The organism is Mariniradius saccharolyticus AK6 (genome assembly GCF_000330725.2).
Lineage (GTDB): Bacteria > Bacteroidota > Bacteroidia > Cytophagales > Cyclobacteriaceae > Mariniradius > Mariniradius saccharolyticus.
On record NZ_AMZY02000010.1, the window covers coordinates 403,701 to 490,051 of the forward strand.

The following is an 86,351-nucleotide window of genomic DNA, read 5'->3' on the forward strand; positions in this document are numbered from 1 at the left end:
AGGATTCCCTGGAGCTTCCACTTGTCCAAAAACTCTTCCGAATCCGCATTAAGGTACAGAATCACGTCCGTGCCGCGGTCTTTTCTCGAACCCTTGGCAATCTCGAATTCGGTGCTGCCGTCGCATGTCCATTGCACAGCTTCGGCTCCATTTTGGTACGAAAGCGTCTGGATTTCGACCTTGTCCGCTACCATAAAGGCAGAATAGAAACCAAGACCAAACTTGCCGATGATCTCATTGGCGTCCTTGGAGTCCTTGAATTTCTCCATGAACTCGGTGGCGCCTGAGAAGGCGATCTGGTTGATGTACTTCTTGACCTCGTCGGCAGTCATACCCAAACCTCGGTCGGAGATCGTGATGGTTTTTTTGTCTTTGTCAAAAGCCACCTCGACCTTGATATCGCCCAATTCGCCGCCATATTGACCGAGTTGGGCGAGGCGTTTGATTTTTTGGGTGGCGTCTACCGCGTTGGAGACCAGTTCCCGGAGGAAGATTTCATGGTCTGAGTACAAAAATTTCTTGATGATCGGGAAGATATTCTCGGTATGGATCGAGATGGTACCTTTTTCCTGCATGGCTATAAATAGTTTGAGTTTTGGATCTTTTTGACGATACGTACTTAACAAGTGTTGTTCCAAAGGTTTTTGAATGTCAATTTGGCAGAATCTTCACCCAGTTTTGCCGAAAAAATGACCTGAACTCCCTACAAAAAATTTGTCTGGGCAGGTTAACAAAGTCCCTGTAAGTTTGTTGGTACCTAGCATAAAATGAACATCGTAATGATCAGCGCCTGCACGCCGAGGGAAAAATTGGTAGTTCACCAGGTAATCAAGAATTTCCCCAATGTGACGGTCATACACCCTGACAGCAAAACCACCACGTCTGCGGGTCGAAAAGCCAAGCAACGAAATTGGGATTTTTGGGGAAGGAAAATCATCAATTTTCTGCGAAAAAAGACAATCGAAAAATCACCCAAAATGTCTCGCTTGCATCAATGTGAATTTTGGGATACCGCCAAATCATCGAGGCAACAACACGCTCCTTTGGCCTTGGTAATTAAGGAATTTTGACAATATCGGAGGGAGCATCCACTACATCAATGGAGGCGTAGACACCGGCAGGGTCTTGGCCGAAGTATACCCTGCCTTGGAAAAGAAGGAAAGAGAAACCGAATTGGACCTCAAAACCTCATAATCGCTTGAAGTCGCATAGATCAAGGTGTTGCGTTTTATTGTCGAAGACGGGAAACTGTCCCAGACGGAAAAAGGTAGAAATTTCAAATTGTACGAAAGGCCCCTCGGGATTAGCCTCAAGGCAATCCTCCTTCATAAAGTGGGCAGATTGAAACCCGAACCAAGAAACGAGTGGATGGAATTTTTCTTTACCGAATTCTCCAAAATTGTCTCGCTCCAAACCAAAGATAGCGCGGAATCCATGTAAAAGTTGTTAATTTATAGCTATGAATATTGTAATCATAAGTAATTGCTCTCCCAGAGATATCCTTGTGCTGCAGCACTTAAGGACGGGATTTGACAACGTGATTATAATTAGACACAAGCGATCTAATAGTTTTTTAAAAAGACGCCCAAAAAACCAAGGATACGTCGAATTTATTGGAAAAAAAGTTCTTAGCCGTCTTCGAAATAACTCCCTTAGAAAAAAATCCCCAGTCATTTCGCTTGACGATAGTAATTTCAAAATCATTGATTTTGACCATGGACGTATCAATTCCCAAGATGGATTAGAAATGCTGCGCTCATTGGACACGGACTTATTGGTAACCTGCCATGCTCCGCTTCTTAGTGGCAGTGTCCTTAAAGTCGCCAAGGTGGCGGCTATAAATGTGCACTATGGAATTCCCCCGCAGTATCGCGGCTTTGACACCTTGTTTTGGCCTTGGTTTAAGAAAGACAGCGATCATATTGGAGGTTCTATACATTACATCAATGCTGGGGTAGATACCGGAGATGTTTTAGCAAAGGTTTACCCTGCCCTTGAAAAAAGCGACTCAGAAACCGATTTTGATATCAAAACCGCAGACCTGCTCGGAATCGCCCTAACCAAAGTATTGGCATTCATTATCAATGAGGGACACATACCCATTGGGGAAAGGCAGGTAGGAAAGGGTAGAAATTACAAAAGGGTTGATAGGACACTTTGGATTAGCATCAAGGCGATACTTTTTCATAATTTAGGAATGATCAATCCAAAACCTAGAAAGGCAAAAATCGATTTTTTTCTTACCAAAAGCTAGAAACTCTCTCGGCTGTAGAAAATGGATAGCGGGCGATACATAGTTTAGGTTATTTTTGCGCCATGTTCCAGCAACTCAAGACCCTCATCAAGAAGGAAATTACGCTCGAATGGCGGCAGAAGTATGCGCTCAATGGCATCTTGCTGTATGTCATATCGGCTGTGTTTTTGACTTATTTGAGTTTTGGGGCGAGGGACGGCAATATCAGCCCACCTACTTGGAATTCACTGTATTGGATCATTATCCTTTTTTCGGCAGTAAATGCAGTGGCCAAAAGTTTTGTCCAGGAGCATCAGGGGCGGCAACTCTACTACTACATGGTGGCTTCGCCAGAGTCCATCATCCTATCCAAAATGATCTACAATGCGCTCCTGACCTTGCTCCTGGCCTTGCTCGGTTACTTGGTATTCAGCGTCATTTTGGGCAATCCGATTGCCAATCAAGGGCTTTTCCTCGTCAACCTGGTTTTGGGTGCCTTGGGATTCTCGGCCTGCCTGACGATGGTTTCGGGTATCGCCTCCAAGGCTAGTAATAATGCGACGCTGATGGCGATATTGAGTTTTCCAGTCGTCATCCCGATCCTGTTGATGGCTATTCGCGTGTCCAAAAATGCCATGGACGGATTGGATTGGTCCACGAGTTCGGACAAGGTCTTGACCTTAGTTGCCATCAATGCCATTGTGACCGCGACAGCCTACCTGCTTTTCCCCTACGTTTGGAGGAGTTAGGAAGTAAATGGATTTAACTTTTTGGGAAGTGGATTTTCACATGAATCCGACGCTTTTCATCGCATTCCTGCCGTTCCCAACATAAAATGACAAAAAGCACCGTAATGAGGAACTTATGCCCTATTTTTGCGCTTGAAAATTGCAAAAGTAACCCATGAAGGCAAAGTGGTGGAAAGTCCTGGCCATAATCCTGCTGGCCTATACCCTTACGGCCGGACTTCTGTTGGATGTACCCAGGCTACCTATTCTGAACGAGACCATTCGCGCATTGTATTTTCACGTGGCCATGTGGTTTACGATGATCCTTTTGCTATTGGTGGCAGTGGTGTACAGCATCCGATACCTCCGCAGCAACGACTTGAAAGATGACGATGTCGCCATCGAATTTACCAATGCAGCAATACTTTTTGGCTCCATAGGCATATTGACAGGGATGCTTTGGGCGCGCTTCACTTGGGGCGCCTTTTGGGTCAATGACCCCAAACTCAATGCGGCGGCCATCGGCATGTTGATGTATTTCGCCTATTTGGTGCTGAGAAATTCCCTTGTCGATGTCAGCCAAAGGGCCCGCATCGGCGCTGTATACAATATTTTCGCTTTTTCTGCCTTTCTTCCCTTGATATTCGTGCTTCCAAGGCTGACCGACAGCCTCCACCCCGGAAACGGGGGTAATCCCGGCTTCAATGCCTACGACCTGGATTCCCAGCTTCGGATGGTGTTTTATCCCGCGATCATTGGTTGGACGCTCTTGGGCGCTTGGATCGGAACACTGCGCGTAAGGCTACGCCGGGCAGAGCGAAAAATCGAAGAAAAATTGATCAATCAGGTATCATGAAGAAATGGATTATTCTTTTGCTGATGGCTTGGAGCCTTCAGGCAAGCGCACAAGATAAAATCGAAATCACCTCTGAGGATTACCAAAACTCTGGTGTAGAGATGGCGGATGCGATGCGTGCTGATGGAAAAATCTATGTTTTGGTGGGCATTATCTGTATCGTATTTGCCGGAATCACCGTATACGTCATCCAAACAAATAGAAGAGTCAGCAAGTTGGAGAAGCTGTTGGAATCACAGGAATAATGGAATCCCAAGCGTTGGCTTGAAAATAATCAACTAATTATTATGAAAAAAGGACATATCATCGGACTTGTGATTATAGGCATAGCAATCCTGATTATCGTCTCGATGCTGGGCGATGCCAGTACCTATGAGTCGTTTGCTACTGCCAAAGAAATGAAATCAAACGGAAACGACAAAGCCATCCACGTGGTGGGCCAGTTGAAAAAAAGTGCAGATGGGAATGTGGAGGGAATCCAAGTCAATGAAGACAAAACATCCTTCTACTTCATGATGGTGGACAACGAAGGCACCGTACAGCAGGTCTATTACAATGAACCCGTGCCTACGGACTTCTCTCGGGCAGAACAAGTCGTCGTAATCGGATCTTACAAAAACGAAGACCTTTTTGTAGCTGATAAGATCCTGATGAAATGCCCCTCCAAATACCAGGAAACGGAAGTTTCAACAGCTGGTATGTAACCCAACAGTAGCTTCCCCCTTTTATGATCAATACCTTCGTCGGTAATCTCGGCCATTTTGCAGTCATCGTTTCCTTTGTGAGTTCCTTGGTGACTGCTTTTGCTTACTACCAGTACATCAAAGCCACTGAGTTGGAAAAAGCCAACTGGCGGAGATTCAGCCGTTCTTTCTTCTACATCCATGCCGTGGCCAGCGTCACGGTTGCGTTTGCACTTTTCGAAATCATCTACAACCATCGTTTCGAATATTTCTACGCCTATTCCCACTCTTCCAAAGCACTTCCTGTTCATTACATGATTTCGAGTTTTTGGGAAGGCCAAGAGGGTGCGTTTATCCTATGGATATTTTGGAATGTGATGCTGGGACTCGTCTTGATCCATACCAATAAGTTTTGGGAAGGACCTGTGATGATCGTGTTTTCATTGGTTCAGGCCTTTTTGGTCTCGATGATTTTGGGGGTCGTGATCGGTGATTTGAAGATCGGATCATCTCCATTTATCCTATTGCGGGACATGATGGATGCGCCGATTTTTGAGATGAACCCGGATTTCGTACCCGAAGACGGTACTGGCTTGAATCCCTTGCTTCAGAATATCTGGATGGTCATTCACCCGCCGACGCTTTTCCTGGGATACGCGTCCACCTTGGTGCCTTTTGCCTTTCTGATGGGCGGGTTGGCGACCAAAAAATACACTGAATGGGTGCGGCCTGCTTTGCCGTGGGCACAGTTCTCGGCCATGATTTTGGGCATGGGCATCATCATGGGTGCTTATTGGGCTTATGTGACGCTGAACTTTGGCGGGTATTGGAATTGGGACCCGGTCGAAAACGCCGTGTACGTGCCTTGGCTTATCATGGTGGCAGCGATCCATACCATGATTACCTTCAAGAAAAGCAGCACCGCCTTGAAGTCCTCGATTGTTTTGGTCATTGCGTCCTTTGTACTGGTACTCTATGCTACATTCCTCGTGCGCAGCGGCGTGTTGGGTGACTCCTCGGTACACTCATTTACTGACTTGGGACTTTCAGGTCAGTTATTGATTTACATGTTGTTCTTCCTGTTTGTGGCCATATTTTTGGCGGCAAAAAACTGGAAACATATCCCGACTTCCGAAAAAGAGGCCTCTGTCTATTCCAGGGAATTCTGGATCTTCATCGGTGCCACGACTTTGGCCTTGATGGCTTTCCAAGTGATTTTGCCCACGTCCATTCCCGTTTGGAATGCCTTGGTCGAAAGCTTCGGCGGCATTTCCAACCTTGCCCCTCCTGCGGATCAGATCGGCTTTTACACCAAGTTCCAATTGTGGTTTGCTGTGGCGGTTGCTTTATTGACAGCTGTTGGGCAGTTTTTTTGGTGGAACAAGATGGACTCTAAGGCGCTCCGTGAAGCTTTAGTGACTCCATATGTCATTTCCGTTGTACTGTCAGCGATTATCATTATTACCGGAAAAGTATTCGACATCACCTACATCATTGTCGTTTTGGCAGGAACTTTCACAATTGTGGCCAATGCAACGATTTTGATTCGCTTATTGAAAAAATCCAACTTCAAATTGGCGGGAGGGTCTTTGGCGCATATTGGCTTGGGGATGGTTTTGATCGGGGTCATGTTTTCCTCTGGTTATTCCGAGGTGATTTCCTACAACATGTCCGGATTGACCTACAGCAATTCCTGGGAGGATGAAATGAACAAAGAGCACGTGCTGCTTTGGATAAACAAACCGACCCAAATCAAGGATTACACGGCCATTTACAGAGGCCGTCAGAAGAAGGTGGTCGGCGTTCCTGGTTACGTCAACGTCAATCTCATAGAATCCACGGGCAATGTCAACGAGGCGATTGCGCTGGAAGACATTGTCAAAAACGGCAAAACCTATTTCAAAAAAGGGGACACGCTTAAAATCGTATTGGAGGAAAATGATTATTTCCAGATCGACTATTACCAAAACGACGAGCTGAAATTCACGCTGAATCCCATGTCCCAGTTCAACAGCAGCATGGGTCTGATTTCGTCACCCGACTCCAAACGCTATTTGACCAAAGACCTCTACACATTCGTATCAGCCATCAATGATTTTGAGGATCCGGAGTGGAAGGAAGACGAAACCTTTGAAGTATCGCCGGGTGAACAGTTTTTTATTGCTGATTTCGTGACGCAATTTGAAGGAGCAGAGGTGCTCAAAGAGATCGATGGCATGCAGCTAAATGATGGGGATATCGCCGTCAGGGCCAACTTGAGTGTGATGGACTATGATGTCGAGAAAAAATTGCAGCCGGTTTTCATCATCCGTGGTAACCAAGTCGGCAAAATCCCCGCGATCGACAATGAACTGGGCGTAAAGGTGGAATTGGAAAATATCTTGCCAGAGCAAAACAAGTTTTCCTTTAAGGTCAATCGCTACCAAAAGGACTATGTGGTACTGAAAGCTATCCTCAAACCTCAAATCAATATCCTATGGATTGGCACCATTATCATGCTGATCGGATTTACGGTCGCAATCTACCGCAGGTACGACGAATTCAGCAAAATGCGTGACAAGGGATTGGAGGGTTCTTAATTCCTATGTCGCACCCCATTTTCAACACCTCGATCGACCGATATTCCTTTTTGACTGCGGCAAACCCGGGAATTTTGTACTTTAAAGTTTGGAACCATTGAACATGCAGTACAACTTGAAAGAATTGCCCAACGGCATCAGAATCGTACATCAGGAAATTCCGCATACTAGGCTGGTGCACTGTGGGTTTGTGCTTAACATCGGCAGCCGTGACGAGTCCAAAGAACAGGAAGGGTTGGCCCATTTTTGGGAACACATGGCCTTCAAGGGTACCAAAAAACGGAAAGCCTTTCACATCATCAATCGCCTCGAATCCCTCGGCGGCGAGCTCAATGCTTATACAACCAAGGAAAAAGTCTGTTTCTATGCCAGCCTCCTGAAGGACCATTTTGGAAAAGCAGCTGAACTGCTTTATGATATTACCTTTCATTCGACTTTTCCCAAAAAACAGATTGAGAAAGAACGCCAAGTGATTCTGGAGGAAATGTCCATGTATAGGGATTCTCCCGAAGACTCCATCCAAGACGACTTTGACGAATTGGTTTTTGAGGGGCATGCCTTGGGAAGGAATATTTTGGGAAATGAGGAAACTGTCAAAAGCTTTGGGCAAGAAGATTTCTTTGATTTTATCTCGACGAGGTTTGACACTACCCAGATCGTTTTTTCGGTTGTGGGCAACGTCTCATTCAAAAAGGTGCTGCAACAGGTGGAAGGTGTTTTGGCGGAGATTCCTGCGAAGAGAAGCCTTTACGTCCGAAGCAAATTTGCAAGCTACCAGCCCAAGACCAAAACGCTCGAAAAAGATATCACGCAGGCCCATTGTGCGATAGGTAAGCCAGCCTACTCCATGTATGACCCGCGTCGCTTCCAACTCTACCTGCTCAATAACATCCTCGGCGGACCGAGTATGAATTCCCGTCTGAACCTTGCACTCCGCGAAAAGCACGGCTATGTGTACAGCGTCGAATCCAACTATCAAGCCTACTCTGATACCGGGTTTATTGGTGTTTTTTTTGGCACAGAACCGGGCACGGCAGGCAAAGCCAAAAAGCTTGTCCTCCATGAAATGGAGAAACTGCGTACGCGCAAAATGGGAAGCCTCCAACTTCACATGGCCAAAGAACAGGCCATTGGCCAAATGGCCATGGCTGAAGAAAACTACGCGGCGCTGATGTTGGTCTTTGGGAAAAACCTGCTTGACAAAGGCCGGATAGACTCATTGGATACCATTTTTGGAATTATCCGTGAAACCACCGCGGAAGATATCCTGACGATCGCGAATGAGGCCCTGGACCCAAATCAACTCAGCTACCTCAACTATATTCCCGCATAAGATGGAATTCATCGACCCAGCTTTATTGGCATATTGTGAAGCGCACAGCAGCGAGGAAGATCCGGTTTTGAAGCATATCTACCGTGAAACCCACGCAAAAGTGCTGATGCCCAGAATGCTCAGCGGGCACCTCCAAGGGAAGTTCCTGGAATTCATCTCGAAATCCATCCAACCCAAAGTAATCCTAGAAATCGGCACCTATACCGGATATTCGGGCATTTGCTTGGCGCGTGGCCTGGCAGCAGGAGGCAAACTCATTACCCTCGACATCAACGATGAACTTGAGACGATGGTCAGGGGATTTTTTGAAATGGCAGGTCTCTCCGACCGCATCGACTACCGCTTGGGCAATGCCCTAGAGATCATTCCGAGCCTCCATGAGCAGTTTGATATGGTCTTTATCGACGCCGATAAGGCCAACTACATGCGTTATTATGAACTAGTAATAGACCAAGTAAGGCCAGGAGGCGTTATTTTGGCGGATAACGTTCTGTGGTCAGGAAAGGTAATCCCCGAGGCTGGAAAAAAAATCGACAAAGACACACAGGTGATCCTAGATTTCAATAAAATGGTTCAACAAGACCCAAGGGTGGAAAATATCCTCCTTCCTATCCGGGACGGACTGATGATGGCGAGAAAAAAATGAAAAAGAACAATACAATTCGCTTGACTTTATTGGCTTTTGCCTTTCTGATATTCGGAGAGGTATTTGGACAAGTGCCGCAGGTGCCGTCGGAAATGCGCTTTGCGGACCTAACAATCAAGATCAATGAGCAAGCAAGGAGGGAAATCCAAGCCGATGTGGACGCACTCTACCGCAACGCCTCCTATTTTCAAGTGAAAGCAGAGCGGGTAAACCTTTACCTGCCGATTGTGGAGAGGGAATTGCGTGCGGCGGGCGTACCGACCGACTTCAAATACTTGGCAATCCAGGAAAGCAGCCTGATCGCCGACGCTGTTTCCACATCCAATGCGGTAGGATTTTGGCAATTCAAACAGGGCACTGCAGAGGAGGTATCCCTGCGTGTGGACAGCCAAGTGGACGAGCGCAAAAACATCGTTGCTTCCAGCCAGGGTGCTGCCCGTTACCTTAAAAAACACAATGCGCAATTCAACAATTGGATGTGCGCATTGGTCTCCTATCAAATGGGCCTAGGTGGTGCAAAAGCCTATTTTGGCACACAGTACAATGGGAAAAAGGTGGTGGAAGTGGATCGGAATTTCCATTGGTATTTCAAGAAGTTCCTAGCGCACATGGTGGCATTTGAAGCCCCAACGGTGATGCTGGCATCCAATTCAGGCTTCTTGGAGGAAGTCCAAGTGCAAGGGCCTACTACTTTGAAGGCCTTGGCCCCAAGGCTTGGCGTCACGGAAGCACATTTGAAAGAATACAACAAATGGAGTCTGAGGGGAAATGTACCGGATGATAGGCCGTATTCAATCCTATACATCAGGCAAGGTGCACAAAAATCAGTTCCTGCCATTGCCTCGTCAACGCAGACCCAAGCTTCCGAAACCACTTATTCGCCTCCGGCCAGGTACATTTCAAGCCCTCCAGCCAATCCTTACCCAAAAATCACCGGGAATACCCAAAATTCCACCCAGCCAAACCAAATCAAGGCCAACGACTTGAATGCAATCAAGGCCGCCCAAAATACCCGTCAGGAAAATCTAGCACAAGAGGTAGGTCTCAAAGAAGGTAAATTCAGGAGAATCAATGACCTCGGCAAAAATGAGAAAATCCTAGCTGGGGAGTATTATTACACCGAACCCAAAAGATCAAAAGCAGAAGCCGAAACCCACGTGGTAAAACCCGGAGAGACACTTTGGTCGATTTCCCAAATGTACGGCATTAAGCTTTCCGCGCTGAAGGCAAAAAACCGAATCCGCGAGGACCGCGATCTCAAAGCTGGCATGATCCTAAATCTGCAGGATTTCAGACCTCGGAATGAACCCATCCCAATGGTCCCTGCCAATGAATACCGGCGGATCGTCGCAGGCGAAGAAACAAGCCCCCCTTCCAAAACCCTGACTCCAAAAACGGAGGCAGCTCAGAATCCAAGCACCCCCTCTACATCCACCGCCGAGCGTAATGCCAATCGGGTGATACATACTGTAGTAAAGGGAGAGACGTTATTCCGCCTAAGCCAACTGTATGGTGTTTCGGTGGATGATATCAAAAAATGGAACAACTTATCCGATAACAATATCCGCATTGGACAAAAAATAACGATTTTGAAGCCCTGATCGAGCGAGCGCTATTTCTGAAATGTTGAAAAGATTTCTTGTTTCTTTTTTATTGCTTTTTACTGCATGGGGATTAGTCCGTGCGCAGGATCCGCTTCAAAAAGCCGATACGCTGCTGATTAGTGGCGACACAATAATTATGCTGGGGGATTCGGTCATTATCAAACAGGCACCCAAGCCTGTCTATTGGGAAAAAGGCGGGAACTACAACCTCAGCATCCAACAGGTCAGTCTTTCCAACTGGAATGCGGGTGGTTCGAGCAACCTCGCCTTCAATACTGGCCTGAACCTATTCGCCAATTACAAAAAAGACCTCATCATCTGGGACACCAAATTGACCATCAACCTCGGCTTCAACCGCCAAGGTGGAAGGAGCTTTGCCACTAGAAAAACAAACGACAACTTTTTCTTTATCACCAAGTACGGCCGCGAGCTTTCGCCAAAGTGGTTCCTTTCCACGCAGCTGGACGCACGTACACAGCTCTTGGCTGGATACCGCTACTTCAGACCTGCGGGTGCGGAGGAAGATGCGAGGACCCGGCTTTCGGACTTTCTGGCGCCAGCCTACATCCAATCCTCCACCGGTCTCAACTATCGCCGGGATTTCAAAAACAAAGATCGCCTTTCGCTCATCGCGTCACCTTTTACGGGGAGGTTCACGATTGTCATGGATGATTCCCTGAGCAATGCGGGTGCTTTTGGCGTGGTGCCCGGCGAACGCTTGTATGCAGAAGCGGGGCTTTCCTTCAGCTCGATGACGGATTTCCAGATTCTCGAAAACGTCAGGTGGAGAGCAGATCTAAACCTCTTTACCAACTTCGAGCGACTCGGCAACTTTGTCGTCAACCTCAACTCGGTCATCAGCTTCCGTGTCAACAAGTACATCACCACACGGATGGAAACAATCTTGATTTACGACGAAAAAGTCTTTATCCCGCAAGATAACGGTCCTCCCAAACAGGCTGTACAGCTTCAAAATGCGATCAACTTTGGCTTGGCACTGGAATTCTAAAAGTCGGTTTCCAGTTTGAACCGATTCAGCAGTTCATCAAGCAAGTCGCTTTTTTCCCGAAGGTAATGCAGCTTGTCGGTGCTCGTGTAGAGTCGCTTTTTGTCATCTTTGACTTCCTCCCGTACCTCAAATTCAATCTGTAGATTGTAATTGTTGAGTTTCCGTCTGAGTTCGGTCGTGATTTCTTGTTTGATTTTTTGAAAAATACCGGCCTGAATGTCCGATACCAAATGGAAAACTGCCTTTTCACCCTCCAATTCAAAAGGCTGATTCAGCGCGACTGCTTCCAGATTTCTATGCTCTTCCTTGAAGGCTTGTATAATCCCCACCAAAACATTGGACAGCTTTTCTTTATCAAAAAAATCAACCTGGTGTTCCTCGACTTTTTCATGGACGGTACGCTCTTGAGCAACCTGTGCAGGCACATCGACCGATTGCTGGGAGACAATCTTTTTAGCTGCTGTGATGCTTAATGGAATCGAAACGGTTTTCTGGATGGGCGTCTTCTTTGCCTCCAGTCCATTGCCATTTTTGAAAAGTGAAGGTGCCGGTGACGCGGGTTCGACACTAGGAGATGCTTGGGCTAAGCTTTTTTTTTTGAATCCTCCTGTGCCAAAGCCGCCAAGCTGATCGCTTGTGGGAGCTTGGAAAGTTTCATCAGCGCCAATTCGACATGAAGGCGCTGGTTACGGCTGCTCTTATAGTTGATATCGCACTGGTTGCAAATATTGAGTGCCGAAAGTAAAAATGAAATGGAAGTCTGTTCGGATTGTTGGAGGTATCTGGCTCTAGCTGACTCAGAAACTTGCATGAGCGTCACAGTCTCAGGGTCCTTGCACACCATCAGGTCGCGCAGGTGCTCCGAAAGACCCACGATGAAGTTGTGCCCATCAAATCCTTTCTTTAAAATCTCATCAAAGGTAAGCAGGACCTGACCGATGTTTCCCGCCAAAACCGCATCCAAGACCTTGAAATAGTAATCGTAGTCGAGGATATGGAGGTTGTTGATCGTTTCCTGATAGGTAAGCTTATTGGTAGCCGAATAGGTAACGATCAAATCAAAAATCGAAAGGGCATCCCGCAGCGCGCCGTCAGCCTTTGTGGCGATCAGGCGAAGAGCCTCTTCCTCTGCCTCGATATTTTCCTGCTTTGCAATATGGGTGAGGTGATCGGCAATGTCCTTGATCTGTATCCTGTTGAAGTCAAAAATCTGACAACGGGAAAGGATCGTTGGGATCACCTTGTGCTTTTCCGTGGTCGCCAAAATAAAGATGGCGTACTTCGGCGGTTCCTCCAATGTCTTCAAAAAGGCATTGAAAGCCGCATTGGAGAGCATGTGCACTTCGTCAATGATATACACTTTGAAAAGTCCATGCTGGGGCGCATACCTTACTTGCTCGACCAGGTTGCGGATATCATCGACCGAATTGTTGGAAGCGGCATCGAGCTCGTGGACGTTGAATGATGCGTTGTTGTTGAACGCCGTGCAGGAATCGCATTTATTGCAGGCTTCGAAGTCGGCAGTGCGGTTTTGGCAGTTGATAGTTTTTGCCAAAATCCGCGCACAGGTGGTTTTACCTACACCCCTTGGCCCGCAAAAAAGGAAAGCCTGTGCCAAATGGTTGTTCTTGATCGCATTCTTCAGCGTCGTGGTAATGTGCTGCTGCCCAACCACGGAGTTGAAGTTGGACGGCCGGTATTTCCGCGCTGATACGACAAAGTTTTCCATCGCTGCAAGATATAAAATTATTGTAATTCTGGACTTGGGAATCCATGAACTGTACCAGTGATTTTTTGCAACAATTTCATAATCAGGGATAATAATTGACCGTTTCGATTTTTCAGACCAGGCGACTTAATTTGATTTCCCAAAACTTGGATTGCGCCCAAATCCTCAAATCCAAGGCAGACTACGATTTTTCCCCTGAAAAATTTAACTTCCGCTATGAAGTACAAAATCGCAATTATCGGCACCGGGAACGTCGCCTGGCATTTGTCCACAGCATTGGAAGAGGCCGGACATACACTTACGGAAGTCTATGGCCGGGATATCAAGCAAGCCGAAAAAATCACGAACAGGGTTTACCTTGCGGAGCCCAAGGATGACCTGGATTTCTCGGATTCCGAAGCACAGGTTTTCATCCTTGCGGTAAGCGACAATGCCATTGCGGAGATCTCCGATGCCATTATCCTGCCCGAGGAGAGCATCTTGGTCCATACTTCGGGCTCTGTGCCCTTGGATGTGTTGGGGTACAGTTCGGCGGCTTACACGGGGATATTTTATCCTTTGCAAACCTTTAGCAAAGACCGCAACATTGACTTCGCGGAGGTTCCGTTTCTGTTGGAATCCGAAGACCAAAGCACGCTGCAAAAACTCCAAAAACTCGCCAAAAGCCTTTCTCCCCACCAATACATCCTCCGATCCAAGGACCGACTCGCCCTGCATGTAGCCGCGGTGTTTGCCAGCAACTTTTCCAACCATATGCTTAGGTTGTCAGAGGAAGTAATGAGGAGACAAGGGTTGGATTTTGAGATGCTCAAACCGCTCATCATAGAGACCATCAGCAAGAGTCTCGAGCTCGGGGCCAAGCGTGCACAAACGGGTCCAGCAATCAGGGGCGATTTCCAGACACTGGACCGCCATTTCCAATTTTTGAACTACAACGAGCAGGTGGCGGAAATTTATAGGCTATTATCCCAAGACATCATTGATTCCTATTAAAAAATACCTGAAACATACTATTTGTAATCACCGAGTTCTTTCATACCTTTGACACGGGTGATTAAGTTACTTTTTAATGTTAATGATGGCCTTGCAATTCTTGGTCTTCAAACTTTTGAAAAATCGAGTGGCAGCCAAAAGCTGCCACTTTTATTTTTACCAAAAGATTAATAGATAAGTTTCAGGCTTTGCGTTTACGATTCCGAGTATTTAATCCGACTACACCGAATTTACCCTTTCCAAGTTCCAAACTTGCCCATCTGATAGTCAAAGTATGCTTGCCGGATTTCGTCTTGGGTATTCATCACAAATGGCCCCTGTGCGACCATAGGCTCTGCGAATGGCCTAGCATGGCCCAAGATCACAACCGCATCCTCCGAAGCTTCGACCGCAATGGCATCGCCATCGTTGTTGAATTCCACCAAAGTCCTGAAGGGGACCCTGTCACCGATAATCCTGATCGACCCACGCACGATGTAGAAAAAGACGTTTTCAGTCTGTGGAATCTCCTTTTGGAGTTTTGCTCCTTTGTCAAGAAAAACGGTACTCAGGAGAATCGGTGTGAGGGTTTCAAAACTGCCTCGCTCACCATTCCATTCCCCCGCGATCAATTGGACCCTCACGGCGCCTTCGTGCAGGGTGAAGTGGGTGATTTCCTCTTTTTGCAATCCGATATACCTCGGCTCAGTCATTTTCAGCCTGGCAGGAAGGTTCAGCCACAGCTGAAGGATTTCCAATGGTCCTCCTTCCTTCTTGAACTGCGAAGAAGATACCTCGGCATGGATCAAACCACGCCCTGCAGCCATCCATTGGATTCCGCCCGCCCTTATCACCGATTCGTGCCCGCCGGAATCCTTGTGCATGATATCCCCTTCCAAGATAAATGTCACTGTTTCCATGCCCCGGTGCGGATGTGGGCCAAATGGAAGCCCATGGTTATTGGGACCGTAGGTTTGAAAACCATGGTGATTCAAAAAAATGAAGGGGTCAATCTGCCGCAAGCTTGGCGAAGGAAGCGGATTGTAAGTAGTCAAATCAGCGATGGGATGGTAGGTAGCCGGGTGAAGGTTCTTTATGGTTCGCATGGCTTTCTCTTATTTAAATAGATATAATTGGCCTTTCAGGTATTTTGTTCGCTGGATTTTGACAAAAAGAGGCAAAACCAAGTTTCAAAAAAAAAGCCTGAACAAGTCAGGCTCTTCTCTTATCTCAACCAAGCGAGGGATACCTCGTCAGGTACTTTCATTCTGTCGGCAAGGCGCATATACCGATCCGAAAGGTTGGATAGGTAATCCTGGGCTTTGGCCGCCATGTCATTCAGGCCGCTCAGGCTTTCGATTTTCCAAAGCTTGACCAAGTGGTCAATAATCCTTGCGTAATCCCAGCCGGTGTAGATGCCGATTTTTTGGGTAATGGCGGAAAACTGGTCAAATAGGGTCGGATTGCTGCTGCCTTTGCCCATGAGTATGGCCGGCATGACGATCTGTTTGCGCATCATCTTTTCAAAGGCAAGGATCGCCCCGCTTGGATCAATCTCGAAAATCTCGCTCATGAAGCTTTTGTAGGCCTTTTCATGCCTCGCTTCGTCACCGGCAATGGTTTTACAGATTCGGGAGAGCACGTCATCGCCGGCCTTGTCTGCTAGTTTGCCGGTATTGACATGGGAGATCTTGGTGGCTCTTTCCTGAAAGGAAGTGTAAATGATCGCCTGGTAAGGGTCACGCTCCGAACGCGGGTCAAAGCCGTTGTAGATCAGGCGGTGGATGGTTTGCTCCACCTTTTTCATATCCGCCCGTCCCGAAAGGTAAAGGTACTTGTTGAGCAGGTCGCCGTGTCGGTTTTCCTCTGCTGTCCAGGCCTTGGACCATTTGACCCAACCCGAATTACTCAAGAGGTTACCCTCCACGTTGATTCCTTCGAGCATATTGAAATAGGTCTGGTAGCTCGGTAGGGCTTCCTCTGTAATCATATTGCCGACCAGGGAAGTAATCACCGTATCCGGGATATTGGCCGCTCTTTCCTGCAATTTCTTCAATTCTTCAAATGCCTCTGGCTTGCCCATGTCGGGCAAAAAATCGGATGGCTGCCAGCAATCGTCCGGATCGACCAGGACGTTCTCCACGGCATTGGTCACAAAACCGTCCAAATGGGAGATGACCTCCATGTTTTTCTGCAATTCGTAATCGATATTCTCTGATTTTTTCATGGTATTTTCTGGATTCACCAGATCTAATTTTAGCAAGTTTATCCAACAAGAATTTTAATCGGAACGGTAATTTCTATGCTTGGACAAAATTATTGATCAAAGGTACCGACTATTCATGGGATATGGTCACAAAAAACCCGATTTCGAAATCGGGTTTCCAAGACCTTGAACAGCAAATCCCTTGTGTTTCATTGTTATTTGATCAATACCCAAGATTTCTGATTGAAACCGGGTGGTGCAGTCTCCCTCAGCCTTCCGGCGATTTTATCCAAATACATCGTATTGTACCTGAGGCGGGTAATGTAGTTGGGCAGGTTTGGATCGCAGTTCCAGCAGTGTTCGAAGCGGTCTCCGTATTTCACTTCCCCGGCATAGTAAGGATCTTTGGTACTTTCCAAAAACTCCTCGCAGAGGTAAACGGCATTGTTGAGGTAATAATTGTCCATATCCCCACAGTAAATGTGGATTTTTCCCTCCAAGTCTTTGCCGAGTTTGCCCCAATCCCGCTGCATGATATGGGTCAGGTCATAATTTTCCTTCCAATGGGCCGCGACTTCCTTGTCGATTCCACCGGTATACTTATCCCAAATGGGCTTGGGATAGCCATCTTCGCCTACTGGGGAAAAAACAGCCTGCCAGATATCCCACTGGTCTCCCGAAAGGCTCTTCTCGCCACCCAATGCCAACTCCCGGTAATTCATATCCCTCAGCATCGTGGAGACATGCCCGAGGTAATTCCTTTTTCCCACCCGGTCCATTTGTTTGAAAGGTCCTCCAAATGAATATGCATTCTCATCCTCATAGATATTGACCGTCGTGTAAGCCCTGAAGTCAATCGGGTCTGGACAGGCCGCAAAGCAGCCATTGTACTCGGTGGGGTACTTGACCTGCACGGCCAGCGCCTCCCAGCCCCCCGTCGAACCCCCATAGGTGAAGCGCGCCCAGCCCTCGCCAATGCCGCGGAACTGCTGCTCGATGTAAGGGATGAGTTCGTAGGTGATCGCATCCCCATAAGGCCCCAGATTCTCAGAGTTGACGGCATAGCTATCGTCGTAGAACGGATTGGCATGCTGAATTTCGATCACGATGAATTTGGGAAAATCGGGTGAAATCCACTTTTGGTAAAAATCATAGGCTTCCTGCTGCTGGATTTTGTTGTAACCGTAGATGCCAAACCGTGCATTGTATTCGTCCTCCAGATTCTCATCGGGCGGTGAGGTCCTGAACCCTCCAAAATCAGAAGGAAAATGTCCGTGATAAATCATCAGCGGATAGTACTCGCTTGGGTTTTTCTCAAAATCCCTCGGCAACAGCACATGGGCACCGAGGTACATATCCCTGCCCCAGAAATCCGACAGCATTTTGCTCTTGAACTTGATATGCTTCACAAACTCGGTATCTGCCGGTTCTTCGACCGGTGGATTGATTTGGTCCATGTGTAGTTCGATCGTGGTCTTGCCATCCCAAGTGACTTTTTTGGCCGGGCTAAAGATATTGCCGGGCGTGCGGTTCCATTGCCTTCCCTCCCACTGGTCCATGGGCATCTTCACGGTATGCCCATCCGAGCGCTTAAAAGTCTCATATTTCACAAAATAGGCCTGAACCCAATATTCTCCCGCGGGGACATCTTCCCAGTTTTCGATTGGAAAACCAAAAGACTCCAAGTCAAACGACAAGGGCTCCCCTTTTTTGTAATTCTCAATATCCATCCCAAAAACCTGCGCCGAACCGACCTCATCACTCACTGCAAACCGTGGCTCCGGGCTTTCGCTGTGGTGCAGCAAGAGCAGCAGCCTGCCATCGGAAATTTGTTCTTGGAATTGATCGGCGATTGTAATGACTACTTTGGAAGATGGGCCGGAATTGCAGGCGGAAAACAACAACAGGAGCAAAAACAGGGAATTGGCAGCGCGTTGCATATAGGATGTTTGGTTGATTCAGTAAAATTTAATGAATTTCGTGGGTAAACCTTATGAAAATTATACGGATGGAAAAGTTTTGCTGCCCGTACCAAATAATCTACCATCTATCAATCTTGATGAATTGAAAATTGTCGAAAATGATACATTAAGGTAAAATTCCAGAAATGATGAGAAAATCGATATGGATCGTCTTGGGACTGGGCCTATTGATGGCCTGTTCCGCAAAAACCGAAAAGATAGACTATACCAAACTCTCCGAGGAGGAAGTTTTGGCTGAGGCAAAGAAGATCGCCCACGAAACCATCATTGTGGATGGACACATGGACCTGCCCTTCCGTATGTACAACCTGGGCAACCACTTGAATGGAGAGGTTTATGACTTCATTAACCGTCAGACCGAGGGCAATATTGATTATGTGCGGGCCAAGGAAGGCGGCTTGGACGCGCCATTTATGGCGATTTATATTCCTGCCTCTTACCAAGAGAAAGGTGGGGCCAAAGTCCTCGCAGACACGCTTATCATGATGGTGGAACGGCTGGTAAATACCTGGCCCGACAAATTGGCCCTGGCGAAAAGCCCGCAAGAAATCGAGGAAAACTTTAAGAAAGGCCTGCTGTCACTTCCCATGGGCATCGAAAATGGCGCTGCCATCGAAGACGATATCAATAACCTGCAATATTTCTTTGATAGGGGAATCCGCTACATGACACTGACCCACGGCAAGGACAACCTTATCGGCGACTCTTCCTACGACACTGCCCGTACCAACAATGGGCTGAGTGATTTTGGGAAAAAGGTAGTGCTGGAAATGAACCGCTTGGGAATGATCGTGGATGTTTCCCATGTGGACGACAAGACATTCTTTGACGTGGCAGAGGTTAGCAAAGCACCGCTCGTCGCTACCCATAGCTCGGCAAGGCATTTTACGCCCGGATTTGAGCGGAATGTGTCCGATGAAATCATCCAAAAAATCGCAGAGAAAAAAGGCATGGTGATGATCACCTTCGGTGGAAGTTTTATTGACCAGGGGTACGCTGCGGCGGGTGACTCCATCCGCGCGCATATTCAGGAATGGCTCAAAACCAATAACCTGACCATGCAGGATTCCGCAGCCCAAGCCTATATCAAGGCCTACCGCGCCCAACATGCGCCGACTGTACATGTCTCCAAAATCGCCGAGCATATCGACCACGTCGTCAAGCTAGTCGGGATTGACTATGTGGGCCTCGGTTCTGATTTTGACGGTGTCGGAGATTCATTGCCCGAGGGCATGAAGGATGCGTCGATGTATCCCAACCTCATTGCCGAACTGCTGAAAATGGGATACTCGCGGGAGGATATCGAGAAGATCTGCCACAAGAATTTCTTCCGCGTTTGGAACGATATCCTGAATGCCGCAGGATAGCTTTAAAATCCTCCCGAACGGAGGATTTTTTGTTTTTGTCAAAATCATCCATGTACGGATTGAAAATATCAGCATTCGAGAAATTTTTTTCCTTAAATTCGACATCGTCCAACATATCCTATGGAAGCAGAAATCAAAAAACCAAAAGCTGAAAAAACAGAACGTGAGCGACAGACATTTTTTCGCGTCACATTCAAAAACAACTGCAACCTTCTGCAAATTGCCGATAATAAGGCCAACATGGTCATCAGCATCAATGCGCTTGTGATATCCTCCATCATCGCCATTACCGGCTACGGGATGGTTTCGCAGGTACTGGATTTTCAGGGCTTGAAAATGGTCCTGCCCATTTCCCTGATCGCAATATCATGCTTCGTTTCGATGGTTTTGGCGGTACAGGCCGCAAGGCCAAAAATCATCACCAAGCAATCCGTACCAAAGGATCACGGGAAAAGCAGCATCCTGTTTTTTGGGGAAAGCTCGACTTATTCCCTCCAGGATTACCTCAACCAAATCGAAAGCATCCTACCATCGAAGAAGGAAATTCACGAACAAATGGCCATCGCCCTCTACTACCAGGGCAAAGTGCTGAACCGAAAATACCAGCTTCTCAGCTACGCTTACCTCGTGTTCATTTTGGGTTTGGCGTTCGGCCTTTTGACCTTCTTGGTTTATCTGATCCTCATGACTTAAATGTCCACTTGTCAAAATGAATGAACCCATGACATCCAGCCAAACTCTTTTCAAGCAGGCCTTCAGCCTCTTGTTCCTTCTTTGCACATTGGTACTTAGCCAAGCGATGGCCCAGGACGAAACGGTGTCCAAGCTATTTCGTGAGGATGCTCCCCTTGAAGTCAAAATGTCCTATTCATTCCAAGAAATAAAAAAGAATAGCGAGTCCAAAACCTATATCCCCACCTACTTCCACTATAAAAATGAAGGGGGGACCTGGGACTCGGTGAAAGTGGAAGTACGTGCCCGGGGAAATTTCAGACAAGACAGGTGCATGTTTACCCCCATCAAGATGAAAATCCCAAAAGGCGACCGCAAGGGTACGATTTTGGGAGGAAACAAAAGTCTGAAACTCGTCCTGCCTTGCCAGAATGCCAAATATTCCAACGACTTGATCCTCAAGGAATACCTTTGCTACAAGCTTTATGAGCCGGTCACTCCCTATTACTTCCACACCAGAATAGTGAATATTACACTCACGGACCTCAACGATAAGCAGCCCAAAACTTATGAATTGAAGGGGATTTTGGTCGAGGACGATGAGGAAATCGCCGAGCGATTTGGGGGTGAACTCAGGTCCGATGTCAACGTGAATCCCATACGACACCATGATACCACCGCCCTAAAACTCGATTTTTTCCAGTACATGATTGCCAACACCGACTGGTCCAGCTACTACCAACACAATATCCAACTCATGCAGCTCGCCAACAAGCAATACATCCCCTTGGCCTATGACTTTGACATGTCTGGTTTGGTGGATGCGCCCTATGCGGGGGTAAGCAAGGAAATCCCAATCCAATCCGTACGGGAAAGGTACTTTAGGGGCATTTGTCGCACGGATGAGTTGTACGCCTACGTGCGGGGATTTTATTTGGAAAAGGAGGAGGAGATTTTCAAAGCTTACGACTATATCGCTGACCAAATGGATCCCAAAGAGATAGAAAAAAGCAAGAACTATTTGTCGGGATTTTTCAAAACGCTCAAAAACGACACCCAATTCAAGACAGATATTCTATTGAAATGTAGGCAGTAATCGGAGTGAAGTGCTTTTGTTGGAATGGGCTAAAGCACCGTTCCTATTGCACTGTGCAGAGCCTTATTCGCCCACAAAAGCGATCACCTCAGTTGCCTCCTGCTGTGGTTGAAGTCTGGATAAGCCCAACTTCAGTGGGGGCTTTAGCCTAAAGGAATGCATATGAGGATAAACCCAACCCATTAGCCCCAAAGGGACGCAATCCACTAGCGAAGGGTGTAGCCCTTCGCGAAAAAGGATCAGCCGAATTCCCCAAGCCCCGAAAGGGTGCAATCCCTTTTATCAGAAACATCCTGCGTTTCCGAACGCAGGATAACGAAAGACCGCCCTACATTCCCAACCGCTCCTTCAATTCCAAGTAGGCACTGACCATCTTGAGGCTGCCATAGTCGTATTGGTCGGGATAGGTTTGACGAATTTCAGACAGATCGCCGGCATGTTTTTCCAAAACAGCCTCTATCTCATCGATCTGCCGCTGTCCCATGTGCCTAAAAATATCCACCTGCCCTTCTCCAATCCCCCGGGCCAAATGGGTTCTAATTGTCGATTCGGCCAATCCCCTTTCTGAAGCGATATCCGCAATACTTTTTCCCGCGTTGCTAAGCTGATAGGTCAACAGGTAGGTATCGCCTTTGACCCGCTTGAGGGAGGGTTCCTTTTCCGACTTTTTCTTCTTGCCGGTCTTCGAAAGACTGAATTTGGGGTTTTCCGCAGCTGCCTGCTTGGCTTCCAAGGCCGCCTGCATGCGCCAATCAATCAGCTCTTGGGTGATTTGGTTGACCTTGCCAAATTCTTCCCCATCGATGATGGCACGCGAAAGCAGCAATACCCGACGCACTTCTTCCCATTTCCTAAACAGGGCCAATTCGATACCCGACAGGCCCTCTTGGTATTCCTTGGTCTTGGAAAACCGCGCAACTTCGGCGGAATGTATCAGGACCAATTTGAGCGCCTTTTCCAATATCTTGGAGTAATAGGCTGAGCCTTTTTCCAGCCTTTCGGACAACTTCTCCATCTCAGCGGCCTGCAGCAAACTGACGAGTTGGCGCTGGAACTTGGTCGTATTCTCGGATTCCAAAGCGAGGTCGGCCATCAAAGTCGGGATAGCAAGGCGCATTTCCACATCCTCAAACTCCATCGAGCTGTCGGCATCCTTTTGGAAGGCCTCAATGCTTTGGAGCAGGGTTTCCAAGGAAAAGGTGTGGGTGAAAAGCTTCTCCAAATACCTGCGCTGATGGAAGGACAACAGCTTTTCCAAAGGCTCCTGTTGGCTGGCGGAAACAGTGAAATCCGAGGCATTCGGATCGGCGGAAATGATATGGCTTTGGATGCGGGTCCGCAGGGTCAGTCCTTCCAAACCCTTCAGGCGACTCAGCGCCACATACACCTGCCCTGGGGCAAAAGCCTGCCCTACATCGATAATCGCCCGCTCAAAGGTCAGTCCTTGGCTCTTGTGCACGGTCACCGCCCAAGCCAATTTAATGGGAAAATGCTCGAAAGTACCGATGATTTCTTCCTCAAGTTCCTTGGTCGTCTCATTCAGCACATAGCGTTTGTTTTGCCAAATCTCGCGGCGTAGGGTCGTGCGGAATGCATTCCCCTCCATGATGACAGCGATCTCATCCCCCTCGATTTCGGCAATCTTGGCCATTTTTCCATTGAAATACTCCGCCGAACCGCTCGAGTCGTTTTTGATGAACATCACCTGCGCCCCTTCCTTCAGTTCGAGCACCTTGGGCAATGGATACATCGACTCAGGAAAGTCCTTGTCGATGACCGCTTCAAAAAAATATGATTTTCCCGGCAGGGCTTGGAGTTCCTGTTGGTTGATCGAGTCGGCCTTGTAATTATGAGTCGTAATGGTAATGGTATCCTTCAGCGACTTGATTTGATCCTCCGCTTTATAAAACGAATTGAGGGTTTGGATATCGGCGGGCGTGACCCGGTTTTCACGAAGGTGATTCAAAATCGATATGAACTGCTCATCCTTTTGCCTGAAAATCTTGTCCAATTCCAAATACACCATACCCGATTCCCGCAGCGCCGCCGCCTCAAAGAAGTGCATGCTTTTGTAAAACTTACCCAAAACCCGCCATTCCTCGTCCTTGACGATCGGCGGCAACTGGAACAAATCCCCAATCATCAGCACCTGAACCCCGCCAAAGGGCTCGGAAAAATTGCGGTGTACACTTTTCAGCCTGTAATCAATGGCATCCAAGACATCCGCCCGCAGCATACTCACCTCATCGATGATGAGCAACTCGATGGATTGAAGTACCTTTTTTCGGCTGGCGTTCAGCGTATGCCTCCTGCCAAGGCTGTATTGTGTGTAGAATCCACCGCTATTGCCATAGTTCCCCTCAGGTTCACGAGTTGGCAAAAAGGAACCCAAAGGCAGCAGAAACTGCGAATGGATGGTCACTCCCTTGGCATGAAGCGCTGCGATACCCGTCGGCGCCACGATGACAAAGCGCTTGTGGGTCAGTTGGGCAAGCTTGCGAAGGAAAGTCGTCTTCCCCGTGCCGGCCTTTCCCGTCAGAAAAATCGGGCAATGGGTCGTGTTCACAAAATGTGCGGCCAATTCCAGCCTATCGGTCACTTGGTGTTCCATAAGCTCCAAAATAAACTATAAATTCAAAGGAAAAGGCGTGTGAAACGTTTATTTAGCAAAGTTTTCAAAAAAATGTAACTTTGTCGACCGTAGATAGTTGTCATACTAACTATTACAACACGAAGTAATTTTCCCCATCATCCCCATGTCCAAGTCCATCGTCGTCACCGGAGGAACCAAAGGAATCGGAAAGGCAATCATCGAGCGATTTGCTGCAGAGGGCTTTTCGATCTACACCTGTGCACGCAGCCAAGTGGGATTGGATGAGTTGAGAAATGAACTGGAAAACAGGTTTCCCGGAGTATCTCTGTTCACGATGCGGGCAGATCTTTCGCAGAAAAGCGATGTCATTGCCTTTGCGGAAGCGGTCAAAAAGCAGGCGATTCCGGATGTTTTGGTCAACAATACGGGGGTATTCCTTCCCGGATCGATCCACTCGGAGCCTGAGGGCAACTTTGAGCTCCTCATGCAGACCAACCTGTATTCGGCCTATTACCTGACGCGGGCATTCACGGCAGAAATGATCGCCCGCAAATCCGGGCATATCTTCTCCATTGGCTCCATTGCGGGACTGACAGCCTATGCCAACGGTGGCAGCTATGCGATTTCCAAATGGGCCATGTTGGGATTTACCAAATGCCTGCGGCAGGAATTGAAGGATTACCAGATCAAAGTCACCTCGGTCATGCCGGGAGCGACATTCACGGATAGTTGGCAGGGAGCCGACATCCCCGAATCAAGATTTATGAAAGCGTCGGATGTGGCAGAGGCGGTTTGGTCGGCCTACAACCTTTCGCCCTATTCCGTTGTTGAAGAGATAGTTATCAGACCTCAGTTAGGAGATTTATAATCACGGTATGCAAGCCAAGGAACTACTGGAAAAAATCAAGTATTGCGACAGCCTGACGTCTTATTCACGCAGAAAGACGATCCCTGTACGTGTCGGCGACGTCATCATCGGCGGGGATAACCCCATCGTGGTACAATCCATGACCACGGTCGATACCATGGACACCCAAGGCTCTGTGGAGCAGTGCATCCGCATGATTGAGAGCGGCTGCCAACTCATCCGCATCACGGCCCCCAGCATCAAGGAAGCCGAAAATCTCCAAAACATCCGCAACGAGCTCCGCAAGCGGGGTTACAATACGCCCTTGGTAGCGGATATCCATTTCACGCCCAATGCAGCGGAAGTAGCCGCACGCATCGTGGAAAAGGTCCGTATCAATCCCGGCAACTACGCCGATAAGAAGAAGTTTGAGATCATTGAATATACCGACCAAAGCTATCAGGAAGAGCTCGAAAGAATCCGCGAGCGCTTTTTGCCTTTGGTGAAAATCTGCAAGGAGCACGGTACGGCCATGCGTATCGGCACCAACCACGGCTCGCTTTCAGACCGCATCATGAGCCGCTACGGAGACACCCCACTCGGCATGGTCGAGTCGGCGCTGGAGTTTTTGAGGATTTGTGAAGACGAAAACTTCCACGACATCGTGATTTCGATGAAATCCTCCAATACCCAAGTCATGGTCCAAGCCTACCGCCTTTTGGTCCAAAAACTGGACGAAGGGGGCTTCAAAACCTATCCGCTGCACCTCGGCGTCACGGAAGCGGGCGACGGGGAAGACGGACGCATCAAGTCCGCCGTGGGCATCGGTACGCTCTTGGAAGACGGCTTGGGGGATACGGTCCGTGTGTCATTGACCGAGGATCCTGAGTTTGAATCGCCTGTGGCAAAGACTTTGGTCGACAGATACCTGGGCCGCGAAAACCATGCGCCCATCCCAGCCATTACCCATTACCCGATTACACCCTTTGAGCACAACAAGCGTAACAGCATCGAAGTGTTCAACTTTGGGGGAACCAACGTACCACGGGTCATCACGGATATCTCGGCAGTCGCCCATATCACGGAAAAGGAAATGAAAAACCTTGGCCATTTCTATTTGCCCGAATTGGACAAGTGGAAAATGAACGACCAAGGGGCCGATTATGTGTTTTCAGGCGACCATCCGATTCCCTTCATGCTGCCCAACGGGATGAAGGAAATCCAATACTACAACCACTGGCTGGCCGCAGAGGATAGGAACAACAAGTTCCCCGCCTTTACCCTGGCTGAATTCAAGCTTGCCGAGGAATTCCATTACGGATTGAATTTCCTCTTCCTGTCGGATGTCGAGGTGGAAGAGGCTTTGCCCTTCATCGAAGGCAGACATGATGTCGTCATCATCCTCCACAGCGACAATGCCCACAACATGGCGGCTTTGCGCCGGGCCTTTGTCCAACTGATGGAAAACCACAGCCAAATCCCCGTTGTCGTCAAGGTGGATTACCCCGCGCAGACCCAGGACAAGACGATGCTTTACGCCGCGACCGACGTGGGCGGACTGCTTGTCGATGGTCTTGGCGAGGGGATTATGATCGGTTTGGAGGCATACCGGGAAGCGCCGCGGGAAGTACTGCTGGAGCAGGTCAAGCTGCACAATTCCGTCAGCTTTGGGGTACTGCAGGCCGCGCGCACGCGGATGTCCAAGACAGAATACATTTCCTGTCCTTCCTGTGGCCGGACTTTGTTTGACCTTCAGGAAACCACCGCCATGATCCGAAAGCGTACGGACCACCTCAAGGGTGTCAAGATCGGCATCATGGGCTGTATCGTGAATGGACCCGGCGAGATGGCTGATGCGGACTACGGCTATGTGGGATCCGGAAAAGGAAAAATCACCCTCTACAAAGGCAAAGAAGTGGTCAAGCGCTCCGTAGCTTCCGAAAAAGCAGTGGACGAACTGATCGAGATCATCCGCAAGGATGGCATGTGGATCGAGCCGGGAGAGCGCTTGGAGGTTTGATTTAGGCGTGAGCTGAGGGACAAATAACCAGCCAGATTAGAATCTATTTTTTTTTGAAGGCAGAATCCACCAATCAGGGATTTCCTTGGCCTGTTACATGCTCTTCGAAAAGTACCGTGCTTTCTTCGTTTTTATCGAAAAGTGTACGAATGGTGTACTAGGCATGTACTAGGGGTATACTGGGAGTGTGCTTTACTACATACAATCAACGGTTGGCACAACAACATTCATCTCGATATGTGGGTAATGGTGCAGAGTCTGCGGAGTTAGTAAAGTCAGGATTTGTAAACACCACCGAAATCACTGAATCAGCCTCATAAGAGTAAATTGTGGAAATCTCAGGCCCGTAGTACTCATACCAATAGCCCTCCCTTTTATCATTTTTATAACCTCCTTCCAAAAACAGATTTCCGCACTCAATATTAAAATACCTTGCCCACCCATCTCTTTGCCCGTTTTGAAAGTTCTCAACAGAGAACAATTTTCCATCCCGGTACTCAAGCTGTTCCCCATCCAGAACGCCAAACTCATATTGCTGCTCAAGCCATTTTTCTCCATTCTCAAAAAAAGAAAACGCTCTACCATGTAGCTTACCTTGATACCGTGAGCCGGCTGTGCTTACCATGCCATCGGGAAAAAAGGTGGCAAAGTTTTCCAATTCCAAACTTTGATCCTTATGTCTGTCGGAAGAACAGGCCAAAAGAACGAAACAGCAAACAAATATTGATACAGCTTTTTTCATTGTTAAAGACATTACCACAGCTAAACGAGATGTACCTATCTGAGATATGAACTACAAAATCGACCAAACAAACCGGTAAATATTCCCTGATAATGCTGCTCCATTTACAAACCTTTGACCATTAGAAATACCAAAGCCCAAACTGGCCCCCAACCCTACCCCTTCCCGCTCTCCTCGAGATACCGCTTCCTATCAAGGTACATGATGCCCCAAATATGCCCATCGGGGTCCGCGAGTGTATGGACTTGCATGTATCCCTCATCGATAGTCTCACCAGCTACCCTTCCACCCGCTGCGACTGCTTTGGAAAGGACGGTTTCCACTTGTTTGGGACTAGCCAGCGGCAAGGTGAAAGAAGCAGAAATCGCCCCTTGCTCATCTGCTACTGGCCGCTTGCTCCCATAGGCGAAAAACTCCCTGGATTGCAGCATAACCAGGACACCTTCTCCCCAAGCCATACAGGTTTGATCTTCACCTGAAAAAACGGGATTCTCCACAAAACCCAGCTGCAAGTAAAATTCCCTCGACCGACCCAGGTCGGCAACCGGCAGGTTGATAAAGATCTTTTTCATGTTTTTTTGGTCAGTTGGTGATCAATTTCCGATATCCGTGCGCGTACCAGTTGGGCAATCAACGCCTCCGGTAGCGGTTTATCGGCGGTAAATCTTAGGACGGTGGAGGAGTGGTCAAAGGTCTCCAACTTATCTGAAAAGTCCTTCAAAACTCTACCGTCCATGATAAAAAATGATAGGTGCTTTTTGGAAGACCTGAATCCAACAACCCTTTTGCCAAGGTAGTAGTAAAACGGCACACCCCTGCTGAGGCCTTCTTCCGCCATAGGGACTAGCGATTGGACTTGGGAACGCAACTTATCCAAGGCGATCCTTTCCTTTTCTGGAAGCTTTTCCAAGTATTCCAACACTTCGGATTTCCGCGTCATCCTTCCATTAAAGTTAAACCGCAAATTACGGGGTAAAAGCAACTTGAGTGCCATAGACTTGAGTGCCGAATAAATGACAAAGGGATTGCACCTTTGGTACATGCCGCGCAAAATGTCTGCGTCGGAAACAAGGTCGAAAGGGTAGCCCTGCGTCAAATGCCAGGACTATCTCCACAGCAATGCCAAAGTCAAGCCTTGGCAGGTTAAAAAACAGAATCGGGAAGCATCTTGGCGACACTTCCCGATTCATGAACTGGTAATCGTAACCACCAACTCATGTCAAGCTACAGTTATTGTGACTTTGAATCAGTTGCCCAAAACAAAAACCCGATTCGAAACAAGTCGTTCTTTCGAACTCCTTTTGTCGTGATGATGCTTCTGCGGTTTCCCGTCTCAGACTCCAAAACATTGCTGTTTCTTCTTGTCCCTTCGCTTCTCACTTCCTATTTCAAAACCGAACCCGGAATCGTATTTCCGATCTTTTATCTCTCACTTGATGTTATCAAATTTCGCACGTTGATACCTGAATTCCAATCATTTGTTGATATTTTTATAAACAATTTTTCCACCGGAAAGCAGGGGATATGCACAAGTTTTCAACAAAAAAAGAAGTAGCCCCGCCGGGAATCGAACCCCTGTCCGAATGTCCAACATAGAAAGGAATCATACTCCAAAAGACGCTCTCTGGACGGGCGGGTGGATCTTAGGTTCCGGAGACCTACGTACTATCCCCGTCCGACTGGCGACAGCCGGGCGGGCCCGTCCGACCGATTTCAGCCGGGCGGACATTGTACCACGGGGCCAATCATTCAAACAAATAAGCCACTCCTACATTTGAAGTGGCATCTTTGTAGCCTCGACAGGAATCGAACCTGTATCTAAAGTTTAGGAAACTTCCATTCTATCCATTGAACTACGAGGCCGGTCTAGATGCAAGACGGGAGACTTATGACACAAGACCGGTTCAAAATTTTCCTTCGGAACTTTAGAATCCAAAATCTTGGCTTTCGCTTCTCCTCTCTCGCCTCTCAAACTGAGGCGCAATTTTACAAATTCCACTTCATTCAAGCAAATTAATCAGGGCCATTTGCGCTTTTAAATATTAAACCGCTATCTTTGCAGTCCAAAATTTGAGATGGACGAGATCCATCAATTCATTTAATATCAAAACTATATGGCAGTAAAAATCAGATTAGCGCGTAGAGGCCGAAAAAAATTGGCCATGTACGACGTTGTCGTAGCTGATGCGAGATCTCCACGTGATGGACGATTCATCGAAAAGCTCGGGACTTACGACCCCAACACAAACCCTGCTTCCATCAACATTAACAATGAGCGTGCTCTCAAGTGGTTGATGAACGGTGCACAGCCTACCGATACGGTAAAGGCAATGCTTTCTTACAGAGGTGTATTGTTGAAAAAACACCTTCAGATCGGCGTGTTGAAGGGTGCTATCACCCAAGAAACAGCGGACGAGAGATTCGAAGCGTGGAAGGCTTCCAAAGAAGCTGCCATCAGCGGAAAAGTCGACAAATTGGCCAAGGCTAAAGCAGATGCCAAGCAAAAGGCATTCGAGGCGGAAGCTGCCAAAAACCAGGCCCGTTTGGACGCACTGAAAGCAAAAGAAGTTGTCGCTGCCCCTGCTGAAGAGGCTCCGGAAGCTCCTGCTGAAGGCGAAGAAACACAAGCGTAATTTGATTTCCGGGCCATGAACAAAGACAAATGTTTCCATTTGGGCCACATTGCCAAAGTTCATGGACTGCATGGTGAGGTTGGGATCGTGTTGGATGTGGACTACCCTGAGGACTACGAGGGACTTGAGCACGTCTTTGTCGAACAGAAATCCCGCTTGGTTCCCTTTTTCCTGGAACATTTTGTCATCCAGCCCAACGGCAAGGTCTTGGCAAAATTCGAGGACATCGATACGGTCGAAAAAGTCAGCCCACTCGTGGGAAGCGAACTTTACCTGCCGCTGACCGAACTCGAGGAACTTGGAGAAGACCAATACTACTACCATGACCTGATTGGTTTTGAGGTGCACGACGAGGCACTCGGCAAAATCGGGGAAGTGAAAGTGATTTACGATTTGGAAACCCAGGATTTGTTGGGCGTCGAACATAAAGGAAAGGAAGTCCTGATACCAATTCAGGAACACATCATCCAAAAAGTCGACAAGGCAGAAAAGAAAGTTTACTGCCAGCTGCCCACAGGATTGCTTGACATATACTTGGAAGACTGATGCACATTGACATCGTCACCGTGGTACCTGGACTGCTGGAAGGCCCTTTTTCCCATTCGATTCTCAAAAGAGCGGAAGAAAAAGGACTCGCTTCAGTAAAAGTCCACAACCTACGGGACTATGCCACCGGCAAACAAAAGCAGGTCGACGACTATGCTTTTGGAGGCGGGGCGGGGATGGTCATGATGATCGAACCTATAGCCCGCTGTTTGGAACATCTCCAGCAGCAGCGGACCTACGACGAGATCATCTACATGACTCCTGATGGAAAGACCTTTGACCAGCAGATGGCCAACGAGCTTTCGCTGAAAGGCAATCTCCTCATCCTTTGTGGACATTATAAAGGTGTCGACGAGCGGGTAAGGGAGAAATTCATTACCCGGGAAATCAGCATCGGGGACTTTGTGCTATCGGGTGGCGAGTTGGCCGCGGCAGTAGTCGCAGACGCCGTCATCAGGTTGATACCCGGAGTGCTCAACGATGAGACCTCCGCGCTCACAGATTCCTTCCAAGACGGCTTGCTGGCACCGCCGGTATATACCCGACCTGCCGAATATGAAGGCATGAAGGTACCCGAGGTGTTGCTCTCAGGCCACCAAGCAAATATCGAAACCTGGAGATTTGAAGCATCGGTTCGCCGGACAAAAGAGCGAAGACCCGACCTGTTGGAAGGGAAATAGCGGAAAGGCGATAGTAAGAAAGCAACAGAATTAAGAATCCATTCAAACGCTGCGCCGAGGCATCTTGGCAACAAGCAAATAAATCATACGGCTATGAGCGAACTACTAAAATTTGTAGAAGCGGAATACAACGAGGTGAGAGCCAAATTCCCTTCTTTTAGAGCTGGAGATACCATCAATGTCCACGTGAAAATCATCGAAGGAAACAAAGAGCGTATCCAGCAATTCCAAGGAACTGTCATCCAGCGAAAAAACCCCAGCACCAACGGGGAGACTTTCACTGTAAGAAAGATATCCAACGGAATCGGTGTAGAGAGAATCTTCCCACTCCTTTCACCATCCATCGACAAAATCGAGCTGTTGCGTGAAGGCAAAGTCAGAAGGGCAAGATTGTACTACCTGAGGGGACGTCAAGGCAAATCCGCCAAGATCAAAGAAAAAATCAAACACCACAAAGACTAGTCGTCTTTACCAGTATCAAAAAGGGAATCCAAACGGTTTCCCTTTTTTTTGCAGAATTCAAGTTTACAGATTGGAATTCGAGGCGCACATCCATTTTCTTTCGGATTTGGAACCTTTTCACGAGGTAATGGGTCGTCGCAGTCTTGGGTGACTCTTAAAATTGACTGTGAGCCAAGCGATAGAAAAGAATTTCCGTGCCAATAACAAAGCTACTTTTTAACCTTTATCGAGGCCTTTAGATACCTTGGATTACCATCTGTCTCTATGACGGCGTATAATTCCGACATGGTAAGGAGGCTCTCTCCTTGAAAATCCAAAGAAAGGGTAATCCTCGTGTTTGGTTTGATTTCCTTGGCAGTTACATGGTATCCCGTGCAACTACAATCAGGTTTCACGGACAATATGTTCACTTTTTGGCTACCCCGATTATGTAAGGTGAACGTACTTTTAATACTCTCGGCACCAATAAGTTCTGATCTATCTATCCACACTATCCTCGGTTCCAAAAAAACTTGCTGTTGATTGAATACGCTTAGTTCAAACGAAGCGCAAAATAAGATCATCAATAGCCTACCACACCAGCCCATGTGCTTCCAATGTTTTGATTATTGATCGGATGTACTCGGATGTTTCCCGCATATACCTTACAGAACTGGGATCCTTTTCACCCATCTTTTCAAAATAGAAATAAGATTCTTCGGTGAGCTTATGGGCTTTAACCTGAGGATTGGACAAACTCTTGGATCGAAAATACTTTTCAAACTCTTTTCCTCCGACGGTATAATCGGGAAATGACGTGGAAGAGCCCAGCGCTGACAGAAAAGTACCAGTCGCTTTTTGTGTTTGTAGGGACTCAGGCTTAATTACTTCTAACGGCAACTCTAGAACGGAACAATACACCTGCGTTTTTTGACTTGAATCGTTTACCTCAAATTCAATCTTGGAAAAAAAGGGCAGGTCACTCGTCTGGATAAACTCTACTCTACCCGAGACGGTGTAGAATTTGCCATTCACATGTTTGAACTCTCGGGCCGGTATTTCAAGGCTATGCAATTGCCCATCTGGAAAAAACTTGATCAGAATAGGAAAATCCTTAATTGTCATGCATTCAAACTGACCACAAATTATCTCTGCTTGCAACCAATCCTTGGTCTTTGAGTCCAAAACCGCAAACAAAATATCATTTAGAAAAACGGCGGCAACTCCTATTTTGGTTTTATAGGGTAGGCTTTTTGAGTCATTTTGAAACAGCCTGGACTGTGCCGCCAAAAATGAAAAATTACCTGTTTGGAAACGGGAATCTACTTTGGCCCGGTCACTAAGTCCAGAATGGAAGAAGTAACCAAGACTTTGGAATACCTGATCACTTGACACCTCAGATAAGATTGCCTTGGAAAAATTCAGCTTTTCCGAAATTTTACCAATCGATGATTTGGCAAACCTTGCCAAGGTCTCCGGAGTAAGCGGACTCACCCCGACTGTCGGTAAATCAATCGTGCGGTCTTTCAGAATAATCTGATTCTCCTCTCTTAGCATCGCGGAAACATCAAGTGCATAGTCCTCAAACGCCAAGTGCTGGATAATCCAAATCGGAGATTTTTCCAATTCATCTTCTGTAAAGAAAACCTGACCATGCTCGTCTCCGACTTTGATCACTGCCATATTCTTCGACGAAGCCGTGAAGAACGGGATAGTCTGTCCCTCGGAATTCATCGCAATTAGCTTCTGTGCCGTCAAATTCATTGGCATGTGATAGACAAGACACAATAACGAAAAACATAGCCGCAGCCCACCCATCTCAATGCTTTAGTTTGAACCTGTAAATCGCCAACTTATCGTTTTCCTCGTCCACAATCCCATCCGCGTAGTAGAAATCTCCCGCTTTACCAATCACCCTGAACCGGCCGGGTACTTCCAGGTCACCGATCAGCTTGAAACGATCGTAAATCTGAAGGCGGGAAGTTTGATCCAGACGCCCATTTTGAAAATAGGATCTGAATACCATGCCGCTCTGCGGTTCTACATACAAATGATCGAAATAGCCAGCCATTTCCAAATCGAGCGCATACCTGTCTAAGGCGTCCTCGATGGTATTGGTCTTTGGATAATCCTTTTTCATGTTGGTTCCGTCTGAGCCGAAAAGCATTAGAAGCCTCCCTTCCCTATCAAATACATGAATCAATGGATCAATGGCGAATGAAACGAAAATGCTGTCTCCGACTGTCTCAAATTGAAAAAAATCGAAGTTTGGCACGAACTTATTCGACAAATACTCTTTTGACCTCAGCCCTATGCCTTGGACAACCCGCTTCGACTTCAAACTATACCGACCAAGAATCGAAACTTCCTCATAGTACTCTTCCGATAAATAACCGTTTAATAACGGGTGTGTCATCGTGATCGGAATCAATACTTCTTCGGTTCCCGGTGTGCCAAATAATTCAAAATTAGTATTTGCCCCATTGCCCATCCAATTTACTTCATACAATCCGAGCATCTTTCCGGAAGGCCTATTCAACATCTCAGAATAACTATCTGAATACTCCCATTCCAAAGGCCATTTATCAGTCTTTTTAAAGCTACCGTCGAATTGCACCAACTCGAAATTGTCCAACACAAGGTGATTACCCTCATTCGCATAGGGCGAAAAACCATGGATATTGTTCTGGTTTTCAGGACCTTCTCCCTTACCCAAAAAACTTCCCGAAAATCGACCTAAATGATCATAGACGTGGATGCTGGCAAAAATCTGATCCACAAAAAAGAGGGTGTCAGACCCCATTGCAAAAAAACCAACCCCAGAAAAATACTCCCTTTCCAAATAGAGTGTATCAATCTCGATTCCTTTGACTACGATATCGATGTCCCTAATTTCAGGAATCACTGCTTCTTTCTGAGTCCAGGAGCAACCAAAGAGAAAAAAAAGAGCCAACGCCCAAACATAATCGACATTCCAAAACAACCCCGCCCATATGAGGCGGGCGGGGTGCAGACCACGGCAAGATTTATCCTTGTTGCGCATCATAGGGGCAATTTGACGAACCATCGGCACATGAACCTTGGCCACATCTGGAATTCAGGGAAATTTGGTTTCCACCAAAACAACCCCCTTTCCGGCACCTGCACAGATTCTCCTTAGGCGGATCAGGAATCACTACCTGTGAATTGACGATGTCCGTACTCAACAAAACGAACAAAAGAGGAACCATCAAGCATTTTAACTTTCTCATGATTTTGTAGATTAAAGGTTTTTAAAAATAATTCTTGGGATCGGCGCCTAATCCAACATTCACAAATATATATATATATCGAACACATTAGGTAAGGAGATTTTTTTGTTTGTCCTTTAAAAGATCAGTAATTTCAATGTCTGATGGCAAAGTCAGAAGGGCAAGATTGTACTACCTGAGGGGACGTCAAGGCAAATCCGCCAAGATCAAAGAAAAAATCAAACACCACAAAGACTAGTCGTCTTTACCAGTATCAAAAAGGGAATCCAAACGGGTTCCCTTTTTTTTGCTTTCTGTGTTTCATTTTGAGCCAATAAGGATAGCAAAATTCCTATCTGACTTCATACACAAATTAGACAGCTTTACTGCCTTTGTTTTTATATCTTTGCGCCCTAATAATCCGAACAGGATATGTTTCATAGCCTCTTTCAATCGGAAATCAATCGTCCATGAACCAAACCGTTCGCGTCAGATTCGCGCCCTCACCCACGGGTGCACTCCATATCGGCGGGGTGAGAACCGCCCTGTACAATTACCTTTTTGCCAGAAAAACCGGAGGTAAGTTCCTCCTTCGCATCGAAGATACAGATCAGGCCCGCTTTGTGCCGGGTGCGGAAGAATACATCCAGGAAGCCTTGGCATGGCTGGGGATTTCCCCCGAGGAAAGCCCATGGCACCCAGGAGACTGCGGACCCTACCGTCAGTCGGAGCGGAAACCCATGTACATGCAATACGCTTTGGACCTGATAGAAAAAGGCCATGCCTATTACGCTTTCGATACGGCCGAGGAATTGGAAGCCATGCGGGAAAGGTTGACCGCTGCCCGTGTGGTCTCTCCCCAATACAATTCCATCACGCGCACGCAAATGAAAAACTCCCTCACCCTGTCTGAAGATGAGGTGAAGGCAAGACTTGCTTTCGGCGAACCTTATGTCATCCGCATCAAGATCCCCCGCAAGGAGGAAGTGCGCCTGCATGACATGATTCGCGGCTGGGTCGTGGTACACAGCAGCACCCTCGACGACAAGGTCCTGATGAAATCCGACGGCATGCCGACCTACCACTTGGCCAATATCGTGGATGACCACTTGATGAAAATCACGCATGTGATCCGAGGTGAAGAATGGCTGCCTTCAGCGCCTTTGCATGTTTTGCTTTACCGGTATTTGGGTTGGGAGGACACCATGCCGCAGTTTGCACATTTGCCCCTGCTGCTAAAGCCGGACGGCAACGGCAAACTGTCCAAACGAGATGCCGAGAAACAAGGCTTTCCGATCTTTCCGATGGACTGGAAAGACCCGGTGACCGGGGAGACAGCCATGGGATTCCGCGAGGCAGGTTACTTGCCTGAAGCGGTATTGAACTTTCTGGCGTTTTTGGGTTGGAATCCGGGCGACGAGCGCGAATTGTTTACCTTGGACGAATTGGTCGAGGCATTTTCCATCGAGCGGATCGGCAAATCGGGAACCAAGTTTGATATCAACAAGGCTAAATGGTACAACGAACAGTACCTTCGCGAAAAAACCGACGCTGAACTAGGTGCATTCCTCAAAGCCGACATCGAAAAAGATGGACTGGGTATTTCAGAAGATAAAGCGGCGAAAATCGCCCATATCATGAAAGACCGGGTCACCTTTCCTCAGGACATTTGGAGAGACAGCAAGTTTATGCTCATCGCCCCGACCACCTTCGACCAGGAAGTCGCTTCCAAAAAATGGAACCAGGAAGCCGTTTCGGTTTTGACGCAGTATATGGAAGAGCTGGAAGGATTCACGGAAGAATTCAGCCCCGAAGCTGCGAAGGCACTGCTCGAAAAAGCCGCAGAAACCACTGGATTCAAGCTTGGAAAAGTGATGCAGGCGGTACGCTTGGCCGTCACTGGATTGGGTGGCGGACCGGATTTGATGGCGGTATTCAGCATTCTCGGGAAAGAAGAATTGGCAAAACGGATTAAATTTGCGCTAGAGACCCTGTCTATCCAATCGTAAATTTGTAATTGAACAAATCCAAAAGACTATGGCCAAGAAACCAAAAAAGGAAGAAAACCCGAAAGTCCACAAGGATTTGGAAGGCTTCAAAATGAGTATCAACTCATTTGGGGAAATATCCAGCAGTTTCTCGATCGACAAGATCAATGAGTTTCTCAACAAAAACGTAGAGGATAAAAAACTCAGGGACAGGGACGATCTGGAGGATATTCCCACTGAAAAGAAGAGAAAAGGAAAAACCGATTCTGAATAACGCTTAAAAATGCACAGAAATTAAGGTCTGTGCATTTTTTGTGTCTCAATTTTTTAAACCATTCAGAATAAAACTATATTCACTCGTAAATTACGAACTAAACCACTATGAAAATTTTTACTGGCATTTTGTTCTTAGTGCTCGCCTGGCATTCGGGATTTTCGCAAACGGGGACGATTTCCGGGAAAATCACAGACAGCAAAACCGGAGAGCCGCTTCCTTTTTGCAACGTATTTATCTCTAACTCGACCATTGCCACCACGACCGATATCGACGGAAACTACGTGCTGGAAAATGTCCCAGAAGGCGAACTGGAATTAGGATTTTCATTCATCGGGTACCAGGCTGTTCAGAAACCTGCCTCGGTGAAGCCGGGGAGCAAACTTACGTACAATGTCGCGATGGTTTCTCTCGAGCAAGAACTCTCAGACATAGAGGTAAAAGCTTCCAGGGACAAAGCTTGGGAACGCGAACTCCGTCGGTTCAAAAATTACTTCCTGGGAAATGACAATTTCGCAGCCCAATGCGAGATCCTCAATCCCTGGGTGATTGACTTCCCGAGTGACAATTCCGCCAGCAATTTCAAAGCATCCGCCTACCAACCCATCGAAATCCGAAATGACGCGCTCGGCTACAAAATCACTTTTGACTTGCGGGAATTTTTCGTCACACAGCAATTCTACCGCATTGCGGGGGCCACGCGGTTTATGGAAATGGACACCTCGAATCAGGCCGTAAAAGACAAATGGGCCAAGAACCGTACCGACACATACCTCAAAAGCCCGATGAACATGTTTCGGGCGATGATCTCCAACCGCCACAACCAAGAAGGCTTTTTCCTTTATGGAGACAAACCTGGAGGTGCAGAAACACGCAATATGCGCACGGATGTCTTTGCCAATGAACTCGGAAAATCCGTGATTGAATACAAGCCAGAAAACCTTGTCGGCCCAGGCCGCAGACCGGGCGAATACCGCATCAACCTTAAAGGCCGGATCGAAATCCATTATGAAAAAGGTTTCTCCAACGTCAACACCTACAAGGATGCACCTTACCCCATTTCTTGGCTTGAAGTAAACGGGGGTTACGTTTATGTCACAGAAAACGGCATGGTCATCAACCAAAAAGACCTGACATTCTCGGGAGATATGGACAAGCGCAAAGTCTCCACCTTACTTCCCTTTGATTTCAAACCAAACCTGGAAGGAGCAAATTCGAGCCTTGCAAAAAATGCCGCAAACCTCCAGGAAAAAGTCTACCTACACTTGGATCGTCCCTACTACTACCAAGGTGACCAACTTTTCTTCAAAGGATATGTAAACTATTCCAGTCCAGAGTTCAAAAAGGATCTCAGCAAAGTCATGCATGTGGAGATAATTTCAAAGCAGCGGGATATCGTCATCCAGAAAAGATTCAAGATCGATAATGGACAGGTAATCGGAACGATTTACCTGCCCGACACGCTTGCACAAAAGGAATACTATTTGCGTGCCTACACCAACTGGAACCGCAATTATGGACCGGAAAGCTATTTTGTGAAGGCGCTGCCCATCATCTCTGCCTTTGACCGCATCACGGGCGATGAACCAAAAGTGGATTCACCCTTTGCCCAGGCAGGGTTCTCGACCGATAAGGAATCCTACGACAAACGTGAAAAAGTTGTCCTAACGATTAGCCTGCGGGACAGGACGGGAGACCCCATTTTTGCTAATCTCTCAGTTTCTGTTACCGACGCCCATTACGCCACCCCAGTAAATATCAACCCCGGAATAATCGATGGCATGAAACTCTCGGAAGTCCCAGCCAATATCAATACGGATAAATTTTTGTATCCGATCGAAAACGACCTCTCGATGCCAGGCAAATTTACCAACGAGAAAGGCAAACCGGAAGCAGTACCTTTCACGGCCTATTTTAACAATTTCGAAGGCTCGGTGGACTTGCAAACGGACAGCGAGGGTAAGTTTGTACTCGACCAAATGGACTATTACGGGCCATTAGACTTTGTTTTGATGACATTGGACAAAAAAGGAAATGCCCGAGGTACTTTCCAATTTACGCCGAGACTTGTTCCTCCCTTTTTTGTACCCTCATCCACCAGCATGCCTAAAATCTCCACCGTCGATCAGCCTATTTTCCAACATTGGCAAACGGAGACTGACAAAACAATTGATCTCAAGACGGTGACGGTCAATGAAACCAAAGAATCCTCAGGGACCCGCGCCATCTATGGCAATCCCGATTATGTAGTCAATGGCGAGGATTTGATGCGTGGGGGAAACACCACAGATTTGCTTCAAAGCCTCAAACAGTATGTGCCCGGCATGTCGGTCACCACGCTCGGACAAGTAAGACTGAGAGGTGGGGCGGCTTCCGCATCCAACTCCCAGGAACCCATGGTCATGCTTGACGGTGCGATTTTACCGGGGAGTTCTGTCGCAGCCAACCTCGCGACCATCAATCCCAACGACGTGGAACGTGTGGAGGTAGTTTCTCGGACCAGTTCGATGATGGGCGACCAAGGCAGGAACGGTGTCATTGCAGTCTATCTCAAGAAAGGCGGGGGAAATTCACCGTTGCCGAATCTCGCTAGCAAAGACATAAACTCGTTTACGTTGGAAGGTTTCTCCTTACCCGGAAATTTCTTAGTCTTCGATTACGAACAACTGGAGGAAGCTCCGCAATGGGACGAAAGAGCGACTTTGTATTGGAATCCCCAACTCATCTCCGACCCCGACTCAGGACAAATCCAGGTAATTTTCTTCACCAACGACAGCCCTGCCCCAAAGATCGTCGTCGTCGAAGGAGTTGATCAGAAAGGGAACCCTATTCAAGCCAGATTTCAAATAAAGGTGAAACAATAGGCTTCTTGGTGAGAAATGGTCGTAAACGCTTATTTTTGGGCATGCAAAAATTTATTGCCGTTCTCTTTTGTCTTTTGGTATTTGGGTCTGTAGAGACATGGGCGCAGACAAGCATCGGCATTCGGGGCGGTATATCTTCCTCCACGATGAGGTACAGATACAGTCCAGGCAGAGCTGAAGTACGAACTGGCGGAATTACAGCCCCTACTTTTGCGCTCGTCATTGAACACTTTGCGTCCAAAAACGCCGGAATCCAGATCGAATTCCAAAAAATCACTTTGGGCTACACGCAAAGCAACGAACTGAACCAGACGAACATTTCCGAATGGGATTACCTGAAAGTACCCGTTCTCTCAAATTTCTATGCGGGAAAAAGCGGGAGGTTCCACATTAAGCTTGGTCCGCACATTGGGTATATGCTGCAGGCACGTGATGTGCAGCGAGGCTTCGAAGGTGACGAAACGAATCTGCCCACCTATGGAGGACCATCCGACGATCCAAACAGATTCATGTACGGCATCACGGCCGGAGCGGGACTTTCAAAACTCTTTGGAAAAAGTACCTTGGAGGGAGACTTTCGATTTTCCTATGAATTTGGAAGACCGGAAACCCAAGACCGGATTTTTGACATGAATTCCACCAACATCGAAATCACGCTGACATACATGTTTCAGTTTCTGAAAAAGAAATACCAGGACGACTAATTGTCCAACTCATGCTGACAATTTTCCGATAAGGACAAGAAAGCGGAACTTTGAACGATAAATCGTGTTTAGAATCTAAAATCAACACCATGCTCCAAACTCAAAAAAGACCTGTCCACATATACATGGAAGCGAATCCCAACCCAAATTCGCTCAAGTTTGTCGTCAATTTCATGCTCACAGACGAGGGAATCAGCTTTGACTATCCCGACCAAGCCAGTACGGAAAACTCCCCCCTTGCCCATGAGCTTTTCAATTTCTCGGCTGTTGAGCGGGTGTTCATCACTTCCAATTTTGTGACCGTCACTAAGAAAACCTCGGTCGAATGGCCAGAAATACAGGATTTCATTCGTGACCATATCAAGAAATACCTGGAAGCCGGAAAGGCAGCCGTTCAGGTCACTTTTGACAAAGACCCACTTTTTGATGAAAACGACTCGGAAACGGTCAAGAAAATCAAGGGTATTTTGGACGAATATATCCGCCCGGCAGTCGAGCAGGACGGTGGAGCAATCGTATTCCATAGCTTCCATGATGGCATCGTGAAGGTATTGCTCCAGGGAAGCTGCTCGGGCTGTCCGTCCAGTACCGTGACACTCAAAGCCGGCATCCAAAACCTATTGACACGAATGGTTCCGGAAGTTTCCGAGGTACAGGCCGAAGGAATCTAAGTTGAACCAGGGTCTCGGATGTTGAGGGGAAATTATACATGGGCTTCACTAGGCCTAGTCAGCGTGCTGGCTAGGCATTTTGCCATTAAATATCCGGAGAAAACAGAGCTTTTTTACTCTCGGTTGTTTTTTCCCGGCATCCGTAATCTCATCGACAATACACTTTCCATCCTGCCATTTGCCACGGTCTACATTTTTGTGGCATCCATATTCCTGTTTTTGGGAATCTATTTCTACAAAGTCTGGCGCATGGAGGGATGGAAAGATAAGGTCGGCTATTCCATCCGTTCCTTGGCCAACTACCTAGGAGCGATTGTGTTTTTCTTCCTGATATTGTGGGGATACAATTACCAAAGGATCCCGATATTCAAACAAATCGGCATCACACCCGTGCCGCTCAATGAAGATCAACTCCTCGGTGAAATCAAACTCACAGCCAATATCGTCAACCAGCTTCGCGCTAATATCGAGGAAGATACCGTGGCGATAGAATCGATTATGGATTACGGGGATTTGGAAAAATTGGTACGGGCCAACATGCGGGAAAATCTCTACCTGCTGGGCTTGAACTTTACAGGAAATCCCCGCACGAAGCAATTTTACCCCGCAGGATTTATGCGAAGGATGGGAATTTTGGGAATCTATTTCCCCTACACAGGCGAAAGCTACATCGACCCCACCTTGCACCCACTCGAAAAACCTTTTACCATTGCCCACGAAATGGCGCACAGCTACGGTGTGACCGACGAAGGAGAGGCCAATTTCATTGCTTGGGTCATTTGCAGCAATTCGGAGGAGGCTCTGCTCCAATATTCTGGACAATTGCGGCTATTGCGCTACCAAATGCGCGACCTCTACCGAATGTCCAAGGAAGTCTACATTGATTTTTATAAATCCCTACCCGCCGGAATCCGAAACGACCTGGTTTCGATCCAGAAATCCAACGAGCTGATCAAACCCTTTAATCTGGAGATCAGCCGCAAGTCGAATGATCTTTTTCTCAAAACCCAAGGCGTGAAAGCGGGAGTAAACAGCTACCAGGAACTCCCGATGCTCGCTTTTGCCTGGAGAAACCGGCTGAAAGAATAATTGCTAAGCTCAATCCTCCAATTGGCGACGGTACATTTGGATTGTATTTTCCAAACCGTAATACAATGCATCGCAAATCAAGGCGTGACCGATGGACACTTCGTCCAAAAACGGAATGGATTGTTTGAGAAACTTGAGATTGTGGAGATCCAAATCATGTCCGGCATTTAGTCCCAAGCCCAATTCCTTTGCGATTGCAGCAACTTCCACGTAAGGTCGCACTGCCTTTTCACGATTGATAGGGTAATTGGAGGCATAAGGTTCCGTGTACAATTCCACCCGGTCTGTACCCGTAGTCTTTGCAGGTTCAAAAAATTTCACCTCGGGATTGATGAAAATAGACACCCTCACGCCATAGGACTGTAACTCAGAAACAACGTCCTTCAAGAAAGCCTGATGGGCAATCGTATCCCAACCGCTTGAAGAAGTGATTGCTTGCGGCGGATCGGGCACCAAAGTCGCCTGTGCCGGCCTGACCAATTTGACCAAATCCATGTACCGCTGGTCCGGATAGCCTTCGATGTTGAACTCAGTGCTGATCACCTTCGCCAAATCCAGAACATCTTGGAATTTGATATGCCGCTCATCAGGTCTGGGATGGACAGTAATGCCTTGGGCACCAAATCTTTCCGCATCCAATGCCACTTGTACAAGGTTTGGGTTGTTGGCTCCGCGGGCATTGCGCAGCGTCGCGATCTTGTTAATATTTACACTGAGTTTGGTCATTTTACTTAATTTTAGGGGTACTTTTACCGCAAATTTACACCGATAACCCAAAGAACAAGATCATGAGCTTGAAGGCAAACATAGAATCGGAGATCAAAAACGCAATGCTCGCCAAAGACAAAGACAGGCTACGGGCGCTTCGTGCAATCAAATCGCTCATCCTGCTGGAAGAAACCAAGGAGGGTGCGGGCGCAAATCTTACGGCTGACGATGAAATCAAACTCCTGACCAAGGCAGCCAAGCAGCGGAAGGATTCGGCAGACATCTACAAGCAGCAAAACCGCGAGGACCTCTTTGCAGTGGAAATGGCTGAGCTTTCCATCATCAATGAGTTTTTGCCCAAGCAGCTTACAGAGGAAGAATTGGTGGCGGAATTGAAAAAAATCATTGCCGACACAGGTGCGAGCTCCGCAAAAGATATGGGCAAGGTAATGGGTGTAGCCACAAAATCCCTGGCTGGAAAAGCAGACGGCAAACTCATTTCCCAAAAAGTGAAAGAACTTCTTGCGTAGATGTTTGATATCCTGATCATCATATTTTTGGCCATTGGCGCCTATGAAGGATTCAAAGAAGGCCTATTTGTGGGCTTGATTTCTTTTGTTGCCTTTATTGTCGCATTGATGTTGGCATTTCATCTGATGCATTGGGGTGCCGGCATTTTGGCAGAACAACTCAAGGATTCTTCCTTTGTACTGCCCTTTGTTGCATTTTTGCTGATCTTTTTTGGAGTGCTGATGATCGTCCGCGGCTTGGCTTTTCTGGTCAAAAAATCCATGGACATCACTGTACTGGGAACGGCGGATGACATTGCGGGAGGTATATTGGGGGTGTTCAAATCCGTCCTCTTTTTGAGTTTTCTGATATGGATTGCCGAGTCTTTTGAATTTTCCTTCATCGCCAACTGGACCAAAGATTCCAAAATCTACCCCTTCGTCCAGCCGATTGCGCCGTGGATCGTGGCGTGGGTGCAGCCTTTGCTGCCGATTTTTCAGGATACGATCGACAAGATTTATGATTTGGTAAAGGCCACAGCGGATGGTATTGTTGATTGACAATTTCGATTCCTTTTCACATATCCTGGCCGACTACCTCCTGCAGACCGGAATCCCCCTCAAAATCGTCCGAAATGACCAATCCTTGCATTCACTTACAGCCGGAAACTGGGAAGGATTGATCCTGTCTCCCGGCCCAGAATCACCCGAAAAAGCGGGAAACCTGATGGAGATATTAGGCCACTTTGCTGAAAAGGTTCCCATTCTCGGGATTTGCCTTGGACACCAAGCGATCGGCCTACATTGGGGTGCTACCCTGGCAAAAGGGAAGCAACCCGTCCATGGAAAAGTGCATGCCGTGAAATCCCTTTCCACACACCAAATACTATCCGGATTGCCGGAATCATTCATGGTCACGCGTTACCATTCCCTGCTATTGACGGAGATACCTGATTGCTTGGAAGTGTTGCTCGAAACAAATGAAGGTGAAGTGATGGCGATTGCTCATCGGGAATTGCCGATTCTGGGAATCCAATACCACCCGGAAGCCTACTTGACGGAATTTGGAAAAGAAATCATTCAAAACTGGCTCCGGTGGGCAAATATTCTTCCGAAAACCTTGTGATCGGGTCGAACCAGCAGGCTTGAAATTTCGTTTTTTTATTCAAATTCCTTTAATATCTTTATTGCATGCAGGCCTACGAATTCATCAATAATCTGATCCCCCCCTTGAAGCTGAAAGACAAGGTGAAGATGGCTTTGGGCTGGATGGAAGAAATCAGGACGGGCCAACTTCCTGTCGTGGATGGGGGAAGATTCCTGGGATTTGTGACTGAGGACCTGATTTTTTCCCTGAACAACCCAGATCTCGCCGTTTCCAAAATCGAACTGGATTCGCCTTCATGCTTTGTTTACCTAGACAAACATATCTATGATGTCATCAAAGTCGCCTCGGAAAACCATTCCAATATGGTAGCGGTGGTTGACCGGGAAAACAATTACCTTGGCGTGGTGACCATGGAGGATGCGATAGGCGCCTTTGCCAACTCGCTTTCGATTCAGTCCCAAGGTGCAGTAGTGGTACTTTCCATGTTTATGACGGACTACAGCCTCTTTGAAATCGCCCGCATCATCGAATCGGAAAACACAAAAATCCTCAGTTCCTTCATCTCCAATGATCCTTTGGACGACTCTAAAATTAAGCTGACACTAAAGCTGGACCGGACGGAAATGCGGCATATCAAAGCAACCTTGGAACGGTTTGGCTACAAAATACTGGATCATTACCAAGAAGAGGAAGGCGTTAGCGGCGAACAGGAAAGAATCGGTAACCTTTTGAGGTTTTTGGAGCTATAAACCTTGGCCTGGATGAAGATCGCTTTACATGGGATTGGGGTACAGAAAGAATTTTTCCCGGCTATCCACTCACTTTTTTCACTTCTGAAAGAAAATGGAATTCAGTTTTATTTGACCGAAAGCTTCCACAAGTCACTCAAGAGACAATTTTTTGACAAAGGAAAGCTGCCCGAAACGCTCTCGAAAACTGCCATTGAAGAAATGGATTTTGTGTTTTCGGTCGGTGGCGATGGTACCTTACTCGATACCGTCTGCCTAGTAGGACGTACCGAAGTACCGATCCTGGGTATCAATACGGGACGGATGGGATTCCTTGCCACAGTCGCAAAAGAGAATATCAACGACGCGATACAAAATCTCCTCTCCGGAAAATACACCCTCGAAGCGAGGTCACTCCTCAGTTTGGAATCCGATAAGGCTCATTTCAACGGGCTGAATTTCGGGCTGAACGAATTCACGATCCACAAGCGCGATACCTCCTCGATGATCACGGTGCATACCTACATCAATGACCTGTACCTCAACAGCTATTGGGCGGATGGATTGATTATAGCGACACCGACTGGCTCTACTGGATATTCGCTGAGTTGCGGAGGCCCGCTGATTACGCCCGGTGCGCGGAACTTCGTCATCACCCCAGTAAGCCCACACAATCTCAACGTGCGGCCGATTATCGTGTCGGACGAGAGCGAAATCAGCTTCAGGATTGAAGGCAGAAGCGAAAAATTCCTGATCTCTTTGGACTCGAGGTCCATGCCGATTGATGCCTCTGTAAAATTGAAGGTGAAAAAGGCTGATTTTTCCGCCAAATTAGTCAAATTCGCACCAAACAGTTATTTTGATACCCTCCGTCAAAAACTCAATTGGGGATTTGACATGCGTAATTAAAAGTACCCGCTCGGGGCGTCCTTTCACCAATGGGTTTGCCTTCGAAAAAGGGGAATTTTATACCGATTTTGATTAACAAAAATTAACCCGGCAAATACGGAAACGGGTTTTTATATCGTTGTGTACTTCATAAATTGCAGCGTCTTGAAAAAGAATCAGTCCAGGATTTCATCCTTTGTTTGCCTGTTGATAGCACTATTTGTAGCGGCTCCGTTGGGGGTCTTCGCACAGAAATATGACTTCGGCGGGGGATTGGGAGTGGCCACTTATTCCGGGGATATTACCCGGCTGGTCAATCCCGAGCAACTGGGTTTTCAAGGCACGTTGTTTGGCAGACGAAATTTTGACAATGTATGGTCCATACGAGGGGGCATTTCCTTTGCGCGCCTCAATGCCGCGGACAGCCTCAGGCCAATAGATCCTGCGGCAGCTTTGCGCAATGGATTCTTCAAGGGCAGTCTTGCGGAGGTATCGGTCGTGGCAGAGTATCATTTCCTCGACTTCATGCATCCACAGGCACGGTACAGGTTTTCGCCCTATGGCTTCTTGGGCTTGGGATATTCCACATTCTCCGGAAGCGGACAAACCTTCCAAGGTGATCCCGATGCGGGGACCTACTTGGTAAGCACACCCGTGATTCCCTTTGGTATTGGCATCAAGTACAAGCTGAGCAAGCAATGGATACTCGCGACAGAGCTCGGATTCAGGGCCACGTTCACGGATAACCTGGACAAGATCGACAGCAAACAAGCCTCCATCCCAAGGTTCCCCGACCCCAACAATCCGAATGCGCTTTATGGCTATAACTATGGAAATTACAGCGACAAGGATTGGTATTATTTTCTCGGTGTGACGCTCAGCTATTCATTTTACTCCGTCAAGTGCTTCTCTTATTAATTGGTTGGAAGCGTAGAATATTGAAAAAGAAATAGCATTTTTGTACCTCCAAAAAATAAGGAGTACGGGATTCTACGCAATGAAAGAATCATTAGACAAAACAAAAATCCCCCAACACATCGCGGTAATTATGGACGGCAACGGCCGATGGGCCCAGCAAAAGGGCGCCATGCGGATATTTGGCCATAAAAACGCCGTCACCGCCGTCAGGGAATGTGTAGAAGGCTGTGCCGAATTGGGAGTAAAATTCCTGACACTTTATGCCTTTTCGACCGAAAACTGGGCAAGACCCAAGGACGAAGTCGACGCACTCATGGAACTCCTCGTGGAAACAATCGCCAAAGAGGTACCTACCATGATGAAAAACAACATCAGGCTGCTCTCCATCGGTGACGTCAATACCCTCCCCAAAAAAGCCCACAACAAGCTTAAGGAAGCCATCGAACTCACAAAAGCAAATTCCGGAATGACCGTCGTACTCGCCATCAGCTATAGCGGACGTTGGGAAATCAGGGAAGCAGTACAAAGCATTGTCGAAAAAGTCGTCAACAAGGAACTAAAAATAGAAGAAATCACGCAGGAAGTCATTGCTGCGAATTTAAATACAAAGAACATCCCTGATCCGGAACTCTTGATCAGGACCAGTGGGGAACTGCGGATCAGCAATTTTCTCCTTTGGCAGTTGGCTTACACGGAACTCTATTTTACCGAGGTACTGTGGCCGGATTTTAGAAAAGAGCACTTGGTACAGGCCATCTCGGACTATCAAAAACGAGAAAGAAGGTTTGGCCTGACCGGGGCGCAAGTAAAATAATTTGATTTGATGAAAAAGAGTTTACTATTCCTCTGCCTCCTGTTGGCGTTCTTTCAATCTCAGGCCCAAATCCGCCTGGGGCAAAGCCGCTACACGCCGACACGGCCAGTGGACATTTTGGAATTGAATTATTCGAAGCCCCAGAAATTCCGTATCGCAGAAATCAAGGCCGTCGGGTTGACTACACTGGACGAAGTTGCGGTCACTTCCCTGTCCGGCCTGAGGGTGGATGATGTCATTTCCGTGCCGGGAGACCAAATCTCAAGCGCACTGAAAAGACTTTGGGGACAAGGTATCATCGGCGACGTCAAGATACTGGTCACCAAGGTGGAAGGAGACGATATCTACCTCTTGCTGGAACTGACGGAAAGACCGAGATTCAGCCGGGTCGAGTTTGCTGGAATCAACAAAACACAAGAAGGAGAACTCAAGGAAAAGATCAAAATCAGGGGCCGTGTAGTCAGGGATGATGTATTGGCCAGTTCCCAGCGCAGTATTTTGCAGTATTACAGAGACAAAGGTTACCTGAACACAGAAGTAAAAGTGGTCCAGGAACGGGATACAACCCTGCCCAATTCCGTAAAACTCCGCTTCCAAATCGATCCCAAGACCAAGGTCAAGATCAACCGCGTGAAGATTTACGGTGCGGAGGAAATCAGCGAAGCACAGGCAAAATCCAAACTCAAGAAAACCAAGGAGCACCCAAGGATGCACTTGGTGAGGGATTGGCTGTCAAGGGTATCCGACGCTACTACCGAATCCACCAAGGCCGCAATCACCCAAAGAAATCCTGTAAGCCAAGATCAGGTAAAGGATTATATCAACAAAACTGTCAAACTGAATTTTCTCAGTTCCTCCAAATTCGTAACCAAGGACTACCGGACTGACAAAGAAAAACTGATTGCCTTCTACAATTCCAAAGGATACCGCGACGCGGAAATCATGGTGGATTCCGTATACAAGTTTTCCGACAATACAGTCAATGTGGACCTGTCGCTAGAAGAAGGCAAGAAATACTTCTATAGAAACATCACTTTTGTCGGCAACTACCTGCATCCGGATGCAGTACTCCAATCCAGACTTGGTATCCAAAAAGGTGACGTATACAACAAGGAAAAACTCGACAAGCGTCTCAATTACGACCCCCAAAAGGAGGATGACGTGAGTTCATTATATCAAAACGACGGATACCTATTCTTCCAAATTGACCCCGTAGAAATAAAAGTCGTAGAGGACTCGATCGATATCGAGCTACGCATCATGGAAGGCCCACAAGTAACGGTCAACTCGGTCAACATCCAAGGCAACGAACGTACCTCCGACCACGTGGTCATGCGGGAAATCCGTATCCTTCCAGGCCAAAAGTTCAACCGTAGCCTATTGGTCAGAACGATCCGGGAACTCTCCCAATTGGGTTATTTTGACCCTGAAAAAATCGAACCTGATCTCAAGCCAAACTTCGAAACCGCTACAGTAGACATCACTTTCAAACTCGAAGAGCGTCCCAATGACCAAATCGAGCTTTCCGGTGGTTGGGGTGGATTCTTCGGCTTCGTCGGTACGGTGGGCTTGGTGTTCAACAACTTCTCGCTCAAGAATATCACTAACTTCGAAAAATGGAAACCACTGCCGGTTGGCGATGGACAACGACTATCGCTCCGGGTACAAGCAAACGGCCGTTCTTTCCAAAACTACAGCTTCTCGCTGACCGAACCTTGGTTTGGCGGGAAAAAGCCAAATGCCCTCAGCCTCAGCTTCAACCACTCCGTACAAAGACAGCTCAATTTCCAAAACCGCGCCAATCCAACACAGGAACTTGGGTTCTTCAAAATTACCGGTGCCACCATCGGGTTTGCGAAAAGGGTGACATGGCCTGACGATTACTTCTCATTCAGTTCTGCACTCCAATATCAATTATATGATTTCTTTGAATTTGGAAGGAATTTTGGCCTAAGCTTCCCAACCGGAAGGCTGAACAGCATCGTACTGAATACAACTGTAGCTAGAAATAACATTGACAACCCGATCTTCCCAAGGATGGGTTCCAATATTTCTTTGGTAGCTTCGCTTACACCACCTTATGCTTCCCTGAATCCAAATCTCAATTCAGAATCGACTGACCAGGAAAAATTCAGGTGGTTGGAATACCACAAGTGGATGTTTGACGCGACCTTCTACACACCACTGTTTGGTTCCAAGAAATTCGTTGTTGCCACAAGGGCACATATGGGCTTCCTAGGCTCCTATGGTAATAAAATCGGCATTATTCCGTTGGAAAGATTCGTGATGGGTGGTGATGGCATGACTTTCAACAACTTCGCCCTTGGTCAGGAAATCATCGGCTTGAGGGGTTATGAAAACCAGATTATCACGCCGGGACGATTGACAAGGGGAACCGGAGAACCATATGGCGGTATCGTGTATAACAAATACGTCATGGAGCTCCGATTCTTGGTTTCCCCCAATCCATCGGCAACAATCTTCCTCTTGGGATTTGCTGAGGCAGGTAACAACTGGGGCTCCTATGCGGAATTCAACCCTTACAATTTGAAGAAATCCGCAGGCTTCGGTGCCAGGATTTTCATGCCTGCCTTCGGTCTCTTGGGTCTTGATTGGGGTTATGGTTTCGATGCGGCGCCAGGCACGTTCCAGCGAAGTGGACCTCAATTCCACTTCACGATTGGGCAACAATTCAGATAATGATGGAAAGACGGATTATATTGTTAATTTTGTCGCTGATTTTGGGTTTGGGCATTTGGACGCAACCGGCTCAGGCCCAAAAGTTTGGATACATTGACTCTGAATTTATCCTGAACAAACATCCTGACTACAAGCTCGTACAAGATGAATTAACAAATCTTAGCAATGAGTGGAAGAAAGAGGCACAGGATTTGGAACAGGCTATCAAGGAAATGTATGCCAATCTCAAAGCGGAAGAAGTCCTGTTGACTGAGGAAATGTACCAAGAGCGCATGACAGCCATCAAGGAAAAGGAAAAGGCAGCAATCGCTTACAATAACCGGGTATTTGGCCTCAACGGCCAATACTACCAAAAGCAGAAAGAATTGCTCCAACCCCTGCAGTCCAAGATTTACGACGCCATCGACCGGGTCTGCAAGCGCAACAACCTTGTGGTGTTGTTTGACAAAGCGGCTGGACCTTTGATGATTTATACAGATCCAAGGCATGACTACTCGGAGTTTGTCTTGGAAGAATTAGGAATAGAAAACAAATAACAAATACACACAAATGATGAAAATTAAAGTTGTCCTTTCCGCAATCGCATTGATGTGCGTAGGATTCGTAGCCCAAGCCCAAGAATTGAAAATTGGCTATACCAACGTGGAATTACTGATGGACTTGATGCCGGAGATGGAGCAGATCGCAGCCGATATCCAGGATTACCAAGCACAGCTTCAGACCAATATCCAAACCAAAGCAACGGACTTCCAAAAGAAAGTGCAGGCTTACCAACAAGCAGCACAGACCATGACGGAAGACGCCAGAATGGCCAAAGAACAGGAATTGCAGAAACTCCAGCAGGACATCCAGAAGTTTGAGCAGGATGCACAGACCTCCTATCAGAGGAAACTGCAAGAACTCTTGGCCCCTGTACAACAGAAAGTATTCAACGCGATCAATGCAGTAGCTGCCGAGCACAACTACACGCACATCTTTGCGGAATCTGCCGGCAATTCTCCCATCCTGCTTTACACCAAGGAAGAAGACAAGTTTACCGAATTGGTCGTGGCCAAATTGGGTATCAAACTCCCTACTCCGCCAGCCGCTCCATCAGGAGGAAACTGATAAGCGCTTGATGTGCACAATACTGGTGCTGTCGTGATAACATTTGAAATTCCAAAAAGCCCGTCAAGAAATTTGATGGGCTTTTTTGTGAGCTTCTTTATTGTCCTGTGTGCCCAGACGCAGGACTTTTTCTTTCTCCGGAATAAATATACCTACAAACATCTCCAAGCCCTCTTTTCTGGTTTTTAAATGGTTTCCTATTAATTTTGATCATGTCGAAAATTGAGCATTCCTATTTTCTTGAAAACTGCAACAATCCCTTCCAAGGATCGGATCGGGAAAAAATCTGGGAGCAAATAAAGAAAAACGGCAGGGAAATTTCGAAAACCGATCTATTCAAAAGATTGGAAGAAATAAAGAGAAATGCCAAAAAGTAGGTTGATACCCTGAAAGTACTCCCCAAGTGCAGGATTTGATCCTAGACACAGTCCGCCGCCTCCAATCCCAGCGCACAAATTTCAAGTGAGCTGGAACCGAACCATTCGGTTTGCTTGTTCAGGTCCCCCAGACAGCTCGATTCCCATGCCCAAGAAAAAATTCAAGGAAATCATCCAACAATCCGAAGCGGCCATTTTGGTGGATTTCTATGCGGACTGGTGCGGGCCTTGCCAAACAATGAATCCGGTCCTAGAAGCCGTCATCGGGGAATTGGATGGGAAAATCCAACTCCACAAGCTCAACGTCGACAAGCATCCCCAATTGGCACAGCAGTTTGGCGTGCGGTCCATTCCCCATTACATCCTGTTCAAAAAAGGCAAAATCCTCTGGAGAAAAGGCGGCATCATGACCAAGCGGGACCTGCTGCAGGGATTGAAAGGATTCATTGGATAGCCAAGATGGTCCTTTGGAGTTCTGGAAATGGCATAGTACGCGATGCTATTTTTGATTGGCTAAGGCCAGAACCATCTATCGCTATCCCTCAGGAATACGCTAAAGCACCATTCCTATGAAGCGCTGATCCAGTCGATAATCCAAAAATTGCCTCCTGCTTTAGCTGGGAATTACCTCCTGCTTTAGCTGGAGGGCTATATAGAACATGATGCAAGCTCTGGGCTTTAGCCTAAAAAAGAAGTATGAAAATCGCCCAATGAAGTCACGTGTTGCCAAAAAATAATCCTACCCAAAGTAATAGGCAATTCATCTGGATACTCTTGAACCAACGCACCATTAAACCCTGTCTGGTTGGACAATTACTCCAAGAGCCTTCTCCAATCTTGACCCACTGGTTGAATCAGCTCTTGACAAAGATTACAGAATTGATCACTCATTGAAATGATCTAAAGGACTGAGATAAACTACATTCCCTCGTGAATCAAAAATGATCTGACATTGAAGGGACCATCCAGAGGGGACCTCATAGTCAAAATAAAGCTCTCCGCCCTCTACTCTTTTTTCTAAAGGCTGCCCCATTATTTCGATCACTCTAGTCGTGTCCATTCCAAGTTTTACCAATCTTATTTTCTCGATATTCTCCCATGCTTTGCGATCTTCTTTATCAGGTGCGACTATATAAAGATAACAACATGCACCTATTAAAATTGATGCCGCCAAAGCTGCCTTAAATATTCTGTTCGATCTCAATAGCGTTCCCATCTCGGTGTATAACAAAATTTCCACAACGGCTGGTTGAATCCAGTTAATCATCATTGATTCAAACACCCTTCTAGGTATATTTTAGACCATTGGTCGTGGCTGGGTGTATCAGGATGGCCATCGTGGATGCAACTACACCCTTTTATCAACCCAATTTGTAATTGGAAATCAAGACCAAACACCACTGCGGAATATAGTTTGAGATGAGGTGAATTACAAATTCATAGGGATCGAAAAGCGTAGTTACAAACGCTTGCGCCTTCTCCATTCTACGCCCAGGTGGGGGATACGCCTTGCGCCTACGCCACACTTCGCCCAGGCGGAGATGGAAAGAAAAAACGGCCAAGTGGAAAAAAGAAAACACTATATTGGAACTCAAACTGATTTTTACAGAAGGTAGAAAAAGACTCCGAACACATAGCATAAGAACCAAAATATATTGGGTAGACTAATTCACAAGAAAAGCGTTAAAGTACTTCACCTTATGATTAAGGTGGAAGGATATTGCTGTCGCTACACTACCCAAAACGATTAAGAAAACCGGAATTAATTTATAAGAATTAATTCCGGTGCCATGATCCCAAAGCATTACCACTCCAGCCGTTCCGAAAACTATGGCCACTGGATGAACAAAGCCATAAATAATTGGACGTTCCGCCCTTATCTTGTTAAGGTGATAGCGGGAACTTTTTTTACAACTGGGACAAAGCAGGTTGATGGATTTCCCTACTCTTTTACTGAGCTCTAACCTGTTTGTCTCTTTTGCCTTAATCTTGATCGTACATCCGCAAAACTTGCAATCCGTTACTACTTTCAATCCTTAATACCTTTAAATAGTCTGTTATATTCTTTACTGGCATCACTCGGTGTCCACCCGCTTCCCCTGTTTGCCCCCCCTGAGTGTAGTATATACCTTCGGTGGTGGCTGGGTGTATCCCCAGGTGGGGCTGATATGTTTCACCCATAATTAAAACTAACGTCAAAAAATCGAATTTCAAATTCGTGATGATAAAAAGGTGTAGTTACAAACTACACCTAGCGCCTTCGCCATTCTACGCCCAGGTGGGGAACTCTTTATCAGCTAAGTATTGATATAGATGTATTTATTACTAGATATATACAATGGAAGAAAACTATGGAAATTAAAAGAAAATCAACAATTCTTTTTTTTACTTCTTTTCGAAAACTGTAGGCTGTCAAAAAAGCTGCAAATATCAATACGAAAAATACAGGTATGCCCAAGCCCGTATTGTAAATTGCTTCCGCTTTCCTATGGCAATCTATCGATAATAGATTGGCATCAAAGTAGAAACGTTGGTGCATCAAATAGATTATAAATATCAATGCACTACCAATAGTAGGGAATTCCATTTTTTTCATAATTCTAATATTTCATCCACTTATCCATGTTTCGGTAACCTGTTTTTATTGCTTTCTGGTCTCCCTTAGAATCTCCACCCGTTGTCCATTCATTCAAATTAGAGCCTATTAAAACCTGTGTAAGGGTAAAGCCGTTAGCCCCCCCTGAGTGAAATAAGTACCTTCGGTGGTGGCTGGGTGTATCCCGATGGCTATCTTGGATGCAACTACACCCTTTTATCAACCCAATTTGTAATTGGAAATCAAGACCAAACACCACAGCGGAATATAGTTTGAGATCAGGTGAATTACAAATTCATAGGGATAGAAAAGCGTAGTTACAAACTACGCTTAGTCCCGACAAATCCCTCAGTTACAAAAGCCCAGCCAATTCTCCCTTATTCCTAGGACACTCTCCCGACAGTGTCCTGACCCTGTCCTGACAGTGTCCCGACCTCCACCCGAGTATACTCCGTGTTTATTCCGTGTAGCACAGCTACACCCTTGCATGGTTGAATCAGGTGATTCATACTCAAGATGGATAGCGCTCCCTCACTTACATATCTTCGCCATCGCATCCACGGCCTGCTTCAAGCCTGCCTCCGCGGCCTTTTGTAAATCCCGACAGGCCTCAGCCTTTTTTCCCAAATAATGGTAAGCCAAGCCCCTCTGGTAATTGGCCTGCAGCAGGTCGGGTTGGTAGTACAGTGCCAAGGTATAGGCAGCAATCGCATCGAGGTATTGTTGCTTCTGGTACAGGATGTTTCCCTTCGAAAAATAGGCCTGGGCGTCCATGGGATTGAGTCCTATCGCCCGGTTGTACAACTCCAATGCCTGATCCGCCCGCTTGAGCTTTTGGAGCACATAAGCCTTGTACTTCAGTGCTTCGGCGTCATCGGGTTGGATTTCCAGCACTTTGTCAAAGTCCTCGAGGGCTTCAGTCCACTTTTCGGCCCGCAAGCGTTGATAACCCCGCTGTTTGTAGGACAGCGCAAAGTCCGGCTGGTCCTCGATGGCTTGGTCGTAGAATTTCTCCGCACTTTCCCAATCGCCGGTGGCATTGGCCAAGGCAGCCAGGTATTGATGGGCCATCGGGTGATAAGGATTGATATCGAGCGCTTTCATGAAATCCTCCTTGGCCCGGGCGGTATCACCGGCCATTTCGAAAGCCCTGCCGCGATGCAGGTAGTAATCCGCGGTCCCAGGTGCCAGCGAAATCGCCTCGTCAAAACTCTTTTTCGCTTCCCGCCACTCACCAAGTGCAAGCTGGCAAAGACCGATGTTTTCGAATACATGTGCATTGTTGCCGCTTTGCTGGGTAAAAACACCCGATACACCCGACTGGTAACCCTTACGCTGGTAGATGATGGTTTGGGTCGGCCCGGGGGGAATATGTAGCAGATTGCTGAAATCCTCGAGGGCAAGCGCGTATTGGCCCAAGCGGTAGCGCATCGTGCCACGCAGGAAGATGCCGTCGTAATGCAAGGGGTCGAGTTCTAGGAGGCTGTTCAGGTCAGTCAAAGCGCCCTCCGTGTCTCCGGCCCTATCCCGGACCAGGCTTCGGTAGTAGTAGGGTTCGGTCAGGTAAGGCCGATCCTGGATAATCCCGGAAAGAACGGCATAAGCATCCAAATGCTGCCCCTGTTCGGAAAGCCGCATCGCCTCTTCCAGCTTCTCCTCAAGCCTTTCGTCCTGGCCAAATGCGGGGGTAATGAACAAAATCAAGGCTATGAAAATCCACCATTTCATAGAATGAATATACGGGTATGCGGAATCATAAGTGAACTTGATTTCCAAATTTTCCTCAAGCCCTTCAATGGTTAAACGGCATAAACTTTCAAACAAAAAACCTCCCGAGTATAATCCCGGGAGGCTTTGGTATGTTGTTGAATTTTTTCCTAATATCTCAAATGCGTTGGATATTCGCCCCAATCGCATTCAAGCGCTGATCGATATGCTGATAGCCGCGGTCTATCTGCTCGATGTTGTCGATGATCGAAGTACCCTCGGCGGACATTGCCGCAATCAGCAGGGAAACACCCGCCCGGATATCGGGTGAGGTCATCCGGATGCCTCGGAGGGGATACTTCCGATCCAAACCAATCACCGTGGCCCTGTGCGGATCGCAAAGAATAATCTGTGCCCCCATATCGATCAATTTGTCGACGAAGAACAATCGGCTCTCAAACATTTTCTGGTGTACCAATACCGTTCCCTTGGCTTGGGTCGCCGTCACCAATACGATGCTTAGCAGGTCAGGCGTAAATCCCGGCCAAATCGCATCCGCAATCGTCAGGATCGATCCGTCAATGAAAGTGTCGATTTCGTAGTGCCTTTGGGAAGGGATGTGGATGTCGTCTCCCCTGAAATCCATCTTGATCCCCATCCGCTTGAAAGTATCGGGAATGATCCCTAGGCGGTGAATTTGGGCATCCTTGATCGTAATGTCGGATTGGGTCATGGCTGCCATGCCGATAAAGGATCCGATTTCGATCATATCAGGCAGCATGGTATGCTCGGTACCTTTGAGAGATTTCACCCCTTCGATGTGCAGCAAGTTGGAACCGATGCCAGTGATCTTGGCACCCATCCTGTTGAGCATGTCGCAAAGCTGCTGCAGGTAGGGCTCGCAGGCCGCGTTGTAAATGGTGGTTTTGCCCTCTGCAAGAACCGCTGCCATGACGATATTGGCGGTACCGGTCACGGAAGCCTCGTCCAAGAGCATATAGGCCCCTTTCAGGTTTTTGCCATCGATATGGTAAATCTCGCGCTTGCTATCGTAGTGGAACTCGGCTCCGAGTTTTTGGAAACCAAAGAAGTGCGTATCCATCCGTCTACGGCCAATCTTGTCGCCTCCAGGCTTGGAAAGACGTCCATGTCCAAAGCGCGCCAATAAGGGTCCGAGTATCATCACGGACCCGCGCAGTGCGGAAGCTTTTTTCAGGAATTCATCCGTATCCAGATACTGGAGGTTTACGTTGTCCGCCTCAAAGCTGTAAGATTCTGGCCCGAGCTTCTCGACTTTGACTCCCATATCCGAAAGCAAGTCGATCAACTTCACGACGTCCCGGATATTGGGGATCTTGTGGATGGTGACTTTTTCGGGCGTGAGCAGGACAGCACAGAGAATCTGCAAGGCTTCGTTTTTGGCGCCTTGGGGAATAATTTCGCCCTTGAGCTTCAGGCCGCCGGTGACTTTGAATGATGACATTTATCTACGCTTTTTGGGGTGGCCGCCGTTTCTTCTTCTGTTGTGGTCAAACTTCCTGCGGTGCTTGGCAGCACGATCCGATTCTTGCTCAGAAGGAAGCTGGAAATCACGTCTCGTATTGGTTTCGAAAAGGCCCATTTCACGGACTTTGTCCAAATCGATATGAAGCTTACCCTTGGACAGGGTTTTGATATCGTCAAGGATAATTCCGTCGTCGAAATTGTCCCTATTCCAAGTCGAATGGAAACTCCGCATCAGCTGTCCGATATAGATGATCGCAGCTTCCTGCTCCTCATCGTCTTCGATTTCGACAGCCTTCTCGATGAGCTTTTCGATGTTTCGACCATAGTGTTTGAACTTGACCTCTCCTTTCGGATAGCCGACGCGCTTGGGCTTGCGGTCAAGAATCTCGGGTTCGGGTGCGGGATAGGGTCCATCCACATCCAACTTGAAGTTGGACATGATGTGGAGGTCGTCCCAGATTTTTTGGTCATTCTCTGCCTTCATTTGGGGGTTGAGTTGTTTGACCATTTCCACCAAAAGAAAGGCGCTTTGTGTTCTTTTATCCCTATCCTCCATAGCAGAAATATGTACGGCAAGACGTTGGATGTTTTTGCCGTACTCCTTCAGGATGACGGACTGTTTATTGGTTTCTGTATTGCTCATGGGGTTGTCCCGTCTAAGTAGTGATCAAGAAAAAAACTTGTATCAGGGATTGTTCAGTCGATGATTCGAAGCTTCGCAAAGCTAAGTAATAATGTTTTCTCTCCAAAATTTTCAAATTGTATCGTGGCTTTTCTGTTAAGTCCCTCAATTTCAATCCTAAGCACCTTCCCATATCCAAACTTCGGGTGCTCCACGAGCATGCTTTCCTTCAGGTTGTTGGTATTGGATGGTTTGAAGTCGGGACTCGGGCTATGGACTTTGGCGGTGGTCATCGGCCTCACCTGCGGACCTTTGATGCCAATAAAGCCCGAACGGGGTTCGACGGACTCGTTTCTCAATGCCCCTGAAAGCGCGGTACTCATCCGCTTATTGACCCGAATGGTAGCGGGATCGACTTCTTCCAGAAATCGGCTTGGTTCACAGTTAAGCAATCTGCCAAACCGGTACCGTGTCAAAGCATAGGTCAGGTAGAGCTTTTCCATCGCACGGGTGGTGGCAACGTAAAACAGCCTCCTCTCCTCTTCCAGGTCCTCCCGACTTTGCATCATCATTTGGGAAGGAAAAAGGTCTTCCTCCATGCCCACCACAAACACCTGCTTGAATTCCAAGCCCTTGGAAGAGTGGATCGTCATCAAAGTGACGGCGTCGCTTGTATCCTTGTCCCGGTCATTGTCCGTCAACAGGGCAATTTCCTGCAAAAACGCTCCCAAGCTTTTATCTTCATTCTCAGGACTATCGACGTATTCCTTGATCGCATTGAGCAATTCCTGGACGTTTTCATAGCGGTTGAGCCCTTCGATGGTCTTGTCCTCATAGAGTTCCTTCAACAATCCGGATTGCTTGGCAATGGTATTGGCAGCTTCGTAGGCATCCTTTCGCTCTACTTCGATCCCAAAACTCTTGATCATCGTGGCGAAATCATCCACGGCATTGGCTGCCCGACCGCCCAGGAAACTAGTGGCATTGAGGATCACTTCCCAAAGCGGGATATCATGTTCGTATGCCGCGACGATCATTTTCTCGACCGTACTGTCTCCGATGCCCCTTTTCGGAAAATTAATAATCCGCTTGAAAGCCTCCTCGTCGTCCTTATTGACTACATAGCGCATATAGGCCATGAGGTCTTTGATTTCCTTTCTTTGGTAAAATGACAATCCACCGACAATCTTGTAGGTGATGTTCATTTTCCGAAGGGCTTCCTCTATGGCACGGGATTGTGAGTTGGTGCGGTACAGGACCGCAAAATCCGAGTTGTTGAGTTTCTTGTTATTCTTTTCCTCGAAAATCGTCGTAGCTACCAGCTTTCCTTCCTCATTGTCCGAGCTTGCCTTGATCAGCTCGATCTGCTCGCCGTGGTGGTTTTGGGTCCAGACTTCCTTTTTGAGTTGGGCCTTATTTTTGGCAATGATGCTGTTGGCTGCCTGGACAATGTTCTTGGTAGAACGGTAATTTTGCTCCAGTTTGACCACAAACAAATCAGGATAATCCCGCTCAAAATTGAGGATGTTTTGGATATCTGCACCCCTGAAGGCATAGATACTCTGCGCATCGTCGCCCACCACACAGATGTTTTGGTGCACGGCAGCGAGTTTTTTGGTGATGAGGTATTGGGAAAGATTGGTATCCTGAAACTCGTCCACCATCACATACCGAAACCGCTGCTGGTACTTGTTCAACACATCCAAATGATCCCGGAAGAGGACATTGGTATTGAAAAGCAGGTCGTCAAAATCCATCGCGCCGGATTTGAAAAGGCGCTTTTGATAAGTCTTGTAGATTTCGCCCATCAGCGGCTTCATCGCAAGCGCATCTTCATTTCTAAGGTCTGCATTTCCAAGGTAAGCCTCCCACGAGATCAGTCTGTTTTTGGCACCGGAAATACGGGAAAGGACCGTACTTGGCTTGTAGACCTTGTCGTCCAGTTTCATTTCCTTGACGATTGCCTTGATCAACGACTTGGAATCGTCCGTATCATAGATCGAAAAATTGGATGGATATCCCAGCAAATGCGACTCAACCCGCAGGATTTTGGCAAATGTCGAGTGGAAAGTCCCCATCCAGGTATTCCTTGCTTCCAGTCCGATCAATTTCTCGATCCGGTGCTTCATCTCACTTGCCGCCTTGTTGGTAAAGGTCAAGGCCAAAATCTGAAAGGGGTCAACGCCTTTGGCATGGATCAAATGCGCGATCCGCATCGTCAGGACACGGGTCTTACCCGAACCGGCACCTGCGATGATCATCAGGGGCCCTTCGGTATGTTCTACAGCTTCTCTTTGGGGGGGATTGAGTCCTTTTAAATAATCCATGCAACAAAACTCCAACAGCTTCCAAAGTTAAGGTTTTTTGTCGGGGGGGAAAGGAGATAACTGAAATGTTGTCCGTCACTGCTGGAAGTTTTTAAGGCTGAAAAAAATCAAATTCCAACTTCAGCGTTTGCCTTAAAACAAGGCAGTCACCTGCATCCGGCCGATGTGTACGACCCGATCCAAACCCTCCGAATTCCTACCCTCGTAGACGACATTCATCTGAAGTCCCTCGCCGATCTTTTGCAGCAAGCTCAAGGTCCAAGTAATATTATTTCCCACAGTGAGTGCATTGAGCATCTCGTAACCGACGGGGCTATTGGCAATGCCATTGTACTCGAGGTAGGAATACCTAAGATTCGCATTCAGCGTGGTCTTGATGGCCTTGGCGTAGCGGAGTTCCAGTCCTGCTTGGTGCATGATCGACTCTTCGTTGAATTCAGTGTTGGCGACATTTTGCTTGAGCGTGTATTGGTATAGCAAGGTCGTTCGGAACAGACTGCTGGGCTGCCAGGCGAGTTCCGGACCAAGTGCGGATTGTTCTACCCAATAATTCCTGTTTTCCAAAAAGTCCGAGTTGGAGATTCTTCTCCCCTTTTGTCCCAAAAGCCGCAGGTTGATACTTGGGCTGAAGTTATACCGGGTATTGAGTCGCCAGTCCTTTTGTGCCAAATCATCAAAGCCCCCTGCGAGCAGTTGCTTGTTTTGGTTGTCAAAAAGAGAAAGGTCGAAGCCATATTTTGCAGAAGAACGATTGAAGAAAAACGTTGAACGAATTACCTGTCGGACGGACAACAAATCCTCCGGTGCAAATCCGCCGACAAACGGATTGACCCGATCCCAAAAATCATCTGATGTGATTTTCTTCTCAATGCTGACGCTGGTGGTGTTGGAGAACTTCTGGAGAAACTTTTGCATCATTCCCCCATCGCGCCAGTTATCGGGAAACTTGGCATTGAGTCGATAATTGAATATCGTAGTGTAGGCCTGCACAAACTCCGTGGTGGGCACAAACACCTTGATGAAGTTCTTTTCTTCAGGATTAATCGCGATGAAAAACTCATTGAGCTGCTGGATTCCGTCACCGTTGTCGTCGCGCCATGTATGCGTTCCTTCGCCAGTTGGCACGGGCAGAAACACAAATTCGCGCCTGAATTCCCTGCCATTCCCGAGTGCATAGCTCAATTCGTTTCGGATATTGTTTTTTGCCAAAGTCCCCAAATAATCAACTTTTCCAAGTACGGTCGTCTCCCTGCCGGCTCCTGTTCTGATCAAATCCAATTCACGATAAGTAAAGGTAGCGCTGAGATCGTGGTTATTGAACCGCCGTTTGAAACCGAAGTTGGTTTGCCGCGCTTCGGTATCTCGGACCATTACGCCATCGATCGGAAAATCATCCGCACGTACCGAAGCGTTGACAAATGCTGAAAAAGGAAGCGTGTCGTTGGTCTGCAGGTAGACGAAATGCTCCAAAAAGTTCATCGCGGTACTCACGACCGAATCGCGTTCGATGTCCTTTACGGCATTGCGATCGAGGATCAAACGGTAGCCGGGGACAAAAATCCGAGACTTGTAACGAATGTCACCCGTATAGCGGACCCAAGCCGAATTGAGGCGATTGACGTCGGCATTGAGCCCAAAGAATTCCTGTTTAACAAAAATCCTCCTGCCAATCTGTTGGTTCCACTTCGCCAGGTGCTGCGTCCCTCCGAGCACCTGACCGCGGTTTCTAAGGTTAAAACGGTAGCTAAACTGGTTGTCGGCGTCCCTGCTCAATTCGACCTGGGTATTGAAAATCCGCTCATGTGCCGGGACGGACATGTCCTCTTGCTGCAAGCTCCAATCCCTGTCAAATTCGATGTAGCGCAGGCGGTCGATAAAGCTGAAATGCTGCGAATTGTATTCAAACTCTGTCAAAGACCGAAACTTGTAACCAGGAAAAACACCTAAAACCCTGTTTTCGGATAGAATACCTGACTTTACGCCGAATCCTTGGTTGGTCTCATTACCCAAGTCGGAGAACAGGTTTTGGTCGGTATTTGAAAATGCCAACTCGGTATAGACCTGTTCATGTTCGGTAATCTTGACTCTGGATCCGGCGGTAAACATTTGCTTTTTGTTCGGTGCCGGCAACGGGGCAAAAATCGAGTAATTGCCCTGCGGGACACCTTGGATCGAGGGAACAAACCTAAAGACCGGGCCATTTGACAATTGCTTTTCCCTGACGTAATCGCCTTTTTCCTGTCCCACTTCCGTAAACGCGATCGCAAAATGGGCAACCTGGGGATCTATCGAATACTCATAGTACACGATAGGATTACCAAGGTCATCGACATCTTCCAACTTTCGGTACAGTATCCGATTTGGGTCGAAGGCTACACTGTCTACTCGCGGCACGAGGGCACTGCCCACATCGTTTCCTACCGAGGCTAAAAGCCGCTTGTCTTCGTCTGTCATGTCAAAAAACAGCGGTCGATTGCGGTTATCCTGTTCCCGGTAGTAATTCATGTACAATGACACCCGGTCGGTCTCCTGGATATGGTTGGCAGTCAGGATGGATCTCGAATAGTCACGCTCCGCATATTCGAAATCGATCCGAATACGTGTGTATTTGGTAATCAAGACATTGGGCGTGAATGTAATCTCGCCTTGGTTGTAGTCAATGACATAGTCGTAGTTGAATCCGCGCTGGAGCAGTCTGCCGTCATAGAATACCCGCTCCGAATTGGCCATGATGATGACGAAGCGCTCATTTTGGGGTCCGGGAATGCGGTAGGGTCCCAAGGTTCCCTCACTGACTTCCAGCACGATGGAAGCAAACTTGCCCTTGGCCACTGAAATCCCGCCTTGGGTAGAAGCCTTCCATTTATCTCCGAGGCGATAGTTGGTAGTGGCTTGTGCACCCTGCACGTTTTTATAATAGCGTAGAAACTCAGACCTGCGTTGCGTCAAAACCACATCTCCAGCTGCCAAGTTGAATCGATCGTTGTACAATTCGACCAACACCCGATCAAAATCCTGCAACTGCTGGGTATTTCCTTCCGGCTGAAAGGGAACGTTTTGGTCGGTAATGCTGGCGCGGATATTGAGATTCTCGGCAAGCTGTCCGCTGAGTTGGAGATTGAGGGAAGAATTGACGAAGAGGTTTTGGGTATTTCCAAAAGAAACTCCTCGGGTAAGATTCCCGGATTTGTTGAGGTTGGTTGTCGGAAAAAGTTCCTCCCGAAAATCAAAAGTCTGTACGGCCTTGCGCCTGTTGTCCTTGAACAGTGCCATCGAATCATAATCAGCGGCCAAGGTCCTGCGTGCGTATGTCTTGGAAAAATCATACGGAAAAGTCCGATAGCATATCAGCAGTGAATCGGGGACTTGCTGTGCTTCCATGCTAATCTTGATCTGCTTGGTGGCCAGCGAATATTGGTAAGGATAGGATTTTTGGCTTTTGTCCGTCACTCGGATACTTTCCTCTGCGACCGGAAGCGAATCCAACACAAATGCCTTTCCCACCTCCTGGGTTGAAACCCAGCGGCATCGTTCCTGCTGGGCCCAAGCGGCAGGACCCAGCAATAGCATGCAACCCAGAAGGGTGAGGAAGAAGGAGGAGCGCATCAAATGGCGAATAAACTCCCTAAGGTACTATTTTCAATAAGAACTAGGCGTGTAGCAGAACACAAAGCATTTTAACGGGTATAAAAGAAAAAAATCCGGGAGCCAAGTCCAATGCTTGCGATCAATGTGGTTCTGTATCAAGGGCTAGATCAAAAGAAAGGAAGAAAGACGTTCCTTTCCCTTCCTCGGTCTCGAACCATATTTTGCCCCCTTCCGTCTCCACACCGCGTTTTGCGATGGCTAAACCTAAGCCGGAGCCTTCCGACTTGGTGCTGAAGTTTGGCATGAATATTTTTTTCCTGAGTTCTTTGGGAATGCCCATGCCGTTGTCCCTGACTTCCAACACTACCTGTTTTTCTACCTCTCGCAGAAATACGTGGATTACGGGCTTCCTATTGGGGTCATTGGCTTGGAAACCGTTTATTATCAAGTTGGCGACAATCCTTCCGAATAGCTGTTTGTCACCCACGACAGGAAGGGTATCTCGATCCGTAAGATCTCCAAAAATGACCTTCTCATTTTCCCTGTTTTTGAAAAGCTCCAAAGTGCCCGTCACCAATTCCTTGAAATCCATCAATTCCTTCTTCGGCGTCGGCATTTTGGCAAAGTTGGAAAATGAGGTAGCGATGTCACTCAAGGTATCGACTTGATGAATTAAGGTTTCCACCGGTTTCTTGAGCTTTTTCGGATCGTCCAGATTGCCCTCTGCCTGAAGCCTCAGCATATGCTGCAGGGTGAGCTTCATCGGTGTGAGCGGGTTTTTGATCTCGTGGGCTACCTGCTTGGCCATTTCCCGCCACGCGGATTCCTTCTCGGACTCGGCAAGGTCCTTTTTACTTTCCTCCAACTTGTAGAGCATGTTGTTGTATTCGTTGACAAGCATGCCGATCTCATCGTTGGCAGGCCAGTACATCGGTTCGTTATTATCGAGGCCCGTTGATTTGAGTTTTTGGGTAAGAAGCTTAAATGGAAAAGTCAGGTTTCGGGAAACAAAATAGGAAATGAACAAAAACAGCACGAAGACCAATACGAAGATATTGATAATGTTGCTCAGCACATCCGCAATCAAGAAATCCAGTTCGGTCTCGGACTCGAAAAACGGTACGGCAACAATAGCCTGTACCTCCTGTCCATCTTTGGATCTAATAGCCGAATAAACAGATTTGAAATTAAGATTGCCGATCTTCTCCTCAAGTAACGTGATATTGTTTTGCCCCTCCACCAAATCGACGATTGCCCGAGGATTGATAAACTCGGTAAGGACCTTCTTTTCGAAGATATTGGGTTGCGAAGTGGCCATCAGGTAGCCAAACCGATTGTATAAATTAATGTCTGTGTCCGCGGTTCCCGACAGGTTATTCATCACCTCTTGCAGCTCGTCACGTTCAAGCAAACCCTCTTTGCGTCGCTCGATCACAGGCGTCAGGTTATCCCGCACGAGGGATGCCTTTTGGATATACTGCCTGTGAAGTTCTTCTTGGTAAGAATTTGTGAACAGCCCCACGATGATCAAGCTGATGACGAAAATCGGCACAAAAAAGGCAAAATTCAGGTAGAGTTGGAGCTTGGTCGCATAGGTGAAGTCTACTTTTCCCCTTTTCACCAAAAGCGTCCCGAAAATCATACCGATCAGCGTAAAGATGATAAAACCCAAAAAATACAGGGAAATATCCGCAAGGATATAATAGATCGGGTAAACAGAGGAAGAGACAATCACCACCTTTTGCTCCTGCCTCACCCCAATATGGTGATATCCGCCACGGTAAATCCCCTTTTCGAATAATGCGGGCTGATTGAGCAAATCACCCAAACCCGATGCGCGGTAGTTGAACAATCCGACCCCATATTGCAGCTGTCCATCTTCGTAGACAGCAAAGTCGAACTTCTTCTCATTAATCCCACCCATGAACTTTTGGTCGATCAGCAATTTGGGGAAGACCGAGCCCGGCAGCACCCGTAGTTGGTCGAGCTCCAAGAAAATTGTTCCGAGGTACACGTCCTGCCGAAACATGGGTATAAAAGCAAAATATTGGCTTCCATCCCTTTCAGTGCCTCGTTTTGTAAAATAAAGACCGCGGACGGAAGTGGCATTATCGCTGTTGATATAGCGGCGCTGCAACTCTTCCAAGTTTGCCGTGGAACTCCGATCGAGAATATTCTCTCCCACAGCGTTGAATGCACTGATTTTCAATAGGTACTGATCAAAATAATTGATCATGTGTATTTTCCTTATCTTTTTGTCGATGGCATCCTTTTGCATCAAAGGATCGGAAAGAGTGTTTTTGATGAACAAATCATTCCCGATTCGCTGGATGATGTCGGCAAGGAAAAACTCCGCCAAAACATCGTTTTCCACCAACTGCTCTGTCCCAAAACTCACCTTTGACTTATAATTCCGCTCCAAATACACTTCGTGTGAAGCTACTCCCGTCACTATTGCGGTCATCAGGCAGCCAAAAAAGAAAATCAGAAAGGCGTTTAAACCAATCTTGAAGATGTGGCGGTACAAACTGAAGTTGACAACAACTGCCAAGAGTAGGAAATGTGCCGCGAAAGCAATTGACCACACCCAATCCCAATATGCCAGAAATACCAAAACAGGTATGGCAAATCCAACCAATAGGTAAATAGCATGGGGCTTTTTGAATGGGTTTTTGTGGAAAAAAAGGCCCAATACCAAAACTGAAAACAGAAAGTAGCCTGCACCTCCCAAATACACGATCGCCAAACTGATGACCATGTACTTGTCCAAAGTCGGAAGGTTCAGAATATTGAGGTCCCATTGGGAGTTGGACAGGATATCGATATACAATCCATAAAATGCTATCAAGCAAAGGGTAGACGCCGTATAGGCCAAAAGCAGGTAAATGCCGTTCTCTTGCGCTATCACCCGGTTTTTCACCCAACTCTTGAACTCATCCTTGGAAAAAAGCGAAAACACCATCCCAAAAACGATCGATGCGCAGACCATGTTCAGGAACAAATCACCCAAACTCGAATTGAACCATGACGAGGCATAACCTGATGGATCGAACAAATCGAAATTGAAGAAGCTCTGGGGAAAGCTGAAAAATATCATCAAAGCCCGAACAACCGTCAATACGAACGTTGCATAGAAGATCGCTTTCCAATAATTTCCTTTGCGCCAATTTAGCCTGACCATCCCAAAGGTAAGGACCGTCAGCAATGCCATCAGGGAAAAGAAGAAAACCAACACAGCAATCTTATTGCCAGGTTCATCGGGCATCATCTCCGGGTCAAACTGAACTGAAAACAGAAACTCTCCACGCTTACCGGTGATATCCAAAAAACCCGGTTCCTGGGTTGCGGAAAGAGTCAGCGGCGGATCATTGAAAACCGCTGAATTGAATCCCGACTCAAGGTATTGGTTTTGAAAATCCCTTTTCTGGAACAGCGGATACCATTGGATCAGCCAATATCCCTGGCTGTTTCTTGAAAACCTGCGGATTTTAGAGTAGTAGATTCCCTTGCTGTTTTCCAAAATACGCTGGGTTTCCTTTGGATTGATCATGTCAAAGGACGGCATGTGTGAAAAATCAGACCAATACACCAAGTCCCCAGCTTCGGAAAAAACATAATATGGATGAAACGCCTCGACAGTCAGTGTGGTAAAGGTGAGTGGATCTTCGGGACGATTATCGAGCAACAGCCGCAAATAGTCCTGTCCAAATTCATCTTCGATCTTTTGGATCTTTTCGGAAATCGACGCCGCAAGTCTATCCTCCTCTTTTTCCTGAAACAGAAAAAAACTTAACATAAAAAATACCCCCAATCCGAGGAGGGCCAAAAACAAAAAAAATCTGGTGGACTGCTGCATAACCATAAGTTACGCAAAAAGCAAAATCCGTACCCCTACTTTGATCATGAATCAATATTTTTCACCGTGAAAAAGAAATTTCTTCTTCCGGCTCTTTGCATGGCGGTACCACAGGTATCCCAATACCATTGCTATGAGGTAGGGCATACTCAGCAGGTACAGAATCCCCATATTCAAGCCAGCGCCAATTGTCGTTTCTCCGTTACTGACGTTGTTTTCGATAGTCGTACGGCACATAGCGCACTGGGAATAGGAAATACCATGAATCGTCAAAAAGACCAATGCGGAAAAGAATAGGGTTTTGAAGATTTTCATTTTTCCTTGCTACTTGTCAGAAATTATAATAAGGTCTAATCATAAGATAGACAATAACACCAGTCATGGACACATAAAGCCAAATAGGATAAGCAAACTTAACGATTTTTCTATGTTTGGCCCTTTGGTCTGTATGTCCGTAGTAATATGCCAACAGGATCGGAAAAAGGGCTACCGCCGCCAATACAATATGGGTAATGAGGATGAAGTAATAAACTGGTCGTATCCAGCCTTGCCCCCCGAAAGGCGTACTTTCGGCGGAGGCATGGTAGATCACATATGATACCAAAAAAATCGCTCCCAGTCCCATAGCCGTTGTGATAGCGGCCCTATGAAATTCGATATTTCCCTGTTTGATAAATGCCAACCCCAAAATAAGCGATAGCGATGCAGCCGTGTTGATCACTGCGTTAAGGTGTGGGAGAAAGTACACCCAGTCACTTGCCAGGTCCAACTTGGAAGGCATAAACAGTAAGATTGCTACGACAACAGGGACCGCAATCGCAATCCCCACGATCCCCCTGTAAACTTTCTTTTCTTTACCAACAGAAATAGTGCTATTCTTTTCCATGCATTAGAATTTTAATCTCCAATATCAATCTATCAACCTCATCTCGATTCGTACCGCTGTAATATCCACGAATCCTGCCTTCCCCATCTACCAATACAAATTTGTCGCTGTGCACAAAATCCTCTGCCACGCCCATCCCATCGAGAGTTGGGAGGATAAATCCGCAGCGTGCGAGTTCATAAATCTTTGTTTTGTCACCGGTCAGAAAATGCCATTTTCCAGCAGTCGCATTGTGATCTTTGGCATAAGATGAAAGGATTTCCGGCGTATCATATTCGGGATCAATAGAAATCGAAAATATTTGCACGTTGGATTCATCCCGAAAAGCGGCATCCACACGCTCCATTTCTTTGGACATCACAGGGCATATACTCGGGCAAGAAGTAAAGAAAAAATCCACCACGGTGATTTTGTCCTTCATGTCCTTTCTACCCCGGGCCTTGGCGTCTTGGTCCGTCAGCTCAAAATCAGGAATGTAATGCTGTCCGCTTTCCACCACGTTGCATTCCTTGAAAGGATTTTCAACCCCATCTTGGTAGTAAATCGGGATATCGTATTGGTTGGTACCGAATGTCTTGAGAAACAGGATGATCAGCACTGGAATCATCAGGATACAGAGCAACACAAGCCCCTGCAATATCCTTAGTCCTTTCATGTTTGTCGATGCTTTGAGTAGTAAACAAAAAAGTAGGTTGAAGTTCCTACTTCAACCTACTTTTTTTCAATTTTTTTTACACAGACCGATTTACCACCTGATATGGAAGATGTCGGTACCTTCCTTTACCAAGGCTATCACCAACCACACCAAGAAAATGAGTGGGACGATGATCGAATAGAAGAGAGGCTTAGCCTCATCTCCCAAGTGCATAAATACCATCATGATGTACTTGGCTTTCCAAATCGTCAGTGCGATGAAGATACCATAGAGGAGCAAGCCTCTCGGGATGGTGAACGCAAATACGAATTCGATTGAGGTCAAGATCAAAAGTATGAAAGCTGTTTTCCAAATTTTCTTGATTTTCTCCTCGTCTCTAGGAATTACTTCCAATGCCGGTTTATTTCCGTGTGATGCCATATACAATATATCGTTAGATCAAATAGAAGAATGTAAATACAAATACCCAAACCAAGTCTACAAAGTGCCAGTAGAGACCAATCTTTTCAACCATCTCATAGTGACCTCTCCTCTCGTACACACCAACGGCAGATTGGTAAAACGCAAGGAACAAAAGGAAAACGCCAATGGTCACGTGGAATCCGTGGAAACCGGTGATGAAGAAAAACAACTGCGCAAATGCCGCTGGACCATATTCATTCACCGAAAGATTCGCCCCATGCACAGTCTCGGTAACCACCTGACCTAGTTTATTGACGTAGGTGATCAATGAACCACCATCAGTTCCATGGATAAAGTGGGTCCATTCCCAAGCTTGGCAGCTCAAGAAGGTAATACCACCAAGAAGCGTCCAAAGTAGCCATTTGGTGACGTCATTTCTGTCATTTCTGTGGCCTGCCTCTACTGCGAGAACCATCGTCACGGAGCTCATGATCAAAATAAATGTCATCAAGCCCACAAAAGCCAACGGAGGATGCACACTGTGGGTGAATGGAATGGCGTCAAACACCATTTCAGGCACAGGCCAGTATTCATTCGAGCCTACAAACTGGTCTGCCGGTCCAGCATACGCCGGATAACTTACCCTGATCGAGGCATAGGTGATCAAAAATGCGGCAAAGGTGAAGATATCCGAGAGCAGGAAAAACCACATCATGAGTTTCCCGTAGCTCGCTTTCAGTGGCTCGTTACCACCTCCCCAGACACCTCTTTTGGGGCTCACCCCAATCGCTGTTGCAGTCGTTGACATATAAATTCAGTTTACTATTAATGGTTCAATAAAAGGAACATAAACAAATAAATCCACAAACCTCCGAGGAAATGCCAATACGTTACCAACATTTCCATCCTATCCATACTCTTTGAATGGACTTCGTACTTGAAGGACGAAATTAATACAATAATCAGAAATATCACACCACTGATCAGGTGCAAGGCATGTAGTCCTGTGAAAACATAAAGAAATGACCCCGCAGGATTACCCACGAAGAATACATCCCGGTCAACTAAGGCGACCCAACTGTACCACTGACCAACAAGGAAAGTGAGACCGAGCACCGTAGTAATGATCATGCCGGTTTTCAAATTACCCAATTCATCTTTTTTTGCTGAAAGATACGACCAATGAAGCGTCACACTACTCAGGATAATCACCCCGGTCGTATACCAAAATATTTCAGGCAAATCAAACTCCAGCCAATTCCCCTCAGACTGTCTCACAATATATGCACTTGTCATCGAGGCGAATATCATGACCACCGTAACGATAAACAGCCACAGTGCGAACTTCTTTGGATGCATCGCTATCGGCTGCTCCGCATTTTCTACAAAGGCAAATTTTTCTTCCATCTTTCCTACACTTTATCCAACAAATATGCAATCTGCACTACAGGCAGGTAAATAAACGAACCAAACATGATCCTCAAAGCTGATTTTCTCGAGCAATCACGCATCAGTGAAAATGTCTGGGCCAAAAACAAAACCCCACAAACAGTCGCGATCACGCCCGAGTTTATCCCTGTTAAACCAAAATAGGTTGGCAACAATCCCAAGGGAAGCAAAAACAGCGTATAGACCATAATCTGTATCGCAGTATTCAGATCCTGTCCACCACCGCTAGGCAGCAATTTGAATCCAGCCCTTTTGTAGTCCTCATCACTTACCCACGCAATAGCCCAAAAATGTGGGAATTGCCAGATAAACTGAATCCCAAAAATGATCAGCGCTTCATGGGAAATCATCCCTGTCGCCGCAGTCCATCCCAACAAAGGTGGCATTGCACCCGGAATTGCACCTACGAACACGGCAATTGGCCCAACCCGCTTCAATGGTGTGTATACAAACACGTACAAAACCATGCTCAGCAAACCAAGCATGGTGGTAAGCGGATTGGTGGATATCCATAGAATCGAAATCCCCAACAAAGCGGTCGCAAACGTGAAAAAGTATGCCTCTGTCAAGGAGATCAACTGTAGTGGAAGAGGACGGTTCTGGGTCCGCTTCATCAGCTTGTCAATATCCCTTTCCCAAATCTCGTTGGCCGCACCCGAAGCACCTGAAACCAGAAAGCCGCCGAGCATTAGTCCAAAGAATTTTTCCCAGGAGAAGAAAGTACCAGAATCCCCAAGAATAAACCCAAACATCGCCGAAAACGTCACCAAGGCCGACAAGCGAAATTTGACCAAATCCATGTAGGCTCTCAATCGAACCGACAAATGGCTCAAGACACTTTTATCCGAAATATCAACTGTGTTCATTTCTGACAGAAACCAATTTTAAATTCTTTTGTGAATTCAGCTGCATCAATAACACAAACTGAATCCCGATAATCAAGGATCCAAACAACAAATGAATCGGCTGAAGAAATGCAGGAATCGCGAAATAAGCCATTCCTACACCAGAAACAATCTCCACCAACAACACAAGCACCAATATTTGACTCCACTTATAAATGCCAGCCCTTCTGATTGAATGCTGGTATACCTTCACAAAGAACAAAACATGAACCCCGAGAATCAGAAGGGAATAACTCCTGTGTATCAGAAACTCGAGACCGAGCTGCGCAATCCACTCTCCCCTTACCATATTCCCGAACTCAACCGCCACCATGTCAACCTGTTCCCGAACTTCCGTCCCCAACACGATCTGCCCGAGCATCAACACCAAGCCTAACATCAGCAAATTGTAAAGGAAAGACGACTTTTCCGTTTGGTGAAAAACCGGGTACTTAAGCTTGTAGGCTTTTTGATGAATGAAGAGCAACAATCCTACTATCAAGAGCGCCAACATCATGTGAACCGTAATCATCCAAGGCAACAAATTGGTGGATACTACGATCGACCCTATCCAGCCCTGAAATATCACCAACACGAGTGTAAGTATCGAGATCACCGGTATCGATTTGTCTACTGCAAATAAGGGCAATGATCTCCAAACCGTTAGAATCACCAACATCCCGATTGCGACCCCGATCAACCTGTTGACGTACTCTATCCAAGTTTTCACAGCGTTAAACGGTTGCTCAACAAGGATAGACTTGTCGTTCTTGATTTGATCTGCTTTCTCGTTGAAGCCAAGACTTTCCAACTGGGCAACAAAACGGTCGTTTTTTTCAACCCTTTTTGCGGCATAAATCTCTTGATAATTTTTTGGGAGCTGGCTCTCGCTCGTCGGCGGAACCCAGCTCCCAAAACATTTTGGCCAGTCGGGACAGCCCATACCAGAACCGGTACTTCGTACGATCCCTCCGACAAATATGAGGAAATAAACAGCTATCACAGTGACCAAACTGATCCTGCGAAAGCTGCTTATCTGATTAAGATGCTTTTGATTCATTAGCGACCAACAATGTCTCTTCATCAGCGATGATCGCCTTTTCCAATTTCACAAGCTCTTGCTCATGAGGAAGATTGGACTCTGGAGTCGCAGACAAAGGCACAGTTTGAGGAATGAAATCTTCCGGCGCTCCTGGCTTTGAATAATCATAAGGCCATCTGTACACCGCTGGGATCTCTCCCGGCCAGTTACCATGACCCGGATGCAAAGGCGTAGTCCACTCAAGTGTGTTGGATCTCCACGGATTCAAGGATGCCACACGGCCTCTGTACATGGAATAGAAGAAGTTGAACAAGAATATCAATTGGGCGGCAAATGTTACGATAGCCGCAGCAGACACAAACATGTTCAAATCTGTGTACATATTGGAAAACTCAAAGTTTGTCCAAGTGTAGTACCTTCTTGGGAACCCGGCAATTCCGATATAGTGCATCGGGAAAAACACCATGTACACTCCGATAAATGTCAACCAGAAATGCACATACCCTAGCCTCGCATCCATCATCCTTCCAAACATCTTGGGGAACCAGTGGTAAACACCAGCCATAAGACCAAAGAAGGATGCCGAACCCATCACGAGGTGGAAGTGTGCCACCACGAAATAGGTGTCATGAAGTTGAATATCAATAGCCGAGTTTCCTAGGAAAATACCAGTCAAACCACCTGAAATGAAGAATGATACCAAGCCAATAGAGAACAACATACCCGGCGTAAAGATCAGATTACCCCTCCACAGCGTTGTGAGGTAGTTAAACACCTTCACCGCAGACGGAATCGCAATAATCAAGGTAAGGAACATGAAGATCGATCCAAGGAACGGATTCATTCCAGAAACGAACATGTGGTGCGCCCATACAATGAATGAGAGGATCGTGATACCCAACATGGAAATCACCATTGCCTTGTATCCAAATATTGGCTTGCGTGAATTGGTTGCAATAATTTCGGATGTGATGCCCAATGCAGGCAACAAAACAATGTATACTTCAGGGTGTCCGAGGAACCAGAACAAATGCTGGTAAAGCACAGGACTACCGCCAGTATTAGGCAAAGGTTCGCCACCGATGTAGATATCGGAGAGATAAAAGCTCGTACCAAAACTCCTGTCAAACACCAAAAGCAGCGCAGCTGAAAACAGCACAGGGAAAGAAAGAAGCCCAATTACCGCCGTAAGGAAAAACGCCCAAATCGTCAACGGTAGTCTGGAGAACGACATACCTTTAGTCCTCAGGTTAATTACCGTGGTGATATAGTTGATACCGCCCAAAAGAGAAGAGGCTATGAAACATGTCATCGCAATCAACCACAAGGTCATACCCAATCCTGAACCAGGAATGGCCTGCTCCAAAGCAGATAAAGGAGGATAAACAACCCATCCACCAGCAGCTGGACCAGTCTCAATGAAGAGGGAAACGAACATAATCACACTGGACAAAAAGAAAAACCAGTATGACAACATATTCATAAATCCAGACGCCATATCCCGGGCACCAATCTGGAGGGGAATCAAGAAGTTGGAGAATGTACCACTCAGGCCAGCTGTCAACACAAAGAATACCATGATGGTACCGTGCATTGTAACCAGAGCCAAATAGAAGTCTGGGTCAAGCTTTCCCTCTGCAGTAATCCATCCACCCAAGATCGGTTTCAAGAATTCCAATTGCATGTCAGGGAAACCCAATTGAAGTCTGAAAATTACTGACAACAAACCACCAATGATTGCCCAAAAGATACCTGTGATCAGAAACTGCTTTCCGATCATTTTGTGATCCTGGGTGAAGATATATTTGGTGATAAAATTATCATGATGCTCATGCTCATGGTGATCATGGGCCGTAGCGCTGTGGGAAGCTGTATGAGCTGTTGCCATAATATTTGATAATTGTTTTACTTGTACTCGCTAATGGTAATATCAGCCAATTCTTTCACATCGGCAGGAAGATTCTCTACCAATGCAGGATTAATGACTATATAGGGTCTCTGCTCGGCCAACCACTTTCTGTATTCGGCAGGCTCAACAACATTGATTACTCTTTTCATGGAAAAGTGTCCTCTTCCGCAGATCTCGGTGCAGGCAATTTCGAATTCAAACTCAGGGTCGTTCAACTCCGCCCTCATTTCTTCCGTTGTCTTGTTGGCAACAAACCAAAACTTAGTCGGCATACCTGGCACAGCATCCATTTTCAACCTCATGTGTGGGGCGAAAACCGAGTGAAGCACGTCACGGGCACGGATTCTAAACAGAACCGGCTCGCCTTTCGGGATCACGACAACTGGGGAAGAGAAATCATCCAACGCATTCTTGTCTGTAAAGTCAACACCCGAAACGTTAGATGCCGTGGTTAGGCGAAAATCATTTGCACCCAGTACGTTATCTACGCCAGGATATCTTACTTCCCAAGCAAACTGATACCCCATCAACTCGACAATATGGGCATTCTCCGGGGCAGGCCTTGTGATATCGGACCAAGCTCTCCACCCACCGATCACCAACAATGCCAAAACGATCGCTGGTACCACAGTCCAGATAACCTCCAACTTGTTATTGTCAGGATAAAATGCAGCCTGTTTGTTTTCTTGGTATCTGTATTTGTAAGGGAACCAGAACAATAGGATATGGGTGACAATGAAGATGAACCCAGTGACCGCCATGGTAATCCAGAACAACTGGTCCGTGACTGCACCGTGTTCCGAGGCAAGCGGTGGATTATAGTTGTCAAATTCCTTGATGGAGTACCAAAACATCAAGGCACCACCACCGATCAAGAACAAGAGGAACATGATGGCGTTTACCTTGTTGCTTCCAGAAGCAACCTTCTTATCACTGCCTTTGACGACAGACACAAGCGTCTGAATCCTGTACACCATCCAAATAATGGACAACAACAAGAGAACACCTACCGCAATTAGAAATCCGTACATAAACTTAGATTTTTCGGATAATTAAATATGATGATGATAACTTTCTTCCAACATCGGATGATTTTTTGGAACAAGATTCTGTTTAGCCAAATTGTTCAGCACCACATAAGCAACCACCGAACCATAAACCAACAGCATACCGATTTCCATCAAACCAAATCCACCGTTATGCCCCAAGGTACCCGGCTGAACCATCAGGAAGAAGTCGAACCAATGCCCCAAGATAATCAAGAAACAAACGACTTTGAGGAAGATCGTATGCCTTTTTGCATCCCTAGTCATCAAAACCAAGAATGGAAGGAAGAAGTTTAAGACCAGGTTTACAATAATAAACGGGCTGTACACGTCACTTTGCAGCCTCTCCACAAAGTAAACAGACTCTTCAGGAATGTTGGCATAATAGATCAACAAGAACTGCGAAAACCAGATGTAGGTCCAGAAAACAGAGAAAGCGAATACGAATTTTCCAAGATCATGGATATGGTTTTCATTGACCATCGGAAGGTAACCGTTGTCCTTTAGGAACACAACCACCAAAGTGATCGATGCCAAACCCGCCACGAACCAAGAAGCAAATACATACCAACCAAACATCGTGGAGAACCAGTGTGTGTCGATCGACATCACCCAATCCCATGCAGACACAGAGGAAGATACTGCAAAAAACACCAGGAATAAAGCGGACCAAGTCCTCATTCTTCTCCAATATTCTGTACCTCCATTGAGGTCTTCCGCATAAGAAAGGGACCGAAGCTTGTTGAAAAAGAACACCCAAAAGCCAAAGAAGATAACCATCCTCGCAATGAAGAAAATCGGAAAGGATCCTTTTGCCAATGGCCAAAAGAAGAAATTGCCTTTTCCATCGATTATCTTGTCATATTCTGGGTGGTTTGGATCAAACAACTCAGGATGCGTCCAATGGAAGAATTGGTGTGTGACCAAGAAAAACAGACCCGTGCCAATCATCATGATTGCCGCAAACGGAAGCCAATACCCAAATGACAACGGAATCCTCAAAACAGGTGCTGACCAACCTGCCTGTGCCGCGTATTGAATTGCAAAGAAGAACACACCAATCACTGCGATTCCAGTAAAATAGACATTGTTGATCCAAAGGTTGGCAAACAGCCTTTGATACCAATGAAAGGCGTGCGCACCGGTTTCTCCCCCATGATCATGGCTACCTCCAAACATGGCGAGCACTATACCCGCTCCAAGGATGACAGCACCAATCACCAACACTGTCATGATCGATTTCTTTACACCCGCAGAAAAATCGAATCTCTGATCCAAATTATAATGTGTAGAACCGTGTCCCATGATTATTGCTTCTGAATTTCTTGTTTGACATAGTGGACAATTTTCCAAATACGCTCTTGTGGAATCTGCGAGCCGTGAGCGCCCATCCTACCCTTTCCTTTCATGATCACATGGAAAATGTGTCCTTCAGGAAGATTGATGTAGGCGCCACCCTTCAAATTAGCAACACCACCTACTACCAGGCCGGCTTTTCCGTCCCCTTCGCCATTGGCACCGTGACAGGCTATACAATACTGGTTGTAAAGTACTTTCCCTTGAGCCAATACGTCCGGCGTCAAAGCGACAGGATTTGGAATCTTGGCCGCCTCCTCGAGTTCAAATGCTTTCAAGCGGTAAGGCAAAGAACCATCTTTGGTCCTAGGAACAGTGTTCGCAACCGGCTCCCTCATGTTCATCTTGTGAGGGTTGTTGATGTTGCTATTGTAAAACTCTCCCTTTCCGTCTTCACGGTTTGATAACCAACTGCCCTCCTGCTCATTATCAATCTGAGTAAGGGGTTCGTAGGCTACCGAATTGTACATTTGGGGAGCATACTCATACCCAGGGTTATCTGCCCCTGCCCCACATGAGGAAAGCCCGTAGGCTATACCGATCATCGTAAGTGCGTATATGTAATTCTGTATTTTCATAATCTCCTATTCAAAGCTTTTCTTGTTGACTTCACTAGCACCCGAAGCTTTCAATACCTCCGAAACCTTAGATTCACCAATTGCTGTATTGACTGCAAGGTCGATCGCCATCACGTGCTTGTCATCAGTAATCCGAAGGTCGAAAATCCTGGGATTGGCCCAAGGCTTGAGGTTACTCGCAACCATGAACACACCAACCATTCCAAACGCCGCCAAAAGTACAGTCATTTCAAAGGTTACCGGCACGAAGTCTGGTACAGCAGCGTAGTCCTTGCCACCGATAATCATTGGCCAGTCAAATTTCATCATGTAAAACTGCATGGTCAATGCCAAAGAAGTACCCAGCAAGCCGAACAAAAATGCTGCAATCGGTAACCGGCTTCTTTTATAACCAAGGACATCATCGATTCCATGAACAGGAAAGGGTGAGTAGACCTCGTGGATCTTCACTCCACTTTCCCTGACTTTTACTATCGCATCCAACAAAACATCCTCGTCTTCAAACACCCCGAGGATAAAATTCTTATCTCTTTCCATTCGTCTATTTGGTTACTTTTTCTGAAGAGGATTTTACGATCGATTTAACTTCAGCCATGTTGATCACCGGGAAAAACTTCGCAAACAGGAAGAAAAGTGTGAAGAACAGACCGAAAGTGAAGAAATAAACACCGACATCAGCCCATGTTGGATAAAACATCACCCACGAAGATGGAAGATAATCCCGGTGAAGCGATGTCACGATGATCACGAACCGTTCAAACCACATTCCAATGTTTACAACAAGGGACAGAAGGAACGTTGCAACAATTGATGTCCTAATTTTCTTGAACCAGAAAAGCTGAGGAGAGATCACGTTACATGTCATCATAGACCAATATGCCCACCAATAAGGGCCAAACATCCTGTTGATGAATGCATATTGCTCAGCTGCAACACCAGAATACCATGCAATGAAGAATTCAGTGATATAGGCGATACCAACGATCGAACCGGTGATAATGATTACGATATTCATCAGCTCAATGTGGCCGATTGTGATGTAGTCTTCAAGCTTGTAAACTTTTCTCGTTACAATCATCAAGGTCAACACCATTGCAAATCCAGAGAAAATCGCTCCGGCCACAAAGTAGGGAGGAAAGATTGTTGTATGCCATCCAGGTATCACCGAAGTAGCAAAGTCGAATGATACGATAGTGTGAACTGAAAGTACCAATGGAGTCGCCAAACCAGCCAAAATCAACGCAACGGATTCATAACGGCTCCAAGTCTTGGCAGCACCGTCCCACCCAAAGGACAATGCTCCATATATCGTTTTTCTTATTCCGGTAGCCCTGTCCCTGATTGTAGCAAAGTCTGGAATAAGACCTATGTACCAAAACACCAACGATACAGAAAAATAAGTCGAGATCGCAAACACGTCCCACAAAAGGGGCGAGTTAAAATTTACCCAAAGCGAACCGAAAGTATTTGGCAGCGGCAATGCCCAATATGCACCCAACCATGGACGACCCATGTGGATTACGGGGAACATAGCTGCGCAAATGACAGCAAAAATTGTCATTGCCTCAGCGGCCCTGTTAATTGCCATCCGCCATTTTTGTCTGAATAGCAACAATACCGCTGAAATAAGAGTACCTGCGTGACCAATACCGACCCACCATACGAAGTTGGTGATATCCCAGGCCCAACCGACAGTTTTGTTGAGGCCCCACATTCCGATACCCTCCCAAAGTGTGGCTGCCAAGGCTACAAAACCAAGACCTAAAGCACCGACGGATACCAAAAATGCGAGAAGCCACTGCATATTCGGCTTGGTCTCCACATGACGGGAGATGTCCTGCGTGACATCCTTAAGGGTTTTTCCGCCGGTAATCAGCGGTTCGCGTACAGATGAAGTAACCTGCATATCTTAAAATTTAAATTTATGCTTCTGATTTTTCTTTATTCCTGATCTTTGTGAAATACCACACGTTCGGACTCACATTGACTTCCTCCAATACGTGGTAGGCTCTTTCTTCATTGACCTCTTTGAGAGCAGATGTGGTATCCTCCTTGATCTGCAGCAATTGGGTAATCTTGCTGGCTGGATCGTTCATGTCCCCAAACACGATGGCCTCGGTTGGACATGCGGTCTGACAGGCCATTTTGATCTCACCGTCCTGGACTTTTCTACCTTCTCTCTTCGCGGTGAGTTTTCCAGCCTGTATCCGCTGCACGCACATGGAGCATTTTTCAATCACCCCTCTTGCCCTTACAGTTACGTCTGGATTGAGTACCATTTTGCCCATGTCGTCGTTTTGGGCAATGTTCACAGCCGCAAAATCCTTATTATCATGGTACTTGAACCAATTGAACCTTCTTACTTTATATGGACAGTTGTTGGCACAATATCTAGTACCGATACACCTGTTGTAGGTCATTTGGTTGAGACCCTCAGAAGAGTGGGTGGTGGCAGCAACTGGACACACAGTCTCGCATGGAGCATTGTTACAGTGCTGGCACATCATTGGCTGGAATGTAACCTCAGGGTTTTCAGCCGCTTGTTCGAGCTCCTTGTTGGTGGTCGCTTCTTTTGGTGAAGAATAGTACCTGTCTATTCTAATCCAAGCCATTTCCCTTCTATTGAGCACCTCCTGTTTTCCAACAATAGCGACGTTGTTCTCCACCTGGCAAGCAACTGTGCAAGCACCGCAGCCGATGCAGGAGTTCATGTCAATTGCCAATCCCCAATGGTGCTGGCTATACTTGTGTCCACTCCAAAGTGATATCTTGGAGGGTTTCACAAACTCACCTTCTTTGTAGATTTTCGGATGATACCTGCCTGCGGATGCATTCTCCTTGTACTCTCCCAAGGTAGCTTCCTGGATTACAAACTCCCTACCCATGTATGTCTGGTGGGTCTGGGTTTGTGCAATCTTATAGACATCCGAAGTTAGCTCCACTGACACACCGTCTGTGACATCATAGTTTACAAAGCCATTTGCCGAGTTCAACAAGTCGTAGGCATTTACACCCAGGCCGTTCGCAACTCTTCCAGCTTTTGATCTTCCATAACCCAAAGCCAAGCCTACGGTGCCATACGCCTGACCAGGCTGAACAAGCACAGGAACGATCAACGACTTTCCACCTACAGTTACTTTGGCCTTCCTGGTGGCACCTTCCACCATTTTCAATCCATTTTCATTGGCCCATTTCTGTGAAACTGTCAGGTAGTTGTCCCAAGTCACCTTGGAGATTGGATCTGACATTTCTTGAAGCCAAGGGTTGTTGGCAAAAGTACCATTGCCTATGCCGACTTTTGTATAAACCGCGAGTTCAGTTCCAGCATTATCAGCTTTGTAGCTTTTAGAAATCGCCGCAGCTGCCGAAGCAACATCAGAATTTCCAACTATTGCCGCCGATTCAGAAGGAATAGAATAAACGCCATTGAAAAGCGATCTATCCCAAAATTCCTGTGCAGATGTCACTGCAGTTTGGGTTCCGATTAGGCTTGCATTCCAGTTAGCTTGTAGGAAATCATAGAAACTAGTCTCAACTCCCGCCCATTTCAAAAAAGACTCTTGTGCTTGACGGGTATCAAACAGTGGGGAAATAGTTGGCTGCGCCAAGCTGAATTCTCCTTTTCTTGGGTTAAAGTCGTTCCAAGATTCCAAGAAATGGTGATCCGGCGCGACATACTGTACCAAAGAGGCTGTTTCATCCAATGTACCATTCGTAGCAAGGGAGAATTTTGCTTTAGCTATTCCTTCGGCAATTTCCGATCCCCTTGGGTGGTCGTATACCGGATTACAGTTATAGAATATCACTCCACCAATAGTTCCCGACTTCAATTCGGAAACGAATTGATTCATGCGGGCATCATTTCCCTTCCTGAAATTAGATGGTTTTGAAAAATCAACAGAAACTCCGTTGTTGCCCAACAGGTCATTGATTGCGTTTATTACGACTTGTACGTTCGGATCATTTGAACCCGATACCACGATGGATTTTCCTTCATTTGCCAACAACTCCTTTGCTGCCTGATCCAAATAGGCAACCTCCACTGCAGGCGCAGAAACGGTCAAACCGCCCTTTGCTTTTGCAATTGCATTGTATAAGGACAAAACGGCTAGTCCGCTTTGGGATGGTCGGATAGGTGTACGGTAGTCCGCATTGGCACCAGTAAGGGAAAGATTGGACTCAAATTGGAAATGCCGGGACATCGCCGGCTTCGCCTTGGAAATCTTCCTGCCCTGCGCATATTGTTTTGCAAATTCCGTCGGAGAGATCCATGTTCCCAAGAAGTCCGCTCCAAAACTCACGATTACGTTGGCTTTTGAAAAATCATAGGTCGGCAAAATCGCTTGGCCATAAGTACTCTCGGCCGCTTTGGTGATGCCGTAGTTTGAAACAGGATCGTAGGTGATCACCTCGGCATTACCATAGAAAGTAGCAAATTGCTGAAGCGCTTTTTCTGTTGAGGGTGACAAGATTGTATTGGATACGATCTTTACAACCCCCGCAGTTGGTAACTTGGACTTTACCGCTCCATCCAATGTCGCCCAATCAGACTTCTGCCCGTTTACATGGGGCCCTGCCAAGCGCTGTTTGTCATAAAGTGAAAGCACGGAGGCTTCCACAATCGCACTGATACCGCCTTTATTTATTGGAGAAAGTTCATTTCCATCGATCTTGATGGGACGGCCTTCTCTCGTCTTGACGACAATAGATGCGTAGTCACCTCCCGATGCAAAGGTGGACGCATAGTAATTTGGAATAGAAGGGTTGACGTCTACAGGTTTGTTGACATAAGGAATAGCCTTTCTAACCGGAGCCTCACAGGCAGCCAATGAAGCTGCTGCCAAGCTGAATCCCATCAACTTCAGGAAATCCCTCCTCGACGAACCTTCTTCACTACCGTTTACAGGCAGATAATCAGGAAACTCTCTCTCGGCATTCTTGACAAACTCAGAATCGTTTGTCAGCTGCTCCAAACCTTTCCAATAGGTCTTTTTATTTTCTTTCATTTTATATCGAAGAAAAGTAAGTTCAGATTAGATATTATCAATAGTGGCATTTTGCACACTCCAAGCCACCGATGTCTTTGACTTTCAGCGCTTGTTTGGATCCGCTGTGTAGCTGAACCAGCTTGTCATAATACTCGTTGCCCTGGGCATTGACATTGGTTGTTCTATGACAATCAATACACCATCCCATTGTCAGGGCACTGTATTGGTAGACTACCTCCATTTCCTGTATTGGCCCATGGCAAGTCTGGCACTCTATACCGCCGACCGCTACGTGTTGTGCGTGGTTGAAGTAAGACAAGTCAGGAAGGTTGTGGATTCGTACCCACTCGATCGGCTGATTGTTGTCAACCGCATTATAGATCTTTTGGATCTCTGTAGAAATGCCTTCTTTTCCACCCACATTTTGGATATGTGCGTGGCAGTTCATACAGATGTTTGCAGAAGGGATATTGGCAGACTTCCCAATCTCCACACCTGTATGACAATATTGACATGGAATCTCGTACTGACCAGCATGCAATTGGTGCGAAAAAGCAATTGGTTGTTTTGGCGCGTAGCCCTGCTGCACACCGACGGTATACAACTCATCGAGAGCTGTCTTTACTACAAATGCGACCAAAAGGGTTGTAAAGATGATAAGGAAGGCATCGGACTTGAAAATTTTCCCAATTTCGAATTTTTGGTTAATAAACTCTTCGTCCGCCGCATCGAGCTTTTGATTGTTGAGATACTTGGTCAAAATGGAGATAATCAATCCCAAAACAACCAAAATCAAAAACAAAACCAGGACCAACACTCCTAAGATAACAGTCAAATACTCACTTGGGATTCCACCTCCCGCTGAAGCCGCACCTTCTGTAGCTGTTGGCGCGGCCGCCGCAGCTGGATCCGCCTTGTCACCGTATTCGATGTAAGCCAACAAATTCATCAGGTCATCATCGGTCAGGAATTCATGAGCTGGCATTGCCAAATTGTTGAATTCCTTCGCAATTGCTACCGCTTCCGCATCACCGGATGCGATCAACGCCTGGGAGTTTCTGATAAATCTCTTTGTCCAGTCTATGGAGTGGCGATCCGTGACACCCCTTAGCGCAGGACCCACGTTCTTTTGATCCAGCCTGTGGCATGTCCGACAGTTGGCGTTGAAAATAGTCTTGCCAGCCGAAATGGCTTCCTCACTGTTGGATACATCAGGATTGACCGCATAGACTTGTGTTCCTGTCGTCAAAATGAAGAGCAGCAAAAATGTACTCAACATTCGGGGAACACTTAATAAGGAGCGATTGATCGACATAAATATTACTTAATTAAACAGTTGATTGCAGGTTCTCAAATAACTCTGCAAATGTACTACCCCAATTCAATTTTTCAAATTTGGCCGAAATGACTGAAAGAAGGATCCAACGTTAAAAAAAAATAATATAATTGTTTGTTTTTCAATTACTTAGGTATATGTGACGAGCTGATCAATTTATTTAGAATCAATATAAATAAAAGAATATTTGGAGATACCTTTGGTCATTTCCAACCTACACCAAAAGTGCTATTAGAAACAGTAAGGTAATCGAAAAATGACCCGAAACAGGCCGCAATAGAAAAATTGAAATAAAAAGATCAAAAATTTGGTTTTTCAGTGACTATAGATATTTTTGTCGTATCAAATCAAGGTCGAGTGGCCGAGTGTAAGGCAAAGGCCCGCAATGCCTTTTACGGTGGTTCGAATCCATCCTCGACCTCTGCGTAAAGAACGAATTTAATCACCCCATTAAACCGTTCCCGTCAATTTTATCATTGAGTGCACACAATATGTCGTTGGCATTTGGTCGGCACTTCACATTCATGGTCGGGTGGCCGAGTGCAAGGCGAGGGTCCGCAAGATTCTACACGGTGGTTCGATTCCATCCCCGACCTCAATTTTGTGAACGAATTTAATCACCCCATTAAACCGTTCCTCTTGAAAACCAAAAGATCGGACGCAAATCCGAGAGTAAAAAAATCCTGTATTAATTTGCAGGGATTTATCATTACAAGGTCGGGTGGCCGAGTGCAAGGCGAGGGT

75 protein-coding genes, 3 tRNA genes and 1 pseudogene (1 of these 79 only partly in view) are annotated in these 86,351 nt (G+C 46.8%); 41 read left to right on the top strand and 38 right to left on the bottom strand.

The genetic code is table 11. The annotated features are described in order from the left end of the window. A protein-coding gene (gene htpG / locus C943_RS11020) for a molecular chaperone HtpG (RefSeq protein WP_008627647.1) crosses the window boundary here: on the bottom strand, nt 1–575 show its 5' portion. Its footprint begins 1,309 nt before the window's first position; only the first 575 of its 1,884 coding nucleotides appear in the window; the start codon lies at nt 573–575; its stop codon lies off the left edge, out of view. Between the two features lie 192 nt (nt 576–767). Between htpG and C943_RS11025 the strand changes: the two genes are divergently transcribed. The 11 genes from C943_RS11025 (at nt 768) to C943_RS11080 (ending at nt 11,671) form a co-directional block, all read left to right on the top strand. Next, a complete protein-coding gene (locus tag C943_RS11025) occupies nt 768–1,070 on the top strand; it encodes a hypothetical protein (protein WP_040480144.1) in 303 nt (100 codons plus the stop codon). A 389-nt stretch (nt 1,071–1,459) separates the two neighbouring features. Then, nucleotides 1,460–2,254: a formyltransferase family protein gene (locus tag C943_RS21735; protein ID WP_008627653.1), complete on the top strand. Its 795-nt coding sequence runs from the start codon at nt 1,460–1,462 to the stop codon at nt 2,252–2,254. 62 nt (nt 2,255–2,316) lie between these two features. Next, nucleotides 2,317–2,982 (top strand): heme exporter protein CcmB, encoded by a 666-nt coding sequence (locus tag C943_RS11040; RefSeq protein ID WP_008627654.1) that lies wholly within the window; start codon nt 2,317–2,319, stop codon nt 2,980–2,982. A gap of 154 nt (nt 2,983–3,136) precedes the next feature. Continuing rightward, a complete protein-coding gene (ccsA, locus tag C943_RS11045) occupies nt 3,137–3,817 on the top strand; it encodes a cytochrome c biogenesis protein CcsA (protein ID WP_008627655.1) in 681 nt (226 codons plus the stop codon). Beyond that, entirely contained in the window at nt 3,814–4,062 is a 249-nt protein-coding gene (locus C943_RS11050) for a CcmD family protein (protein WP_008627656.1), read from the top strand. Before ccsA (C943_RS11045) ends, C943_RS11050 begins: the two co-directional genes overlap by 4 nt. Before the next feature lie 42 nt (nt 4,063–4,104). Next, complete coding sequence (locus tag C943_RS11055; RefSeq protein WP_008627657.1) at nt 4,105–4,521, top strand: cytochrome c maturation protein CcmE domain-containing protein; 417 nt, start codon at nt 4,105–4,107, stop codon at nt 4,519–4,521. Between the two features lie 23 nt (nt 4,522–4,544). Further along, nucleotides 4,545–7,079: a cytochrome c biogenesis protein CcsA gene (gene ccsA / locus C943_RS11060; RefSeq protein WP_008627658.1), complete on the top strand. Its 2,535-nt coding sequence runs from the start codon at nt 4,545–4,547 to the stop codon at nt 7,077–7,079. 103 nt (nt 7,080–7,182) lie between these two features. Beyond that, nucleotides 7,183–8,412, top strand: coding sequence for a M16 family metallopeptidase (locus tag C943_RS11065; RefSeq protein WP_008627660.1), 1,230 nt, complete (start codon nt 7,183–7,185; stop codon nt 8,410–8,412). 1 nt (nt 8,413) lies between these two features. Further along, nucleotides 8,414–9,058: an O-methyltransferase gene (locus C943_RS11070; RefSeq protein ID WP_008627661.1), complete on the top strand. Its 645-nt coding sequence runs from the start codon at nt 8,414–8,416 to the stop codon at nt 9,056–9,058. Continuing rightward, nucleotides 9,055–10,659 carry a LysM peptidoglycan-binding domain-containing protein gene (locus C943_RS11075; RefSeq protein ID WP_008627662.1) on the top strand — a complete coding sequence of 535 codons (1,605 nt, stop codon included), beginning with the start codon at nt 9,055–9,057 and terminating at the stop codon, nt 10,657–10,659. The genes C943_RS11070 and C943_RS11075 overlap by 4 nt, the downstream gene beginning before the upstream one ends. A 22-nt stretch (nt 10,660–10,681) precedes the next feature. Next, on the top strand, nt 10,682–11,671 hold the full coding sequence (locus C943_RS11080; RefSeq protein WP_040480154.1) for a DUF3078 domain-containing protein: 990 nt from the start codon (nt 10,682–10,684) through the stop codon (nt 11,669–11,671). Here the strand turns inward: C943_RS11080 and C943_RS11085 are convergent. Further along, a complete protein-coding gene (locus C943_RS11085) occupies nt 11,668–12,096 on the bottom strand; it encodes a hypothetical protein (RefSeq protein WP_008627664.1) in 429 nt (142 codons plus the stop codon). The two genes, C943_RS11080 and C943_RS11085, sit on opposite strands and share 4 nt — an antisense overlap. 158 nt (nt 12,097–12,254) lie before the next feature. Then, entirely contained in the window at nt 12,255–13,400 is a 1,146-nt protein-coding gene (locus tag C943_RS11090; protein WP_008627668.1) for a DNA polymerase III subunit gamma/tau, read from the bottom strand. 216 nt (nt 13,401–13,616) lie between these two features. Between C943_RS11090 and C943_RS11095 the strand changes: the two genes are divergently transcribed. Continuing rightward, the gene (locus C943_RS11095; protein WP_008627672.1) at nt 13,617–14,393 is read left to right on the top strand and encodes a Rossmann-like and DUF2520 domain-containing protein; all 777 of its coding nucleotides are present in this window, start codon (nt 13,617–13,619) and stop codon (nt 14,391–14,393) included. Between the two features lie 230 nt (nt 14,394–14,623). On the opposite strand, the gene C943_RS11100 is transcribed toward C943_RS11095, so the two are convergent. The 3 genes from C943_RS11100 to C943_RS11110 form a co-directional block, all read right to left on the bottom strand. After that, nucleotides 14,624–15,478, bottom strand: a complete 855-nt coding sequence (locus tag C943_RS11100; protein ID WP_040480187.1) for a pirin family protein — start codon at nt 15,476–15,478, stop codon at nt 14,624–14,626. Between the two features lie 119 nt (nt 15,479–15,597). Then, entirely contained in the window at nt 15,598–16,599 is a 1,002-nt protein-coding gene (locus tag C943_RS11105; protein WP_040480190.1) for an acyl-ACP desaturase, read from the bottom strand. Between the two features lie 194 nt (nt 16,600–16,793). Further along, nucleotides 16,794–18,518, bottom strand: a complete 1,725-nt coding sequence (locus C943_RS11110) for an alpha/beta hydrolase (protein WP_008627677.1) — start codon at nt 18,516–18,518, stop codon at nt 16,794–16,796. A 170-nt stretch (nt 18,519–18,688) separates the two neighbouring features. On the opposite strand from C943_RS11110, the gene C943_RS11115 reads away from it, so the two are divergent. The 3 genes from C943_RS11115 to C943_RS11125 all read left to right on the top strand — a co-directional run bounded on the left by C943_RS11115 (nt 18,689) and on the right by C943_RS11125 (nt 21,695). Next, nucleotides 18,689–19,927, top strand: coding sequence for a dipeptidase (locus C943_RS11115; protein WP_040480357.1), 1,239 nt, complete (start codon nt 18,689–18,691; stop codon nt 19,925–19,927). A gap of 120 nt (nt 19,928–20,047) precedes the next feature. Next, complete coding sequence (locus C943_RS11120) at nt 20,048–20,620, top strand: Pycsar system effector family protein (RefSeq protein ID WP_008627680.1); 573 nt, start codon at nt 20,048–20,050, stop codon at nt 20,618–20,620. Nucleotides 20,621–20,648: 28 nt separating this feature from the next. Continuing rightward, nucleotides 20,649–21,695: a hypothetical protein gene (locus C943_RS11125; protein WP_008627681.1), complete on the top strand. Its 1,047-nt coding sequence runs from the start codon at nt 20,649–20,651 to the stop codon at nt 21,693–21,695. A 328-nt stretch (nt 21,696–22,023) separates the two neighbouring features. Here the strand turns inward: C943_RS11125 and C943_RS11130 are convergent, their stop codons facing one another. Continuing rightward, entirely contained in the window at nt 22,024–24,306 is a 2,283-nt protein-coding gene (locus tag C943_RS11130) for a helix-turn-helix domain-containing protein (protein WP_040480193.1), read from the bottom strand. 145 nt (nt 24,307–24,451) lie between these two features. Here C943_RS11130 and C943_RS11135 point away from each other — a divergent pair, with 145 nt between their 5' ends. Both C943_RS11135 and ispG read left to right on the top strand, forming a co-directional pair. Further along, entirely contained in the window at nt 24,452–25,156 is a 705-nt protein-coding gene (locus C943_RS11135) for an SDR family oxidoreductase (RefSeq protein WP_008627686.1), read from the top strand. A 7-nt stretch (nt 25,157–25,163) separates the two neighbouring features. Further along, on the top strand, nt 25,164–27,155 hold the full coding sequence (gene ispG, locus C943_RS11140; protein ID WP_008627688.1) for a (E)-4-hydroxy-3-methylbut-2-enyl-diphosphate synthase: 1,992 nt from the start codon (nt 25,164–25,166) through the stop codon (nt 27,153–27,155). Nucleotides 27,156–27,360: 205 nt separating this feature from the next. On the opposite strand, the gene C943_RS11145 is transcribed toward ispG, so the two are convergent. From C943_RS11145 to C943_RS11165, 4 genes are all read right to left on the bottom strand, one after another. Next, nucleotides 27,361–27,897 carry a toxin-antitoxin system YwqK family antitoxin gene (locus C943_RS11145; protein ID WP_040480198.1) on the bottom strand — a complete coding sequence of 179 codons (537 nt, stop codon included), beginning with the start codon at nt 27,895–27,897 and terminating at the stop codon, nt 27,361–27,363. Between the two features lie 155 nt (nt 27,898–28,052). Beyond that, nucleotides 28,053–28,469, bottom strand: coding sequence for a VOC family protein (locus tag C943_RS11150; protein WP_008627690.1), 417 nt, complete (start codon nt 28,467–28,469; stop codon nt 28,053–28,055). Next, nucleotides 28,466–28,939 carry an iron chaperone gene (locus tag C943_RS11155; protein WP_157198507.1) on the bottom strand — a complete coding sequence of 158 codons (474 nt, stop codon included), beginning with the start codon at nt 28,937–28,939 and terminating at the stop codon, nt 28,466–28,468. The genes C943_RS11150 and C943_RS11155 overlap by 4 nt, the downstream gene beginning before the upstream one ends. Before the next feature lie 749 nt (nt 28,940–29,688). Continuing rightward, nucleotides 29,689–29,760: transfer RNA gene (locus C943_RS11165), tRNA-Arg, on the bottom strand. Nucleotides 29,761–30,011: 251 nt separating this feature from the next. Here C943_RS11165 and C943_RS11170 point away from each other — a divergent pair. The 4 genes from C943_RS11170 (at nt 30,012) to rplS (ending at nt 32,218) form a co-directional block, all read left to right on the top strand. Continuing rightward, on the top strand, nt 30,012–30,530 hold the full coding sequence (locus C943_RS11170; RefSeq protein WP_040480204.1) for a 30S ribosomal protein S16: 519 nt from the start codon (nt 30,012–30,014) through the stop codon (nt 30,528–30,530). A 15-nt stretch (nt 30,531–30,545) separates the two neighbouring features. Continuing rightward, on the top strand, nt 30,546–31,076 hold the full coding sequence (gene rimM, locus C943_RS11175; RefSeq protein ID WP_008627696.1) for a ribosome maturation factor RimM: 531 nt from the start codon (nt 30,546–30,548) through the stop codon (nt 31,074–31,076). Next, nucleotides 31,076–31,756, top strand: coding sequence for a tRNA (guanosine(37)-N1)-methyltransferase TrmD (gene trmD / locus C943_RS11180; RefSeq protein WP_008627697.1), 681 nt, complete (start codon nt 31,076–31,078; stop codon nt 31,754–31,756). The genes rimM and trmD overlap by 1 nt, the downstream gene beginning before the upstream one ends. 93 nt (nt 31,757–31,849) lie before the next feature. After that, nucleotides 31,850–32,218 carry a 50S ribosomal protein L19 gene (rplS, locus tag C943_RS11185; protein WP_008627698.1) on the top strand — a complete coding sequence of 123 codons (369 nt, stop codon included), beginning with the start codon at nt 31,850–31,852 and terminating at the stop codon, nt 32,216–32,218. Nucleotides 32,219–32,427: 209 nt separating this feature from the next. Here rplS and C943_RS22635 read toward each other — a convergent pair whose 3' ends face one another. Genes C943_RS22635 through C943_RS11200 form a run of 3 tightly spaced genes read right to left on the bottom strand, consistent with a single transcriptional unit; the run spans nt 32,428 to nt 35,243 of the window. Then, the gene (locus tag C943_RS22635) at nt 32,428–32,805 is read right to left on the bottom strand and encodes a DUF1573 domain-containing protein (protein ID WP_081610472.1); all 378 of its coding nucleotides are present in this window, start codon (nt 32,803–32,805) and stop codon (nt 32,428–32,430) included. Then, on the bottom strand, nt 32,789–33,961 hold the full coding sequence (locus C943_RS11195) for a hypothetical protein (RefSeq protein ID WP_040480217.1): 1,173 nt from the start codon (nt 33,959–33,961) through the stop codon (nt 32,789–32,791). Before C943_RS11195 ends, C943_RS22635 begins: the two co-directional genes overlap by 17 nt. A gap of 55 nt (nt 33,962–34,016) precedes the next feature. Next, nucleotides 34,017–35,243 carry a hypothetical protein gene (locus C943_RS11200; RefSeq protein WP_245545536.1) on the bottom strand — a complete coding sequence of 409 codons (1,227 nt, stop codon included), beginning with the start codon at nt 35,241–35,243 and terminating at the stop codon, nt 34,017–34,019. Between the two features lie 341 nt (nt 35,244–35,584). On the opposite strand from C943_RS11200, the pseudogene C943_RS21740 reads away from it, so the two are divergent. From C943_RS21740 to C943_RS11230, 7 genes and pseudogenes are all read left to right on the top strand, one after another. Continuing rightward, nucleotides 35,585–35,686, top strand: a pseudogene (locus tag C943_RS21740) (50S ribosomal protein L19); the annotation flags it as partial. Between the two features lie 211 nt (nt 35,687–35,897). After that, nucleotides 35,898–37,436: a glutamate--tRNA ligase gene (gene gltX, locus C943_RS11205; RefSeq protein ID WP_008627706.1), complete on the top strand. Its 1,539-nt coding sequence runs from the start codon at nt 35,898–35,900 to the stop codon at nt 37,434–37,436. Between the two features lie 28 nt (nt 37,437–37,464). Beyond that, complete coding sequence (locus C943_RS11210) at nt 37,465–37,689, top strand: hypothetical protein (RefSeq protein ID WP_008627709.1); 225 nt, start codon at nt 37,465–37,467, stop codon at nt 37,687–37,689. Between the two features lie 107 nt (nt 37,690–37,796). Continuing rightward, a complete protein-coding gene (locus tag C943_RS11215; RefSeq protein WP_008627712.1) occupies nt 37,797–40,553 on the top strand; it encodes a TonB-dependent receptor in 2,757 nt (918 codons plus the stop codon). Between the two features lie 41 nt (nt 40,554–40,594). Beyond that, the gene (locus tag C943_RS11220; RefSeq protein WP_008627714.1) at nt 40,595–41,257 is read left to right on the top strand and encodes an outer membrane beta-barrel protein; all 663 of its coding nucleotides are present in this window, start codon (nt 40,595–40,597) and stop codon (nt 41,255–41,257) included. Nucleotides 41,258–41,346: 89 nt separating this feature from the next. After that, nucleotides 41,347–41,928, top strand: coding sequence for a NifU family protein (locus tag C943_RS11225; RefSeq protein ID WP_008627715.1), 582 nt, complete (start codon nt 41,347–41,349; stop codon nt 41,926–41,928). Between the two features lie 18 nt (nt 41,929–41,946). Continuing rightward, on the top strand, nt 41,947–43,017 hold the full coding sequence (locus C943_RS11230) for a DUF3810 domain-containing protein (RefSeq protein ID WP_040480222.1): 1,071 nt from the start codon (nt 41,947–41,949) through the stop codon (nt 43,015–43,017). Nucleotides 43,018–43,026: 9 nt separating this feature from the next. Here C943_RS11230 and C943_RS11235 read toward each other — a convergent pair whose 3' ends face one another. Beyond that, on the bottom strand, nt 43,027–43,743 hold the full coding sequence (locus C943_RS11235; RefSeq protein WP_008627717.1) for a pyridoxine 5'-phosphate synthase: 717 nt from the start codon (nt 43,741–43,743) through the stop codon (nt 43,027–43,029). Nucleotides 43,744–43,805: 62 nt separating this feature from the next. Here C943_RS11235 and C943_RS11240 point away from each other — a divergent pair, with 62 nt between their 5' ends. The 11 genes from C943_RS11240 to trxA all read left to right on the top strand — a co-directional run bounded on the left by C943_RS11240 (nt 43,806) and on the right by trxA (nt 53,328). Further along, nucleotides 43,806–44,255 carry a GatB/YqeY domain-containing protein gene (locus C943_RS11240; RefSeq protein WP_008627718.1) on the top strand — a complete coding sequence of 150 codons (450 nt, stop codon included), beginning with the start codon at nt 43,806–43,808 and terminating at the stop codon, nt 44,253–44,255. Then, nucleotides 44,256–44,795: a CvpA family protein gene (locus tag C943_RS11245; protein ID WP_008627719.1), complete on the top strand. Its 540-nt coding sequence runs from the start codon at nt 44,256–44,258 to the stop codon at nt 44,793–44,795. Continuing rightward, nucleotides 44,779–45,360, top strand: a complete 582-nt coding sequence (locus C943_RS11250) for an anthranilate synthase component II (RefSeq protein ID WP_008627721.1) — start codon at nt 44,779–44,781, stop codon at nt 45,358–45,360. Before C943_RS11245 ends, C943_RS11250 begins: the two co-directional genes overlap by 17 nt. A 65-nt stretch (nt 45,361–45,425) precedes the next feature. Next, nucleotides 45,426–46,091, top strand: coding sequence for a CBS domain-containing protein (locus tag C943_RS11255; protein WP_008627722.1), 666 nt, complete (start codon nt 45,426–45,428; stop codon nt 46,089–46,091). Between the two features lie 12 nt (nt 46,092–46,103). Then, nucleotides 46,104–46,979 (top strand): NAD kinase, encoded by an 876-nt coding sequence (locus tag C943_RS11260; protein ID WP_008627724.1) that lies wholly within the window; start codon nt 46,104–46,106, stop codon nt 46,977–46,979. Between the two features lie 144 nt (nt 46,980–47,123). Next, on the top strand, nt 47,124–47,876 hold the full coding sequence (gene porG, locus C943_RS11265; protein ID WP_008627727.1) for a type IX secretion system protein PorG: 753 nt from the start codon (nt 47,124–47,126) through the stop codon (nt 47,874–47,876). Between the two features lie 79 nt (nt 47,877–47,955). Continuing rightward, entirely contained in the window at nt 47,956–48,690 is a 735-nt protein-coding gene (locus tag C943_RS11270; protein WP_040480372.1) for an undecaprenyl pyrophosphate synthase, read from the top strand. A gap of 9 nt (nt 48,691–48,699) precedes the next feature. Beyond that, nucleotides 48,700–51,390: a BamA/OMP85 family outer membrane protein gene (locus tag C943_RS11275; protein WP_008627730.1), complete on the top strand. Its 2,691-nt coding sequence runs from the start codon at nt 48,700–48,702 to the stop codon at nt 51,388–51,390. After that, complete coding sequence (locus C943_RS11280; protein WP_008627731.1) at nt 51,390–51,926, top strand: OmpH/Skp family outer membrane protein; 537 nt, start codon at nt 51,390–51,392, stop codon at nt 51,924–51,926. Before C943_RS11275 ends, C943_RS11280 begins: the two co-directional genes overlap by 1 nt. A gap of 13 nt (nt 51,927–51,939) precedes the next feature. Then, complete coding sequence (locus C943_RS11285) at nt 51,940–52,497, top strand: OmpH/Skp family outer membrane protein (protein ID WP_008627732.1); 558 nt, start codon at nt 51,940–51,942, stop codon at nt 52,495–52,497. A gap of 522 nt (nt 52,498–53,019) precedes the next feature. Next, nucleotides 53,020–53,328, top strand: a complete 309-nt coding sequence (trxA, locus tag C943_RS11290) for a thioredoxin (RefSeq protein WP_008627736.1) — start codon at nt 53,020–53,022, stop codon at nt 53,326–53,328. Nucleotides 53,329–53,757: 429 nt separating this feature from the next. Here trxA and C943_RS11295 read toward each other — a convergent pair whose 3' ends face one another. The 23 genes from C943_RS11295 to C943_RS11425 all read right to left on the bottom strand — a co-directional run bounded on the left by C943_RS11295 (nt 53,758) and on the right by C943_RS11425 (nt 85,550). Continuing rightward, entirely contained in the window at nt 53,758–54,114 is a 357-nt protein-coding gene (locus C943_RS11295) for a hypothetical protein (protein ID WP_169334618.1), read from the bottom strand. Between the two features lie 1,887 nt (nt 54,115–56,001). Continuing rightward, a complete protein-coding gene (locus tag C943_RS11320) occupies nt 56,002–57,198 on the bottom strand; it encodes a tetratricopeptide repeat protein (protein ID WP_008627739.1) in 1,197 nt (398 codons plus the stop codon). Between the two features lie 157 nt (nt 57,199–57,355). Next, a complete protein-coding gene (gene murA, locus C943_RS11325; RefSeq protein ID WP_008627740.1) occupies nt 57,356–58,660 on the bottom strand; it encodes a UDP-N-acetylglucosamine 1-carboxyvinyltransferase in 1,305 nt (434 codons plus the stop codon). After that, nucleotides 58,661–59,326 carry a DUF4290 domain-containing protein gene (locus tag C943_RS11330; RefSeq protein ID WP_040480240.1) on the bottom strand — a complete coding sequence of 222 codons (666 nt, stop codon included), beginning with the start codon at nt 59,324–59,326 and terminating at the stop codon, nt 58,661–58,663. Nucleotides 59,327–59,379: 53 nt separating this feature from the next. Further along, nucleotides 59,380–61,632, bottom strand: a complete 2,253-nt coding sequence (locus tag C943_RS11335; protein WP_008627743.1) for an ATP-dependent helicase — start codon at nt 61,630–61,632, stop codon at nt 59,380–59,382. A 132-nt stretch (nt 61,633–61,764) separates the two neighbouring features. Continuing rightward, a complete protein-coding gene (locus tag C943_RS11340; RefSeq protein ID WP_157198511.1) occupies nt 61,765–65,238 on the bottom strand; it encodes a hypothetical protein in 3,474 nt (1,157 codons plus the stop codon). Between the two features lie 121 nt (nt 65,239–65,359). Then, nucleotides 65,360–69,016 carry a sensor histidine kinase gene (locus C943_RS11345; protein WP_245545537.1) on the bottom strand — a complete coding sequence of 1,219 codons (3,657 nt, stop codon included), beginning with the start codon at nt 69,014–69,016 and terminating at the stop codon, nt 65,360–65,362. 111 nt (nt 69,017–69,127) lie between these two features. Continuing rightward, nucleotides 69,128–69,391 carry a hypothetical protein gene (locus C943_RS11350; RefSeq protein WP_008627748.1) on the bottom strand — a complete coding sequence of 88 codons (264 nt, stop codon included), beginning with the start codon at nt 69,389–69,391 and terminating at the stop codon, nt 69,128–69,130. A 16-nt stretch (nt 69,392–69,407) separates the two neighbouring features. After that, nucleotides 69,408–69,962: a DUF420 domain-containing protein gene (locus C943_RS11355; protein WP_008627749.1), complete on the bottom strand. Its 555-nt coding sequence runs from the start codon at nt 69,960–69,962 to the stop codon at nt 69,408–69,410. Beyond that, nucleotides 69,949–70,617 carry an SCO family protein gene (locus C943_RS11360; RefSeq protein WP_008627750.1) on the bottom strand — a complete coding sequence of 223 codons (669 nt, stop codon included), beginning with the start codon at nt 70,615–70,617 and terminating at the stop codon, nt 69,949–69,951. The genes C943_RS11355 and C943_RS11360 overlap by 14 nt, the downstream gene beginning before the upstream one ends. 90 nt (nt 70,618–70,707) lie before the next feature. Continuing rightward, on the bottom strand, nt 70,708–71,037 hold the full coding sequence (locus C943_RS11365) for a cytochrome C oxidase subunit IV family protein (RefSeq protein ID WP_040480246.1): 330 nt from the start codon (nt 71,035–71,037) through the stop codon (nt 70,708–70,710). A gap of 13 nt (nt 71,038–71,050) precedes the next feature. After that, the gene (locus C943_RS11370; protein ID WP_008627754.1) at nt 71,051–71,827 is read right to left on the bottom strand and encodes a cytochrome c oxidase subunit 3; all 777 of its coding nucleotides are present in this window, start codon (nt 71,825–71,827) and stop codon (nt 71,051–71,053) included. Nucleotides 71,828–71,844: 17 nt separating this feature from the next. Then, the gene (locus C943_RS11375; RefSeq protein ID WP_008627755.1) at nt 71,845–72,426 is read right to left on the bottom strand and encodes a cytochrome c oxidase subunit 3; all 582 of its coding nucleotides are present in this window, start codon (nt 72,424–72,426) and stop codon (nt 71,845–71,847) included. A gap of 5 nt (nt 72,427–72,431) precedes the next feature. Further along, nucleotides 72,432–73,334: a heme o synthase gene (gene cyoE / locus C943_RS11380; protein WP_040480249.1), complete on the bottom strand. Its 903-nt coding sequence runs from the start codon at nt 73,332–73,334 to the stop codon at nt 72,432–72,434. After that, entirely contained in the window at nt 73,321–74,412 is a 1,092-nt protein-coding gene (locus tag C943_RS11385; RefSeq protein WP_040480252.1) for a COX15/CtaA family protein, read from the bottom strand. Before C943_RS11385 ends, cyoE begins: the two co-directional genes overlap by 14 nt. Beyond that, complete coding sequence (locus C943_RS11390; RefSeq protein WP_008627758.1) at nt 74,393–76,282, bottom strand: cytochrome c oxidase subunit I; 1,890 nt, start codon at nt 76,280–76,282, stop codon at nt 74,393–74,395. The genes C943_RS11385 and C943_RS11390 overlap by 20 nt, the downstream gene beginning before the upstream one ends. A gap of 17 nt (nt 76,283–76,299) precedes the next feature. Further along, nucleotides 76,300–77,334, bottom strand: a complete 1,035-nt coding sequence (locus C943_RS11395) for a cytochrome c oxidase subunit II (protein WP_008627759.1) — start codon at nt 77,332–77,334, stop codon at nt 76,300–76,302. A gap of 21 nt (nt 77,335–77,355) precedes the next feature. Further along, nucleotides 77,356–78,654: a hypothetical protein gene (locus tag C943_RS11400; RefSeq protein WP_040480255.1), complete on the bottom strand. Its 1,299-nt coding sequence runs from the start codon at nt 78,652–78,654 to the stop codon at nt 77,356–77,358. 2 nt (nt 78,655–78,656) lie between these two features. Beyond that, nucleotides 78,657–79,283 (bottom strand): c-type cytochrome, encoded by a 627-nt coding sequence (locus C943_RS11405; protein WP_040480258.1) that lies wholly within the window; start codon nt 79,281–79,283, stop codon nt 78,657–78,659. A gap of 6 nt (nt 79,284–79,289) precedes the next feature. Further along, entirely contained in the window at nt 79,290–79,820 is a 531-nt protein-coding gene (locus C943_RS11410; RefSeq protein ID WP_008627763.1) for a DUF3341 domain-containing protein, read from the bottom strand. A 4-nt stretch (nt 79,821–79,824) separates the two neighbouring features. Further along, nucleotides 79,825–81,189, bottom strand: coding sequence for an NrfD/PsrC family molybdoenzyme membrane anchor subunit (nrfD, locus tag C943_RS11415; RefSeq protein ID WP_008627765.1), 1,365 nt, complete (start codon nt 81,187–81,189; stop codon nt 79,825–79,827). Nucleotides 81,190–81,205: 16 nt separating this feature from the next. Beyond that, complete coding sequence (locus tag C943_RS11420) at nt 81,206–84,289, bottom strand: TAT-variant-translocated molybdopterin oxidoreductase (protein WP_008627767.1); 3,084 nt, start codon at nt 84,287–84,289, stop codon at nt 81,206–81,208. A gap of 37 nt (nt 84,290–84,326) precedes the next feature. After that, a complete protein-coding gene (locus tag C943_RS11425; RefSeq protein WP_008627769.1) occupies nt 84,327–85,550 on the bottom strand; it encodes a c-type cytochrome in 1,224 nt (407 codons plus the stop codon). A gap of 408 nt (nt 85,551–85,958) precedes the next feature. Between C943_RS11425 and C943_RS11430 the strand changes: the two genes are divergently transcribed. Together C943_RS11430 and C943_RS22035 are read left to right on the top strand one after the other, a co-directional pair. Beyond that, a tRNA-Cys gene (locus C943_RS11430) sits at nt 85,959–86,028 on the top strand. Between the two features lie 105 nt (nt 86,029–86,133). Then, nucleotides 86,134–86,203: transfer RNA gene (locus C943_RS22035), tRNA-Cys, on the top strand. Nucleotides 86,204–86,351: the final 148 nt, after the last annotated feature.

What these genes read in the sequence shown, in the direction of transcription:
- C943_RS11025 (WP_040480144.1), top strand. Translation starts at nt 768, where the DNA reads ATGAACATCGTAATGATCAGCGCCTGCACGCCGAGGGAAAAATTGGTA.
- C943_RS21735 (WP_008627653.1), top strand. Translation starts at nt 1,460, where the DNA reads ATGAATATTGTAATCATAAGTAATTGCTCTCCCAGAGATATCCTTGTG.
- C943_RS11040 (WP_008627654.1), top strand. Translation starts at nt 2,317, where the DNA reads ATGTTCCAGCAACTCAAGACCCTCATCAAGAAGGAAATTACGCTCGAA.
- ccsA (WP_008627655.1), top strand. Translation starts at nt 3,137, where the DNA reads ATGAAGGCAAAGTGGTGGAAAGTCCTGGCCATAATCCTGCTGGCCTAT.
- C943_RS11050 (WP_008627656.1), top strand. Translation starts at nt 3,814, where the DNA reads ATGAAGAAATGGATTATTCTTTTGCTGATGGCTTGGAGCCTTCAGGCA.
- C943_RS11055 (WP_008627657.1), top strand. Translation starts at nt 4,105, where the DNA reads ATGAAAAAAGGACATATCATCGGACTTGTGATTATAGGCATAGCAATC.
- ccsA (WP_008627658.1), top strand. Translation starts at nt 4,545, where the DNA reads ATGATCAATACCTTCGTCGGTAATCTCGGCCATTTTGCAGTCATCGTT.
- C943_RS11065 (WP_008627660.1), top strand. Translation starts at nt 7,183, where the DNA reads ATGCAGTACAACTTGAAAGAATTGCCCAACGGCATCAGAATCGTACAT.
- C943_RS11070 (WP_008627661.1), top strand. Translation starts at nt 8,414, where the DNA reads ATGGAATTCATCGACCCAGCTTTATTGGCATATTGTGAAGCGCACAGC.
- C943_RS11075 (WP_008627662.1), top strand. Translation starts at nt 9,055, where the DNA reads ATGAAAAAGAACAATACAATTCGCTTGACTTTATTGGCTTTTGCCTTT.
- C943_RS11080 (WP_040480154.1), top strand. Translation starts at nt 10,682, where the DNA reads ATGTTGAAAAGATTTCTTGTTTCTTTTTTATTGCTTTTTACTGCATGG.
- C943_RS11090 (WP_008627668.1), bottom strand. Translation starts at nt 13,400, where the DNA reads ATGGAAAACTTTGTCGTATCAGCGCGGAAATACCGGCCGTCCAACTTC.
- C943_RS11095 (WP_008627672.1), top strand. Translation starts at nt 13,617, where the DNA reads ATGAAGTACAAAATCGCAATTATCGGCACCGGGAACGTCGCCTGGCAT.
- C943_RS11100 (WP_040480187.1), bottom strand. Translation starts at nt 15,478, where the DNA reads ATGCGAACCATAAAGAACCTTCACCCGGCTACCTACCATCCCATCGCT.
- C943_RS11105 (WP_040480190.1), bottom strand. Translation starts at nt 16,599, where the DNA reads ATGAAAAAATCAGAGAATATCGATTACGAATTGCAGAAAAACATGGAG.
- C943_RS11110 (WP_008627677.1), bottom strand. Translation starts at nt 18,518, where the DNA reads ATGCAACGCGCTGCCAATTCCCTGTTTTTGCTCCTGTTGTTGTTTTCC.
- C943_RS11115 (WP_040480357.1), top strand. Translation starts at nt 18,689, where the DNA reads ATGAGAAAATCGATATGGATCGTCTTGGGACTGGGCCTATTGATGGCC.
- C943_RS11120 (WP_008627680.1), top strand. Translation starts at nt 20,048, where the DNA reads ATGGAAGCAGAAATCAAAAAACCAAAAGCTGAAAAAACAGAACGTGAG.
- C943_RS11125 (WP_008627681.1), top strand. Translation starts at nt 20,649, where the DNA reads ATGACATCCAGCCAAACTCTTTTCAAGCAGGCCTTCAGCCTCTTGTTC.
- C943_RS11130 (WP_040480193.1), bottom strand. Translation starts at nt 24,306, where the DNA reads ATGGAACACCAAGTGACCGATAGGCTGGAATTGGCCGCACATTTTGTG.
- C943_RS11135 (WP_008627686.1), top strand. Translation starts at nt 24,452, where the DNA reads ATGTCCAAGTCCATCGTCGTCACCGGAGGAACCAAAGGAATCGGAAAG.
- ispG (WP_008627688.1), top strand. Translation starts at nt 25,164, where the DNA reads ATGCAAGCCAAGGAACTACTGGAAAAAATCAAGTATTGCGACAGCCTG.
- C943_RS11145 (WP_040480198.1), bottom strand. Translation starts at nt 27,897, where the DNA reads ATGAAAAAAGCTGTATCAATATTTGTTTGCTGTTTCGTTCTTTTGGCC.
- C943_RS11150 (WP_008627690.1), bottom strand. Translation starts at nt 28,469, where the DNA reads ATGAAAAAGATCTTTATCAACCTGCCGGTTGCCGACCTGGGTCGGTCG.
- C943_RS11155 (WP_157198507.1), bottom strand. Translation starts at nt 28,939, where the DNA reads ATGTACCAAAGGTGCAATCCCTTTGTCATTTATTCGGCACTCAAGTCT.
- C943_RS11170 (WP_040480204.1), top strand. Translation starts at nt 30,012, where the DNA reads ATGGCAGTAAAAATCAGATTAGCGCGTAGAGGCCGAAAAAAATTGGCC.
- rimM (WP_008627696.1), top strand. Translation starts at nt 30,546, where the DNA reads ATGAACAAAGACAAATGTTTCCATTTGGGCCACATTGCCAAAGTTCAT.
- trmD (WP_008627697.1), top strand. Translation starts at nt 31,076, where the DNA reads ATGCACATTGACATCGTCACCGTGGTACCTGGACTGCTGGAAGGCCCT.
- rplS (WP_008627698.1), top strand. Translation starts at nt 31,850, where the DNA reads ATGAGCGAACTACTAAAATTTGTAGAAGCGGAATACAACGAGGTGAGA.
- C943_RS22635 (WP_081610472.1), bottom strand. Translation starts at nt 32,805, where the DNA reads ATGGGCTGGTGTGGTAGGCTATTGATGATCTTATTTTGCGCTTCGTTT.
- C943_RS11195 (WP_040480217.1), bottom strand. Translation starts at nt 33,961, where the DNA reads ATGAATTTGACGGCACAGAAGCTAATTGCGATGAATTCCGAGGGACAG.
- C943_RS11200 (WP_245545536.1), bottom strand. Translation starts at nt 35,243, where the DNA reads ATGATGCGCAACAAGGATAAATCTTGCCGTGGTCTGCACCCCGCCCGC.
- gltX (WP_008627706.1), top strand. Translation starts at nt 35,898, where the DNA reads ATGAACCAAACCGTTCGCGTCAGATTCGCGCCCTCACCCACGGGTGCA.
- C943_RS11210 (WP_008627709.1), top strand. Translation starts at nt 37,465, where the DNA reads ATGGCCAAGAAACCAAAAAAGGAAGAAAACCCGAAAGTCCACAAGGAT.
- C943_RS11215 (WP_008627712.1), top strand. Translation starts at nt 37,797, where the DNA reads ATGAAAATTTTTACTGGCATTTTGTTCTTAGTGCTCGCCTGGCATTCG.
- C943_RS11220 (WP_008627714.1), top strand. Translation starts at nt 40,595, where the DNA reads ATGCAAAAATTTATTGCCGTTCTCTTTTGTCTTTTGGTATTTGGGTCT.
- C943_RS11225 (WP_008627715.1), top strand. Translation starts at nt 41,347, where the DNA reads ATGCTCCAAACTCAAAAAAGACCTGTCCACATATACATGGAAGCGAAT.
- C943_RS11230 (WP_040480222.1), top strand. Translation starts at nt 41,947, where the DNA reads ATGTTGAGGGGAAATTATACATGGGCTTCACTAGGCCTAGTCAGCGTG.
- C943_RS11235 (WP_008627717.1), bottom strand. Translation starts at nt 43,743, where the DNA reads ATGACCAAACTCAGTGTAAATATTAACAAGATCGCGACGCTGCGCAAT.
- C943_RS11240 (WP_008627718.1), top strand. Translation starts at nt 43,806, where the DNA reads ATGAGCTTGAAGGCAAACATAGAATCGGAGATCAAAAACGCAATGCTC.
- C943_RS11245 (WP_008627719.1), top strand. Translation starts at nt 44,256, where the DNA reads ATGTTTGATATCCTGATCATCATATTTTTGGCCATTGGCGCCTATGAA.
- C943_RS11250 (WP_008627721.1), top strand. Translation starts at nt 44,779, where the DNA reads ATGGTATTGTTGATTGACAATTTCGATTCCTTTTCACATATCCTGGCC.
- C943_RS11255 (WP_008627722.1), top strand. Translation starts at nt 45,426, where the DNA reads ATGCAGGCCTACGAATTCATCAATAATCTGATCCCCCCCTTGAAGCTG.
- C943_RS11260 (WP_008627724.1), top strand. Translation starts at nt 46,104, where the DNA reads ATGAAGATCGCTTTACATGGGATTGGGGTACAGAAAGAATTTTTCCCG.
- C943_RS11270 (WP_040480372.1), top strand. Translation starts at nt 47,956, where the DNA reads ATGAAAGAATCATTAGACAAAACAAAAATCCCCCAACACATCGCGGTA.
- C943_RS11275 (WP_008627730.1), top strand. Translation starts at nt 48,700, where the DNA reads ATGAAAAAGAGTTTACTATTCCTCTGCCTCCTGTTGGCGTTCTTTCAA.
- C943_RS11280 (WP_008627731.1), top strand. Translation starts at nt 51,390, where the DNA reads ATGATGGAAAGACGGATTATATTGTTAATTTTGTCGCTGATTTTGGGT.
- C943_RS11285 (WP_008627732.1), top strand. Translation starts at nt 51,940, where the DNA reads ATGATGAAAATTAAAGTTGTCCTTTCCGCAATCGCATTGATGTGCGTA.
- trxA (WP_008627736.1), top strand. Translation starts at nt 53,020, where the DNA reads ATGCCCAAGAAAAAATTCAAGGAAATCATCCAACAATCCGAAGCGGCC.
- C943_RS11320 (WP_008627739.1), bottom strand. Translation starts at nt 57,198, where the DNA reads ATGAAATGGTGGATTTTCATAGCCTTGATTTTGTTCATTACCCCCGCA.
- murA (WP_008627740.1), bottom strand. Translation starts at nt 58,660, where the DNA reads ATGTCATCATTCAAAGTCACCGGCGGCCTGAAGCTCAAGGGCGAAATT.
- C943_RS11330 (WP_040480240.1), bottom strand. Translation starts at nt 59,326, where the DNA reads ATGAGCAATACAGAAACCAATAAACAGTCCGTCATCCTGAAGGAGTAC.
- C943_RS11335 (WP_008627743.1), bottom strand. Translation starts at nt 61,632, where the DNA reads ATGGATTATTTAAAAGGACTCAATCCCCCCCAAAGAGAAGCTGTAGAA.
- C943_RS11340 (WP_157198511.1), bottom strand. Translation starts at nt 65,238, where the DNA reads ATGCGCTCCTCCTTCTTCCTCACCCTTCTGGGTTGCATGCTATTGCTG.
- C943_RS11345 (WP_245545537.1), bottom strand. Translation starts at nt 69,016, where the DNA reads ATGTTAAGTTTTTTTCTGTTTCAGGAAAAAGAGGAGGATAGACTTGCG.
- C943_RS11350 (WP_008627748.1), bottom strand. Translation starts at nt 69,391, where the DNA reads ATGAAAATCTTCAAAACCCTATTCTTTTCCGCATTGGTCTTTTTGACG.
- C943_RS11355 (WP_008627749.1), bottom strand. Translation starts at nt 69,962, where the DNA reads ATGGAAAAGAATAGCACTATTTCTGTTGGTAAAGAAAAGAAAGTTTAC.
- C943_RS11360 (WP_008627750.1), bottom strand. Translation starts at nt 70,617, where the DNA reads ATGAAAGGACTAAGGATATTGCAGGGGCTTGTGTTGCTCTGTATCCTG.
- C943_RS11365 (WP_040480246.1), bottom strand. Translation starts at nt 71,037, where the DNA reads ATGGCATCACACGGAAATAAACCGGCATTGGAAGTAATTCCTAGAGAC.
- C943_RS11370 (WP_008627754.1), bottom strand. Translation starts at nt 71,827, where the DNA reads ATGTCAACGACTGCAACAGCGATTGGGGTGAGCCCCAAAAGAGGTGTC.
- C943_RS11375 (WP_008627755.1), bottom strand. Translation starts at nt 72,426, where the DNA reads ATGGAAGAAAAATTTGCCTTTGTAGAAAATGCGGAGCAGCCGATAGCG.
- cyoE (WP_040480249.1), bottom strand. Translation starts at nt 73,334, where the DNA reads ATGAACACAGTTGATATTTCGGATAAAAGTGTCTTGAGCCATTTGTCG.
- C943_RS11385 (WP_040480252.1), bottom strand. Translation starts at nt 74,412, where the DNA reads ATGAATCAAAAGCATCTTAATCAGATAAGCAGCTTTCGCAGGATCAGT.
- C943_RS11390 (WP_008627758.1), bottom strand. Translation starts at nt 76,282, where the DNA reads ATGGCAACAGCTCATACAGCTTCCCACAGCGCTACGGCCCATGATCAC.
- C943_RS11395 (WP_008627759.1), bottom strand. Translation starts at nt 77,334, where the DNA reads ATGTACGGATTTCTAATTGCGGTAGGTGTTCTCTTGTTGTTGTCCATT.
- C943_RS11400 (WP_040480255.1), bottom strand. Translation starts at nt 78,654, where the DNA reads ATGGGACACGGTTCTACACATTATAATTTGGATCAGAGATTCGATTTT.
- C943_RS11405 (WP_040480258.1), bottom strand. Translation starts at nt 79,283, where the DNA reads ATGAAAATACAGAATTACATATACGCACTTACGATGATCGGTATAGCC.
- C943_RS11410 (WP_008627763.1), bottom strand. Translation starts at nt 79,820, where the DNA reads ATGGAAAGAGATAAGAATTTTATCCTCGGGGTGTTTGAAGACGAGGAT.
- nrfD (WP_008627765.1), bottom strand. Translation starts at nt 81,189, where the DNA reads ATGCAGGTTACTTCATCTGTACGCGAACCGCTGATTACCGGCGGAAAA.
- C943_RS11420 (WP_008627767.1), bottom strand. Translation starts at nt 84,289, where the DNA reads ATGAAAGAAAATAAAAAGACCTATTGGAAAGGTTTGGAGCAGCTGACA.
- C943_RS11425 (WP_008627769.1), bottom strand. Translation starts at nt 85,550, where the DNA reads ATGTTGAGTACATTTTTGCTGCTCTTCATTTTGACGACAGGAACACAA.